Origin of the sequence: Streptomyces sp. NPDC051555 (assembly GCF_044454405.1) — a bacterium.
GTDB lineage: Bacteria > Actinomycetota > Actinomycetes > Streptomycetales > Streptomycetaceae > Streptomyces.
The window spans coordinates 325,730-436,415 of sequence record NZ_JBITDP010000001.1 but is presented as its reverse complement, the minus strand read 5'-3'; the positions used below and the strand labels follow the sequence as shown (position 1 = coordinate 436,415).

The following is a 110,686-nucleotide window of genomic DNA, read 5'->3' as shown; positions in this document are numbered from 1 at the left end:
GGGCGAGGCGCTGGGCACGGCACTGGCCGAGGGGGCCGGCGCGGCCGCACCGGCGGCGTGGGCGGGGGCGGCCAGGGCGGCGAGCGCCCCCGCGGCGGCGAAGGCGAGGGCCGCGCGGCGGACGGCCGGGGCGACGGGACGGGCGGCGGCGGAGCGGGAAGCGCGCTTGACGATCTTCAAGGTGGTTCTCCACGGTCGGGTGAGGGACGCCGGATCGCGCCCTTCACCCCCGCACGACGCGCGACCCCGCCGGAGGTTGCCGCGGTTCCCGAAAAACTTTTCGCCTCCATCACCGGCGGGGCTCAGGGGGGCGGTGCCACCCCGGCCCGGCCGGTGTCCGCGGCGCCTCAATCGCTGGCGGGGCTCAGGAGGTCGGCGCCCACTTCAGCCGCCCGGCGTTTGAGGGCCCGCCGGAGGCAACACCCGCCCCCACAGCGCCCGGACGCCGTGAGCACCGACGGGGCTCACCGCGCCTCCGGCGGCGCCTCAATCGCCGGCGGGGCTCAGGAGGTCGGCGCGACCCCGGCCCCGCGGCGCCGGACCGCCCGAAGGGCGACCCCGGCCCGCCCGGCGTTCGAGGGCCCGCGGGAGGCGGTATCCGCCAGCAAGGCCCAGCGGCACTCAGGAGGTCGGCGCCAACCCCAGCCCGCCCGGTGTTTGAGGGCCCGCCGGAGGCAACAGCCCCCGGCGGGCTCGCTCAGGAGGTCGGCACCTACCGCCGGCTCATCGGATGCGATGTCGTCGTAGGAAGGTGTCGACGAGCAGGTCGGTGAAGGCGCGGTCGACGGGGTCCCCGGTGACCAGGACGCGGTGGTAGATCGGCCCCACGAGCTGGTCGACCTCGGCCACCGTGTCGATGTCCGCCGGGAGTTCGCCGCGTCGTACCGCGTCCTCCAGGGGGAGCCGGTCACGACGGCGCTGCTCGTCGAGATACCGGGCGCGCAGGACGATGGCGAAGGCCGGGTCGTGCTGCGCGTGGCCGAGCAGCGCGGTGAAGACGGCGCCCGCGTCGGACCGCGTGAGGAACTGGGCCAGCTGGTGCAGGTGGGCGCCCAGATCCGCGGCCAGGTCCCCCCGATCGGGCGGGGTGAGGGCCTCCGCCGCGTCCAGGAGGAAGGCGTCCAGCAGGATGTCGGTCTTGGTCTTCCACCAGCGGTAGATGGTCTGCTTGGCGACCCCGGCGCTGCTTGCGATGCCCTCGATGGTGACGCCGGAGAAGCCCTTCTCCACCAAGAGGCCGTCAGCGGCCTCCAGTACGGCTTGGCGCGCCTGCTCGCTCCGCCCGTGCCGGTTGCCGTGGTGGTGCCGCGCCGACCGGCCCGCGCCGGTGCCGGTGCCCGCGCCGGTGCCGGCGTCATCGGCAACCGTGTTCCCTCGATCCGTTTCTGCCTTCACGGGCCAAGGGTAGGTCACCGACTTCTAGACTCAACGCAACGGTGCGTCTAGTCTAGGTTTCATGACACAGACCAGCACGCTCCATGACCCCCGCGTGGCGTCCACCCTCGACGCGATGTTCGCCCGGGCGGCGGAGGACGAGGCCACCAGCGAACGGATCAGGGCCGCCCGGCCCGACGGTTCCACCTGGGTGAGTCCGCAGGAGATGGCGGACGCCAACGCGGAGGTGTACATGCCGATCTCGGCCGAGGGCGGGAAGCTCCTGTACAACCTGGTCCGGGCCGCCCGGCCGGCGACCGTCGTCGAGTTCGGCACGTCCTTCGGGATCTCCACGCTCCACCTGGCCGCAGCGGTACGCGACAACGGCACGGGCCGGGTGATCAGTTCGGAGCTGAGCGCGGACAAGGTCGCCGCCGCGCGCCGCACCTTCGCCGAGACCGGTCTGGACGACCTGATCACCGTCCTCGAAGGCGACGCCCGCGACACCCTCGCCGGAGGGGACGCCGCGGTGGACTTCCTGCTGCTCGACGGCTGGAAGGACCTGTGCCTGCCCGTGCTGCGCCTGCTCGAACCGCGCCTCGCGCCCGGCACCCTCGTCGTGACCGACGATGTGGACCTGCCGTCCCTGGCCCCGTGTCTCGCCTACCTGCGCGACCCGCGGAACGGGTACCAGAGCGTCACCTTCCCGGTCGAGGACGGCATGGAGATCAGCTGCCGCCTTTAAGAGGGGCGCGTGGCCGGGGCCCGCCCGCGGTGGTGGCGCGGCGCAGGGCGGTGCCCAGGACCGCGACGCCCTCCTCGATCTCGCTCGCGGGCCCGGCCGCATAGCCCAGGACCAGACCGGGCGGCCCCGGGCGCACCCGGTGCCAGGACAGCGGATGTGCCTTGACCCCCATGTCCAGCGCCGCGCCGGCGAGTTCGGTGTCTTGCAGCCGGAGCCCGTCGAAGGTGACCGTCAGGTGCAGTCCGGCGGCCGCCCCGTGCACCCGCGCCCCGGGCAGGTGCACCCCGACGGCCCGCAACATCGCGTCCCGGCGCGCGCGGTGGCGCCTGCGGACGAAGCGCAGGTGGCGTTCCAGTTCCCCCGACGCCATGAGGTGGGCCAGCACGAGTTGCGGCAGGATCGCGTTCCCCAGGTCGGCGTTGCGCTTGGCCGTGACCACGGCCTCGTGAAGGCGCGGCGGGACGAGGAGCCAGCCCACCCGGAGCGCCGGGGCGAGGAGCTTGGAGACGCTGCCGGCGTAACAGACCCGCTCGGCCAGCAGCGAGCGGAGCGCCGGGACCGGGGTGCGGTCGTAGCGGTGCTCGGCGTCGTAGTCGTCCTCGATGACCACCCCGTCCTCCTCGGCCGCCCAGCGCAGCAGGGCGCGGCGGCGCTCCCCGTCGAGCACCACGCCGGTCGGGAACTGGTGCGCGGGCGTGAGCAGGACCGCCTTCGCACCGCAGGCCCCGAGCGCGTCCACGCGCAGGCCGCCCTCGTCCACCGGTACCGGGACCGTCGTGATCCCCCCGTACTCCAGCTGTTGGCGGGCTCCGAGCGAGCCCGGGTCCTCCACCGCGATCCGGTCCAGCCCTCGCGCCCGCAGCACGGCCCCGAGCAGGCCCAACGCCTGGGCCACGCCCGCCACGACGATCACCTCGCCGGGGTCGGCCCTGATCCCGCGGCTCCGGGCCAGCCACCGCGCGACCTCCGTCCGCAGGGCCGGTGCGCCCTGCGCGTCCCCGTAACCGAAGCCGGACGGCGCCAAGCCGGCCAGGACGGCGCGCTCGGCCCGCAGCCAGGCGGTACGCGGGAACGCCGCGAGGTCGGGGACCCCGGGCGAGAGGTCGATCCGGCAGGCGGCGGCCCGCAGGGCGTTGATCGCCCCGTCCCGTGCCCCGGCGCCGAACAGCGCGCCGGACGTCGAACCCGCGCCCTCCCCCGCGCCCTCCCCCACAGCCGTCACCGCAGCCGTCCCGGGCGGCGGCGGGGCCGCGACCACCGTCGTGCCGAGGCGGCCCCGACCCGCCACCTGACCGGCCTCGGCGAGCCGTTGGTAGGCCTCGGTGACCACCCCGCGCGCGACGCGCAGCTCCTCCGCCAGCACCCGGCTCGCCGGGAGTCGACTGCCCACCGGCAGCCGACCGTCCGCGATCGCTTCGCGGAGGCGGTCGGCGAGCCATTCGGTGCGGCAGCCCGGCGGTGCGTGGCCGATGTCGAGCTGGAGGAAGTCGGATCCGCGGGGCGCCGGGGCGGGGACCGCTTCTTGGGACTCTTTGGACCTCTGGGTCACGGCATCTTTGGACCTGCTCATGGGTCCATTCTGCGCACACAGTGGAGTCATGGACACCATGCGATCCCTCGGCCCCGGCGCGCTCGGCATGGCGCTGGTCGGCACCAGCGTCAGCGTCTCCCACACGCTCACGGACGCGCCCCTCTTCACCGCCCAGGCCGTCCGGTACGCCGCGGCCTCGCTCCTCCTCCTGGCGCTGGCCCGGGCCGCCGGGGCGCGGCTGGTGTGGCCGCGCGGGCGGGAGTGGCTGTGGCTGGCCGGGCTGGCGGCCAGCGGGCTGGTCCTGTTCAACATCGCGGTGGTGCGCGGGGTCGCGCACGCCGAGCCCGCCGTCATAGCCGTCGCGGTGGCCTGCGTGCCCGTGCTGCTCGGGGTGATCGGTCCGTTGCTGGAGCGGCAGCGGCCGAGCCGTCAGGTCATGCTGGCCGCACCGGTCGTCGTGGCGGGCGCCGTCCTGGTGCAGGGGACCGGGCGCACCGATGCGACCGGGGTGGCCTGGGCGACCCTGGCGCTGGCCTGCGAGGCGGGGTTCACGCTGCTGGCCGTGCCGGTGCTGCGGCGGCACGGTGCCTGGGGGGTCTCGGTCCACTGCGTGTGGCTGGGCTCGCTCATGTTCGCCGTCCTCGCGGCGTTCACCGAGCCGTCGTCCTCCCTCGCGGCCCTGGGATCCCGGCAGTGGCTGGCCGTCGGGTACCTGGCCGTCCTCGTCACCGCCGCGGCCTTCGTGCTCTGGTACTCGACGGTCGCCGCCGTCGGGGCCGGGCGGGCCGGCCTGCTGACCGGCGTGGCCCCGCTCTCGGCCGCGGCGGGCGGTGCGTTCACGGGCGGCGGCGTCCCGGGAGCGGCCGTGTGGGCGGGGCTGGCCGTCGTGGTCGGCGGACTGGTCCTGGGCCTGCGCCCGCGCCGCACGCCCGGACCGGACACCACGACGAACACCACGACGAACACCGTGCCCGGGACCGCGCCGGACGCGGCACCGGGCACCGCTCCCGACACCGTACGGAAGAACGCTCCGCAGCCCGCCCCGGAGTCGGCACAATGGGCCGGATCGGGCGGCTGACCCATCCGGGTGCACGGTGAACGCCCGCACGGCGGAGGGCAGCACGGTGGACGACGACGCGGTGGACGACGGCACGGTGGACGAGGACGGCGCGAGGGACGAGAGCGGCGACGCGGTGGACCGTGACGCCGATGTGCGCATCGAGCGCGACGGGCCCGTCTTCACCGTGATCCTCGCCCGCGCCGCGTCCCGCAACGCCGTGGACGGGCCCACCGCCGACCGGCTGGCCGCCGCCTTCCGCGCCTTCGAGGCGGACCCGGACGCCTCGGTCGCGGTGCTGTGGGGCGAGGGCGGCACCTTCTGCGCGGGCGCCGACCTCAAGGCCATCGGCACCGGGCGCGGCAACCGCGTCGAGGCCGGGGGCGACGGGCCGATGGGGCCCACCCGGATGCGGCTGAGCAAACCGGTGATCGCGGCGATCGCCGGGCACGCGGTCGCGGGCGGGCTGGAGCTGGCCCTCTGGGCCGACCTCCGGGTCGCCGAGGAGGACGCCGTCCTCGGGGTGTTCTGCCGCCGCTGGGGCGTACCGCTGATCGACGGCGGTACGGTGCGCCTCCCCCGGCTGATCGGCGAGAGCCGCGCCATGGACCTGATCCTCACGGGGCGCGCGGTCCCGGCAGCCGAGGCGCACGCCATCGGGCTCGTCAACCGCCTGGTCCCCACGGGGCGTTCGCGCGAGGCGGCACAGGAGCTCGCGCGGGAGATCGCGGGGTTCCCCCAGCTGTGTCTGCGCCACGACCGGCTGTCGGTCCTGGAACAGCACGGCTCGGGCGAACAGGAGGCCCTCGCGGGCGAGTTCCGGCACGGGCTGGTCCCCTTGTCGGCCGGGGAGACGGTTTCCGGAGCGGCCCGCTTCGCCTCGGGCGCGGGCCGCCACGGTTCGTTCGCCGACTGACCGCGCCGCGGCGGACCGACAGGGGAACGGGCACGTCGGACCCGAACCATGCACAGGGCATGAAGAACATGTGACAGGGCCCGGTCCGCTGTTCTCCCGCGGCCCCGGCGGGGTGACAGTGAGGTGGTCGGCAGGACCGCGACCAGGAAGGCCACCCCGCCATGCCCCCATCCTCCGGAGCACCCGTCCCCGGCGGCCCGTCCGCCGGTGCGTTCCACCTCGCCGTCGCACTCGAAGGCGCCGGCGCCCATCCGGCGGCCTGGCGCGAACCAGGCTCTCCGGCACGGGAGTTGGTCACCGCGGGTTACTGGGCCGCACTGGTCGCGGAGGCCGAGCGGGGCCTGCTGGACTTCGTCACCTTCGAGGACGGACCGGGCCCGCGCCCCTCCTCCCCCACCGGCCCGCAGGGCCGCACCGACCAGGTGCGCGGGCGGCTCGACGCGGTGCTGACGGCCGCCCGGGTGGCGCCGCTGTCCCGGCACGTCGGACTTGTGCCGACGGTGGTCGCCACCCACACCGAGCCGTTCCACGTCTCGAAGGCGATCGCGACCCTGGACTACGTCAGCGGTGGCCGGGCGGGGCTGTTGGTCACGGTCTCGGGACGCCCTGACGAGGCCCGCCACTTCGGTCGACGCAGCTTCCCGCAGGGCCCCGCCGACAGCCCCGACGGCCTGGGTTCGGCGCTGCGCGCCGAGCTGTGGGACGAGGCCGCCGACCACGTCGAGGTGGTCCGGCGGCTGTGGGACAGCTGGGAGGACGACGCGGAGATCCGCGACGTGGCGAGCGGCCGGTTCGTGGACCGCGACAAGCTCCACTACATCGGCTTCGAGGGCAGGCACTTCGCCGTCAAGGGGCCCTCCATCACCCCGCGGCCGCCGCAGGGGCAACCGCCCGTCGGCGCGGCGGCCCCGGTGACCGCGCCGGACGCCGGGACCCGCCTGTCGGCCGGGGCCGCCGACCTCGCCTTCGTCGCCCCGCGCGACGCGGACGAGGCCCGTACGCTCGCCGACGCGGTCCGCACAGCCCGCTCGGCCGCCGGGTGCGCGGAGGGCACCGGGCGGGTCTTCGCCGACCTCGTGGTCCTCCTCGACGAGAGCGCGCCGGCCGCCCGGGCCCGGCTCCGCCGCCTCGACGCGCTGGCGCAGCAACCGTACGCACCCGGCGCCCACGTCTTCGCCGGGACGCCCGCCCAGCTCGCCACCCTCCTGGTCCAGTGGCACCGGCAGGGCCCGTCCGGCTTCCGGCTGCGGCCCGGCGTGCTCGCCCACGACCTCCCCGCGATCACCCGCGGCCTGGTCCCCGAACTCCAGCGGCGCGGCGCCTTCCGGACCCGCTACGCGGACGCCACCCTCCGCGACCTGCTGGGACTCGCCCGCCCGGCGAACCGCTACGCCACCACCTGACCCGGAAGGGCGACAGCCACCGTGAGCACACCGAAGAGTCCGAACGCGCGGCACGGATCGAGCGGGCCGAGGGGTTCGAGCGGGCCGAACGGGCCCCGCAAGCAGATCCACCTCGCCGCGCACTTCCCGGGCGTCAACAACACCACCGTCTGGAGCGACCCGGCCGCGGGCAGCCACATCGAGTTCGCCTCGTTCGCGCACTTCGCGCGCACCGCCGAGCGCGCCAAATTCGACTTCCTCTTCCTCGCCGAGGGCCTGCGCCTGCGCGAACAGGGCGGCCGGATCTACGACGCCGACGTGGTCGGGCGACCCGACACCTTCACGGTGCTGGCCGCGCTGGCCGCCGTGACCGAGCGGATCGGCCTGACCGGGACCATCAACTCCACCTTCAACGAGCCCTACGAGGTGGCCCGCCAGTTCGCCTCCCTCGACCACCTCTCGGACGGCCGGGCCGCCTGGAACGTGGTCACCTCCTGGGACGCCTTCACCGGCGAGAACTTCCGCCGCGGCGGCTTCCTCGCCCGCGAGGACCGCTACTCCCGGGCCCGCGAGTTCCTGGCGGCCGCGCACACCCTCTTCGACTCCTGGAGCGGTGCGGAGATCCTCGCCGACCGGGAGACGGGGGCCTTCCTGCGGGACGCGGGCGCCGGGGCCTTCGCGCACCGGGGGCGGCACTTCGACATCGCCGGGCACTTCGACGTGCCGCGCAGCCCGCAGGGCCGGCCGGTGATCTTCCAGGCCGGGGACTCGGAGGAGGGCCGCGAGTTCGCGGCCTCCGACGCCGACGCCATCTTCAGCAGGCACGGCACGCTGGGCGCGGGCCGGGAGTTCTACGCCGACGTCAAGGGCCGCCTGGCCCGGTACGGCCGCACCCCCGACCAGCTGCTGATCCTGCCGGCCGCGACCTTCGTCCTCGGCGACACCGACGCCGAGGCCCGGGAGCTGGCGCACGAGGTGCGCCTCGCCCAGGTCAGCGGAGCGACCGCGATCGCCTACCTGGAGCACGTGTGGAACCGCGACCTGTCCGGCTACGACCCGGACGGGCCGCTGCCCGACGTCGACCCGGAGCCCGGTGAGAACACCGTCGCGCTGGGGCGGGCCAGCGTACGGATGCACCGCGACCCGCTCGCGGTCGCCAAGGAGTGGCGGGAGCTCGCCGCCGCGCGGAAGCTGTCGATCCGGGAGCTGGTCATCGAGACCACCGGCCGCCAGACCTTCGTGGGCTCGGCCGCGACGGTCGCCGACGCGATCGACTCCCTGGTGCAGCAGGACGCCGCGGACGGCTTCATCCTCGTCCCGCACCTGACGCCGACCGGGCTCGACGTCTTCGCCGACACCGTCGTGCCGCTGCTCCAGGAGCGCGGCGCCTTCCGGACCGAGTACACGGGCAGCACCCTGCGCGACCACCTCGGCCTGGCCACCCCGCCGCCCGGGGCGGTCCGGTCCCGCGCCGCCGCCCCCGTTCCCGCCGCCGCCACCGTCCGTTAGTCGATCCGACAGTCGAACCGAGGAGGGCACGACCATGCCCGGCATTCCGCTCGGGGTCCTGGACCTCGTACCGATCCCGTCCGGCTCCACGGCCGCCGCGGCGCTGCGCGCCAGCATCGACCTCGCGCGGGAGGCCGAGCGCTTCGGCTACGCCCGCTACTGGTTCGCCGAACACCACCTGAATCCCGGGGTGGCCGGGACCTCGCCCGCCGTCGTGCTGGCGCTGACCGCGTCGGCGACCACCACCATCCGGCTCGGCTCCGGCGCGGTGCAGCTCGGGCACCGCACGGCCCTGTCCACGGTCGAGGAGTTCGGCCTGGTCGACGCCCTGCACCCGGGACGCCTCGACCTGGGCCTGGGCCGCTCGGGCGGCCGCCCGCCCGGTCCGCCGCCCGGACCGCCGTCCGGCGCCGCAGCCGGGGGCGGGCAGGAATCCGCACCCGCGACCGCGCCCGGTCACCGCACCGAGAACGGGCTGTTGATCCCGCCGGGCTTCTCCTTCGCCTCGCTGGCCGGGCACCCCCGCGTCGCCCTCGCGCAGAAGCTGCTGCTCCTGCCCGGTGCGCGGCCGCAGGACTACGACGAACAGGTCGGCGACATCCTGGCCCTGCTGCGCGGCGAGTACCGCGACGTCGACGGCACCGAGGCGCACGCGGTGCCGGGCGAGGGGGCCGACGTACAAGTGTGGATCCTCGGCAGCAGCGGTGGGCAGAGCGCGGAAACGGCGGGCGGCAACGGGCTGCGCTTCACCGCGAACTACCACGTCGCTCCCGCGGGGGTGTTGGAGGCGGCGCAGGCGTACCGGGCCGCCTTCAAGCCGTCGGACGAACTGGAACGCCCGTACGTCAGCGTCTCCGCGGACGTCGTCGTCGCCGAGGACGACGCGAGCGCCCGCGAGTTGGCCGTCGGGTACGCGCCCTGGGTGCACGGCATCCGGACCGCCGCGGGCGCCGTCCCCTACCCCACGCCCGCCGAGGCCCGCGCGCTCACCGCCGGCTGGAGCGCGGCCGATCACGCCCTGGTCGCCGACCGGCTCGACACCCGGTTCGTCGGCTCGCCGGGGACCGTCGCCGACCATCTCGAACGGCTCCAGGAGGCCACCGGCGCCGACGAACTGCTGATCACCACCATCACCCACGGCCACGCCGACCGGGTGCGCTCCTATCGGCTGCTCGCCGAGGAGTGGCACCGCCGGTCGCCCGCGGGCTCCGCGACACGGACGGGAACCACCGCATGAGCACCACCAGTTCCACCACCACCACCGGTTCGCTCGACGCCCACGAGGCGCACCGCCGGCTGGCCGAGCTGACCGTCGTCGACGTCCGCACCCCCGGCGAGTACGCCTCCGGGCACCGGCCCGGGGCGCACCACGTCCCCCTCGATCAGCTGGCCCGGGCCCTGCCCGCACTGTCCGCGGCGGCGGGGCGGCGCGAGCTGCTGGTGGTGTGCGCGAGCGGGGTCCGCTCGGCGGGGGCGGTCGCCACGCTCGCCGGACACGGGATCCCGGCCGCCACGCTCACCGGCGGCACGGCCGCCTGGTCACGGCTCGGGCACGCCCTGGAGCGGGAGGCGGGGGCCCGTACCGTCTGGGCGATGGAGCGGCAGGTGCGCCTCGCCGCCGGAACGCTGGTGCTGGCCGGGCTCGCGGCGGGACGGCTGCGCCCGGCCGCACGGCTGCTGTCCGCGGGGGTCGCGGGCGGGCTGGTCTTCTCGGCGGTCACGGACACCTGCGGGATGGCGCGGGCGCTGGCGTTCCTCCCGCACAACCGCGGCCGGACGGACGCCGCGGACGCCCTGGAGGCCACGCTGGAGACGCTGGCCCGGCACGCGGGCTGAGCCCGGGGGACCGGTCACAACCAGCCCTGGCGGCGGGCGGCGCGCACGGCCTCCATCCGGTTGCGGGTGCCGGTCTTGCCGATGGCCGCGGACAGGTAGTTGCGCACGGTCGATTCCGACAGGTGCAGCTTCGCCGCGATGTCGTGGACGGTCGCGCCGTCGACGGCGGCGCCCAGCACGTCCCGCTCGCGGGCGGTCAGCGGGTTCGGGCCCGCGCTCAGCGCGGCCGCGGCGAGCGCGGGGTCGATGACCGTCTCCCCCGCCAGCACCCGGCGGATCGCGGCCGCCAGGTCCTCCACCGGACCGTCCTTGACGAGGAAGCCGCCCGCCCCGGCCTCCATGGCCCGGCGCAGGTAGCCGGGGCGACCGAAGGTGGTGAGGATCAGGACCCGGGTGCCGGGGCAGCGGGCGCGCAGCTCGGCGGCGGCGTCGAGGCCGCTGAGTCCGGGCAGTTCGATGTCGAGGAGGGCCACGTCGGGTCGTGCGGCGAGGGCGGCGGGCAGGATCTCGTCCCCGGCGCCGACCTGGGCGACGACCTCGATGTCCGCCTCCAGGTCGAGCAGCAGGGCCAGCGCGCCGCGCATCATCCGCTGGTCCTCGGCCAGCAAGACCTTGATCATCGTCTGCTCCTCAACCCGTGCTCTCGTCGGCCGGGAGTTCGGCGACGACCCGGAAGCCCCGGCGCGGGGCCGGCCCGCCCCGCAGGGTCCCGCCCGCCGCGGCCAGCCGCTCGGTGAGTCCGGTCAGCCCGCTGCCGGGCGCCGCCGAGCCTACGCCGGCGCCGTCGTCCGTGATGACCAGGCGGATCCGCTCGTCGGCGGCGGACACCTGGATCGAGCAGTGCGCGGCGCCGCTGTGCCGGATGGCGTTGGTGACCGACTCCCGGACCACCCAGCCCAGCAGCGCCTCGGTCCGCGGGCTCAGCGGCGGTCCCGAGCGGCTCACCGAGGGCTCGATCCCGGCGGCGGTGAGCGCGGCGCGGGCCCGGTCCAGCTCGTCCGTCAGGCTCGACTCGCGGTAGCCGGTGACGGCTTCGCGGATCTCCACGAGCGCCTGGCGTCCGATGGACTCGATGTCCACGATCTGGGCCACGGCCGCGTCCATGTCGCGCGGGGCGATCCGGCGGGCCGCCTCCGACTTCACCACGATCACCGACAGGGTGTGCCCGAGCAGGTCGTGCAGGTCGCGGGAGAAGCGCAACCGCTCCTGCTCCACCGCGGCGCGGGCCAGCTCCTGCCGGGTCTCGCGCAGTTCGGCCACGGTCTCGGCCAGGGCGAGGATCGCCGCGGTCACCATGCCGGAGAGGAAGGTGCCGTAGAGGATGCCGCTGATCCCGCCCCAGCCCTCGTGCCGCCAGGCGACCGCGCCGGCAACCAGGGCGAGACCGAACATCACCGGTCCGAGCCAGCGCCCCCGGACGACCGCGCCGGTGGCCAGGCCCAGCAGCGGGAAGAAGAGCAGCCAGCTGTCGCCGTAGGCGAGCGCCAGCGCGAGGGTCACGGCCGCCAGCACGGCCAGGCTGATCCTGGTGCTCGGGGCGTCCCGTGTGGCGGGGACGAAGGCCCGGAAGACGATGCTGATGTAGAGCGAGTTGAACACCAGCAGTCCCAGGCCGCCGATCCACGGCTGCGGCGTCTGTCCCTGGAAGATGTTGGACACCGCGCCCATGCCCAGGAGCAGCCAGGGCAGCAGGGTGAAGCCGTTGGGGGCGCCCAGCGGACCGCGCGGGCGGTCGGTGGCGGGTGCGGCTGTCTTCGTCATGCCCCTACGGTAGGGACCGGGTCCGCCCCGGCGGCAGGGCCGCCCGTACGGACCCGGCCCGTACGAATGTCACGGCCCGGGCGCGCCGTGGCGGGTCAGCAGCGGCGCAGGTCCTGTGTGAGCGTCCCTTGCGCGCTGGCCACCGTGCGGTCGTAGCAGCCGTCGGAGCCGGTGAGCCGGTAGCGCTCGGTGCTGGTCCCGACCGCGTGTCGCTGCTCGCGCGGGACGCCCGTCGCGTAGGAGGCGTCGCCGGTGTAGCGGTCGTCCAGCCGGGACCAGGAGGGCCGGCTGCCGTCGTCGCGCACGGAGGCGGTGTCGGCCCGGTCCCCGAGGGAGATGACCGTGCGCAGCCGGTTGTCGGCGCCCAGGGTGGTCTCGCCGTTCATGGTGTAGGCGCGCCGGGTGCTGGTGGTCGTCCCTCCGCTGGTGACGCTCTCGTCGTCGGTCCAGTCCGCGACGAGGGCGTCCTGGTTCTCCCCGTCGGTCCAGCGGTGGACGGAGCTGTTGGCCAGGGTCCGGGTGACGGTGGTGGTGACGCGGCCGTGGGAGGTGTTCAGGTATCCGGCGACGGTGAGCCGGTGGCCGCCCTCGGTGTCCACCCGGTGCTGCGCGCCGGGTGTGTGGACGGAGGAGTTGGCCGGTTCGCTCGCTTCGGCGCGGGTCAGCGCTCCGGTCACCACGGCGCGGCCCGGGTCCTGCCACAGCAGCACGTTGGCCGGGGTGCTCCAGCCGCTCTGCCCGGCGGGCACGCCCGCGACGGAGACCTCGACGCGGTGCGGGCGGCCGTCGTTGAGGAGCGCGGCGAAGGGGGTGAGGTCGTAGACGACCGGCTGCACGTCGAAGGCGCGCGGCGCCGGGGTGACGTACCAGAGGAAGGGGTTCGACCAGCCGCCGGTCCACACGGTGGGGAACGGGGCCGCGATGCCGGCGAGTCGACCGTCCACCGCGATGCGCACCTCGCGGTAGGGGCCGTCGGCCGCCTTGCAGGAGTACGGGGCGGCGTCCGGGGTGCTCAGGTACCAGAACTCCTCGCAGCCGCCGCCGGAGCCGGTCGCGTACACCTCGGCGAGGATCCGCTCGGTGTTGCGCGGGGTGGTCAGGGTGGGCGAGGTGAGCGGCAGGACCTGATCGGGGACCGTGGCCGGGCGGGGCCGCCCGCGCTCGGCGGCGTAGAAGGTCAGGGTCACCTTGACGTCGATGACCCCGGTGTAGGTGTCGTCGACGACGTTCCCGATGAGCATCTCGACCGGCTGCGCGGTGCGCAGGGTGGGGGTGTAGCGGGTGACGTCCTTCTCGACGGACCAGGTGATGCCGTCGGGCGAGGGTTCGGGGGTGGAGGTGCGCAGGACCTCCACGCCGCCGACGGAGAGGTGGCCGAGCCGGTCGTACTGGCGCCCCTTGACCTTGCCGTCGAGGCGGAGCACCACCTTGCTCCAGGTGGCGCCGCATCCGGCGGGGGGCTCGTAACTCCCGCGGTACGGCGTGAAGTCGCGGAACTGGGCTTCGGCGAGGGTGACTTCGCAGGAGCGGGTGGTGGGTTTCGCGACGGGCGGCGCGGCGGTGAGCGGGTCGTGCCAGTCGGTGCCGAACTCGGCGGGCGGGGTCGGGGTCGCCGCGGCCCGCGCGGCCTGGGTCGGGGCTGTCGGCGCGGCCGCGGCCGCGCCGGCGCCGGTCAGCGCGGCCGCCGCGAGCACGAGGGCGCCGAACGCACCCGTGATCCTGTGTCGTCTCATGGGCGCGAAGTCAAACGCGGGCCGGGGTGACCGCGCCAGGGCCGCGACGTCCTCCTGGCGCGTTCCCGCCGGTCCGGGGCGCCCCGGACCCTTGTCTACGCCCGTACGACGACCACGCCGTCGTCGTCGCAGTGGACGGTGTCGCCGGGGCGGAAAGTGGCGTCGCCGAAGGTGAGGGGCTCGTCCACGGTGCCCGCGCCGGTCTTGCCGCTCTTGCGCGGGATCGTGCCCAGGGCCTTGACGCCGAGGTCGAGTCCGCCGAGGGCCACGCTGTCGCGGATCGCACCCCGGATCACCAGCCCGGCCCAGCCGTTGCGCGCGGCCGCGCCCGCGATGAGGTCGCCGACCAGGGCGGTGCGCAGCGACGCCGCGCCGTCGACGACGAGTACGGCGCCGTCGCCGGGGCCGTTCACGAGCTCGCGCAGCAGGGCGTTGTCCTCGTGGCAGGAGAGGGTCCGCACCGGTCCGGCGAAGGCGCGGCGCCCGCCGAACTGACGGAACGCGGTGCCGCAGATCTCCAACTCCTCGCCGTGCTCGTCGTAGAGGTCTGCGGTGGGGACGGGCGTGACGGTCATGGGCGGTTCACTGCTCCTCGGTGGTGCGTGTCGGGCGGGCCGGGCGCCGGCCCGGTCTGCGGTCCGACGTCCCCGCCGGTCAGGGTAGGCGGTACGGGCCGGGGGCATTGAGGGGGGCCGAGCGAGGGGAGCCACGGGCGGACGGCAGCGTGCTACGGGTAGCGCGCCTGCGCCCGCCCCGACTCCACCGACAGGTCCAGGTGGCCCGGCGCGGCCGGATCCCGCATCCCCCGGGCCACCTCCAGGCTCCCGCTGCCCACGCGGCTCGCCACCTGGAAGCGGGTGCCCACGGGCACGGTGACCTGGACCGCCCCGGAGTCGGACCGCGCGGTGAGCCGGACCGGCGGGGTGAGGAAGCGGGCGACGGCGGAGCCCGTACCGGCCCGGATGTCGGCTTCCGGGGAGGTCAGCGCGCTGCCCTCCAGGGAGCCCGAGTGGACGACGGCCCGCAGCGGGCCGCGCAGCGCGGTGAGCCGCAGGGCGCCCGAGCCGGTCTCGACGTCGACGGCGCCACCGAGGCCGCTGATGTCGACCTTGCCGGAATCGCCGGTCACCCTGACCGGGATGTCCGCGGGGACGCTCACGCCCAGGTCGACCGTGCAGCCCGAGCCCGCGCGGACCAGGCCGTCCCCGCCCGGACAGCGCGGCGTCAGCCGCAGCGTGCCGCCGAGCCAGCTCTCCTCGATCTCGGGCCGGCCGAAGGACCAGAGGAGGTCGGCGCGGTAGGCCACCTGCTGGTCGGCGCGGGGGCTGACGGTCACGGACGCCGCTCCGGCGTCGATCTCCAGCGCGGTGACCGGCCGTTCGCCGCTGCCACCGTGCAGCACCCCCCTCCCGCCGGCCTGCTGGTTCCAGAGCGTCCAGGCCCCCGGGGCCACGATGAAGACGGCGCTCAGCGCCGCGGCCACGGTCCACGCGGTCCGGTGCCGGGGGCGCGGGGGCGCTCCCCCGCCCGCCTGGGCCGCGGCGACCCGATCGTCCCCGTCGCCCCCGTCGTCGCCGCCGCGCACCGGACTCACGAGGACCCGTCCAGGAAGCGGAGCACGGCGAGGACCCGACGGTGGTCGCCGTCGGCCTGCGGCAGGTCGAGCTTGGCCAGGATGTTGTTGATGTGCTTGGCCACCGCGCTCTCGCTGATGACCAGTTCGGCGGCGATGCCCGCGTTGGAGCGGCCCTCGGCCATCAGCGCGAGCACATCGCGCTCGCGCGGGGTCAGCCGGTCCAGCGGGTCGAGCCCGCCGCCGCGGCGCAGCAGCAACTGGGCCACGACCTGCGGGTCGAGCGCGGTGCCGCCGCCCGCGACGCGCTTGAGGGCGTCGATGAACTCCTCGACGTCGGCGACCCGTTGTTTGAGGAGGTAGCCGATGCCGCCGGTCCGGCTGGCCAGCAGATCGGCCGCGTAGCGCTCCTCGACGTACTGCGAGAGCAGCAGCACCGCGGTCCCCGGCCACTGGCGGCGGATCATCAGGGCGGCCCGGACGCCCTCGTCGGTGAATCCGGGCGGCATCCGGACATCGACCAGGGCGAGGTCCGGGGCGTGCTCCTCGACGGCGGCGAGCAGACCCTCGGCGTCCTCCGTCTCGGCGGCCACCTCGAAGCCCGCCATTTCGAGGACTTTGACCAGCCCTATTCGCAGCAGCACCGAGTCTTCGGCGATCACAGCGCGCACGGCAACTCCACAATCACGGCGGTCGGGCCCCCGAGGGGGCTGTTGATCACGATGGTTCCGTCGACGGACCCTACGCGTTTGCGCAGGCCCACCAGCCCGGTGCCGCCCGCGGGGTCGGCGCCGCCCACCCCGTCGTCGGTGACGGTGATGCGCAGCAGGTCCCCGCGGCGCCGGGCGACGACCTGGCAGTGGTGCGCCCGGGCGTGCTTGGCGACGTTGGCGAGCGCTTCGGAGACGACGAAGTAGGCGACGGCCTCGATGGTGGGACCGGGCCGCTCGGCGAGCTCCACCGTCAGCTCGACGGGCAGCGGTGCGCGGGCGGCGATGCCGGAGAGGGCCGCGTCGAGACCGCGGTCCTCCAGGACGGCCGGGTGCAGGCCGCGCACCAGGCTGTTGAGTTCCTCGATGGCTTCCTTCGCCTCGCGGCGGGCCTCGTCGATGACGGCCTTCGCCTCGGGCGGCAGGTCGGGGAGGGTGGCCCGGGCGATGCCGAGGTTCATGGCGAGGGAGACCAGTCGCTGCTGGGCTCCGTCGTGCAGGTCCCGCTCGATGCGGCGGCGTTCGAGGTCGGCCGCGTCCAGGACCCCGGCCCGGCTCTCGGCGAGGTCCTCGACCCGGCGCTCCAGCTCCCGGGCCCGGTTGGGCCCCAGGAGGGTGCGCGCGAGGGCGGTGTCCAGGCGGGCGAGGCCCGCGGCCAGCCAGGGCGTGAGCAGCACCAGCAGCACACCGGCCACGGTGAGCAGGACCTCGTCGTCGATCCAGCCCGCCCCCCGTTCGTCGACCGGCCGCATCCACGACCAGGCGAACACGCCGGCCCCCGCGAGCCCGCCCGCCCAGCCCAGCACGACCAGCCCCCCGCCGAGACCGGCGAGCGGGCTGACCAGGAGGTGGTAGCCGTACTGCCGCCAGGTCGATTCGGCCCGCAGCCGCTCCAGCCAGCCGCGCGGCGACCACCAGGGCGCCTCGCGACGGAGCTCGGGCACCTCGACGGCCGACACGGACCACAGGCGGCTGCGTTGGAGCCGGGTGAGCAGGGGCTGGAGGGCCAGCAGGATCAGCAGCCCGGTCGGTGCGCGGCCCGGGGTCACGAAGAAGGCGGTGAGCGCCGCCGTCGCGGGCAGGGCCGGCGGGATGGCGGCGACCGTGAACACGGTGTTGCGCCGGGCCCAGGCCGACCACGGCGTGTGCCCGGCGATCCAGGTGTACGTACGCCGCAGCGCGCCGGAAGGTGCCATGCGCATACGGTAATCGCACAGGTCGGGGGCCTCCACCACCCTGGTGCCCGCTCGGGGGTGTAGCCAGTGCCACCCCCTTTCCGGACCGCTCCACTACTGACCGCGAGCCCGCTGACCAGCAGAGTTGTCACCGTGCTCGGGGGAAGGACCGCCGGGCCGGAGGGAGTTGTGCCGCCATGACGCTCGTCGCACCGCAGCTGCGGACCCGCCGCGTCCCCCGGCTGTTCGCCGCCCCCGCCTTCGGCGGGCCGGGCGCTCGGCGCGCCCCCCGGGCGGCCACGGTGCTGACGGCCGCCGGAACGGCGTTGGTGCCGTGGATCGCCGTGCTGGCGAAGACCCTGCCGCACACCGTCGAGGTCTCCCACTGGTCCACCGCGTGGATCGGTCTGGACGTCATGCTGGCCGCCGGACTGGCCGGTACGGGACTGCTCGTCAAGCGGGACGATCCGCGGGCCGGGGCGCTGGCCGCGGCGACGGCGGCCGCACTGGTGCTGGACGCCTGGTTCGACGTCACGACGGCGGCGGCGGGCGGCGCGCGGCTGACGGCGGTGGCCCTCGCGCTCTGCGCGGAACTCCCCCTGGCCGCACTGTGCACCTCGATCGCGGTCCGCCGCCCACAGCCCACCGCCGTCGCCGCGACCGCCGAAGCGGCCCCGGTGGCCTAGGCCGGGAGCGGGTGGCCGTCCTGGTCGGTCGCGTCCGCCTGCGTGGAGAACCGGGACAGGAACGCGTCGTACCGGCCGTCCGGGCGGCGGACGAGCGTGGCCCCGTCCTGCCAGATGCCGTTGTCGTCCCACCACTGGCTGTCACGGGGGTCGCCCTGGTTCTGGTGGACGTTGTGCACGCCGAGCCCCTCGTCGAAGGGCTCACCGAAGACGAGCACCTGCCGCCCGGGCACGAGCAGCGGCTCCAGCGCCTGCGAGGCCTCCAGGTAGCTGCCGGAGATCCACGGCCGCGGCCGGCTCACGCGGTCGATCAGCCCCTGGAGCCAGCCCGGCGGGCGGCGGACGAAGAGGCAGCCCGCCCGGTCCGCGAGCGCCGGGTGCCTGAGGTAGTCCAGCGCGCCCGACCCGGAGGCGCGGGACAGGTCGTGGAAGCCCGTGGCCGAGGGGTCCACCGGTTCGAGCACCGACGGGTAGAGGGTGAGGACCTTCCACTGCACTCCGGTGCTGGAGTGCTTGCTGTCCACGTCGATCGCGCAGGCGTAGCGGCCCGCCGGGGTGTCGACCTCCAGGTGGACGTGGAACCAGCGGCCCTGGTCGTCGGGATCGTCGCGGAAGTGTCGGTGGAGGGTTCCGGACAGTACTCCGTAGTTCTCGAGCGGCATGGTCCCAGTCAACCACCGGCCGCCGCGAGAACCCGCGGAAAAGAATTCTCCGGCGTGTGTCGATCCCGCCGCCCGCCGTTCGACGTATGAGTGAGGGGCGGGGAAGGAACCCCGCCTCCGTACATCCCCCCGTACGGCCCCCGTACGGAACGGCACGAGGAGCACGTCATGCCCCGCTACCTTTCGATGATCCGCCTCGACGAGGCCAACGCCCCGGTCGAGGGCCCCAGCGACGCGCTGATGGAGCGGATGGGCCTGCTGATCGAGGAGATGACGAAGGCCGGGGTGCTGCTGGACACCGCCGGGCTCACCCCCACCGCGCAAGGGGCCCGGGTGACCTGGGACGGCGGCCGGACCTCGGTCGTGGACGGCCCGTTCACCGAGGCCAAGGAGGTCGTCGGCGGCTACGCGATGCTCCAGTGCAAGGACCTGCCGGAGGCGGTCGAGTGGACGAAGCGGTTCCTCGCGGTCCACGAGGACTACTGGACGATCACCTGTGAGGTCCGCGAGGTCGCCGAGGGCTGAGCCGCCCGCGCCGCACCGCGCCGCACCCCTCCACCGCCCGGCCCGGCCTCGTTGCCGGGCCGGGCGGTGGGGTGCTCTGATGGGTGGCCGTGAGGACAGACAGCACGGTGGAGACCGTTTTCCGGATCGAGTCCGCGCGGATCATCGCTTCGGCCGCGCGGATCGTCCGGGACGTCGGGCTCGCCGAGGAGATCGCCCAGGACGCCCTCGTCGAAGCCCTGGAGCAGTGGCCGCGCACGGGGGTGCCGGACAATCCAGCGGCCTGGCTGACGACCACCGCCCGCCGCCGGGCGGTCGACCTGGTGCGCCGGCGCGAGACCTACGCCCGCAAGCTCGCGGAGCTGGGCCGGGACGTGGACGAGGCGGCGTACGATCCCGAACCGGCCGGCCCGGACGACATCGACGACGACGTGCTCCGGTTGATCTTCACCGCCTGCCACCCGGTGCTCCCGCCGGACGCCCGGATCGCGCTCACCCTGCGGCTGCTGGGCGGGCTGACCACGGACGAGATCGCCCGGGCGTTCCTCGCGCCGGAAGCGACCGTCGCCCAGCGCATCGTGCGGGCGAAGCGGGCGCTGGCGAAGGCGCGGGTGTCCTTCGAGGTGCCGTACGGGCCCCAGCGCACCCAGCGGCTCGCGGGGGTGCTGGAGGTCATCTACCTGATCTTCAACGAGGGCTACTCGGCCACCGTCGGCGACGATCTGATCCGCCCGGCGCTCTGCGAGGACGCGCTGCGGCTCGCCCGGCAGCTGGCCGCGCTGATGCCCGCGGAGGCGGAGGCGCACGCGCTGGCGGCGCTGCTGGAGATCCAGGCCTCGCGGACGGCGGCCCGTACCGACCCCGAGGGCCGGCCGGTCCTCCTCGCCGACCAGCGGCGCAGCCGCTGGGACCGCCTGCTGCTCCGGCGCGGTTTCGCGGCGCTGGCGACGGCGGGCGACCTGGGCGGCCCGCCCGGGCCGTACGCCCTCCAGGCCGCCATCGCGGCCTGCCACGCCCGGGCCCGTGGCTACGAGGAGACCGACTGGACGGCGATCGCCGCGCTGTACGGGCGGCTCGCGGCGCTCGCGCCCTCGCCCGTGGTCGAACTGAACCGCGCGGTCGCCGTCTCGATGGCCGAGGGGCCCGAGGCCGGCCTGGCCGTGGTGGACGCCGTGGCGGGGGCGCCCGTGCTGAAGACCTACCACCTGCTGCCCAGCGTCCGGGGCGAACTGCTGGCCCGGCTCGGCCGGAGCGCCGAGGCCCGGGCGGAGTTCACCCGCGCCGCGCGGCTGACCCGCAACGCGCGGGAGCGGACCCTGCTGCTGCTCCGGGCCGACGCGGTCGCGGCGCCGGAGCCCGGGCCGGAGCCGGCGGGCCCCACCGGCGCGGCGGGCCGGGGCTGACGCGGCCGGACCGGGTCAGAGGGCCGCTTCCAGGAACTCCGCGAGCTCCGCCCGGTCCAGCGGCCCCTCCCGGGTGGCCACGACCTCGCCCGCGGTGACGAGCACGAACCAGGGCGCGCTGGTGACCCCGTAGCGGGCGGTCGGTCCCGGGCAGCGGGTCATGTCGGCCTTGACGGCGGTCAGCCGCCCGGCGTGGGCGGCGGCCGCCTCCCGGACCAGGGCGTCGGCCTCCTTGCACACGGCGGCGACCTTGGGCCAGGTCCCGGTGAAGTAGGCGAGGACCGGCCCGGGGGCGTGCCCGAGGATGAAGTCGAACTCCGCGTTCTCCAGCGGCTGGTGGACCGGGCTCGCCATCGGGGCTCCTGGGGGTGGTGATCGGTGCGGCAGCACCATCATGCGAGGACGGGCCCCGCTGCCGCCAACCGGCCCCCCGGTGCCCCGCGCCGCCGGGTGGCGCGGGGCACCGGGGGGCCGGGGCGTCCGCCCTCAGACGGGCCGTACGGCGATGGCTCCCACCGGGCAGGCCCGGGCCGCTTCGCGGACCAGCGCGCTGCCGTTGCCGTCCTCCTTTCCGGGCAGCAGTTCGCTGAGCCCGTCGTCGTCCTGCGTGAAGACGCCCGGTGCGGTCAGGGCGCACTGTCCGGCGCCGATGCAGACGTCCTTGTCGATGTCGATGCGATGGGCCACGGCGCGGCTCACCAGGTCACGGGGAGTTCGAGCATCCCCTGGATGGTGTTCGCCGGTTTGAAGGGGATCTGCTCGGCGGGCGCGGCCAGGCGCAGTCCCGGCAGGCGTTCGAAGAGGACCTGGAGGGCGATCTCCACCTCGGCCCGGGCCAGGTTCTGCCCGAGGCACTGGTGGATGCCGAAGCCGAAGGCGACGTGGTGCCGGGCGGACCGGTGCCAGTCCAGGGCGTCCGGCCCCGGGTAGGCCGACGCGTCGCGGTTGATGACCGAGGTGGAGAAGACCACCCCCTCGTCCTTGCGGATCGTCACCCCCGCGACGTCGACGTCGACGGTCGCGACCCGGAGCATGCCGTCCGCGATCGAGAGGAACCGCAGCAGTTCCTCCACGGCCGCGGGCATCAGCTCCGGCTCGGCCCGCAGTTCGGCCAGCTGCTCGGGATGGCGGAGCAGGGTGAAGGTGCCGAGCGAGATCATGTTCGCGGTCGTCTCGTGTCCGGCGACCAGGAGGATCGTGGCCAGGTCGACGAGTTCCGCACGGTCCACCTCGCCCGTGAGCAGGCGCTGCGCGATCAGCTCGTCGAGCAGCCCGTCGCCGGGTTCGGTGCGCTTGCGGTCGATCAGTTCGCCCAGGTAGCGGTTCAGCTCGTCGCGGGCGTCCCCGACCTCGACGGCGTCCTTCCCGCGCAGCAGCCGGCGCGACTGCGCCTCGAAGAAGTCGTGGTCGGCGTACGGCACCCCGAGCAGGGCGCAGATCACCATCGACGGCAGGGGCAGGGCGAAGGCGTCGACGAGTTCCGCGGTCGGCCCGTTCGCGATCACCGCGTCGATCAGCCGGTCCGCGGTCTCGCGGATCTGCGGCCGCAGGGACGCCGTCCGCTTGAGGGTGAAGCTGGGGATCAACATCCGGCGCTGGACGTTGTGCTCGGGGTCGTCCACCCCGAGCAGGGCGACCCGGCGGTTCTGCAGGCCCTTCAGGCGGGCCGCGGGGTTGGGGAACGCCTCGTTCTGGCGGTTGGAGGAGAGCCGGGAATCGGTCAACAGGGCCCGCGCCTCGGCGTGGCCGGTGACCACCCACACGGAGCGGCCGTCGTAGAGGGTGACCCGGGAGAGGGGCCTCGCCTCGCGCAGCGGCTGGTAGGCGGCCGGCGGGTGGTAGGGGCAGGTGCGGTCCTGGGGAAAGGCAACAGCGGGTTCCGTCATGAGTTGACCTCACAAGCGATCGATCGGTCGTGTGACCCCTCCATTAGATGCCTCAGGCATCTATAGGTGCTATGTGAAGTTCGGCCAAATCACCCGCACGGACGCACCACCGGAGCCGACGCCCGGCCCGGGCCGATCAGTCCCCCGCCGATCAGTCCCCCGCCGATCGGTCCCCCGCCGTGCCGGATCCGCGCCGCCCCTCCCGGTCCGGCGGTGGCCATTCCTCGACAGGATGCCCCGGTACGAGGCGCTCCACCAGCTCGGCCATGTCCAGGCACGCCTGCTCGATCTTCTCCCGGACGTTCTGCTGCTCGGTGACCAGGGCCGACAGCAGCAGTCCGGTCAGCGCCACGGAGCCGTTGAGCGCCTGGAGGTTCACCATGACCTCCAGGAGCGACTGGCCGGCGAAGGGCCCGACCCGGTCGTTCGCCGCCGAGATCGCCAGTACGGACACCAGGAGCACGCACGGCGCGGCCCCCGGCAGCCGGAACCGCAGCGCGGCCCAGATCAGCAGCGGGAAGACGAGGAAGAGCAGGGCGATCGAGCTGCGGGTGACGAAGAGCGAGACGCACACGACACCGACCGCCAGCGCCGCCGCCTCCGCCCATCGCAGGGGGTCCCGGGACAGCCCGTACGGCCGCCGCAGGACGAGCAGCAGCGGGGTCAGGACGAGCACCCCCATGGCGTCCCCGGCCCACCAGGCCGCCCAGAAGGACCAGAACCCGTTCGGCGGGAGGCTGCCGCTGAGCACCACCGCCACGGATCCCACGGTGGCGCTGATCAGCATCGGGACCATGCCGCCGAGGAAGACCAGCGCCACGCCGTCCCCCAGCCGGTCCAGCGCGGGGCGGAAGCCCACCTTGCGGAGCAGCAGGGCCGCGCACACCGGCGCGAGGGTGTTCCCCGCGAGGATCGCCAGACCCGAGGGCTGGAACCCGTCGATCGTCTCGATCACGAGGTAGCTGCCGAGGGCGATTCCCGGCCAGACCCCCAGCCCCAGCCGCAGCAGGCAGCTCAGCGCGATGCCCGTCGGCAGGAACAGGGGCGTGACGACGGCGCCGTCGATCTCGACCCGCTGGAGCAGACCGATCCGCCCCGTCAGGTAGTAGGCGACGGCCACGGCCAGGATCCGCAGGACCGGAACGCCCCACCGTCGCCACCGCTCGTTGCGCACCGCACCATCAGAACACCGTCCCCGCGTCCCGGCAGGACGTGACACGCGCCCCGGCAGGTCCCCGGGCTCACCCGCACGGGCCCGCGGGGACCTCCTCCGGCGGGCCGGCCGTCGCGTCGTGGGACAGGACGAGCACCGCGGCGTCGTCGGCGTGCCCGGTGGAGTCCGCCACCTCCATCACCGCGGCCGCGAGCTCGCCCGGATCGGCGCCCGCACCCTCCCTGACCACGCGGGCGACCCGGTCCAGCCCCTCGTCGATCGGGAACGTCGGCCCTTCGACCACCCCGTCGGTGAGCAGGACGAACGCCCCCGCCTTGGTCAGCCTGCGCCGGGTGACCGGGTACACGGCGCCCGCCAGCATCCCCAGGGGCACACCCCCGGCGTCCAGGGATATGCCGTATTCCCCGTCGACGGTCGCCCAGACGGCCGGCACGTGGCCCGCGCGGGCGCTCTCCAGGGCCCAGCCCCCCGGATCGAAGCGCAGGAAGCTACAGGTCGCGAAGAGGTCGCAGTCCACCGACAGCAGCAGGTCATTGGCCCTGCGAAGCACCTCGCCCGGGTCCGCCGCGGAGGCCGCCACCGCACGTAGCCCGATCCGCACCTGGCCCATGAAGGCGGCCGCCTCGACGTCGTGGCCCTGGACGTCACCGAGGGAGAAGCCCAGTGCGCCGCCCGGCAGCGGGAAGCCGTCGTACCAGTCGCCGCCTATGTCCAGGCCGTGCCGGGCGGGCGCGTAACGCGCCGCGGTCCGCAGCCCGGGCACGTTCGGCAGGGCGGCCGGGAGCATCCTGCGCTGGAGGGCCTCCGCCAGCTCGACCCGGGCCTGCTGGAACTCCGCCCGCTCGCGGGCCTGCGCGGTGAGCAGTCCGAGCCTGATGAGCAGGTCGTCGGCGCTCGTCGGCCGCGGAGCACGTGGCGGGGCCATGGACCGCTCCCAGGTGTGACGGACTGGCGCGCACATCATATTTCGGGGCGGCCCGCGGCGCCCGTCGGGAGCCCCGGGCCGCCCCCGGGTCAGCGGACGCGGCCCCGGGGCTTGAGGGGGACCGGCGGGAGCTCGGGGGCCGGGATCGGCGCGCCGTCGTACCCCTTCACCTCGCCGTAGCGGGTGCCGCCCATCCACTCCGAGCGGGCCTGGTGGATCTCCTCGTCGGTGCGGGCCACGAAGTTCCACCACATGAGGATCTCCTCCTCGAACGGCTCGCCGCCCAGCAGCATCAGGCTCGCGTCCGAGGAGGCCCGCAGCGGCAGCTCGGTGCGCCCGCAGCCCAGGTAGAGCATCGATCCGGGCAGCACCGCGACCCCGTCCACCACCGCCTCGCCCGCCATCGACAGGACCGCGTACTCGAAGTCCGGCTCCAGCGGCAGCCGGGCCTCGGCCCCGGCGGCCAGGGTGATGTCTGCGCCGACGAGGGGGCTGTACGTGGTCCCGGGCGAGGTCGCGGTGTCGAGCGTGCCCATGATCACCGTGGCGGACAGGCCCGGAGCGGTGACGTGCGGCAGCTCTCCGTGGTGCTCGAAGTGCGGGGCCACCTGGCGGTGCGCGTCCGGGAGCGCCACCCACAGCTGGGCGCCGTGCAGGAAGCGGGCGTGCCGGCGGGGGCTCTCCTCGGAGTGGCTGATGCCGCTGCCCGAGGTCATCAGGCCCAGCTCGCGGACCCCGACGGTCTGCAGGCTGCCCACGCTGTCGCGGTGCAGGACCTCGCCCTGGTGCAGCCAGCTGACCGTCTGCAACCCCTGGTGGGGGTGCGGGGCCACCTGCATGCCGGGCTCGTCGGCGATGTCGTCGGGACCGTAGTGGTCGACGAAGCACCAGGCGCCGACCATGCGGCGGCCCAGGTTCGGCAGCAGCCGGCGCACTTCGGTGCCCGCGCCGAGGGTGACCCGGCGGGGGCTGAGGAGTTCACGGACCGGTTCGGCGACGACGAAGCCGCGCCCGCCGCAGGCGGACAGGGCGGGCCGGCGTTCGAGATTGCTCATGGGCACAACCTAGTGCTGCGACCGGGAAGGTTCACCGCGTCACGACGCCCGGCGCGACGCGGCCGCGCGGAATGTCCGGCGCCGCGCCCGCGTTGCAGCCACCGCACACCCCGACGACCGAGCGGGCCGGACGGACCGAGCGGTCCGCCGCGGCCGAGAGGAACCGATGGACACGCCGATGGAGCCGACGCCGACCCCGAAGCACCGGGCCGGGGCCCAGGCCCCCGCCGCGTACTACGAGCAGGGCACGGCGGCCGAGCGCTGGACCCGCGCCGGGCTGTTCTTCGACGCCAAGGAGTACGTCCCGGCCGCCCGCGTGCTGGAGACCCTGACCGCCGAGGCCCCCGAGCAGTTGGCTCCCCGGCTGCTGCTGGCCCGCACCTACTACCACTCCGCCCGGCTCTCGCTCGCCGAGCGCGAGCTGCGCGCCCTGCTGGAGCGATGGCCGGTGGAGGACTACGCCCAGCTGCTGCTCGGGCGCACCCTGGAGCGCCAGGGGCGGGCGGCCGAGGCGGCCCCGCACCTGCGTATCGCCGCCGCGATGGCGGGCGAGTTCCCCGAGGCGCGGGAGGCGGACCGGGCCGGGGAGGCCCGTACGGACGCCCCGGCGGCGCCGGGTGCGGGCGCGGGCCGCGTACTCGGCTAGCCTGGGTCCCATATGAACCGCCTCACCACGCCTTTCGGCTCCCACCAGCTCACCCGCTTCCCCGAGGACCCCCGCGACCGGCTCCGCGCCTGGGACGCCGCCGACGAGTACCTGCTGCGGCACCTCGCCGCCGGTACCGGCGAGCGCCCGCCGGTGGAGCTGGACGGGCAGATCACCGTCCTCGGGGACCGCTGGGGGACTCTGGTGACGGCGCTGGCCGCGCACCGGCCGGTACAGATCACGGACTCCTCCCTCGCCCACGAGGCGACCCGCCTCAATCTGGCGCGCGCCGGGGTGCCCGAGGCCGACGTCCGCCTGCTGACCACTCAGGACGCCCCGCCGGAGCGGATCGACGTCCTGCTCGTCCGCGTGCCCAAGAGCCTGGCGCTGCTGGAGGACCAGCTGCACCGACTGGCCCCGCGCCTGCACGCGGACACCGTGGTCGTCGGCACCGGCATGGTCAAGGACATCCACACCTCCACGCTGCGGCTCTTCGAGCGCATCGTCGGCCCGACCCGGACCTCCCTCGCGGAGAAGAAGGCCCGGCTGATCTTCGCCACGCCCGGCCCGCAGGCCGCCCGCGAGGCCGCCGCGCCCGGGCCCTGGCCGCTGACCTACACCCTGGACGAGGACTCGGGCGTGGCCTCCGGGCTCACCGCGGTCAACGAGGCCGGGGTCTTCTGCGCGGACCGGCTCGACATCGGCACCCGTTTCCTGCTCCAGCACTTCCCGCAGCGCACGGGCGCCGCCCGGATCGTGGACCTGGGCTGCGGCAACGGCGTGGTCGGCACGGCCGCCGCGCTCGCCGAGCCCGGCGCCGAAGTGATCTTCACCGACGAGTCGTACCAAGCGGTGGCCTCGGCGGAGGCGACGTACCGGGCCAATGTCCCGGAGGGCGACCGCAAGGCCGAGTTCCTGGTCGGTGACGGGCTCGCCGGAGTACCGGACGGCTCGGTGGACCTGGTGCTGAACAACCCGCCGTTCCACTCGCACCAGGCGACGACCGAGGCCACCGCGATGCGGATGTTCGCCCAGGCCCGCCAGGCCCTGCGGCCCGGCGGCGAGCTGTGGGTGGTCGGCAACCGCCACCTCGGTTACCACGTCCGGCTGCGCCGGCTCTTCGGCAACAGCCAACTCGTCGCGAGCGACCCGAAGTTCGTGGTCCTGCGCGCGGTCAAGCAGGCCCCCGCACCCAAGGACCGACCCGCCGGAGAATGAGCGTCCCCACCGGTCAGCGACCGGTGGATACCCGCCGGTACCGGCCAGGAGCGTCCGGATCACCTCCTAGACTCGGCCCGTGAGCAGCAGCCGGGTCGGGCCGACCCCATCCGCGGGCGAGCGCGCGGCGCACCACGGCGACGGGCCCGCGGCCCGCTACCGCCGGGAGGAAGTCGCCCTCGCGGCGGGCGTGAAGGTGCGCAACCTGCGCTACTACCAGGAGCGCGGCCTGCTCCCGCCGCCCCTGCGCGAGGGCCGGATCGCCTGGTACTCCGACGACCACCTCGCCCGACTGCGGTTGATCAACGACCTCCTGGGCCGGGGCTACACCGTCAACGGCATCGCGGAGCTGCTGCGCGCCTGGGAGGAGGGCGGCGGCATCGGCCGACTCCTGGGCCTGGAGCGGGAGATGACCCGGGGCTGGGTGCACGAGGACCCGGTCACGATGACCCTGGCCGAGCTGCGCGCGCTGTTCGGCGCGGCGGCCACCGCGCAGCACACCCGGCGCGCGGCGGCCCTGCGGTACGTCACGATCGAGGGCGACACGGTGACCTTCCCGAGCCGCGGGCTGCTGGAGGCGACCGTGGCGCTGGTGCGGCAGGGGGTGCCGCTCACCGAGATCCTGGACGCGGGGGACTTCGTACAGACCCAAGCGGCAGCGCTCGCGGACCGGTTCGTGGGACTCTTCCGATCGCATGTGATCGGCCCGGCCGGGCTGGAGCACCTTTCGGCCACCCAGGTTCAGCACATCACCGATGCGGTGGCCGCCCTGCGTCCGGTGGCGGGCGAGGTCGTGGCCGCCGAGTTCGCCCGTGCGATGGCCCGGCGGGTGGAGGCCGAGGCCGCCGAACTGCTGCGTACGGAGCAGTAGGAGTCGGCCGAAACCGGGCGTTCCCGCAACCTTGCCAACCACCATTGGCACTCTTACATTCAACTCGTCGGTAACAACGGTGCACAGCCGATATATAGGGGCATCCGGTGGAAGATTCCCAGAATTTACCTGACAACGCTGTCAACAGCGCTGACGGCCGGGTCAGATGGCGGCGCTTCGCCGTCCTGACCCTCCCGGCGGTCGCGGTCACGGCGGGCCTCGGGATAGCCCTGGCGCAGGGCGCGCTCGCCGCCTCCTTCGCCGTGTCGGGGCAGCAGTTCAAGGTCTCGGCGCAGAGCCTGGAGGGCGAGGGCTTCGCCCAGTACGGCAGCGTCGACGTCAATGCCCGGGGCGAGCTCATCCCGGTGGCGGTCACCGCCATCAAGGAGGCCAAGCTCCACAGCCTCTGCCAGTCGGTGGTCACCACGCTCCCGCTGATCGGCGACATCTCGCTCAACCTCACGGCGGGCCAGAAGAATCCGGTCGAGGCCAGCAACCTCTTCGTGGACGCGACCCAGCTCTCCGGCGACGCGGTCTTCAGCAACATCGAGATCGGCCGGGACGCCTCCACCCTGGACAAGGGTCCGACGGAGGCCGTGGGCATGCAGGACCTCTTCGCCCAGCAGGCCGACAGCGTCACCATCAGCAACCTGCACCAGACGGCGTGGGCGACCAACGCCGGCACCTTCAAGCTCTCCGGCCTCAACATGAACATCAGCAAGGGCAAGAAGGAATGCTTCTGACCCGGGGCGGCGCCCGGGACGGCACCGGCCCGGAGACCGGCACCCCGTCCGGCGGCGGCCGGCGGCCCGGGAGGTTCCGTCGCTGGAGGCGGAGCAGACCCTTCTGGGGCGGCTTCTTCACCCTTCTCGCCGGGGCCGAGATCTGCGCGCTGCCGCTGGCACCGCTGAAGATCATGCTCCAGCAGGGCGTGGCGGGCATCCCGTCCGTCCTGATGGGGATCGTCATGATCGTGATGGGGCTCTCCGCCTGGTTCTCCCCTCAGCACCGCACCCTGGCGGGGATCCTCACGACGCTCATCGCCACGGCCGCGCTGGTCCTGTCGAATCTGGGCGGGTTCCTCATCGGCACCCTGCTCGGCATCCTCGGCGGCGGTCTGATGTTCGCCTGGCAGCCTTCCGCCGCGCCCCACCGCACGTCCGCCACTCCCCCCACGCAGACCACTCCTCCCCCCTCTCCTGCGCCCCCCACGCAGGACACCGATCCCCAAGGAGCGCCGTCATGACCCGTACGCGCACCCGCACCGCACTCGCCCTGGCCGCCGGTCTCGCGGCCGCCGGGGCCCTCACCCTGGGCTCCGTCCCCGCGACGGCGAGCCCCTTACCCCTGGCGGGCTCGACCACCGTCTCGCCCGCCGGACACGCCTTCAAGGCCACGCTCAGCGGCAAGGCCACCCTCAAGGCCGGCTCGGTCACCGTGACCTGCTCGGTCTCCGTCTCGACGGGTTCGGTCCCGGCCGCTCCCGGCAACCACAACGCGGCCGGGGCCGTCTCCTCGCCCATCTCGCCGCCGACGTACAGCTCGTGCACCTCCAGCATCCCCGGGGTCACGCCGACGGTCACCACGAGCGGCGCGTGGTCCGTCTCGATGCAGAACGGCTCGCCGATCACGGCCACGATGACCGTGCCCACCGGCGGTCTGGTCGTGCACACGACCGGCCTCGCGACCTGCACCGTGACCACCGCCCCCAGCGGTCCGGCCGCGGTCGCGGGCACCTGGACCAACGGCGCCCCCTCCAGCCTGACCTTCACGAACGCCACCGTGCCGGTCACGGTCACCGGCGGCTTCGGCTGTCCGACGAGCGCGACCAGCTCGACCTTCAACGCCGTGTACAAGGTGACGGACACCACCGACCCGGCCCAGCAGATCACCGTCGCTCCCTGACCCCCGCACGGTGAACGCCGCCCCGCCGCCCCCGGTCAGCACCGGGGACGGCGGGGCTTCGCGCGGGGTCGGGCCGGTTCGGCGGTGCGCCGGTTCAGCGGTGCGCCGGTTCAGCGGTGCGCCGGTCCAGCGGTGCGCCGGTCCAGCGGTGCGCCGGTTCAGCGGTGCGCCGGGAACTCCACCACCTGCTGGTAGGTCGGCCGGTTCTGCCAGGTGGTCATCGGGTGGGCGAGCCCACCCACCGGACGCTGGACGATGCCGTCCGCGCACCACTGCTTGCCGGCGGCGCAGGTGCCGTCGGCCGGGTAGACCGCGGCCGGGGTCGCGGCCGCCGCCTGCTTCAGGGTGGCGAGCAGGACGTCACGGCAGCCGCTCGGCGAACCGCCCCCGCAGTAGACCCGGGAGGGCGGATCGGCCACCGGCCGCCCGAGGACCATCCGTAGATCCTCGTCCGCGTAGCTCCACCACCCGTACTGGAACGCGGAGCCGGCGTGCGAACCGGTGGGCCCGTGGCCCGCGTTGGGTGCCTCGTCGATGGTCAGCGAGGCCCGCAGGGCGTCGTACAGGGGGGCGCCGAGACCGGGCTTGAACTCGGCTTCGATCAGCAGCGGCCACCACGCGTCCATGATGCGGATGGCGTCGGCGTTCGCGTAGGTCTGCGAACCCGGGGCGGTCTCCTTGCGTTCGCTGCCGGCGTCGCGCCAGGCGGCCAGCTTCTGCACGGCCGCGGCCGCCGCCGGATCGGTGACGGGCGCGCCGGCGAGGACGTCGATCAGCTCGGGCAGCAGGTTCTCCCCGCGCAGGTCGGTGACGGCCGCGTCCTCCATGGCCCGGGTGAGCGAGGCCCGGGTGACGCCGCCCGCGGCGACGAGCGGTTTGACCCGGTCGTCCAGGAGGCTGGCACGGTGCACCGCGCCCATCCCGAAGCCGGCCGCCCCGTACCCCTTGGCCTGCTTGTTGTTCCAACTGATGTAGTAGTCCTGCCCGATGGACTGCGGGTGTTCGGCGGGCGGCGTGTAGGCGGCCGTGTTCGCGGTCGGGTCGAAGTCCCGCCACTCGTAGGCGGCCCGGCCGAGGACGGGCAGTGCGGGGTCGGCCCCGGCGGCCCGGACCGGGTTCGCCCCGCTGTTGTAGTAGGCGGCTTCGCGGGAGTCGGCGTAGAACCAGTTGAAGGCGTAGCCGATGTGCTGGGCGGCCTGCTGGAAGGCGCGGGCGTCCGTCACGTACGCCGGGTCGTTGAGCATCTGGAAGCCGATCATCGAGTCGGCCTCGTGGCGGTAGGTCGAGCGCAGTGCGGTGTAGGCGACCGGCTTGCCCGCGACGCTCGCGCGGTGCGTGACGATGCCGTAGGCGGTGCGCCACACCTGCATCCGGTAGGAGCCGGCCGCGGTGCCGTCGGCGACGCTGGGGGTCCAGGCGTTGCTGTGCTCCAGCTTCTCCATGGGCGTGCAGGTCCCGCGGAACAGGTAGGAGGCTGAGGCGGTGGTCGGCGCGGCGCCGCCCGGTTCGCACAGCTCGACGGCGAAGGTGTCGGTGATGTCCTGCCCGGCGGAGGTCGCGCTCCAGGCGTAGTCCTGGCCGCGCCCGAGCTGTACGTACATGCTCACGCCCGCGAAGGAGGCCCCGCGCGCGCTCAGGCCCGGGCCCTGGAGCTCCTGGAGCATGAGCAACTGGGGTGCCAGATAGCCGGTCTGCGGACCGAAGACGGCGACGGGATGACCGCTCGCGGTCTTCGCGCCGGAGACGAGCAGCGCGTTGGACATGCTCTGCTTGACCGGTTTGGGCGGCGCCGCCGCGGCCGCGGCGGTCGCCGCGCCCTTACGGTCGTACACCAGCGGTTCGGCGACGACCGAGCCGGCGTCCGGGAGCGCGGTGCCCTGGGGGGCCGCCGGCTTCTGTGCGTAGGGGAAGCTCGTCCCGTCATGGACCGTCAGCACGGCCTCGGGATCCTCGCGTCCGCGGAAGGACTCCCAGACCCGGGTGCCCTCCTCCAGGCCGAACTTCTGCTGCGCTGCCAGGAGCGAGACCGCGGCCTGCACCTCGCCGCCGCCACCGCCGCCGAAGAGCCCGCCGACGACGGAGGCGAGGGCGATCAGGTCGGTGAGCTTGAAGGGCTGGATCTCCCCCGCGTTGGTGATCGAGTCGATGTGACCGGTGAGGACGTACTCGCCGGGGAAGTAGCGGCCGTTCTTCGACTGCGTCCGGTAGTCGTTGATGCCGTCGACGTACGCCTGCGCGTCCGCCATCGCCTGGCGACCGCGCTCGCCCTCGGTGGTGCGGATCCGGTCCACCTGGGCCTGCAGGTCGGCTTCGGTGTAGGGGGCCTGGGGCCAGAACTCCTGCTCCAGGCCCTGGTTGGCGAGGGCGCCGCCCGCGAAGGGGGTCAGGTCCCCGCGCCCGACGTGCCGGAAGAGGTCCATCTGCCACAGCCGGTCCTGGGCGGCGGCGTAGCCCGCGCCGTACTCGGTGCCGTAGCGGGTGGTGCCCTTGATGTGGGGCACGCCGGACTTCTTGTCCCGGGTGATGGTGACGTCGGAGCGCGGGCTGATCGTGGAGGCCACCTGGGACGAGGGGACGCCGAAGGAGGCGTCGTTGAAGAAGTCGTTGATCTTCGCATCGGTGAGGCCCGGGTACCCACCCGCCAGCGCGGCGTAGCGCGCCAGTTGGTCGGAGGTGTGCTCGGGCAGGGTGCCGAAGGCCTTGTGGAGCAGGATCTGGGCGAGGGTGGCGTTGCCGCTCTGGCCGGGCGGCAGGATGTCGGAGCACTGGCCGCCGCAGTAGTCCGCGACGGGGAGCGGGACGGGGTCGACGGCGGACCGGGCCGCCGAGGCGGTCGCGAGGGGGGAGAACAGGGCGGCGCCCAGGGCGATGAGCCCGCCGACGACGGCGGTGCGCAGGCGGGCGGTGGGGCGTTTCATGGGTGCTCCTCCGAGAGGCGGGGAACGGTTCCCGGAGGGTACTGGCGGGGACTACCACTCAGTAAGATGAAGGAGCGTCACTTTTTGGTGCGCGGGGAGAGCCGTGTGCGGGAAAACCGGTTGCCCGGGGCCCGGCCGCCGGGTCAGGCTGCCGCTCATGTCCGAGAACGCAACGCAGCACCCGCCCCGTCCGTCCGCCCGCGCCGAACGGAACCCCGTGGCCGACCTGTTCTCCGCCACGGGCCGACTGAAGGCGGTCCCGCGCAAGCCGGCCCGCCGCGACCAGCTCCTGCGGCACCTGGCCGAGACCCTGTTCGAGCCGGATCGCGACTACACCGAACCCGAGGTCAACGGGGCGCTGCGCTCCGTGCACGACGACAGTGCCGCGCTGCGGCGCTACCTGGTCATCGCGGGCCTGCTGACGCGGACCCGCGACGGCGGCAGCTACCGGCGCGCGACGCTCCCGGCGTAGCCGGCGGGGCGGGGCGCCGGCGGGCCTCAGGCGCCCGGCACGCCCGGCGGGCCTCAGGCGTCCCGCGGGCCCGGAGCGTCCGGCGTGCGGCGACCCCTGCGGGCGAGCAGCCAGCCGCCACCGGCCAGGAGCGCCGACGCGGCGGCGGCCAGGGCGCTCACGGCGACACCGGTGGACGCGAGCGCGCCACCGGCGGCACTGGAACCACCGCCGCCGACCGTGGAACCGGAAGCCGTACCCGATGCCGCCGTGCCGGACGCCGGGGCACTCCCCGACCCGCCTCCCGCACCGCCCGTGGTGCCCGGGCCCGCGGCGTCGCCGGTCGTGATGACCGGCACCTGACCGCCGGTGGAGGCGGACGGGAGGGGCGACGAGACCGACGGCGCGGGTGACGGCCCCTGCGGGCCCGTGGGACCGGGCGTGGGCGTCGGCGAGGGCCCCGGGCCCGGGGTGGCCGGCGGCGAACTCCCGTCCGTGGGACCAGGGGTGGCCGGCGGGGGCGGCTCGAACCGCTCCAGCCGGGTGATCCGGGCTCCGGCCGGGTCGGACACGAACACCACCTTGGCGCCGGGGGCCACCGCGACGGCGGCCGCACCCAACTGCCCCTGATTGCCGGGCAGTACGACGGGTGGCGCGGCCTCCTTCAGGTCCGCCGAGCGCAGCACGGTGAGCGTGCCGTCGCCGTCGCTGCCCGGCCGGCCCGGGTCCCCCGCGTCCTGCCAGACCACGAAGACCTGGTGGGTGGCGCGGTCGAAGGCGGCCGCCCGGGGCAGGTCCACTCCGGTGACCGCGCCGAGGGGGGCGCCCGTACGGTCGTACGCGAGCACGGAGTTGTCGAGCCCGACCCACACCGCGCCGGTCTCCGGGTCCACCTCGACGAATCCGCCGAAGCCCTCCCCGGCGGGGAGCCGGACCGTGGCGGCGACCGTGAACGACGCGAGGTCGACCCGGTACAACGCGCGGCCGGCGTAGTCGGCGAACCAGGCCGCGCCGCGCGCCGCGTCGACGGCGAACTCCGTTCCGCCGTCGAGCGCGAGGGAGCGCCGGACCGTCACCTCGGCGGTGTCGACCTCCTCCAGCACGGAGCCCTGCGCGACGAGAACCGTGCCGGGGGTGGCGCCCGGGCCGACGTCGGTGACCGTCGCCCCCGGGAGCCAGCCGCCCGTCACGGCCGGGTCCCCGTCCTTGGCGGTGCCGATACCGCGCAGCGGATAGACGAAGGCGGCGCCGTCGCCGGGCAGCGGGGCCGCGAACCGGCCGACCGCGCGCGGGCCGAGCGCGCCGGTGGGTCCGGGCGCCCGGGTGACCGTACTGCGCACCTTTCCGTCGGCCGGGTCCAGTACGTACAGCCCGTTCTCGTTGACCCCGGTGGTGTCCGGCAGATCGGCCGAACCGACGTACAGCTTGCCGGAGTCGGGGTGCAGGAGCAGGTCGCGGGGCCGCCCCGTGGTGGTGAACTGCGCCACCGCCCGGTAACTCGCGGTGGCGGCGGGCGCGCCGCTCGCGGCGGACACCGAGGTGCCCGCCGCGAGCGCGCCGAGGACGACGGCGACCGCGGTGACCACGGTGACCGTGACGGTGACGCCGACGGCGCTCTGCTGGCGGAGGGTCATGGGGATCGACCGGTCGACCGGGCCGGCTAGTTGAAGGTCACCGGGGCGTGCACGTCGTAGGCGCGGTTCCCGGAGTTGAAGTGGTCGGCGCGGGTGACGACCGCGCATTCCACGGTCTCCCCGCAGACCTGCCCGTTGCCGAGGTCGGCCTTGACGTGGATGGTGACGCTGAAGCTGCCGCCGGGCCCGAAGACGGAGGTGTTGGGGAGGGTGCCGCCGCCGACGTCGGAGACCCAGTGGGAGGCTCCGGTGGTGCCGGCCTGGTCCGAACCGCCCAGGCACGGCGTGGGCTTGGCGGCGCCCTGGGCGCCGTTGACCGCACAGAGGCCGACGTAGACGCCCTTGGCGGTGTTGTAGCCGCTGCCGGTGACGGTGATGTTCTGGCCCGTCGCGGCGGCGGCGCCGGGCGCGGTGAGCGAGAGGTGGTAGGTCGCGCCGCCGTCGGTGACCGTGCGCGTCGACGTGGCGGCCGAGGCGGAGGTGGCCATGCCGAGGGCCACGGCGATGGTGGCCGTGGCGGCGACGGCCGTACGGACGGCGATGCGGGCGGCGATGCGGGGCATGCGGGCGGCACTCATCGGGGAACACCTTTCGGGCGCGGGAGGAGGGGCGGGAAGGCCCGAGGATGGCGCGGAGCACGCCCCGACCACCTCGACTTAGGTAAGGCTAACCTAATATCGATCAAGATGGGAAGGGTGGTTCCGGCCGTCCGGATCCAGGAGATGTCGGGAACTCCGGCCACTCCGCGCCCGGTTCGCCGTCGACCACCCACGCGTACGGCGCGCGCCAGGAGCCCGCAGCCCTACCGCGGGTACTGCGGGTAGTACCGGGCGACGGTCTCCCGCACCTCCTCGAAGAGGGCGGGACCCTCCTGCGGCACGGGCGGTCGCCCGCTGCCCGACCTGATGCCCGCCAACTGCTCACCGGACAACGCGAACACCACCCGTCGCAGGCCCGCCAGCCGGATGACCTCCGCGCACATCCCGCACGGCTCGCAGCTGGTGTACAGCGTGGTGCCCGCCGCCGTGACCGCGTCCAGCTCCCGCGCCGCCCAGCGCGCCAGCTTCAGTTCCGGATGCGCGGTGATGTCCGCGTCGCTGCGGGTCGTGTTGCGCTCCTGCGCCAGCACCGCGCCGTCCGGCCCGGCCAGCAGCGATCCGAAGGGCGGATCGCCGCGCTCGCCCGCCTCTCCCGCGAGCGCGATCGCCCGCCGCAGGAGGGCCTGGTCCTCGGGTGTGGTCATGACTGCTGCTCCGTTCCGGTGCGGTGCGGTGTGGTGTGCGGTGTGCGGTGTGCGGGGCGCAGGTGCGCGGCCACCGTCGCCAGTGCCTGCCAGGCCGCTTCCGGGTGACACGTCCGGCGGGGATCGCCGTCGTAGGGGTCGAGGATCACGGACTCGGCGCCCAACAGCCTTATCGCCTCCAGATCTTCGACGACCTGCCCGATCGTTCCCTGCCCGGCGAGCCGGTCCGGCCCGAGGACCGGCTGCGCCGTGAGCCCGAGGGCGATCCGGGGCGCGAGCGCGGGCGCGGGCCGCCGCAGGTCCTCCGCGTGCGCCGCGAGCCGCACCGCGGCCTCGCGCAGCCACGCCACGGTGGGGCGCAGCGGATGCCACGCGTCCCCGAAGCGCACGGCCCGGCGCTGCCCCGCGTCGCTGTTGCCGCCGACCCACACCGGGATCCTGCGGTCCCCGTAACCGGCGGTGTCCGCCCAGGCCTCCCGGAGGCCGCGCAGGTGGTCGTCGGTCAGCCGGCCCCGCTGCGCGAAGGGGATTCCCAGGGCGGCGAACTCCTGCCGCGCCCAGCCCGCTCCGACGCCCAGGACCAGCCGGCCGCCGCTCAGTTCGTTGGCGTTGGCCGCCATCCGGGCCGTGAGCAGCGGGTGCCGGTAGGGAGCGATGAGGACCGTCGTGCCGAGCAGGACCCGGGTGGTCAGGCCCGCCAGCCAGGACAGGGTGGTGAACGGCTCGTAGAAGGGCGCGGGATAGCGTACGGCGACGTCGGGCGTGATGGCCACGTGGTCCGAGACCATCAACAGGTCGTAGCCCAGGTCCTCCACGGTCCGGGCCCAGCCGCGCAGGACTCCCGGATCGGTGCCGGGGCCGAAATTGGGGACGTTCACTCCGATCTTCACACCGTCGAGCCTAGCCAGGCGGCGGGACCCCCAGAAGCGACTCCCGCCTGCACAAAAGCAGTTCGGCCGTGGATCCGCCGGTATTCTGGCCCGATGACCGAGACTCTTGACGCAACGGACTGGGCGATCCTGAGGGAGGTCCAGCGGGAGGGCCGGATCGCCTTCACGGAGCTGGCCCGACGGGTGAACCTGAGCGCCTCCGCGACGAAGGAGCGGGTGCGGCGGCTGGAGGAGGCCGGGGTGATCACGGGGTACCGGGCGGACGTGGACCTGGAGCGGACCGGGTACGGCGTGCTGGCGGTGGTCCGGCTCAAGTACCCGGGCCCGGGCACCCGGCACGAGCCCCTGCGCCGCCTGCTGGAGGCGCGCCCGGAGATCCTCGAATGCCTGCGCACCACCGGGGACGACTGCTACGTCCTCAAGGTGGCGACCACCTCGATGGGCCACCTGGAGGAGGTGGTCGACGAGCTGGCCGCCTTCGGCAGCACCACCACCAACCTCGTCCTCAGCCGCCCCCTCCCCCTCCGCGGCCCGCGACCCGCTACCCCCTGAAGCGATCTAGGAAGCCTCGTCGGCGTCCCGGTAGCTCTCCAGCAGCCGCAGCCAGATCTCGCTCATCGTCGGGAACGCGGGAACCGCGTGCCACAGCCGGGCGATCGGCACCTCCCCGACCACCGCGACGGTGGCCGCGTGCACCAGTTCGGCGGTCCCCGGGCCCACGAAGGTGGCGCCCAGGAGGACTTCGCGGTCGAGGTCCACGACCATCCGCGCCCGGCCCCGGTACCCGTCGGCGTACAGCCCCGCCCCGGACACCCGCGCGAGGTCGTAGTCGACGGCGCGCACCCGGTGACCCGCCCGTTCGGCCTCCGCGGCGGTCAGCCCGACCGCCGCGGCCTCCGGGTCGGTGAAGACCACCTGCGCCACGGCGGCGGTGTCCGCGGTGGCCGCGTACGGGCCCCAGCGCCCCTCGTCCGCCCCGGTGGCGGTGCCTGCCGCACGGGCGGCGATGGCGGCCCCCGCGATCCGTGCCTGGTACTTGCCCTGATGGGTGAGCAGCGCCCGGTGGTTGACGTCCCCGACCGCGTACAGCCAATCGGTTCCGGACACCCGGCAGCTCTCGTCGACCGCGATCCAACCACCGGGCTCCAGCCCCACGGTGTCGAGGCCGATGTCCTCGGTGCGCGGGACCCGACCGGTCGCCATCAGCAGCTCGTCGCCCTCCAGGGTCTCCCCGCCGGTGAGCACGACCGTGACCGGCCCGGTCGCCCCGTCACGCACGACGGCCTCCACGTCCACGCCCGTACGGACCACCGCGCCCGCTTCCCGCAGCGCCTCGGCGACCAGTTCCCCGGCGAAGGGTTCCATCCGGGGCAGCAGCCGCGCGCCGCGCACCAGCAGCGTCACCTGCGACCCGAGGGCCTGCCACGCGGTGGCCATCTCGACCGCCACCACCGAACCCCCGACGATCAGCAGCCGCTCCGGGGCCTGCCCGGCCGAGGTCGCCTCACGGCTGGTCCACGGGCGGGCCCCGGCCAGCCCCGGCAGGTCGGGCAGCCGGGCCCGGGTGCCGGTCGCCACGACCACGGCCTGCCGGGCGGAGAGCACCGTGTGCTCCCCCTCGGGGCTGGTGACGGCGATCTTCCGGATCCCGTAGAGGCGGCCGTGCCCCCGGTAGAGGTCCACGCCGATGGACGCGAGCCAGTCGCGTCCGCCGTCGTCCTTCCAATTGCTCGTCCAGTAGTCCCGGTGGGCCAGCACGGCCGCCGCGTCGAGCGGCCCGCGGACGGCGTCGGCCAGCCCCGGCACCTTGCGCGCGTCCGCGCGCGCGAGCGCCGGGCGCAACAACGCCTTGCTGGGCACGCAGGCCCAGTACGAGCACTCCCCGCCGACGAGTTCGCTCTCCACCAGCGCCGCGCTCAGCCCGGCCGCCCGGACCCGGTCGACGACGTTCTCCCCCGCGGGCCCCCCGCCGAGCACCAGGACGTCGTACTCCACCGCTTCCGACATAAACACCTTCCAGGGTTCCCACCGCGTCCACCCGGACCCGACGGAATCCCGGCCAGGGGCTCATAGCCCGTCACCTTACGCGGGGCGGAAGGGACATCGACCGGACGGCGACGGCCCGGCGTGGTGCACCGGCGGGTGGCGGTGCACCGTGCCGGGGCCGGGCCGTCGGGGTGTGGCTATGCCTCCGTGGGGGGCTGGGTCGGGTCGGGGGCCTCCGTCTTCGCCTTCTCGGCGGCGATCTTCGTGCGGATCTCGTCCATGTCCAGCGCGCGGGCCTGGCCGATGACGTCCTCCAGCATGACCTCGGGCAGCGCCCCCGGCTGGGCGAAGATGGCCACCTGGTCCCGGATGATCATCAGGGTCGGGATCGACCGGATGTCGAAGGCGGCGGCCAGCTCCTGCTGGGCCTCCGTGTCCACCTTCGCGAAGACCAGGTCGGAGTGGGCCTGCGACGCCTTCTCGTAGACCGGGGCGAACTGCCGGCAGGGACCGCACCACGACGCCCAGAAGTCGATCAGCACGAACTCGTTCTCGCTGACCGTCCGGTCGAAGTTCTCCTTGGTGAGTTCGACTGTAGCCACGGTTTCCAGACCTCCGTATGTCTCGCTTCCTGTTCCCTGGAACGAACGGAGCGCCGCCGGCATTCCGCGACCCCCGGGCCGGGGCCGGGGGGCGGGCCGGCCGGACCTGCCGCGCCCCCGGGGCCGGTCAGAACGGGTGGCCGGCCGGGGTGCGGCGGACCGTGGTCCAGCGCAGCTCCGTGAAGGCGTCGAGGTTGGCCTCGCCGCCGAACCGGGCCCCGTTGCCGGAGGCACCCACACCGCCGAAGGGGGCGACCGCCTCGTCGTTCACCGTCTGGTCGTTCACGTGCACGATCCCGGTGGGGATCCGATCGGCCAGCTCCAGCCCGCGCGCCGCGTCACGGGTGACCACGCCCAGGGAGAGGCCGTACGGGCCCGCCGAGGCGAGGCCGATCGCCTCCTCCTCCGTGGCGAAGGAGCGTACGGGCGCCACCGGTCCGAAGACCTCCTGCGCGTACGCGGGGGTGTCGTCGGCGACGCCCGCGAGCACCGTCGGCCGGTAGAAGAGGTCCCGGTGGGTGCCGCCGGCGAGCAGCTTGGCGCCGCGCTCGGTGCTCGCCTCGACCAGCGCGTGGACCCGCTCCAGCTGGGCGCGGTCGATCAGCGGCCCCAGGTGCACCTGTTCCCGGTACGGGTCCCCCACCACCAGCGCCTCGGCCCGGGCGGCGAGCCGCTCGACGTACTCGTCGTAGAGCGACGCGTGCACGAGGTGGCGGCCCGCGGTCATGCAGATCTGGCCCTGGTGGAAGAAGGACCCCCAGGACGCCTGGGCCACGGCGGCCTCGACGTCGGCGTCGGCGAGCACGATCAGCGCCGAGTTGCCGCCCAACTCCAGGTGTGCGCGCTTGAGGTGACGGCCGGCCGACTCCCCGACGGTCCGGCCGCTCGCGGTGGAGCCGGTGAACGAGACGACGCGCACCAGGGGGTCGGCGACCACGGCCGCCCCGGTGTCCGCGTCCCCGGGCAGGACGTGCAGCAACCCGGCCGGCAGCCCGGCGGCGGCGAAGACCGCGGCGAGCGCGAGCCCCCCGCACACGGCGGTGCGCCGATCCGGCTTGAGCAGCACGGCGTTGCCGAGGGCGAGCGCGGGCGCGACCGATCGGATGGCGAGGATCAGCGGGGCGTTGAAGGGGGCGATCACCCCGACGACCCCGGCCGGGGTGCGCCGGGTGTACGAGAGCCGGGGCGCCTCGGTCGCCAGCACCTGCCCGGTCGGGCGCGAGGCGAGCGCCGCGGCCTCGTAGCACTCCTGGGCCGCGACGTGCAGTTCGAAGTCCGCCTTGCCGGCGATCGAGCCGGATTCGCGGATCAGCCACCCGCGCAGTTCGTCGGCGTGGGCGGCGAAGAGGTCCCCCGCCCGGCGGAGCACCGCGGCGCGCTCCAGGTGGGTGGCGCGCGCCCAGTCCCGCTGCGCGGCCAGGGCCCGTACGGCGGCCTCGGCGACGTCGGGGGCCGAGGCCAGGTCGAGGGTGGCGAGGGTGCGGCCGGTCGCCGGTTCGACGACCGGTGACGTACCCCCGGCCAGAGTCGGTCCGTCCTGCCAGAGCTGCGGGTCGAGGAGCGGCATGGCGCGGGGCCTCCGATGGATGGGGCGGAGCTGCGGGGGTGGGGGGCGGCACGCGTCATCGTGTCAGAACGGAGTTCCCAATTCTGTTCACTTATTGGGCAGTTGCCGGCGGCACGTGTCCGGAATCGATCGAGCGTCCGTACGGCCCACCGCCCCCGCCCCGACGGCCCCCGCTACCCCGTCCGCCCCGGCCCGTCAGCGCTCCAGCACGAGGGCGATGCCCTGACCCACCCCGATGCAGAGCGCGGCCATCCCCGTCCCCGAACCGGCCGCCGCCAGCTGGTGGGCGACCGAGCCCGCGAGCCGGGCCCCGGAGGCGCCCAGCGGGTGGCCCAGCGCGATGGCCCCGCCGCGCGGGTTGACCACGCTGCGGTCCAGCTCGGGCCAGGCCTCCAGACAGCCCAACGCCTGTGCGGCGAAGGCCTCGTTGAGCTCCAGGGTGGTCAGGTCCGCGAACGCCCGGCCCGCCTTCTCCAGGGCCCGCCGGACCGCCTCGACCGGCCCCAGCCCGAAGAGCTGCGGCTCGATCCCGGTGACCGCGGAGGCCCGGATCCGGGCGAGCGGCTCGCGCCCGGTCGCCGCGAGCCCCGCCTCGTCGGTGAGCAGCAGGGCCGCGGCCCCGTCGTTGAGCGGGGAGGCGTTGCCGGCGGTGACCGTGCCCCGGCCGTCGGTGCGGAAGGCCGGCTTCAGCCGGCCGAGGGCCTCCATGGTCGAGCCCTCACGGATGCACTCGTCGCGCAGCAGGTCGACACCGGGGTACGGGACCACCTCGGCCGCGTACTCCCCCGCCGCCCAGGCGGCGGCGGCCTTGCGGTGGCTCTCCAGGGCGAAGGCGTCCTGGGCCTCGCGGGTGAGGGCGTACTTGTCCGCGACCAGTTCCGCGCCCTCGCCGAGCGTTCCCGTCCATTCCTGCGGCATCCGGGGGTTCGTCATCCGCCAGCCCAAGGTGGTGGACCACATCTGCTGGTGCGCCGCGGGGAAGGCCCGCTCCGGCTTCTGGACCACCCAGGGGGCGCGGGTCATGGACTCCACCCCGCCCGCGATCGCCACGGAGGCGTCACCGAGCGCGATGGCACGGGCGGCCTGGATCACGGCCTCCAGACCCGATCCGCAGAGCCGGTTGACGGTGACCCCCGGGACCGTGACCGGCAGGCCGGCCAGCAGCACCGCCATGCGGGCGACGTCCCGGTTGTCCTCGCCGGCGCCGTTGGCGTCACCGAAGACCACGTCGTCGATCCGCGCGGGGTCGAGCGCGGGCGTACGGTCCACCAGGGCGCGGACCACGTGCGCGGCCAGGTCGTCCGGGCGGACCCCGGCGTAGGCACCGCCGAACTTGCCGATCGGGGTACGGACGGCGTCGACGATGTACACGTCGCGGATGCGCATGCGGGGTCTCCTGGGCAGATCCGTGCGGGCGCGCCGGTGGGCGCGCCCGCAGTCTCCGTCCCCGGCTCGCGGCCTGTCAACGCCCCCCGGCGGCGCCCTGACCTGGCCGGCCGACCCGCGCACCGCCACACCACCCGCCGCACCGCCCGCCGCACCGCCCCCGCACCGCACGCCGCACCGCACGCCGCACCGGCGCCCGGCCCGGCCCGTCGGCCGGGCCCCGAGCGCTCAGGTGGACTCGCGGGGGACGGCGCGCGCGGCCAGCAGATCGCGGCGGGCCGGGACCTCCGACGGTTCCCGGACCGCCCGGTCCACCAGGGACGCCAGGTGATCGCCCGTGGGCATCTCGATCCGCACCGTGCTCAGGCGCGGCCGCAGCAGGCGGCCGATCAGCAGGTCGTCGGCGCCCATCACGGCCACGTCCTCGGGCACCCGCAGCCCCGCGTCCTGGAGGGCGCGCATGAGGAGCATCGCGTACTCGTCGTTGTAGGCGAAGACGGCATCAGGGCCGCTTTCCGGCCACCTGGCCACCAGGGCCTGCGCCGACTCCTCGGTGTAGGCCATGGGCAGCGGCTCGATCTCGGCCGCGCCGGCGGCCGCCGCCCGGGCGCCGTCCAGGCGCGGGGCGGAGAAGAGTTCCAGGCCCGCCTCCTCGGGGACGATCACACCGATCCGGCGGTGGCCGCGCTCGACGAGGTGGGCCGCGGCCCGGGCGCCGACCTCGGCCTGGTCCATGACGAGCGCGTGTGCCCCGGCGACGCCGGCGGGCCCGAGCGTGATCACGGCGCGGGCTCCGGCCCGTTTGAGGGTCTCGACGTTGTGGGCGCTCAGGACGATCTCGCCGAGGGAGATCACCGCCACGGGCCGCAGCTCGGCCCAGGCGCGGGCGGCCTGGTCCCCGGTGAGGCCGAGGCTGCCGTACTGGACGACGGTGTAGTCGAGCCGGCGCAGCGCCCACTGGAGCTCGTTGAAGAAGGCGCTGTACAGCGGCCCGGCCGGGACGTGCGAGGTGGGCAGCAGCACGATCCGGGTGTGCCCGGCCCGCAGGCTGCGGGCGGCGGCGTGCGGGACGTAGCCCAACTCCTCCGCGGCCTCGCGCACCTTGCGGCGGGTCGGCTCGCTGATGCGCACGGCTTCGGCGTTGTTCAGGACGTACGAGACCGTGGCGCGCGAGACGCCGGCGAGCCGGGCCACGTCGGCACTGGTCGGTGCGGCGGGGAGCGTGGTGGGTGCAGGGGACACCGGGGCGACGGGCGCGGGGGCGGCGGCGAGCCCGGGGGCGACGGGCAGCCCGGGCGCAACGGCCTCGCCGGCGGCCGCGGCGGGGCCCGCCGTAGGGCCCGGGGCGGGCGGCGGGGGCGGCGCCGATCGGGCGGACGACGTCGGCGACGGTCGCTTCGGGGACGGCTTCGGTGAGGGAGGCATTGCCGTGGCATCTTTCCAGACCGGTGGGGCCCGGGGGCTAGCGGATGGCCGGAATCGGATGCTACACAGTGGTTACACGATTCATTGACACGTGTAACCCGGTCGTCACAACCCCTGCACCGACCGTGCCGCAGCCCGTGTCGCACCGTGCCGCCGCCCCGTCGTGTTCCGACGCACCCCCGCCGTCACGGCGGGGCGGCGCGCACCCCCTCACCCGCCCGACATCCCTGCCCAGGAGGGCACCGTGGCCGTCTCCTCCCCCGGCACCGGCACCGCCGACGCCACCCCCGCCGCATCCGCCGCCGCGCCCTCGCCGCCCGCGCCCGGACGCGGTCTGCTCCCGCTGCTCCTCATCGGCAACACCGCGATGTACGCGCTCTACATCGGAGTCGCCGGGATCCTGCTCGCGCTCCAGGTCGAACACATCGACCCGGCGAACAAGGTCTCCAACTTCGGCCTGATCGCGGGGGTCTCCGCGGTCTTCGCCACGGTCTTCAACCCGGTCGCGGGCGCCCTCTCGGACCGCAGCGGCCGCCGCAACCCCTGGATCCTGGGCGGCGGCCTGGCCGCGGTCCCCGCGATGTTCCTCCTCGGGCTCGCCGATACGATCCTGCTGATCACCATCGCCTGGTGCCTCGGCCAGGCCGTGATGAACGTCTACCAGGCCGCGATCACCTCCGTGGTCCCCGACCGGATCCCGGTCAGCGCCCGCGGCAAGGCCTCGGCGGCGGTCGGACTCGGCCTGCCCTTCGGCTCGACCCTGGGCGCCCTGCTGGGCGCGGCCTTCTCCGACGACTACCGCACCGGCTACCTGGTCTTCGGCGCGGTCGTGGCGGGCGCGGCCGTGCTCTTCACGGCGAGCAGCCGCGAGCAGCGCCTCCCGGCCCGCGCCCAGCTGCCCGTCCGCGCCCAACTGGCCGCCTTCAGCGGGGCGTTGCGCGACCATGACTTCCGGTGGGCCTTCATCGGGCGCGCGCTGCTGGTCCTCGGGTACTTCTCGGTGAGCGGGTACCAGCTGTACATCCTCCAGGACCACACCGCGTTGCCCGCGGGCATGGAGGCGGAGGAGGCGGTGGCCCTCCTGATGCCGCTGACCAGCGTCGCGATGGTGGTCTCGACGGTCCTGGGCGGCTACCTGTCCGACCGCTTCGACCGCCGCAAGCTGTTCGTCGGCGCCTCCGCGCTGCTGTCGGCCGTCGCGCTCCTCATCCCGGCCCTGTCGACGAGCTGGTCGGCGATGCTCGCCTTCTCCGTGGTCAACGGCCTCGCCTTCGGCTGCTACATGGCCGTCGACACGGCGCTGGTGACGATGGTGCTCCCGAAGGCCGAGGACGCGGCCCGGGACATGGGCGTCCTCAACATCGCCAACGCCGGACCGCAGATCGTCGCGCCGTTCGTCGCCTCGGTGATCGTGTCCGTCAGCGGCGGGTACACCGCCCTGTTCGTCATCGCGGCGATGCTCTCCGTCGCGGGCGCGCTGGCCGTGAAGCCGATCCGCAGCGTCCGCTGACGACCGCTCACCGGCAGACTCGTACAGCACACCCGCACCACGCTCCACGCTCCACGCGCCACGCAGCCCGCAGCCCGCAGCCCGCACCGCGCGTCCCGCAGAAAGGCACTCCGTGCAACTCCACACCCACACCTGGGGCGAGGGCGACCGCGTCGCCCTGCTCGTCCACGGCATCATGTCCGACCACCGCACCTGGCGCCGGGTCGGTCCCGCGCTCGCCGCCCTCGGGTACCGCGTCATCGCCGTCGACCTGCGCGGCCACGGCGCCAGCGGCCGGGGCGACTACACCCCGCAGGGCTTCGCCGACGACCTGGTCGAAACCCTCCCCGCCGGGGCGGACCTCGCCCTCGGCCATTCCCTCGGCGGCCTGACGCTCTCCCTGGCCGTGGACCGGCTGCGGCCGCGGCGCGCGGTCTACTCGGACCCGGCCTGGCACCTGGCCCCGCTCGGGGAGGGCTTCGGGCCCGAGGTGTTCGCCGCGTTCAAGTCGGCTTCCAGAGAGCGGATCCGGGCGCTGAGCCCGCGCTGGGAGGAGGCCGACGTGGACGTCGAGCTGCTCACCCTGGCGGCCTGGGACGAAGCCACCGCGCTGTGCCTCGCTTCCCTGGCCGGTACGGACCTGCTGCCCGCCGCGCCGGTGGTGCCGTCCCTGGTCCAGCTGGCCGATCCGAGCTTCCTGATCGACGAGGAGCGTGGCGACATCCTCAAGGCCCGCGGTTTCGAGGTCCGTTCGGTGGCGGGCGCGGGTCACACCATCCACCGCGACGACTTCGAGGGGTTCATGACCTCGCTTGAAGGATGGATATAGCAAGCTTCCAGATCTCCCCGTTACGGTCGGTGTACCGATGAGTAACGGGGAGGTCCGGTTTCGATGACCACAGTTCCTGGCACGGTTCCTGGTAGGGCTCCTGGTAGGGCTCCTGGTGCGACGACCGCCGTCCTGGCCCCGGGCCCCACGGCCGTCCTGGCTCCCGGCTCGCCGCCGGGCCCGCACCCCCTCCCGACCCCGCACCGGGTGCCCGGCCTCGCCGACATGGTCAGGGCGCTCGCCGACGGCAGCGTGACCTCGCGCTGGCTCACCGAACAGTGCCTGGAGCGGATCGAGGCCTCGCAGCCGGAGCTGAACGCGTTCCGGATCGTGCACTGCGAGGCGGCCCTCGCGGAGGCGGACGCGGCCGACCGGCGGCTCGCCGCCGGGGAGCGGCTCCCACTGCTCGGCGTGCCGCTCGCGGTCAAGGACGACATGGACGTGGCCGGGCTGCCGACGGCCTTCGGCTGCGCCGGGGACTTCCCGCCGAAGGCCGAGGACAGCGAGGCGGTACGCCGTCTGCGCGCCGCGGGCGCGGTCATCGTCGGCAAGACGCAGACCCCGGAGCTGGGCCAGTGGCCGCTCACCGAGGGGCCCGCCTTCGGTGCGACCCGCAATCCGTGGAACCCGGCCTTCACCCCCGGCGGCTCCTCGGGCGGCTCGGCGGCCGCCGTGGCCGCCGGCCTGATCCCGGCCGCGCTGGGATCGGACGGCGCCGGTTCCATCCGCATCCCGGCGGCCTGGACGCACCTGGTCGGCATCAAACCGCAGCGCGGCCGCATCTCCACCTGGCCCGAGCCGGAGGCCTTCCGCGGGCTGACGGTCAACGGCGTGCTGGCCCGTACGGTCGCGGACGCCGCGCTGCTGCTCGACGCGGCCAGCGGGTCCCACCGCGGCGACCTGCACCGGCCCGCGCCGATCTCCGCCTCCCGGGCGGCCCGCACCGAGCCGGGGCGGCTGCGGATCGCGCTCGCCTTCGCGATGCCGTTCACCGGCACCTCCAAGTCCCTGGACCCGTCGATCCGTTCCGCCGTGGAGCGGCTCGCCGGGCGGCTGGAGGCGCTGGGTCACGAGGTGGCCCTGGAGGACCCCCGGTACGGGCAGATCGGGCTGAGCTTCATACCCCGCGCGACCGGGGGCGTACACGAGTGGGCCGCCCGGGTGCCGGATCCCTCGCTGCTGGACCCGCGGACGAGCGAGGCCACGCTCATGGGGCGGATCCTCAGCGGCCTGCCCCTGCGGGCCGCCCGCCGCGCGGAGGCCCTGCACCAGCACCGGATCGGGGAGATCTTCCACCGCTACGACGTGGTCCTCACGCCCACGACGGCCACCACCCCGCTGCGCGTCGGCGCCCTGGAGAACCGGGGTTCCCTGGACACCGAACGGGCGATCATCGCGGCCTGCCCGTACGCCTGGCCCTGGAACGTCCTCGGCTGGCCGGGCGTGAACGTCCCGGCGGGCTTCACCCCCCAGGGGCTTCCCGTGGGCGCGCAACTCCTGGGCCCGGAGTCCTCGGAGCCGCTCCTCATCTCGCTGGCGGCCCAGCTGGAGGCGGCGGAGAACTGGCAGTCCCACTGGCCGCGTTGGTCCGCCCCGCTGGGAGCGGCGACGGCATCGGTCACGGGTTCGGCATAGCGCCCGGTCCGGGCATCGCTGCGGCACGTCCCGCACCGGCCGCGCCGGCACCCCGCTAACCTCTGCCGGATGACGGCACTTTCGCACCACACCCCGCACACCGACCAGCCCCACCAGCCCGGCCGCGACGGCGCCGGGGCGACCGCCGAGGTCGATCCGCGCGCCATCGGGCCCGTGCGCACCTCCTACGCGCCCGACCACGACGGGGACCCCGACCCCGGCGAGATCGTGTGGACGTTCGTCCCCTACGAGGAGAACGACGGCCGGGGCAAGGACCGGCCGGTGCTGGTCGTCGCCCGCGAGACCGACCGCGACACCGTGCTGGCCGTACAGCTCTCCAGCAAGCGCCACGACCAGGACCGGGAGTGGGTCCCGATCGGCACCGGGCCCTGGGACGCGGCCGGACGGGAGTCCTGGGTGGACGTGGACCGGGTGCTGCGCGTGCACGACGCCGGCATGCGGCGCGAGGCGTGCGCCCTGGACCGCGGCCGCTTCCAACTGGTCGTCGACCGCCTGCGCGAGCGGTACGGCTGGGCCTGAGCAGACCTCCCCCTGTCAGTGCCCGCTGTCAGTGCCCGCTGTCACCATCCTGTGCATGACGGACACCGAGGCATTCGACTGGCGGCCCTTCCTCCTCAAGTGGAGCGGGGAGTGGTCGGACTGCGCGGCGGCCGGCGAGGAGCGGAACGAGGACGACGAGCTCGCCCTGCGGGCACGGTGGTTGGGGTTCCCGGCCGCCTCCGAGGAGCGGATGGCGGCCATGGAGGAGCGCCTCGGCCGCCGCATGCCCCCGTCGTACCGGGAGTTCCTCGCGGTCAGCGACGGGTGGCGGCACGCGGGCGGGTTCGTGTGGCTCCTGGCAGGGACCGCGCAGGCGCGCTGGCACCACAACGAGTCCACGCTCGCCGACGTGTTCGAGGAGTACCTGGACGACGACGCCGGTCCCGAGGCGCGGCGCGAGGCGGCCCTCTGGCGGCGCGGGCTCCAGCTGAACGTGCGGTCCGACGCCACCTACGTCCTGATGGATCCGGAGGACGTCGACGAGGACGGCGAGTGGGCCGTGTACACCTGGGCGGGCTGGCGGGCCGCGCCGCCCGAGCGGTACGCCGGTTTCCGGGCGTTCATGCGGGACATGCACCGGGAGTTCCACAACCTCCGGGCGAATCCGGGGGACGGGGAGCCGGAGTTCGTCAACGACACCACGCGCGAGCTGGACGCCCTGGTGGACGACGCCCGACGGGAGGCGTTGCGGGGCGGGTGGGAGTCGGCCCTGGCCGCGCTGGACGAGGCCAAGGGGTACGGCAGGCCGGGTGCCGCCGGGCTCGGCGACCAGATCCGGCGCCTGCTCGGGCAGACCTACATGGTGGCCTTCGGCGACCTGGTGGCGGACCCCCGATACGCGCAAGAGCTGTTGCCGCTGCTGCTGGCCGCGGACGCGCACCGCGATGCCCCCGCGCTGAGGATCACCGTGCGGGGCGCCGACGAGGACCTGCTGGACCTGGCCCGTGCGACGCTGGAGCGCCTGCGGGGCGGCACCTACCGGTACGCGGCGGCGGGTGCGTTCGGGGAGGCCGTCGAGCGGGCCCGGGAGCTGGTCCGATGGGGCGACACCGACGGGGCGTGGCGGACGCTGCGGGAGGCCCTGCCCCTGTGGGAGCCGTGCGGGCCGGACCACCTGGCGCCGCTGGGATGGCTGGCCGACCCGTTGCTCGGCCCGTTGCTCACCCCGGAGCGGGGCCGGGAGCTGCTGGCCACGCCGCGGGGCGGGCAGACGGGCGCGGTGCCGGAGCCGACGGCCGGGCTCGACCCGGGGAACCTGGCGTGGCTCGCGGAGCCGGACCCCGGCGGCCACCTCACCTCCTACCGGTTCGTCCTGGTGGAGGGGGTGGAGCCGGCGGAGCTGCCCGACCGGCTCGCGGACGCCGACCCGGAGGGGGAGGGCAAGGAGGACGGCCTCCTCCTCCAGCTGCCGATGACCTCCTGGGAGGCGCGCAACAGGGCCTTCCAGCGCCGGCGGGAGTCCTCCTCCTACGACGACCGGGCCCTCGTGTCGGTCGGGCGGGCCGGCAACGGCTGGAGCTTCGCCTTCGACGGCGAGCCCGCCCCGTTCGACCGGCAGCGGCTGCGCTCCCCCGCCGCGGGCGCCAGCGCGGGCACCCGCGCGGTGGTGGTGTGGAGCGGGCTGCGGGCGGACCGCGGTGCGCCCGTGTTCCACCTGTCGGTGGCCCGGGAGGGTGTCGAGCAGTACGCGTTCACGTACGCGGAGGGTGAGCTCCGCGCCGCCGGAGCGGTACCGGCGGTGCTGGACCCGCACCGGTTCTTCGGCAGCCCCCTGGACGGCGCCGCGGCAGAGCGCTCGCTGCTGGAGGCGTTGACCCGGGAGTTCGGCGTGCTGCTGCCTCGGCACTCGCTCACCCAAGGGCGGCTGCACACCTTCACCACCCGCTCCTGGACGCGGCCGCCGGCGCACGGGGAGACGTACACGGGGTTCACATGGTCCAGGGGGTGACCCACCAGGAAGCCGTCCTCAGCCCGGGAAGGCCGCCTCGAAAGCCCGGCGTGGGCCCGGGGCGCGGTCCAGGATCCCGAACGCCACCCGGTCGAAGACGCCCGCGAACCGGCCCGTCAGCAGCGCCCGGAAGGCCTCGGCGACCTCGGCCGGATCGTTCATGAACACCCCGCACCCCCACGCCCCCAGCACCAGCTGCGGGTAGCCGTGCAGCGCCGCCACCTCCAGGACCCGCTCGGCCCGCCGGGCCAGCGCCGCCGGGATCTCGTGGGTCCGCTCGGGTTCCTGGCGCCGGATGGTGCCCGCGTTCGGAGCGGGGGAGGTGAGGAAGCCGGCCCGGAAGGGCACCTCCAGCAGTTCGCCCCGGTCGTCGCGGAAGACCGGGACCCCGGGCGAGTGAATCACCCGGTCGGTGTAGAAGGTGCTCACTTCGGCGCGGTGGACCTCGTAGTACTCGCGCGCCTCCAGCAGCGTCTCGTAGAGCGCCGAAGCGCGGCACAGGGCTTCCTCCTGCGCCTTGGCCCCGCGGACGTATCCGCCCCCGGGATTGCGGGCCGAGGCGAAGTTGAGGACCGCGACCGGGCCGGCCGGGGCGAGCCTGCGGGCGGCGACCGTGCTGCTCTCCCCGGTCACCTCGCACACGGTCTCCCGGCTCCGCGCCCCCTCCGGCTTGCCCTGGATGACCGGATTGGGGCCATATATCCTGGTTCCTGCCTTGGCTTCCGCCACGGCGGCGGCGAGCGCCACCTCCCGCCCCGACCGCGACCGGTACCCCCCGGCCGCCACGATCTGCGCGTTTTCCAGCGCGATGGCCCTCAATCTGCTGCTCATCCCCCGATCCTGCGGAACGGGCACCGCAAGCGGCAACGCAATTACTTGCACGAATCGGCACGTGTTTGCGCGATCTTGATGCGATCCGCACGCTTCACGGCCCGACCACGACGGGTAGGCAACGGTGACGTCACGGCTCACGACAGGAGAAGAGGATCCGGTCATGCCCCAGGACTCACCCCTGACGCACCTGCGCGCACATCCGCCAGGGCGTCCCCCCGGACGCGCCGCCGAGCACTCCCCGCGGCCGCTCACCGAGACCGCCGCCGAGGACCTCGTGCGCGGCATCTGTTTCAAGACGGGCCCGCCCCGGCTGCTCGGCGCCGAACTGGAGTGGCTGCTGCTGGACGCCGAGGACCCCGCGCGGCCGCTGTCGCCGGACCGGCTCACCGCCGCCCACGACGCGGCGGCCGCACTGCCCCTGCGCTCCCGGTTCACCGTCGAACCGGGCGGCCAGCTCGAACTCAGCTCACCGCCCGCCACCTCCTTGATGGGGTGCGTGGGCGACCTCCAGGCCGATCTGGACGCCGTGCGCGCCGCCCTGGGCACGCAGGGCGTCGTACTCGACGGGCTCGGGCACGATCTGCGCCGGCCGCTGCGGCGACTGCTCGACAGCCCGCGCTACCGGGCCATGGAGACCTACTTCGACCGCACCGGGCCGGCCGGGCGCGCCATGATGCGCGCGTCCGCCTCCGTGCAGGTCTGCGTCGACGCGGGCCACGAGGAGCCCGGCCCGCTCGGCCACGGCAGGCGCTGGCGCTCCGCGCACCTGCTCGGCGCGGTGCTGGTGTCGGCCTTCGCCAACTCCCCCGCCCACAGCGGCCCGTACGCGGGCTGGCGGTGTTCCCGCCAGGGCGTCTGGAGCGACCTCGACACCGCGCGCGCCCTCGCCCCACCGCTGGACGCCGACCCGCGCGCGGCCTGGGTGCGCCACGCGCTCGACACCGCGGTGATGTGCGTACGTCCGCAGGACCCGACCGGCCGGGACGGGGCGGGCGACCCGGACGCGGAGCACGCCGCGGGCGCGGCGTGGGAGGTCCCGCGGGACCTGAGCTTCCGTGCGTGGGTGCGTGGCGCCGGGCCCAGGCCGCCGACCGCCACTGACCTCGACTACCACCTGACCACCCTGTTCCCGCCGATCCGGCCGCGCGGTCACCTGGAGCTGCGGATGATCGACGCGCAGCCGGGCGCGGACGGCTGGCTGGTCCCGGTGGCCGTGGTGCACGCCCTGTTCGACGATCCGGAGGCCGCGGAGACGGCCTACCGCGTGGCGAAGGGGCTGGCCGACACCTACGGCCCGGGGCCGGCGCCGCGCAATCCGCTCTGGCGCTCGGCGGCCCGGTACGGGCCGCGCGATCCGGAGCTGCGCGCGGCGGCCCGCGCGTGCTTCCGGGCCGCGACCGAGGCGTTGCCGCGGCTCGGCGCGGACACCCGGGTGCGGGACGCCGTCGGGGAGTTCACCGAACGGTTCGTGCGCCGCGGCCGCTGTCCGGCCGATGAGGTGGACGGGTTCGGTGGGGTCGGTGGGGTCGACGACGCACGGCCCCGGTCCGCCGCCCCGCCCCTCCCGGCCTCGGCCACCGCCCCCGTGCGCGCACCTGTCCGCGCGCCTTTCCGCGCCCCCGTCCGCAAGGAGGAATGCCCGTGAGCGCCGCGACCGCCCCGACCGGCGGGACCGACCAGCAGCCGCCGGGCGACCTGCGCGAACGGGCGGCCGCCGCGCTGATCGCCGCCCGGGCCCGGACTGCGGCGCTGACCGATCCGGTGACCGACGCCGACCTGACCGCGCAGCACTCGCCGCTGATGTCCCCACTGGTGTGGGACCTCGCGCACATCGGCAACCAGGAAGAGCTGTGGCTGCTGCGCCGCGTCGCCGGGCGGGAACCGATGCGTCCCGAGATCGACCCGCTGTACGACGCCTTCGCGCATCCCCGCGCCCAGCGGCCCGCGCTGCCCCTGCTCGGACCCGCCGAAGCCCGTGGCTACAGCGCCGAGGTGCGGGGCCGGGTGTTCGACCTGTTGGAGCGCACCGCCTTCGAGGGTTCGACGCTGCTCGACGACGGCTTCGCCTTCGGCATGATCGCGCAGCACGAACAGCAGCACGACGAAACGATGTTGATCACCCATCAGCTGCGGCCCGGCGGCCCGGTGCTGACCGCCCCGGAGCCCGGACCGGCGACCGGCCCGGCGCCATCGGCTCCCGAAGTCCTGGTTCCCGGAGGCCCGTTCACGATGGGGACCTCCACCGAGCCCTGGTCGCTTGACAACGAGCGTCCCGCGCACATCCGCGAGACCGCGCCCTTCTGGATCGACACGGTCCCGGTCACCAACGCCGCCTACCTGGCCTTCATCGCGGACGGCGGCTACGGCGAGCCCCGCTGGTGGGCGGCCGAGGGCTGGGACCAGATCCGCGGCCACGGCATCGAGGCCCCGCTGTTCTGGTACCGCGAGGCCGGCCAGTGGCTGCGGCGCCGCTTCGGCGTGGTGGAGCCGGTGCCGGCCGACGAGCCGGTGCTGCACGTCAGTTGGTACGAGGCGGCCGCGTACGCCCGGTGGGCCGGGCGGCGGCTGCCGACCGAGACCGAGTGGGAGAAGGCGGCCCGTCACGACCCGGCGACCGGCCGCTCGCACCGCTACCCGTGGGGCGACGCCGATCCCACACCCGCGCACGCCAATCTGGGCCAGCGGCACCTGCGGCCGGCCGCCGCGGGCAGCTATCCGGCCGGGGCCTCCCCGCTCGGGGTGCGCCAGCTGATCGGCGACGTGTGGGAATGGACGGCGAGCGACTTCCTTCCGTACCCGGGCTTCAGGGCGTTCCCGTACCGCGAGTACTCCGAGGTGTTCTTCGGCCCGGAGCACAAGGTGCTGCGCGGCGGTTCGTTCGCCGTGGACCCGGTGGCCTGCCGGGGCACCTTCCGCAACTGGGACCTGCCGGTGCGCCGCCAGATCTTCGCCGGTTTCCGCACCGCGAGGGATGCCTGATGTGCCGTCACATCGCCTGGCTCGGACCCGTGGCGCCGCTCGGCCGGCTGCTGACCGAACCGGAGCACTCCCTGGTGCGCCAGTCCTGGGAGCCGCGCCACCAGCGCTACGGGACGGTCAACGCCGACGGCTTCGGCGTGGGCTGGTACGCGGAGGGCGACCCGATACCGGGCCGCTACCGCAGGGCGGGCCCGGTGTGGGGCGACGCCACCTTCGGCGACCTCGCCCGGGTCGTGCGCAGCGGGGCCGCGCTGGCCGCCGTCCGCGACGCGACCCTGAGCGGCGCGGACGGGGAGGCCGCGGCCGCGCCCTTCACGGCCGGGCCCTGGCTGTTCAGTCACAACGGAGCGGTCCGGGACTGGCCGGACTCGGCCGCCGCGGCCGCCGCGACGCTCCCACCGCTGGAACTGCTCCAGTTGGCGGCCCGGTCCGATTCGGTGCTGGTGTGGGCGCTCGTACTGCGCGCCCTGCGGGCCGGTGCGAGCCCGGGCGACGCGCTGACCGGGCCGGTACGGGAGCTGGCGGCCGCCGCTCCCGGGTCACGGCTGAACCTGCTGCTCACCGACGGCCACACGATCGCGGCGACGGCCTGGGGCGATTCGCTCTGGTACCTCGCGGACGCCCGCACGAGCCGCACGGTCGTCGCGTCCGAGCCCTACGACGACGACCCGCGGTGGTGCGAGGTGCCCGACCGGACCCTGCTGACCGCCTCGCGCACCCGTGTCGGCCTGACCGCGATCAAGGGGATCCCCCCGCAGGCGAGCACCCCGAAACCGAGCAAGGAGAACCAGGACAGTGAGTGAATTCCCCATGGGCGACTTCCGGTTGACCCGGACCCTCGACGAGAACGCGGCGGAGGCGGCGCTGCGCACCGATGTGCGCGAGGGGCTGACCGGCTCGCCCAAATCACTGCCGCCCAAGTGGTTCTACGACGCTCGGGGCAGCGAACTCTTCGAGGAGATCACTCGGTTGCCCGAGTACTACCCGACGCGCGCCGAGCGGGAGATCCTGCTGGAGCGGGCCGGGGAGATCGCGGCGGTCAGTGGCGCGCGCACGCTGGTGGAGCTGGGGTCCGGGTCCTCGGAGAAGACCCGGCACCTGATCGAGGCGCTGCCCGCGCTGGACACCTACATCCCGGTGGACGTGAGCGAGAGCGCCCTGCGGGGCGCGGCCGACGTGCTGCTCTCGGACCGGCCCCGGCTGCGGGTCCACGCTCTGGTGGCGGACTTCACCCGGCCGTTGGCGCTCCCGCCGACGCCCGGGCCCCGGCTCGTGGTGTTCCTGGGCGGGACGATCGGGAACCTGCGGCCGGCCGAGCGGGCCGCCTTCCTGTCGTCCGTCCGGGCGATGCTCTCGCCCGGGGACGCGCTGCTGATGGGGACCGACCTCGTGAAGGACGAGGCGGTGCTGGTCGCGGCGTACGACGACGCGCAGGGCGTGACGGCCGAGTTCAACCGGAACGTCCTGGCCGTGATCGACCGGGAGTTGGGCGCCGATTTCCACACCGCCGATTTCGCGCACGTGGCGGTGTGGAACCGGGAGCGGGAGTGGATGGAGATGCGGCTGCGGGCCCGCACGGACGCCCTGGTGAAGATCCGGGCCCTGGATCTCGTGGTGCCGTTCGCGGCCGGCGAGGAGATCCTCACCGAGGTCTCCGCGAAGTTCCGTCAGGAGGGCGTGCGCGACGAGCTGGCCTCCGCGGGGCTCGAACTGACCCAGTGGTGGACCGACCGGGAGGGCCGGTTCGCGCTGTCGCTGTCGGTCGCCGCGGCCGCCGCGGCGACGGACGACGGTGACATGCGCGAGGGCGCACGGCGCGGGGTCGGGACTGCGCCGAGCGGTGCCGGCGCGGACGTGACGGCCGCCTGAGCCGCCGCGGCGAGTTCCCGCCGGTCCGCGTGGCGGCCCGGCGGGATCCGCGGCAGCAGGGTGAGCTCGGCCCGCACACCGCGGGACCGGGCGATCCGCCACAGCGAGGCGGTGAGCGGATCGTCCCCGACGAAGGCGGGCGCTCCCGCGAGCTGCCCGTCGGCCAGCCGGTAGGCGATCCGGACGGGCTGTACGGGGGCCCCCGCGTCCAGCGCCGCCTGGAAGGCCGCCCGGCGGAAGGGCCCCTGGCCGCGGCCGCACCAGGTGCTCCCCTCGGGGAAGACGGTCACCCGGTCCCCGGACCGTAGCGCGGCGGCGAGCGCCCCCACGGTGTCCGGCAGGGCCCGGATCCGCTCGCGTTCGATGAAGAGGGTCCCTGCGCCGGTGGCGAGCCGCCCCAGGACCGGCCACCGGCGGACCTCGCTCTTGGCCAGCATCCGGGAGGGCAGCGCGGCCATGACCAGCGGGACGTCGAGCCAGGAGATGTGGTTGGGGACGACGAGCCGGGCCCCCTCGGGCCCGGGGTTGCCGTGGACGGTGATCCGGATGCCGAAGGACCGGACGAACCCGCGCGCCCAGGCCCGTACGAGCGCCTCGCGGGCCCCGGCGGGCAGCAGCCGCAGGGCCGGCGCGGCCAGGATGCCGAGCAGCAGCACCAGCACGGCGGTGGCCAGGCGCGCCGCCGCGTGCCCGGCGCCCGCCGCCGGGCCGTGGTGGGCGGCGCAGGCGTCGGGGGTGCAGGGCGAGGTGGGCAGCCAGGCGCTCATGCGCCCGGGGCGAGCGCGAGGAAGTGCCGCAGGTAGCGCGGGTTGGTGCGGCGCAGCGAGAGCAGGACGTACAGGTCGGCGACGCCGAACTCGGCGTCGAAGGCGGGCTCCCCGCACACCCAGGCCCCCAGCCGCAGGTATCCCCGCAGCAGCGGCGGCAGCTCGACGCGGTCGGGGAAGGAGATGCCCTCGGGGCTCCACGGGTGGTGCGGGGTGACCCGGTACTCCTGCGGGGCCTGGTTGCGGGCGAGGACGGTCTCGCGGGTGGCGGCCGCCAGGACCCCGCCGTCGGCGAGCGGGACGGAACAGCAGCCGGCCAACCAGTTGTGCCCGGAGCGGTCCATGTAGCGGGCCAGCCCGGCCCAGATCAGGGCGATGACGGCGCCGTTGCGGTGGTCGGGGTGGACGCAGGAGCGGCCGACCTCGACGAGGTCGGGGCGGATGGGCGCGAGTGCGGAGAGGTCGAACTCGCCCTCGGAGTAGAGCCGCCCCGCGATCGCGGCGCGCTCCGGGGGCAGTAGCCGGTAGGTGCCGACGACCTGTTCGGTCTCCTCCTCGACGACGAGGAGGTGGTCGCAGTAGGCGTCGAAGGCGTCGGCGTCCAGTCCCGGCTCGGGGCCGTCGAGGCGGGCACCGAGCTCGCCCGCGAAGACCTGGTGGCGCAGCCGCTGGGCGGCGCGGACCTCGTCCTCGTCGCGGGCCAGGCGGACGGCGTAGCGGGGCGCGGGGTGGGCGGGGGCGGGGGCGGCCTGCGGGGGTACGGGGCGCGGGGCCGCGGGGAGGTTGGTGAGGTGTACGGGGGAAAGGGGGGCGATGGTCATGACGGCTCCTGATCCGGAAGCGGGAGCCGGGCCGGCGGCGTATCGGCCCGTCTCCCCTACTTCTTCCGTGACCGACTGGATTCGACATGACCGAGCGGCGGCACCCGGATGTGCGAACGCTGAACTCAGCGGTCGGAGCTGAGGACCTTGCTGATGGCCTCGGAGGCGGTCTTGGCGGCTTCCTTGGCGTCCTGTCCGGACAGGACGGCCGTCATGTAGGGCTTGATGGGGTTTTTGGCCTCGACCTCGGCCCAGCGCGCGGACTTCGGGGTGGCCCGGCCCTGGGCGGCTCCGGGGGCCATCGCGGTGGCGCCGTCGTTGCCTTCGACGACGTGCGCGAGCGTGGTCTTGTTGGGCACGTAGCTCATCTCGCGCGCCAGCTCGGTCTGCCACTTCTCGCTGACCAGCGCCGAGATCACGTCCACGGCGGCCTTCCGGTCGGCGGTGTGGTCGGGAATGATCAGGTCGGAGCCGCCGGTGAAGACGGCGCCCGGCTTCTCGGTGGTCTTCCCGGGTATCGAGAAGAAGCCGAGCTTGCCCTTGAGCGCCGGGTTGAGCTCCTCGATCTGCGCGGCCTGCCCGGGCGGGGCGATGATCTGCGCGATCTGGCCGCGCGCGAAGACCTCGGCCTGTGAGGGGCTCTCCTCGTCGGAGCTCTTGGGGCCGTCGCCGAGCGCCTGGAGCTGCTTGTAGAAGTCCATGCCGGCGAGCGCCTCGTTGGTGTCGAGGGTGCCGACCCACTGGCCGCCGGTCTCCACGGCCAGGTCGCCGCCCTCGTCCCAGATGAACCCGGACAGCACGTACCAGTTCTGGCCCGGCAGGTAGATGCCCTGCTGGGCGCCCTTGTCGAGCTTCTGGGTGGCGGAGATCCACTCCCCGCGGCTCTTGGGCGGCGTCTTGATCCCGGCGCTCGCGAACATGTCCTTGTTGTAGATCACCACCCGGTTGGCCGCGTACCAGGGGACGCCGTACTGGGCGCCGCCGACGCTACCGGGGTCCGCGAGGCCCTTGAGCCAGTCCTTGCTGCCCCACTCGCGCAGCCCTTCCAGGGTGACTTCGGACAGGCCACCGGTCTCGATGTACTGCGCGACCTGGGTGTTGCCGACCTCGATGACGTCGGCCTTCTCCTTGCCCTTGCCCTTCAGGACGCCGTTGACCTTGTCGCCGATGCCCGTCCACTCCTGGATCTTGACGTCGAGGTCGATCCCGGGGTGGTCCTTCTCGTAGGAGTCGGTGAACTTCTTGATGAAGTCGTCCGAGGCACTGCCCTTCATGAGCCACAGGGTGACCTTCTGGGGCCCGCCGTCCGATTCGCCGAGCACGCTGCAGCCGGTCAGCGCGGTGGCGGCCACCAAGGCCGTGCACACGGCGAGGAAACGCATTTTCACGAAGGTCACCTTCTGGGGGGTTGATCTCAGATGGCTTGAAATTGGCATGGACCAATGGGCGGGTCAAGGGGCTCAGGCTTTGGATTCTCTGCGCAAAAGCGACGAACCGGTACGACTCCTCCACCTGACGCACACAACGGGTTCACAGGAACGCCGCATGTGGGCCGTACGGACCCCCGCGCCGCCCTCGCGCACCGCTCGGCCACCGCCTCCGCCTCGCGGACCGGGACGTACTGGGGCACCGTGGAACGAGGCACCAGTCCCCACCCTCGGGAGAGCCCCATGTCCAACCACACCTACCGGGTGACCGAGATCGTCGGCACCTCCACCGAGAGCATCGACCAGGCCATCCGCAACGGCATCGCCCGCGCGGGCCAGACCCTGCGCAACCTCGACTGGTTCGAGGTCTCCCAGGTGCGCGGACACATCGAGAACGGCGAGGTCGCGCATTTCCAGGTGGCGCTCAAGGTGGGCTTCCGCCTCGACGGCGAGGACTGAGCCGGGCCCCCGGCCCGATCAGGTACGCCCCTCGCCCTCCTGCGCCTCGCGCAGCTCCGGCGCGTCCGCCGCCCAGTCGGCCCGCACGACGCGGAACCCCGCCGCACGCACCGCCTGACACACGAGCTCGTCGTCGTCCACGAGCATGCGCACCTCCCGGCCCCGGGCGATCCGGCGCAGCACCTCCAGCTTGGTCGTCCGCGCCGGACGCCGGTCCTGGTTCCCGCGCATCCACACCCGCCCCTCGGGCAGCCCGTGCCGCGTCAGCCACTCCAGGGTGTCCGCGCGGCACCGCTCGGGCCGACCGGTCAGGTACACCACCTCGCAGTCGGCGCCGCTCTCGACCGCCAGCGCCACGCCCCGCGCGAGCGGCGGGTCGTCCTGCGCCGCGCCGAAGAAGCCGTCCCAGTCCCGGGGGCGGACCTCCAGGAAGTGCTGGCGGTGCGCGGTGTCGGCGAGGGTCCCGTCGATGTCGAAGACGGCCAGGGGGCGGCGGGTGGCGTGATCACTCATGCGGGCCAGCCTAGGCGCGGGCACCGACAGCGACCGGGACCGGGACCGGGGCCGGGGCCGGGGAACCCTTCACCTCCGCGAATTCCGCCCCCGCCGCGCGTTGCATACGCACGGGCGATTCCGTCAGCACGCAATGGGCCGGAGCCGCCCAGGATATTCGATCTTCATTCCTGAGAGTGAACTTACGCGGCACTTCCCGACCCTGCGCCGCACCCGAACCTCCGCTGCGCAAAGCCCCTTTCGCCGCTCACAGGACCCGGGCCAGGCCGTATCGGTCGGATTGACAACGGTGGACCGATCATAGGGAGATTCGAATTCCCATGAGGGGCACCCTTGCACGTTCTGCTGGGACGTCACTTCCGCTGAGGAGACGGTAGATTCGGCTCCGCATTCAACACAGTAAGACGGCCCCGAGCGTTGGCGCGCCCAGGGCCGTCCGTCAAGCGAAGGGAAAAGGAATCACCTTGCTCAACCCGCTACGCCGGGGGGTCCTCGCATGGAACCCGGTGCACCGTAAGCGCAGTATCCCGCAGCCGTCCGGCGGGCAAACCCTCCTGCGCCTCGTGCTGGCCACGGTCCTCGCCCCCCTCTGCCTGCTCGTCGCCCTGCTCCTGTACCGGTGGGGCGGTTCCGCGACCCTCGACGTCGTGGGCTTCGCGCTGACCCTGGTGGCGCTCCTCTTCGCGATCGGCCTGTGGGTCGCGCGGGAACGCCGGGTCCGCAGGATCCGGCGCGAGCGCCGGGAGCGCGCCCGGCGCCGGGCGCCCTGACGGCTGCCGCTCCGGCGGTCCCACGGGACCGCCGGACGCGATCCCGCGCGACCCCTGCCCCCGCGCGCCCCGGATTGAACACCTTCAGGTGACGGCGCGGGCCCCGCATCCTCTCTAACATGGTCAGTTGTGACCGGAACAACTCCTGGCAAGGGTTGAGGGGGACGGATGCACCACGGTGTGCGCACGCCGAGCGTCGCGCGGATCTACGACCGGTTGCTCGGGGGGGTCGACAACCATCCCGTGGACCAGAAGGTCTGCGACGACCTGATCGGCATCGCACCCGGGTCCCGCACCCTGGCTCTCGCCAGCAGGTCCTTCCTGCGCCGCGCGGTCCGGGTGCTGGCCCGGGACTACGGCGTGCGGCAGTTCCTGGAGCACGGCTGCGGCCTGCCCGCCCGTGACAACGTGCACGAGGTCGCCGGGGCCGTCGCCCCCGAGGCGCGCGTGGTCTACATCGACAACGATCCGCTGGTGCTGGCCCATGCCCGGGCCCGGCTGGTCGAGAACCCGTGGACCGCCGTGGTCGCCGCCGATGTCCGGGACACCGCAGCCATCTTCGACTGTGCCCAGGTGCGCGGGCTCGTCCGGCCCGACGAACCCACGGCCGCCCTGTTCGTGGCCGTCTCCCAGTGCCTGCCCGACGAGGACGTCGTCCCCATGCTGGAGCGGGTCAAGGAGCGCCTGGCGCCCGGCAGTTTCCTAGTCGTGTGCCAGTACACCAGCCGCTGTCCCGAGGTCCGCGAACAGGTCACCTCGCTCATCAGGGGCGCCACGCAGGGGAGATGGGGCCGCGTGCGCGAGGAGCACGAGGTCCGCGGCTTCCTGCACGGGCTGGAGATCATGGACCCCGGGTTGGGGGACGTCACCGACTGGCGTCCGGATCCGGTCCGGCCGCCGCTGCCCCGTGCCACGGACCTGATCGCGTGGGGCGGAGTGGGACGGATCCCCTGAATCAGCGTCCGACCGGGGCCGGTTCCACCGGCTGCGACTGCTCGAACTGCTCCGAACGGTGCGACTGCTGCGCGTAGTCCCGGATCCGCTCGTCGAGGAAGTCGACGCTCTCCCGCCATGGCAGGGCGCGCTCCATCAGGTGGTCCATGACCTCGCGGTAGCGCCGGACGCGGGCGGGGGCCGTCACGTAGTCCGCGCTCTCCAACTGCTCGACGTACACCAGCTCGGCCGGCCCGCCGTCGACGAACTGCAGGTGGGTGACGGGGAATCCGGGGGCCGTGCCGACCTGTTCGTGATCGAAGCGCAGGATCCGGATGTGCGCGTCGGTGGATCCGTCGGAGGCGAAGCTCCTCAGGTGCCGCATCTGGTCGCACATCACCCGGGGTCCGCCGACGGGCCGGTACAGGACGCTCTCGTCCAGGATCATGATGAGTTCGGGGCGGTGCGGGCGGTGCAGCAGCCGCTGGCGCTCCTCGCGGACCCGGACGTGCCGGCTGATCTCCACCGGGTCCGCATCCGTGGCCTGGCCCACCAGCACCTCGGCGTACTCCTTGGTCTGGAGCAATCCGGGGACCACGTGGGTCTCGTACGCGCAGATCCGTTTCGCCTGCGCCTCCAGCGAGATGAGCCTGCGCAGGAAGTCCGGCGTGAGGTCCTCGTACTTGCGGGCACGGCCCTCCAGCCGCACCTGGCCGAGGAGTTCGTGGATCTCGTCGTACTCGGTCGCGGGCAGGCCGTAGTGGCGCACCAGGTCCCAGACGTCGTTGGTCTTGGGCGGGCTCTCGCCCCGCTCCAGTCTGCTCAGTTTGGACGCGGACCCCCGGATGAGGGCCGCTGCGTCCACGAGGGACATCTTCTGGTCCTCCCGCAATCTCCGCAGCCGTTCGCCCAACAACCGCGATGCGGGACCGCGTTCGGCGGGGGCCACGGCGGGGGACGGACCGGGGGACGGGGGGGCGGTGGCCCCGCGCCGTGGTCGCGGACGACCGGGCATGCGAGCTCCTTGCTGACTGAAAAGCGCCATCAGCGGCCCAGTCTGGATCTCGCATGCCCGTTTCATCAAGCATTGGCCAGGAATTTACCCTAGGCACTCGCTCCGTGCAGGTGATCGAACTCCCCCGCGCCCGCGCCCGCCACGAACGCCGTCATCTCGTCCTGGGTGAAGACCAGTGCGGGACCGCCCGGGAACCTCGAATTGCGCACCGCGAACTCGCCTCCCGGCAAGGCCGCCACCTCCACGCAGTTCCCGATTCCGCTGCTCGCACTGCTCTTCACCCAGCGCACCGATGTGATGCCGTCCGCCGCCATGCCGTTCTCGAACCCCACGGGCCACCTCTTCCCGAAATCCCATATCCAACACTCCCTCCATCCCATATGCAATTGCATGCGGGTGGATTCAGGGACGAGCGTAGCCAGTGGCCCCGACGAAGTAAGTCCCCCTAACGGGTGTCCCGGCGCCCGGCGCGGTGACCCGGACCCCGTAAAATGTGATGAATGCGCCAGTCGACCGATCTCCCCGCCCGTGATTCCTTCGTCCGCGTGCGGGGCGCCCGGGAACACAATCTGCGCGGGGTCGACGTGGACGTCCCCCGCGACGCCCTGACCGTTTTCACCGGGGTCTCCGGATCCGGAAAGAGTTCGCTCGCCTTCGGCACCCTGTACGCCGAGGCGCAGCGCCGGTACTTCGAATCCGTGGCGCCCTACGCCCGGCGGCTCATCCACCAGATCGGCGCGCCGAAGGTGGACTCGGTGACCGGTCTGCCGCCCGCCGTCTCCCTGGAGCAGCGGCGCTCCACGCCGGGCTCCCGCTCCTCCGTCGGGACCGTGACCCTGCTGTCGAACTCCCTGCGGATGCTGTACTCCAGGGCCGGGACCTATCCGCCGGGCGCGCCCCCACTGGACTCGGACGCCTTCTCGCCCAACACGGCCGCCGGCGCCTGCCCCTCCTGCCACGGGCTCGGCCGGGTCCACCGCACCAGCGAGGAACTCCTGGTGCCCGATCCGGGCCTGTCGATCCGCCAGGGCGCCGTCGCCGCCTGGCCGGGGGCCTGGCAGGGCAAGAACCTGCGGGACATCCTGGAGGTGCTGGGCCACGACGTGGACCGTCCCTGGCGGGAGCTGCCGGCGCGGGACCGCGAGTGGATCCTGTTCACCGAGGAGCAGCCGGTGGTGACCGTGCACCCGGTGCGGGACGCCGACCGGATCCAGCGGCCCTACCAGGGCACGTACATGAGTGCGCGACACTACGTGATGAAGACCTTCGGCTCCACGAAGAGCGCCACCCTGCGGACGCGGGCCGAGAAGTTCCTCGCCGATTCCCCCTGCCCCGTCTGCGCGGGCAGCAGGTTGCGCCCCGAGGCGCTCGCCGTGACCTTCGCGGGCCGGACGATCGCGGAGCTCGCGGCGCTGGCGCTGACCGAGCTGGACGCCGTACTGGCCTGCGCTCCCCCGACCGGTGAGGCGGCCCGGGTGCTGGCCGCGGACCTGCGGGCGCGGATCGGCGCGGTGACCGAACTGGGCCTGGGGTACCTGAGCCTGGACCGGACGGCGCCGACCCTGTCGGCGGGCGAGCTGCAGCGGCTGCGCCTGGCGACGCAGCTGCGGTCCGGGCTGTTCGGCGTGGTGTACGTCCTGGACGAGCCGTCGGCCGGGCTGCACCCGGCCGACACGGAGGCGCTGCTCGGCGTGCTGGACCGGTTGAAGGAGGCGGGGAACACCGTCTTCGTCGTGGAACACCACCTGGACGTGGTGCGCCACGCGGACTGGCTCGTGGACGTCGGGCCACGGGCCGGGGAGCACGGCGGCCGGGTGCTCTACAGCGGGCCGCCGAAGGACCTCGCCGGGGTGCCCGATTCGGCCACGGCGCGGTTCCTGCACCCCGCACCGGGGAGCGCGGGGGCCGGCGGGCGGGCCGAGCGGGTGCCGCGGAAGGCGACCGGTGAGGTGCGACTGTCCGGGGTCACCCGGCACAATCTGCGGGACCTGTCGGCCGCGTTCCCGCTGGGCGTGTTCACGGCGGTCACCGGGGTCTCCGGATCGGGCAAGTCCACGTTGGTGGGCCAGGTGCTGGCCGAGACGGTGCGGGAGCGGATCGCGGCGGCCGGGCCGGGGTTCCCGGTCCGGCGGCTGGTGGAGGTGGACCAGAAGCCGATCGGCCGGACCCCGCGGTCCAACCTGGCGACCTACACGGGCCTGTTCGACGCGGTCCGCGCGCTCTTCACGGCCACCCCCGAGGCGCGGGCGCGCGGCTGGAAGGCGGGCCGGTTCTCCTTCAACGTGGCGGGCGGGCGCTGCGAGACCTGCCAGGGCGAGGGCTTCGTCTCGGTGGAGCTGCTCTTCCTGCCCAGCACCTACGCCCCCTGTCCGCTGTGTGCGGGCGCCCGGTACAACGACGAGACCCTCCAGGTGCGCCACGCGGGCCTGAACATCGCCGAGGTGCTGGCGCTGACCGTGGAGGCGGCGGCCGCGTTCTTCGCCGAGGTTCCGGCGGCCGACCGGGCGCTGCGGGCGCTCACCGACATCGGCCTGGGCTACCTGCGGCTCGGACAGCCCGCGACGGAGCTCTCGGGCGGCGAGGCCCAGCGGATCAAACTGGCGAACGAGCTGCAACGGGTGCGCCGCGACCACACCCTGTACGTGCTGGACGAGCCGACGACCGGACTGCACCCGGCCGATGTGGAGGTGCTGTTGGACCGGCTGCACGGGTTGGTGGACGCCGGGCACTCGGTGGTGGTCGTGGAGCACGACATGGCGGTGGTGGCGGGCGCGGACTGGGTGCTCGACCTGGGCCCGGGCGGTGGTGCGGAGGGTGGCCGGGTGGTGGCGGCCGGACCACCGGCCCGGGTGGCCCGGGCCGGGGAGGGACTCACCGCCGGCTACCTGGCGCGGGCTATGCGTCTCCGGTGAGCAGGTGCTGCGGGAGCTCGCGGAAGCTCCAGCGGCCCTGGCGGCGGGCCAGCAGCCAGACGAGGTCGTAGCGGTCGGGCCAGCCCGCCGGGATCCCGAGCACCTGGTCGGCGCCGAGGGCGCCGACCAGCCGCGGGACGCCCGTGTGCTCCCAGCAGACGAGGACGGGGGCCCGGGCCGCGAGCACGGCGCGGGCCAGGTCCGCTTCGCGACCGACGGCGAGGTCGGCCCGTACCGGCGTGCGCAGTGCCTCGGCCAGCGGGGCGACGGTCTGGCGGGACCGGGCGGCTCCGGCCGCGCCGCCCGCGAAGATCACCGTGGGCCGGGGCAGGAGGGCGCCCGGGGTGGGCGCGAAGAGCTGCGGCAGGGCCTCGGCGCGGCGGCGGCCGCGCACGGCCAGGGATCCGGCGTCGTCGTTGCCCTCGTCGTCCTCGCCGGTGTCGCCCGCGTACGGCTTCTCGGCGTGCCGGATCACCATGACCAGGGCGTCCTTGGCGGGCGGCTGCGGGCCCGGTGCGGGGGTGACCGGCCGCTCCTCGGCGGCGCAGCCGGCCAGGGCCAGCGGGGCGATCGGGGCCAGTGCGGCGAGCACGGTCCGGCGCCGCGGTCCGCTGCGGGCGATTTCGGGTGCTTCTGCCATGCCGAACACTGTCACCCATGACCGTGCGCGGTCAGGGACGCGGCACGGTGCGGGGCCGCCGAGGTCAGCCGATCGGCGCAGGCTCGGGGGCCCGCTGCCCCTCGGCCGCCGGCACGGGCGCGGACTTCTCGTAGGGGGAGAGGACCGGGAAGTACGCCTCCAGGAAGGCGGTGACCGCCCGGTGCTGTTCGTCCGGCGACAGCTCCGTTCCGCAGTCGTCGGCGAGGCAGAAGGCGTCGGTGCGCCGGTCGTGGACCAGCTCGGGCAGCCGTTCGATCTCCTCCGAGCGGTCGGTGGAGACGTAGGCGAGGGTCAGTTCGCCTTCGACGGCCCGGCCCTCGGCGAGCGCGAGGTGCGCCGCCAGGGTGATCGGGGCGAGGTCGGTGGCGCTGCGGAAGGCGGAGCGGCTGGTGGCCGCGAGCCGGCCGGGGAGCCGTTCCTCCAGCCGGGCGAAGAGGGAGCGACGCATCGGGTACGGCGCGTGGGCCAGGATGCGCGGGTAGGTGCGCTGGGCGACTTCCTCGACGGCGCGGCGCGTGGCCCGCTGCGAGGCGGTGAACACGTCGTCGTGGGTCTCCGGCGAGCTGGGCGGGACGGCCCGGGTGTCGTGGAAGACCCGGGGCAGCCCGGAGGGGAGGAAGTAGCCCTGGGGCCGCTGGGGCCGGCCGAGGAAGATGTCGTCGTTGAAGTACAGGAAGTGCTCGGCGAGACCGGGTATGCGGTGCAGTTGCGTCTCGATGGCGTGCGAGTTGAAGACCGGCAGCGCGCCGGGGTCGGCGAAGAGCTCGCGGTGGGAGACGACGGTGACCTGCGGATGGTCGGTGGCGAGCCAGCCGGGCACCTGGTCGTCGGTGACGACGAAGATCCGCCGGATCCAGGGGGCGTGTGCCGCGATGGAGCGCAGGCAGTAGCGCAGCTCGCCGCGGTCCCGGTAACGGTGGTCCGCGTCGTCGACGGCGGGGACGCCCGCCGCGCCGCCGGCCCCGGAGCCGTCGGCCGACATGTCCTGCGCGTACTCGGCCTTGGTGCGGTCCCTGCGACGACGCCAGACGGGGTCGGCGGCGTCCACCCAGGTGACCACGGCGTCGATCGGGAAGTCGATGTCGTCGGGGAAGCGCCGCGCGAGGGCGTCCACGACGGGGTACTCGCGGTCGCCGACGCGGCGGGTCAGGGTGGCGGCGAGGGAGGGCACCCACCAGCCGAAGGGGGTGTCGCGCAGCGAGGCGATCCCGCCCGAGCCGGATGCCGGAGGGTCCCAGAACTCCAGGTCGCAGCCGTGGTCGGCGCCGAGGTAGAGGGTCCGCCCGGAGGTCACCACGGGCTGGTGCAGGCGCACGCCCTTGACCTTGTGGTGCGGGTCCTCGTCGTCGGGGGCCGCGTCGTGGCGGCGCTCGGTCTCCTTGGCGGCGACGGCCGCGGGGAGGGCCTCGGCGAGGGTGACGCCCAGGGTTCCGCCGTCGCCGAGCAGTTCGGCGTAGACGGGGCGGCCGGTGAAGGCCCGCGCGCACGCCGCCAGCGCGGAGGTGCGCGTGCCGGGGGCGAGGGCGACCCGGTGCAGCAGGCCGCCGTCGGGGACCAGTCCGTAGTCGATGCCCGCGGTTTCGAGGGCCTCGGCCGCGGCCCGGAGGTTCACGGCGCGCATGTCGGCGGGCAGCAGGTCGTCCCGTACGAGGGCGAGGCGCCCCCGGTAGCGGACGGCGCCCTCGCTCGGGGCGAGGACGGCGAGCAGCTCCTCCTCGCGGTCGGGCGGGCGCGGGGCCTGCGCCGCGCCGTCGAGGCGTTCGCGCTCCGTGCGACCCGGTTGCTTCGGGACGCGGGCGGACGGGCGCAGGACGCGGACGAGTCGGTGCAGGCCGGTCCAGCGCAGGCGCCTGCGGAAGCCGCTCATGCTCACACCTCGGGGGTCGCGGTCGTATTTCCCTCGGCCGTGAACGGCGGTTCCGCCCAGGTCAACATCACAATAAGCCGAGATGGCTGAATGTTGAACAGGACCTTGGACCTTTGGCGTTCCGTACAAGTCAATGCAGGTCACAGGCCCCGCACAGGAATCTCGCTCGACCCTTCGACAAAACCGGACTTTCCCGAAACACTTCCGGAAAAGCCCGGCGCCGCATGTCCGCCCGACCCCGATGCCCGACCCTAATGACCGCCCTTGCGGACGGCCCGGAGCCATTCCTTGTTCATCGCCGCGATCGACGGGAGCGGGATGCCCTTGGGGCAGGCGGTGGCGCACTCGCCGGTCAGGGTACAGCCGCCGAACCCCTCGCCGTCCATCCGGGCCACCATGTCCAACACGCGGGTCTCCCGCTCCGGGGAGCCCTGCGGAAGCACGTTGAGGTGGTTGACCTTGGCCGCGGTGAAGAGCATCGCCGAACCGTTCGGGCAGGCCGCCACGCAGGCGCCGCAGCCGATGCACTCGGCGTTCTCGAAGGCGTGGTCGGCTACGGGCTTGGGCACCGCCGTGGCGTGCGCCTCGGGTGCGGCTCCCGTCGGCGCGGTGATGTAACCGCCCGCCTGGATGATCCGGTCGAAGGCGCTGCGGTCCACGACCAGGTCGCGGACCACCGGGAAGGCCGCGGCCCGCCAGGGTTCGACGTCGATGGTGTCGCCGTCCGCGAAGGACCGCATGTGCAGCTGGCAGGTGGTGGTGCGCTCCGGTCCGTGTGCGTCGCCGTTGATGACCAGGCTGCACGCACCGCAGATGCCCTCGCGGCAGTCGTGGTCGAAGGCGACCGGGTCCTCGCCGCGCAGGATCAGGTCCTCGTTGAGGGTGTCGAGCATCTCCAGGAAGGACATGTCCTTCGAGATGCCGTCGACCTCGTAGACCTTCATGGCGCCGGGGGCGTCGGCGTGCTGCTGGCGCCAGACGCGCAGGGTGAGCTTCATGCGTAGCTCCGCTGAGTGGGGTGGACGTACTCGAAGGCTAGTTGTTCCTTGTGCAGGACGGGGGCGGCGGCGGTCCCGGTGAACTCCCAGGCCGCGGCGTAGGAGAACTCCTCGTCGCGGCGCTCGGCCTCGCCGTCCGGGGTCTGGGACTCGACGCGGAAATGGCCGCCGCAGGACTCGGCGCGGTGCAGGGCGTCGAGGCACATCAGCTCGGCCAACTCCAGGTAGTCGACGACCCGGTTGGCCTTCTCCAGGGTCTGGTTGAACTGCTCGCCGCCGCCCGGGACCTTGACCCGCCGCCAGAACTCCTCCCGGATCTCCGGAAGGCGGTCGAGCGCCTTGCGCAGCCCCTCCTCGGTACGGGCCATGCCGCAGTACTCCCACATCAGCTCACCGATCTCGCGGTGGAAGGAGTCGGGGGTGCGGTCGCCGTCGACCGCGATGAGCCGCGCGATGCGGGCCTCGGTCTCCCGCACGGCGGACACGGCCTCGGGGTGGGTGTCCTCGAGGGCCTCGGTACGGGGATGGCGGGCGAGGTAGTCGCTGATCGTGGACGGCAGGACGAAGTAGCCGTCGGCCAGGCCCTGCATGAGGGCGGAGGCCCCGAGCCGGTTGGCACCGTGGTCGGAGAAGTTGGCCTCGCCGATCGCGAAGAGCCCGGGAACGGTCGTCGCCAGGTCGTAGTCGACCCAGAGTCCGCCCATCGTGTAGTGCACGGCGGGGTAGATCCTCATGGGGACCTCGTAGGGGTTCTCCGCGGTGATCCGCTCGTACATCTCGAAGAGGTTGCCGTACTTCTCGGCCACCTTGTCCTTGCCCATGCGGCGGATGGCGTCGGCGAAGTCGAGGTAGACGCCCTGACCGCCCGGGCCCACGCCCCGCCCCTCGTCGCAGACGTTCTTGGCGGCGCGGGAGGCGATGTCGCGGGGCACGAGGTTGCCGAAGGAGGGGTAGATCCGCTCCAGGTAGTAGTCGCGCTCCTCCTCGGGGATCCGGGAGGCGGGACGGGTGTCCCCGTGGGCCTTGGGCACCCAGATCCGGCCGTCGTTGCGCAGCGACTCGCTCATCAGGGTCAGCTTGGACTGGTGGTCGCCGGTGCGCGGGATGCAGGTCGGGTGGATCTGGGTGAAGCAGGGGTTGGCGAAGTGCGCACCGCGGCGGTGGGCCCGCCAGATCGCGGTCGCGTTGGAGTTCATGGCGTTGGTGGAGAGGTAGAAGACGTTCCCGTAGCCACCGGTGGCCAGGACGACGGCGTCTGCGAAGTGGGTCGAGATCCTCCCGGTGATCAGATCGCGGGCCACGATCCCGCGCGCCTTGCCGTCCACCACGACGAGGTCGAGCATCTCCGTGCGCGCGTGCATCTCGATGTTGCCGGCGGCGATCTGCCGGGAGAGGGCCTGGTAGGCGCCGAGCAGCAGTTGCTGGCCGGTCTGGCCGCGGGCGTAGAACGTCCGGGAGACCTGGACCCCGCCGAAGGAGCGGGTGTCGAGGAGGCCGCCGTACTCGCGGGCGAAGGGGACGCCCTGGGCCACGCACTGGTCGATGATCTCCACGGAGATCTGGGCGAGACGGTGCACGTTGGACTCGCGGGCGCGGAAGTCGCCGCCCTTGACCGTGTCGTAGAACAGCCGGTGCACGGAGTCGCCGTCGTTGCGGTAGTTCTTGGCGGCGTTGATGCCGCCCTGCGCGGCGATGGAGTGGGCCCGGCGCGGGGAGTCGGAGAAGCAGAACTGGACGACGTGGTAGCCCTGTTCGGCGAGGGTGGCGCCGGCCGCGCCGCCGGCGAGGCCGGTACCGACGACGATGACGGTGTGCTTGCGGCGGTTGGCCGGATTGACCAGCTTGGCCTCGAAGCGGCGGCGGTCCCAACGGTCGGCGACCGGACCCGCGGGGGCCTTGGCGTCGGCGATCGGCTCGCCGGTGCGGTAGTCGGCGTAGCTGTTCGAGCTCATGGTCAGCCCACCAATCCGGTCATGACGGCGACGGGGACCGAGACGAATCCCACGAAGAGGACGAGGGCCAGCAGGTCGGCGAGGGCCTTGAGCGTCCGGTCGCGGCGGGCGTTGCCCGCGCCGAGGGTCTGGGCCGCGCTCCAGAAGCCGTGCCGGACGTGGAGGGCGAGGGCCGTCATCGCGGTGATGTAGATGACGTTGCCGTACCAGGTGGAGAAGGTCGCCACGACGTTCTCGTACGGATGCCCCTCCAGCGCGCGCTCGTTGACCGTCAGAGTGGTCAGGTCGAGGATGTGCCAGACGATGAACAGCCCGAGGATCACTCCGCCCCAGCGCATGGTGCGGGTGGCGTAGCCGGCGCGCCGCCGCTTGTGGGCGTACTTGACGGGGCGCGCCTTGATGTCGCGGCGGCTCAGCTGGTAGGCGGAGACGGCGTGCGCGACGACGGCGGCGACCAGGGCGATCCTCGCGATCCACAGCCCCCACTGACTGTGCAGGACCGGCGCGCCCATGTGGCGCAGCCAGGCCGCGTAGCCGTTGAACTCCGCGGCCCCGAAGAAGATCTTCAGGTTGCCGAACATGTGGACCACGAGGTATCCGAGCATGATCAACCCGGACACCGCCATGACGGTCTTCTTGCCGACGGTGGAGTCCCAGAGCGTGCGCGTGGTGGACGGCCGTCGGCCCGTCCGCGTTGCCAGAGCCATAGGTCCAGACGGTAGGGACCAAGGGCCCCAAAGGTCCAAGACATGATGAGGCTCATCTTGATAGGACACGACTATGAGGTGGTCTAAGCTGGGACGATGCAATTCCAGCAACTCGTGTACTTCGTGGCCGTCGCCGAGACCAAGCACTTCACCCGGGCGGCGGAGCGGGTGCACGTCGCCCAGCCGTCGCTCTCCCAGCAGATCAAGGCGCTGGAGCGGGAGCTGGGCGCCGAGCTCTTCAGCCGGGCACGGGGGAACATCACGCTCACGGACGCGGGCGAGACCCTGCTGCCGCTGGCGCGGCGGATCCTGGCCGACGCAGACACGGCCCGCCTGGAAGTACAGGAACTGGCGCAGCTGCGGCGCGGGCGGGTGCGACTGGGAGCCACGCCGAGCGTGTGCACGGGCCTGCTGCCGGACGTCCTTCGCGCCTACCACACCGCGCACCCGGGGATCGAGCTGATGATCGAGGAGAGCGGGTCGCTGGACCTGGTGCGCGAGCTGGCGCGGGGGGCCCTGGATCTGGCCCTGGTCACGCTGCCGTTGCCGCCGTCGGCGCCGGCGCTCACGACCGTGGAGCTGCTGACGGAGGACCTCGTGGTGATCTCCTCGGCGGAACTCCCGCCGCCGGGCGACGGCGGTCCGCTGCACATCCGGGACCTGCGCGAGCAGCCGATGGTGATGTTCCGGCACGGCTACGACCTGCGGGAACTGACGGTGGCCGCGTGCCGGGCCGAGGGCTTCGAGCCGGTGTTCACGGTGGAGGGGGGCGAGATGGACGCGGTCCTCGGTTTCGTGCGGGCCGGGCTGGGGCTCGCGGTGGTCCCGGCGATGGTGGTCGACCACGCGGGGCACGGGCTGCGCACGACTCCCCTGGCGGGTTCACCACTGCGCCGCACGATCGCCCTGGCCCACCGCACGGACGTGGCCCCGCCGCGCGCGGCCCGGGAGCTGAAGCGGATCCTGGTGGGCTGAGCAAGGGGGGCCGGGCAGCGGGCCGATCAGCGGAAATCGGGCTGTTGAGGGCCGGACGACACCCGTGCTGTCCCCACATGAGCGCTCCTTCCTATCCCCGCAAGCCCGTACCGGGCGACCGCATCGCGGTCATTTCCCCTTCCTCCGGCCTGCCGGGGATCCTGCCGCTTCCCTACGAGTTGGGGCTGGCGCGACTGCGGGAGGAGTTCACCCTGGAGCCGGTGGAGTATCCGGCGACCCGGAAGATGGGATCCACGCCCCGGGAACGCGCCGACGACATCCACGCCGCCTTCGCCGACCCGACGGTCAAGGCGGTGATGGCGAGCATCGGCGGCGACGACCAGCTCACCGTCCTGCCGCTGCTGGACCGGGAGCTGATCCGCTCGCACCCGAAGCCGTTCTTCGGCTTCAGCGACAACACCTGTCTCCTGTTGTTCCTGCGGAACCTGGGCATCGTGGCCTACCACGGCGCCTGCGTGATGACCGAGCTCGGGCGGCCGTACGCGCTCCACCCGATGACCGCCGCTTCGATCCGCGCCGCCCTCTTCTCCTCGGGCCCCTACGAGATCCGGCCCGCCGAACGCTTCCGGGACACCGACCGGGACTGGGCCGATCCCGCCACCTTCGACTCCGCGCCCGACACGCGGGACGGGGGTGGGTGGATCTGGCACCGCCCCGACCGGGTGGCCGAGGGACGCGCGTGGGGCGGCAACCTGGAGGTCCTCTCCTGGCTCCTGATGGCCGACCGGGAGGTCGCGACCGCGCAGGACGCGGCCGAGGGCGGCGTGCTGTTCCTGGAGACGTCGGAGGAGATGCCTCCGGCACAGGAGGTGTTCCGGATGCTGCGCGGCTTGGGCGAACGTGGGCTGCTCGCCCGCTTCTCCGCGATGATGATGGGGCGCCCGAAGGCTTGGTCCTTCGACCGGCCGAACGACCCCGAGGACAGGCTCCGTTACGCCGAGGAGCAGCGGGAGGCCGTGCTGCGGGCGCTCAAGACCTATGCCCCGGACATGATGGCCGTCTTCGACGTGGACCTGGGGCACACGGATCCGCAGGTGGTGATCCCCTACGGCGGCCTCGTCCGGATCGACGGCCCCGAGCGGCGGATCACCCTGACCTACTGACCCGACGACCTCCTGCCCCGACCACCCCTTCAGCCGCTGCCCTACTGGCCGGCTCCGGGCGTGGTGGATATCGGGGCCGAGTCCGTGGTCGGGGCGGCGGACGATCCGTGCCGGACCCGGGCGGGCAGGGTCCGGTTCAGCCCCTCGCCCAGCATGGCGAAGGCCGTGTCGGCATCGGCCACAGCGGCCGCATGCGCCTCGGCGGCACTCTGCCCGGCGTCCATGCGGAGCCAGTTCGCCCGCCCCAGTTCATGGCGGGCGGTCACCAGGTACAGGGCGGCGAGCCGGGCCGGCAGCAGCTGGGCCTTCGCCCCGGACCGCGCCGCATCGGGGTCCACATCCGCCTCGACCTCCGCTTCCGCCTCCGCTTCCAGCACCGCGGCGAGCAGGTCCACCTCGCGTTCGGTGTAGTGGGCCAGGCGCGACTTGAGGCTGGCGGTCGAGTAGAGCAGCCGCTGGAAGACAACCACGTTCGGGTGGTCGCAGAGGCCGGTGATCGGGTCGTGGGCGGCGAGGGCGGCGATGAAGTGGTCGCGCAGGGCTTCGACCGGCGTCTGCCCGGCCGGTCGCTCCCGCACGACGCGCGCCGCTTCGTCCTGGTGGTCGGCGAAGCGGTCCAGCAGCAGGTCCTCCTTGCTCGGGTAGTACCGGAAGAGGGTGGGCTTGGAGACCTGGGCGGCGGCCGCGATGTCCGCGACCGAGACCGCGTCGAAGCCGCGCTCCAGGAAGAGCTCCAGCGCGGTCGCGGCGAGCTGCTGCCGCGTGCGCTGCTTCTTCGCCTCTCGCAGCCCGGTCGTCGGGGGGGCACTCGTGTTGTCCATGCCACCAAGCTAGCACAGATTTCACAACCTGGTTATTTTTGTGACCCGGTTGCTTTTTCTCCGTGGAGGCGCTTCACTGGAACCACGACGACGACAGCGGCCGCCCCGGCGGCGCCAATGCCGCTACGGAGCAAAGGACTTCTGATGAACGACGCACTGACCGACGTACCGACCACTGACGTACCGACCACTGACGCACCGGCCGAGGTACCGACTGACGTATTGATCGTGGGTTCCGGGCCGACCGGCCTCACCCTCGCCTGTGACCTGGTCCGCCGCGGGGCCCGGGTCCGGGTGATCGACCAGCGCTCCGCACCCCACCGCGAGTCCCGGGGCAAGGCGCTCCACCCCACCAGCCTGGAGGTCTTCGAGACGCTCGGGGTGGCCGAGCGGATGACCTCGACGGGCAGCGCCGGACTGATCTTCCGCAAGTACTTCGACGGGGAGTACATCAACGACACACCCCGCGACGCCACCGCCCTCTTCATGGGCCAGTGGCAGATCGAGGAGATCCTGCGCGACCGACTGGCCGAGCTCGGTGTCGACGTCGAGTACGACGCCGAGGTGAAGGCCGTGGACCAGGACGCCACCGGGGTGCGGGTGACCCTCGCCGACGGACGGACCCTGCGGGCCGCCTACCTCGCCGGCTGCGACGGGGGCCGCAGCACCATCCGGCGACAGCTCGGCATCTCCTTCGAGGGGCGCACCTCCGACGAGGAGGCGATGGTGGTCGGGGACGTGACGGCGCAGGGCCTGAGCCGTGAGTACTGGCACCAGTGGTTCACCTCCGACGGCGGCGCCATGATGCTCTGCCCGATACCGGGAACCGAGACGTTCCAGCTCCAGGCATCACCGGAGACGGACGAGCAGGGACAGCGCCTGGCCCCCTCCTTGGAGGGCTTCCAGCGACTCTTCGACCAGCACGCACGGATGCCCGGGATCCGGCTCACCGAAGCGACCTGGCTCTCGACCTGGCGGGTCAACGTGCGGATGGCCGACCGGATGCGGCAGGGACGTTGCTTCCTGGCAGGAGACGCGGCCCACGTGCACCCGATCGCGGGCGGGCTGGGCATGAACACCGGCATCCAGGACGCGGCCACTCTCGGGCGGATCCTGGCCGAGGCGCTGGCGGGGTCCGGCGACGAGCGGATACTGGAGGCCTACGAAGCCGAACGGCTGCCGGCCGCCGCCCACTTGCTCGCCGACACCTCCGCCCGCCACGACCGCGTCCGCGAGGCGGTCCGCGAGCCCGGCCGGGGCATCGAAGCCGCCCTCAACTGAACCCCGTACGCCGCGTGCACCCCGTACGCCCCGCCCGACCTCGCCTCAGGTGTCGGGCAGGGGCAGCGAGGTCAGGGAGTGGGTACGGCGTCGCAGAGGGACAGGGTGTGGATCCGGTCCGGGGAGCCGGGCCTGGCGTAGTACCACCCCTGGGCCGTGTCACAGCCCAGCGCGCGGAGCTGTGCCGCCTGGGCGCCGGTCTCGACGCCCTCCACCGTCACGGCGAGTTCGAGGCTGTGGGCCAGGGCGACGATCCCCTCCACTATCTTCACGTCGACCGGGTTCGCCGGCTCCTGCTGCATGCCCTGCGTGAAGGAGCGGTCCAGCTTCAGGACGCTCACCGGGAGACGGCGCAGGTTCGCCAGGTTCGAGTAACCGGTGCCGAAGTCGTCGAGCGCGATGTCGACACCGAGGGCGGCGAGTCGTCGCAGCGGTTCGAGGAGTTCGTCGTCGGCCCCGATCAGGGCCGATTCGGTGACCTCCAGGCACAGCGCACCCGGCGCCAGCCCGGAGTTCTCCAGCACCGCCACCGTGTCGGCGACCAGGCCCGGGTGGTGGAGCTGGGTCGGCGAGAGGTTCACGTTGATCCGCAGGGCCGAGTCACCGTACTCGCGCTGCCACTTGCGGGCCTGGCGGACCGCTTCCTCCAGCACCCAGCGACCGAGCGGCACGATCAGGCCGGTCCGTTCGGCGAGCGGGATGAAGCGGTCGGGACCGAGCACCCCGTACTGCGGGTGCGACCAGCGCACCAGCGCCTCGGCGCCGTGCACGCTGCCGTCGTGCATGTGCACCAGCGGCTGGTACTCGATGAAGAACTCACCGCGCTCCAGGGCCGCGGGGAGCGCGTTGGTCAGACCGTGTCGGGTGATCGCCCGGGCGTCGGCCTCCTCGTCGGCGAACTCGAAGCGGTTGCCGCCGGCCGCCTTCGCCCGGTACATCGTGATGTCGGCGCTGCGGAGCACCTCGGCCGCGGTCCGCGAGCCCGCCGGGCCCTCGACGATGCCGATGCTGCCCCGGACCGTCAGCTCGCGGCCCTCCAGGCGGATCGGGGTGGCGAGGGCGGAGAGGATCCGCATCGCCAGGTCCGTCACCTCCTCCTCGGTCTCGGGCCCGGTGGTCAGCGCCACGAACTCGTCGCCGCCGAGCCGGGCCACGACCTCGCCGGGGCCGGTGGCGCAGCTCTGGAGCCGGTCCGCGACCTCCACCAGCAGCCGGTCGCCCGCCGAGTGGCCGAGGCTGTCGTTGACGGTCTTGAACCCGTCCAGGTCGAGGTAGCACAGCCCGAAGCGGCTGCCGCCGGCCCCGCTCAGGGCCTTCTCCAGCCGTTCGAAGAACAGGGTCCGGTTGGGCAGACCGGTGAGCGCGTCGTGGGTGGCCTCGTAGCGCAGCCGCAGGTTCAGCAGCCGCCGCTCGGTGGTGTCCTCCATCAGGGCCAGCTGGTACTGCGGGGTGCCCTCGGCGTCGCGCAGCAGGGACACCGTCAGGTTGGTCCACAGCACGGTCCCGTCGTGCCGGTAGTACGGCTTCTCCACGCGGTAGTGCTCGCGCTCGCCGCGCACGAGTTCCCCGTACATCCGCCACACGTGCGGGGTGTCGTCGGGATGGCTCCACTCGTTGACGTTGCGGCCCCGGACGTGCCCTTCGAGGCCGCCGAACATCTGGAGCAAGGTGTCGTTGACCTCGATGACGTTGCCCTGGAGGTCGGCGATGCCGATGCCGATGGCAGCGCCCTCGAAGACCGCTCGGAAGCGCGCCTCGCTGGCGTGCAGGGCCTGCTGGGCATCGATCCGGGCGGTCAGCGCGGAACGGGCGATGGCCTCCTGCTCCCTGAGCGTGCGCTCCCGCAGCTCGCGGGCGAAGCCCGCCGCGATCCCGTGCTGGAGGCGGGCGCACCGGGCCCGGTACTCCTCGGACTCGTCCGCCCCGCCGCCGCCCGGGCCGCAGTACAGGACGAGATAGGCCTCGACCACGCCGAGGGTGCCCGCGAGGGCCTCCGGGTCGGTGCAGTGCACGGCCACGAGTTCCGTGCCGACCCGCTGACCGACCGACGCGTCGAAGGGACGGGCGTGCAGGGCCTCGGCCAAGGTGCGCGCGAGGGGCACGAGGTGGCGTTCGAACTCCACCCGGGTCAGCGAGGTGGCGGTCACCGGGAAGATGGCCCGGCTCCAGATCGTCGCGAACCGTCCGATCCGGTCGTCCGGGTCGGCGGGCAGCCCGGCCGCCACGGGGCCCGCCGGTGCCGTGCCCGCCGGTGCCGTGCCGGTCCGCGCCGTGCCCGCAGGGGCCGTGCCGGTCCGCGCCGTGCCCGCCGGTGCCGTGCGCGCGGTCGTCGGTACGGCTCCGGGCGCGGGGACGCCCTTCGCGGTCCTTCCGGTGCCCATCGCGCCCGCTTCCCCCGCCGTCTGTGCCGGGAGTCTCACGCCTTGCGTCCCACGCCCGCGAAGCCCGAGAAGGCGTACGGGTCTTCCTGTGCCTCGCCGTCCTGCGGGCCCTCCGGCCGCCACTCGGGCATCGAGACGAGTCCCGGTTCCACCCACTCGAACCCGTCGAAGAACCGGCCGATCTCCGCGCCGCTGCGCATGACCAGCGGGTTGCGAATGTCCCGGTACACGCCAACAGCGCCGCCCGCGACCTCCTCCGCGAGCGGTACACCCTCGTACGAGGCGTGCGTGAGGACCAGCAGGCTGCCGGGGGCCAGCGCGTCGCGCAGCTCGGCCACGGCGGCGTACGGCTCGTCGGCGTCCTCCAGGAAGTGCAGGACCGCGACCAGCAGCAGGGCCACCGGCCGGTCCAGGTCGAGCAGCCGGGTCACCTCGGGGCTCGCCAGGATGTCCGCCGGCTTGCGTAGATCGGCGGCGGCGATGCCGGTGCCTTCGGTGCCGGCCAGGACGGCCTGGCTGTGCGCGACGGCCACCGGGTCGTGGTCGACGTACACGACGTGGGCTTCGGGGCTCGCGGCCCGGGCGATCTCGTGGACGTTGCCGAAGGTGGGGATGCCGGACCCGATGTCCAGGAACTGGGTGACGCCCTGGTCGACCGCGTACCGGACGGCGCGCCGCATGAATGCCCGGTTCGCCTGCATGATCTTGGGAAGGCCCGGGATGAATTCCATGGCCCGGCGGGCCGCTTGGCGGTCGACCTCGAAATTGTGGGAGCCGCCCAGGTAGTAATCGTAGATGCGGGACACGCTCGGCACCGATATGTCGATGCCCGGCGGGGCCCAGGCGGGTCGCTCCATCGGGGTCTCCAAGTGTAGTCCATCGGTGTCCGCGGTCTCGGACAGCTGTCCGAGCCGAATGTACTGATCATTGCCCAACCGAGCGAGCGAAAGCGGAAATTGGCGGTCCGTTCTTCGTCACACACCAAACACACCAGGAGCCCCGTCCGCCCACATTGATCGAAACCGACAAATACCTTTTGGGAATTGACCGCTACCTGATCGGACACCGTCGATCGCTGGCTCAAACCTCTACGGTCCCCACATCGCCCGTTCGGGGGAACCGGAGCGGGTCCGGGAGTGCGGGAGGGCCTGCGGCCCCATGCTCCCCGGGTGAACAGACCCTGTGCCAGGCGCCTGCTGACGGTCCCGGTCCTCGTGTGGGCGGCACTGTCCGTCACACCTGCCGTGGCCGATAGCCGCGCCTCCACGATGCCCGGCCCGGACGACGGCCGAGCCGTCGTCGAGCTGGTCACGGCAGCCCGGAGCGAGAGCTTCCGCGGTGGTGGCGGGGGTTCCCGAGGTGGCGGACATCACGACGACGACCACGGGAGTCGGCCCTGCGGAGGCCATCACGGCGGGCACCACTGCACGCCGCCGCCCCCACCGTGCCCACCGCCCCCGCCACCGCCCTGCCCGAAGCCCACGCCCACCCCGACTCCGACCCCGACGCCGACCCCCACCCCGACGCCTCCCAAGCCCACGCCCACGCCCACCCCGAAGCCCACCCCGAAGCCCACGCCGCCGGCGCCCCCGAAGCCGGCGCCGCCCCCTCCGCCGCCGCCCGCACCCCCGAAGCCGGCGCCGCCCGCGCCCCGGGTCCACCGGGCTCCGGCGCCGCCGCCGCCGCCCGCGCCGACACCGCCGCCCGCCCCCGTGGTGACGCCTCCCGCGAAGAAGCCGGTGCCCAGGCCGGCTTACCGCACGGAGGCCCGTAAACCGGCGGAGCACCACATCTCGCCGGTGACCTTCACCCTGCTCACGGCGGCCCCCGCCGTGCTCGCCATCGTCGCGCTGCGCCCGCGCTGACCCCGACCCGATTCGTTTCTTGTGGGAGTTCCCTTGTCGGAATGGCTCGTCCTGTCCCTCGCGATGGCCGCGGCCTGCGCCGTCGTCTTAACCATCGCCTTCTTCAACCACCGCCGGATCGGTGAGGACGACGATCCGAACGAGACCCCGGACGTCATCGAGTACATGACGATGATGATCGGGGTCATCTATGCGATCGTGCTCGGCCTGGCGATCGCCGGCGTCTGGGAGGGCCGCGGGGCCGCCCAGGAGTACGTACGCCAGGAATCCCAGGCGCTCCACGAGGTCAGCATCCGCTCCGAGGTCTATCCGGCGGCGGTGCGCACCCGGATCCGGGCCGACGTCGACGCCTACGTGACGTACGTGGTCACGCAGGAGTGGAAGGACATGGCGGACGACGGGGACGTCTCCGACCAGGGCACCAAGCTGCTCGACCGGATCCGCCGGGACGTCACCGACTACGAACCGCAGACCGACCACGAGGGCCAGGCCTACCAGCCCCTGGTCGACCAGGTGGGGATCGCGGACGACGCCCGCAGCGCGCGGCTGCAGAGCGCCGGGGCCACCATGCCGGGTGTGGTCTGGTTCGGCCTGGTGGCGGGCGCGCTGGTGACGGTGGGTTTGATCTTCACCCTGCAGATCCGGCGCTCCTTCCGGGAGATGCTGCTCGCCGGACTCTTCAGCGCGCTGATCGCCTTCCTACTCTTCCTCATCTGGGACTTCGACGCGCCGTTCAGCCGGGGGGTCTCGGCCACCGCCGAGCCGTTCTTCCAGCAGTTCCCGCACCTGGGGCCGGACGACAACTGATCCGGGGCGGGCGACCCGGGGCCGGCAAACCGCTGCCGGCCCGTCCGTCCCCGGTTCGGCCTACCGGGATGCCCCATTCGCCCGTTCCTGATCGCGGGTCACCGCAGGCGCACCTAGCGTGGCGGACATCGAGGCGCACGTTCCCCCACGTGCGGAAACCGTTCCGCAGCTGCTCCTCGGGGATCCGGAGAAGAACCATGGGCGCGATACGTACCTCAGCCACCGCTCTCCTCACCGCCGGGGCCGCGGGCACCGTCCTCGCGCTCGGCGCAGCGTGCGCCGTCGCGGCGGAGGCCCAGCCCATCACCTCGTTCGGGTTCGCCGTCTCCCCCTCGACGGTCGCACCCGGCGGCGCGGTCGTGCTCTCCCTCACCGGCTGTACGGCGGCGTACGCCACCGTCTCCTCGGGCATCTTCGACACCGTCAGCGTGCCGAAGGGCAAGACGGTCCGGGTCACGGTGGACCGGGACGCCCGGCGCGGGGCCCGCTACTCCGTCAACTTCACCTGCAACAACGAGACCGGTTCCACCGATCTCACCATCGCGGGCGGTACGACCGCCCCCACCGCCAGGTCCACGGCCGCGGCCCGCGGCGTGCGCGGCGGTCTCGGCGGCAGCGTGGCCGGGATGGACGTCGGCGAACTGGCCGCGGGCGCCGGACTCTTCCTGGTCGCGGCCGCTGGTACCGGATATGCGATCAGACGCCGCGCGGACTCCCGCGGGCACTGAGCCGACCCCCACCGGATCGACCGCCGTTCGCCCCGAGTCCTGGCCAGGACTCGGGGCGAACGGCGGTTCACGGGCTGGTGGGCAGGACCGGGGAGGCTGCCGGTCAGACCCGCCCGTGGACCGGGCGGCGGCGGCGCATCACGTGGATGCCCGCGCCGAGGGCCGCCGTGCCCACGAGTCCCGCGCCGATGGCGGTCTCGGTGGCGGACGGGCCGATGGAGCCGCCGAGGCCGCCCTGTGCGCCGCGACCCTCCAGGATCCGGAAGCGGTGGGTGGCGACGAGACTGTTGTCGTGGCACTTGACGGAGAGCGTCTGGTCGCCGGTGCGGGCGTCGTGCCTGATGTGCACGTTGGCGAAGGCGGGGGACCCGCCCGACAGGTTCGCCTGGTCGAAGTTGCCGGGCGACCAGACGGTGCCTCCGTTGCGGCAGCCCTCGGCCTTGACCTCCATCGAGGCGCCCCGGTGCACCGAGTACGGGCTGACCGCGACGTTCCTGGGCCCGCCCCCCGGTCCACCGCCGGGCCCACCGGCGGGCCCGGCGGCTGGCTCATTGCTCGCACTGGCGAACGGAGCGGCGAGTCCGAGGGCGACGAAGGCCGCCGCGGTCACGGTGAGAGCGCGAGAAGCACGCATGGTGGAACCTCCAGCGGGAGGCGCCCCGGAGCGGTGGTCGCCCGGGATCATCGACGAGAACGCCTCCCAAGACGAACCCTCCGGCCGGTCCGCAACCAGCGCATTTCCACCTTTGGGCCGCCCGGTTGAGCGACACGCCGAGGCGAGCGCGGCTCATCTGACGGATCCGCAGGTCACGACCCGTCAGTCATTTATGTGACGATTACCTGGATGGGCGCATCCCGTACGGCCCCCCGCCCCGGCCCGGCCGCGGTCCGCCACCCGTTCGCACCTCCCCCCTCGCCGTCCCCCGCACTCGCCCTTAGCGTGCGTGACGTAGGGCGTACGAAGCAGTGCACACGGGGTGGGAAGTGAACGCGGGTCGGGACCCCCGCGTCGGGAAGGGAGAACCATGGGCTGGGACGAGACCGTTCCGTCACGAAGACGCTCTCCGTGGGGAGCGCTCGCCCTCGTCATGCTCACCGGCCTCGCCATGGTCCGGAACGGGGCGGAGTTCGAGGAGGGGCCTCCCCAGCCGGCCGCGGCCGCGGCCGTCGGGGTGCGCCCGGGGCAGCCGCAGGCGGCGCCGAGCACGCCGGCGACCGCGCAGCAGCTGGATCAGCCGTCGGACCAGGTGCCGCAGCAGCTGCCGGAGCAGGCGCTTCCGCCGGCGCCGGACCCGCTGGACCACTCCTCGGTGCAGCGGGTGCGGATCCCCTCGATCAAGGTGGACGCGCCGGTGATGACGGTCGGGCTGGACGCGGAGGGCTGGATCGATGCCCCGCCGCCGCAGGATCCGAACCTCGCGGGCTGGTACCTCAACGGCATCTCGCCCGGCCAGCAGGGCTCGGCGGTGATCGTGGGCCACGTGGACAACGCGAAGGGCCCGGCGGTCTTCTACGGGCTGGGCGCGCTCCGCAAGGGCAATCGCGTCGAGGTGCAGCGCTACGACGGGCGCACGGCGGTGTTCGAGGTGTACGGCGTCGAGGTCTTCGCCAAGGACGCCTTCCCCGGAGCCCGGGTGTACGGGGACACCGGCCAGCCGGAGCTCCGGGTGATCACGTGTGGCGGCGGATATTCGAAGGCCCGCGGCTACGACGGCAACGTGGTCGTCTTCGCCCGGATGGTGGAGACGCGCTGACCGTGCGGCCCCGAGGGGCCGGACCCGGACCGCGGTCCCACTGACGGAACGTATCTTCAGTGGGACCGCAGGCCGGGCAGGGTCATCCGGTAACCCCGGGAGAGCAGTTGGGGCAGGTACTCGCCCAGCGCCTGGACGCTCTGCGTGCGGTTGCCGCCCGCGTCGTGCGAGAGCACGATCACTCCGGGGGCGGCCCCCTTGAGCACCCGCGAGACGATCGTCGGGGTGCCCGGCTCGGTCCAGTCCAGCGTGTCCACGGTCCAGGCGAGCGGCTCCATCCCCAGCTCCGCGCCGATCTCGAAGGCGGCCCGGTTCCAGGCCCCGTACGGCGCCCGGAACCACCCCGGCGCCTCCCCCGTGGCCTGCTGCACCACCTCGCTCGTGCGGCCGATCTCGGACGCGAGGTCGGGCCGGGTGAGCTTCGGGATGAGCGGGTGGGTCCAGGTGTGGTTGCCGATGACGTGCCCCTCGGCGGCCATCCGCCGCACCAGGTCCCGGTTGTCGGTGGCCATTTCGCCGCAGACGAAGAACATGGCGCGGACCCCGTACCGGGCCAGGGTGTCCAGGATCGCGGGGGTGTAGCGGGGGTCGGGGCCGTCGTCGAAGGTGAGCACCATCTGGCTGCCGACGGCCGGGGCTCCGGGCGCGCCCGAGAGTTCCAGGATGGGGCGGGTGCGGACGGCGGGCCTGGCCGGGTGGTGGCGGGGCGGGACGTCGGCCGCCATCGGGCTCAGCCGGTACGCGCTGGAGGCCGCGCCCTGCCGGTTCAGCGCGGCGGTTCCGGGTGCTCCGGGCGCTCCGGCGCCGCCGGCCGCCGCGGGTGCGCCGGGCCGGGCGGGATCCGCAGCCTCCTCCTCGCCGAGGACGCCGGAGGCCGCGGCGGCGATCCCGAGGAAGACGGCGGTACGCAGGAGCATGCGCCGCCCTACTGTCGGCTCGTCAGTTTTCATTACTACTACGTATCAACGGCACCGCCCCGGATGCCGGGGGACGCGGACGCGCCACCGCCCCCTCACCCGATCAGCCGCCCGGGCGGTCGCCGGGCGGCGGCTTCAGCTCCGGCGCACCAGGGGGAACGGAAGCGTCTCGCGGATCGTCAGACCGGTGAGGAACATGACGAGCCGGTCCACCCCGATGCCCAGCCCGCCCGTGGGCGGCATCGCGTACTCCAACGCGTCCAGGAACTCGTTGTCGATCTCCATCGCCTCCGGATCGCCGCCCGCCGCCAGCAGCGACTGGGCGGTGAGCCTGCGCCGCTGTTCGATCGGGTCGGTCAGCTCCGAATAGGCGGTGCCCAGCTCGGTGCCGAAGGCGACCAGGTCCCAGCGTTCGGCGAGCCGGGGGTCCTTGCGGTGCTGGCGGGTGAGCGGCGAGACGTCCGTCGGGAAGTCCTTGTAGAAGGTGGGGAGGAGGGTCTTCTCCTCCACCAGCCGCTCGTACATCTCCAGGACCACGTCGCCGCGGGTGTTCTCCGGGGTGTGGGGCACGCCCGCCCGGTCGCAGTGGCGGCGCAGGGCCGCCTCCCCGGTGTCCGCGTCGACCTCCTCCCCGAGCGCCTCGCTGATCGCCCCGTACATCGTCTTCACCGGCCAGGCGCCGGAGATGTCGTGCACGACGAGTCGGCCGTCGGGTCCCGCCTTGTGCGCGATCGCGGAGCCGAAGGCGGCGGTCGCGGCGCCCTGGATCAACTCGCGGGTGAGGTCGAGCATGACGTCGTAGTCGGCGAAGGCCTGGTAGGCCTCCAGCATCGTGAACTCGGGGTTGTGCTTGTAGGAGACGCCCTCGTTGCGGAAGGTGCGGCCCATCTCGAAGACCTTCTCCATGCCGCCGACGCACAGTCGCTTGAGGTACAGCTCGGGCGCGATGCGCAGGTAGAGGTCCATGTCGTAGGCGTTGATGTGGGTGCGGAACGGGCGGGCGTTGGCGCCGCCGTGGATCTGCTGGAGCATCGGGGTCTCGACCTCCAGGTAGCCGCGGTCGAGCAGCCCCTGGCGCAGTGCCTGCACGGCGCTGGAGCGGGCCCGTACGACCTCGCGCGCCTCGGGGCTGGCCACCAGGTCGAGGTAGCGCCGCCGGACCCGGGCCTCGGGATCGGCCAGGCCCTTGCGCTTGTCGGGCAGCGGGCGCAGGCACTTGCCGGTGAGCTGCCAGGAGCCGACGACGACGGAGAGTTCGCCGCTCCTGCTGCTGCCGATCTCGCCGCTCGCGACGACGTGGTCGCCGAAGTCGACCTGGGTGGTGAAGGTGCCGAGCACCTCGGTCCCGGCCTCGTCGCGCGTGAACATCAGCTGCACGTCGCCGGTCCAGTCGCGGAGCACGGCGAAGACCACGCCGCCGAGGTCGCGCACGACCATCACGCGTCCGGCGACGGTGACCTGTTCGCCGGTCCGCTCGCCCGACGGGTACCCGGGGTGCGCGGCGCGCAGCTGCGCCACGGTGTGGGTGCGCTGGCGGATGCCGACCGGGTAGGGGTCGGTGCCGCCCGCGCGGATCCGCTCCACCTTGCGGTGGCGGACGCGGACCTGTTCGGGCAGCCGCTCGGCGCCGCCCCCGCCCTCCTCCTCCCCCACGGCCCCGAGGTTGAGGGAGGCGATCGGGGGGAGGCCCGCGGTGTTGGCCGGGGCGGTGACGCCCCTGGCGTGCCCGTTGCCCCACAGGGTGCGCATGCTCGGTACGGAGACGAACCCCTCGGCGATGCCGGAGGCGAGGCTGACCCGGGCGAGGGAGCCGGCGTCCTGGTAGCAGAGGAAGCGCGGGTACCACTCGGGTCCGTATTTGACGTTGGACCGGTACAGGGCCTCCAGCTGCCACCACTTGGAGAAGAACAACAGGAGCTTGCGCCACAGCTTCAGGACGGGGCCCGCGCCGATCCGGCCGCCCTCCTCGAAGGCGGAGCGGAAGACGGCGAAGTTGAGGGAGATCCGGCGCACGCCCAGCTTGGGTGCGGCGGCGCACAGTTCGGCGACCATGAACTCCATGACGCCGTTGGGCGCGGAGCGGTCACGGCGCATCAGGTCGAGGGAGATGCCGTCCTTGCCCCAGGGGACGAAGGAGAGCAGGGCGATGAGTTCGCCCTCGGCGTCGAAGGCCTCGACGAGCAGGCAGTCCCCGTCGGTGGGGTCGCCGAGCCGGTCGAGGGCCATGGAGAAACCCCGCTCCGTCTCGGTGTCGCGCCACTTGTCGGCGCGGTCGACGATCCGCTGCATCTCCTCCTCGGTGAGGGCGGAGTGGCGCCGGATGACGGTGGAGGCGCCGGTGCGCCGGACCCGGTTGACGGCCTGGCGGGTGACGCGCATGTCGCGGCCGTCGAGGTCGAACTGGGCGATGTGCAAGATCGCCTCGTCGCCGAGCTGGAGGGCGCTGAGCCCGGACCGGGCGAAGGCGGTCGCGCCCTCCTCGGAGGCGCCCATCACGGCGGGCTGCCAGCCGTAGCGGCGCGCGACGCCGAGCCAGGCGTCGATGGCGGGCGTCCAGGCTCCGGGGTCGCCGACGGGGTCGCCGCTGGCCAGGCAGACACCGGCCTCGACACGGTAGGTGACCGCGGCCTTGCCGTTGGGGGCGAAGACGACGGCCTTGTCGCGGCGGGTGGCGAAGTAGCCGAGGGAGTCGCCCCGGCCGTAGGCGCCGAGCAACGCCCGGATGCGCGGTTCCTCGTCGCCGTGCAGGGCGGCGGTCATGCGCTGCGAGCGGAAGAGCGTGGAGGCGGCGTTCAGCAGGGCGAGGGCGCCGAAGAGGCCGAGCAGGAAGTAGAGGGGCCGGGGCGGGTGGCCGTCGAACTGGCGGGCGGAGAAGAGTCCACCGAAGACCTGTTTGGCGGCCCAGTCCAGCCACTGTCCCTTGGGCAGGCTGCCGGGGAAGATCGCGACGAGCCCCCAGCCGAGGAAGACGGCCGCGAGCAGTCCGAGGCCGAGGACCAGCAGCGCCCGCCACAGGGCCCCGGGCCGGGAGGCGGCGTAGAACTCCTTGCGGGCGGCGATCAGGAGCACCATGGCGGCGACGGCGATGACGCCGGAGACGATCGAGACCCAGTAGTCCCCGTCGGCGAGGATGAGGACGTCGACCAGGATCAACAGGGCCAGATAGGTGACGACGATCCACCAGGCGACCTTCTTGCGGGTGCCGAGGGCAGCGGCCAGCAGGAAGAGGAAGACGGCGTAGGCGAGGTTCTCGCTGACCGGGACGACGAACATGTCCAGGAAACGCACCACCGGCCGCAGCAGCCGCCGCAGCGTGGGGGACAGCGCCAGGACGGCGCACACCAGGCCGAGCGTTCCGAAGAACGCGCCGAATCCGTCGGGCACCCGCTTCAGGAAGCGGTTCCGGGTCCCACGGGTCTCCTCCACGGTGGCACTCATGGTTCGCACTGTAGGGAGGCGCGCGCCGGTCCGCGCGCCGAACGCACTAACCTCGGTGGGGTGACAGAGCACGTGAGCACGGGGTTCGAGCGGGGTACCGACGGTCCGAAGGTGATCCTCGCCGGGGTTGACGGATCGGAGTCGTCGCTGCGCGCGGCGGCCTATGCGGCGGGGCTGGCCCGGCGCCAGAACGCCCTCCTGGCGCTGGTCTACGTCCAGCCGGTGATCGCGGCCGGGGCGGCCATGGGCGCGCCGGTGGCCGGGGCCACCGAGGAGATCGCGGAGGGGATCGTGGCCGAGATCCGGGACTCGGCGGAGCGCGTGAAGGGCATCTTCGAGGTGCGCTGGCAGTTCCACACCTTCCGCGGGGACCCGTACGCGGGCCTGGTGAGCGCCGCCGAGGAGCTGACCGCGGACGCGGTGGTCGTGGGCGCCTCGGAGCAGGCCGGGCACCGGATCATCGGGTCGGTGGCGGTCCGGCTGGTGAAGGCGGGGCGCTGGCCGGTGACCGTGGTTCCCTAGCACGACGCCGGGTCGGTGGCGGGTACCGCTCCGGTGGCGGTGCCGCTCCGGTGGCCGGCCCGTCGCCGGACCGTACGGGCGCCCGCCCGGCGGTGCTACTTGCCGAGTGTCAGGCCGTCCTTGGCCGCGCCGCGGCTCAGCACGGCCTCGCTGATGGCCTCCTCGGCGGTCTTGTACGCCTCGTGTTCGGGGTCCTTGGCCAGGCCCGCCGGGAGGTTGACGACCTTGCGCTCGGCGAGGTCGGTCATCTGCGGGATGTACTCGGCCTTGGTGACGCGCCAGCGCTGCCCCGGCGCGGCGGGGGGCTCGAAGGTGAAGCGGCCGATCGAGCCGTAGTTGCCGCGCAGGTCGCGGTCGCCCGAGTCGTTGAACATCTCGCCGGCGACCTGGTCGCCCATGCCGTAGACGATCCAGGTGCCGTTGACCTTCTCGTACGCCTGCGGGATGTGCGCGTGCGTGCCGAGGATCATGTCGATGTCGGGGCGGCCGCCGCTCGTCGAGGCCGTGAGGGCCTTGCCGAGGGAGAGCTGGCGCTCGTCCGGCGCGGTCTGCCACTCCGTGCCCCAGTGCAGGCTGACCAGCACCACGTCCGCGCCCGCCGTCCGGGCCGCCCTGGCGTCGGCGACGATCTCCTGTTGTTCCATCAGGTTGACCGCCCAGGGCTGCCCTTCGGGCATCGGGTGGTCATTGGTGTCGTAGGTGTAGGCGAGGTGCGCCACCTCGGCCCCGCCCGCCGTGTAGGTCGTCACGGTGGCCGCCTCGGCCGCCGTGCGCGCCGAACCCGCATGTTTCAGGCCGACCTTGTCGAAGGTGTCCAGCGTGCGCTTCAGCCCTTCGGCGCCGTCGTCGAGGGTGTGGTTCGAGGCGGTCGAGCAGCCGTCGTACCCGGCGTCCCCCAGTCCTTCGGCCACCTGGGGCGGGGAGACGAAGTCCGGGTAGCCCGAGAAGGGGCCGCCCTCCTCGCCGTAGACCGTCTCGCTGTGGCAGATCGCCAGGTCGGCGGCGGTGACGAGGTCCTTGATGTCCGCGAACATCGGCTTGAAGTCGTAGCCGCCGCCCCCGGTGGCCGCCCCGTTGATGATCGAGGTGTGCGGGAGCACGTCCCCGCTCGCGACCAGGGTGAAGCCCTTCTTCCCGGTCCCGGCGGTCCCCTTGGTCGCCCCGGTCCCCGCGGCTCCCGGGCTGCCCGCGGCTCCCGGGCTGCCCGACGGGCCGGAGCAGCCCGCCGCGGCCACGGCCGACAGCAGGACGGCCGACAGGACCGCGACGGCCCGGCGCGTGCGCTTGGTCATCTGCCCCAGCTTCCATTTCATAGGACTATCGGATGACCTGAATCCTGGAGAGCGAGCAGCGCAAGTCAAGGAACGGCTCCGCCGGGCGCCCCGGACTCACCCTCCTGGCGGCACCGCGCCCCGGCGGACGGCCTGCCGTTCACCGCGCCGTTCGACCGTTCACCGACGAGGGCGGCCGCCCACCGGACGGCCGGGGTGCTTGGGCGCAGCAGCGGCACCCGACGGTTCCCGGGCGGCCCGCCGCAGGTCAGGGTGGTCATGTCGACCCGCACCCACCCCGGAAGGAGCCACTCGGTGCCCCCCTCCCCCACTGATTGCCGCACCGACCCGGAGGCACTCGCCGCACTCCAGCGCGAGCACGGCCGGGCTCTGTTCGGATTCCTCTTCGGCCTCTGCAACGGCGACGCGCAGCGCGCCGAGGACCTGGTGCAGGAGACCCTGGTGCGCGCCTGGCAGCACCCCGAAGTGCTGGAGAGCCCCCACGCCTCCATGCGCCCCTGGCTCTTCACGGTCGGCCGGCGGCTCGCGATCGACGCGCGCCGCGCCCGGCTCTCCCGCCCCCAGGAGGTCGAGCAGGAGGACCTGGACCAGACGCCCGCGCCCCGGGACGGGGTCTCCCGCTCGGTCACCGCCATCGACGTCCGACGGGCGGTCGGCGGTCTGGGACCGGAGCACCGCGAGGTGCTGATGCAGGTCTACTTCCGCGACCGGTCGGTCGCGGAAGCCGCCGAAGAGCTGGGCATACCGACAGGAACCGTCAAGTCCCGGACCTACTACGCGCTGCGGGCCCTGCGCAAGGACCTCCAGGGGTACGGGCTCGGGGCCTGAGACGGGGCGGCGCGGTCGCCCGGCGGCCGTGGGCGCCACGGGGGACGAAGGGCCAACTGGCCGAGAACCGCTCAAGGATTGACCGGAGTGGGCGCATGGCGCATCCAATTCGGCTCCAGAGCGTCCAAGTTGAGTAAACATCGCCCGTCCTGCGAGGCTCTGAGGAGAGGCTCTGACCGACGGCGGCAGGCTCGACACGCGGGAGAAGGTGGAACGGTGCAGCCCGAGGGTATGAACGGCACCAGTGACGGCGGGCTCGCGGTGCCCATGGCGTGGCTCTACGCCGAGTACATCGCGGACGAACTGCTGCGCACGGGACGACTGATCCCGGTCAGCACCCTGGAATTCCGGGCCGGGCGGGACACCCTGGCACTGACGATCTACCTTTCCGACGCCGCCGGCGAGCTGTCCGGGATCCGGGTCGTCTCGCAGCTCGACGAGTGGCTCTCCCTGACGGCGTACGGTCATCCCTGGCGCGACTGGGTGCAGACCCGCTTCCTCCAGCTGGGCGAGGAGGCCCGGGAGCGCGGCGCCGGCGAGGACCCCGACCTGGAACTGGCCCGGGACGCCTGGAGTTGGCTGGAGCGGACCGAGCTGTTCGCCACCAACCTGGACCCGGGGCGGCCCGGCCCCGAGGACACCCCGCCGGGGCTGGACGAGAGCGCCCGGGTGTGGACCCCGGCCTGGCAACTGGGCCTGCCGTTGGGGCACCTGGCGATGCACCTCTTCTGACCGAACGGCCTGCGGGGCGGTCAGCCGGGCGGTCAGCCGGGCGGTCAGCCGGCCGGTGGCTCTCTCGGGGGTTCGGCCAGGGGTTCGCTCAAGGGCTCCGTCACCAGGCCGGTGAAGTCGGCCTCGTTGCGTTCGGCGCGTACGACGTACCGGTGCGCGATCAGCCACATCACCGGGTACACCACCACCCCGAGCGCCACCCACACCAGGGGGCCCGCGTCGACGCCGGGCAGGGAGAACAGCAGGGGCAGGGCCCCGACGAAGGCCAGCAGCACGGCCAGGGCGGCCAGCGCGGCCCGCAGTTGGCTGCGCATCAGGGCGCGGACGTAGGTGGCCCCGAGCGAGGTCTGCTGGGAGATCTCCGAGCGCGCGGGAGTGTGCGCGGGCGGGCGTCCGCGCGCGCCGCGCGCCACGCCGGTGACGATCTCCCGCCGCGAGCCGGGCTGGGCCGGGGGCGCCGGGGAGTGCCGGTGCTGCGCTTCATCGGGCATGGTGCGCACCAGTGTATGCGCGGCTCGGCGCACGACCGGGGGCCGCCGGCGGCTACTTCAGCAGGCGGGACAGCCTCCGGTCGGCGAGCGGCTTGCCCCCGGTCTGGCAGGTGGGGCAGTACTGGAGCGAGGAGTCGGCGAAGGACACCGAGCGGATCGTGTCCCCGCACACGGGGCAGGGCTCGCCGGTCCGTCCGTGCACCCGCAGCCCGCTCTTCTTCTCCGCCTTCAGGCTCCCGGCGGCCACGCCGTGCGTGCGGGCGAGGGCCTCGTGCAGCGTCGCCCGGACCGCCTCGAAGAGGTGGGACACCTCGGTCGCTTCGAGGGAGGCGGCGAGCTTGAAGGGTGACATGCGCGCGTGGTGCAGGATCTCGTCGCTGTACGCGTTCCCTATCCCGGCCAGAACGCTCTGGTCGCGCAGGAACCCCTTGAGCTGGCGCCGCTCCCCCGCCAGCAGCGCCGCGAACCGCGCTTCGTCGAAGTCCTCGGCGAGCGGGTCCGGCCCGAGCCGGGCGATGCCGGGCACCTGCGCCGGATCGTGGACGACGTACACCGCGAGCCGCTTCTGGGTGCCCGCCTCGGTGAGGTCGAAGCCGCCCCCGCCGTCGAGCAGCACGCGCAGGGCGAGCGGGCCCTTGCCGCCGGGCCTGGGCGGCGTCGCGGGGAAGGTGTGGTGCCACCGCAGCCAGCCGGCCCGGGCGAGATGGGTGACGAGGTACAGCTCGCCGATCCGCAGCGCGAGGAACTTGCCGTGGCGGGCGGTGGCTCCCGCCGGCTGCCCTTCGAGGGCGGTGACCGCGGGGTCGTAGGTCTTGAGCACGCTCACGTTGAGCGGGAGGACGCGCTCCACCACCCGCCCGGTCAGGTGCTCGTCGAGGAATTCCCTGAGGGCCTCGACCTCCGGCAGCTCCGGCACCCTCCCAGGGTGCCGCGCCCTCAGCGGAAGCGCGAGCCGGGGACCGGGCCGGGCGAGCGGGCGTGGTCGCGGGCCCCGCCGAGCCAGCCGGGGGCCACCGCGGCGACGTAGGTCCGCAGGGCCTCGTCCGGGTCGGCCGGGGTCTGGCCGTCGCCCTCGTCCGGCGCGGGGTCGGCGTCGACGACGTCGCGGGCCACGTCTTCCTCGGGGCGCTCGTCCGCGGGCCGGTCGCCGTGCGCCGCCCAGGGGGCGACGGCGTACTGGCACAGCAGCGCACTGGAATCGGCGCTCACCGGCGGCGGATCGGTCCAGCAGGTGAGGTGCTCGTGCAGGACCTGGCCGGTGGTGCGGGTGCGCAGGGTACGGACGAGCTCGGGGTCGCTCGCGCGCAGGTCGTAGGAGACCACGACCGTGTCCGGCCGGGCGGGGTCGTAGGGCACCACGGGCAGCCCGAGCACCCCGGCGGCGGCCAGGCCGAGGATCCGGTCGGCGCGGCCGGGGAGCAGCGAGACCGTCGACGGGTGCTGCCCGGCGGCGCCCAGGGCGAGCGCGAGGCGGTCGAGGCCGCGCCGGACCAGTGCGTGGCTGTCCCCGAGGAAGGCGTAGCGGCCGGTCATTCCGGCGCCGTAGCCGTACGGGGAGAGGGTGCCCAGCAGCGCGCCGGTGAGCGCGAAGTGCCAGCCCCGCAGGTCACGGGCGTCGAGGGGGCCGGCCGCGCGGGCTAGTTCGGCGCGGCCCAGCATGCGGCGCTGGCGGCCGTGGGCCCCGAGCCAGGTCGCGTCCTCGGGGGCCGGCAGCCGGATCGCGGCGGCGCGGGCTCCGTCGAAGTCGCCCGCGCACAGGGTGTTGTGGACCAGGAGGTAGGTCTCGGGCCAGGCGGGCAGGCGCTCGCCGCGGGCGGCGAGCAGGGCGGCGGCCTCGACGTGCCGGTGTCCGTCCTCGAGGGCGGCGACGAGCTCGGCGAGGAGCTTGCGGGAGTCGGGCCGGATCGCGAGCGCGTGGCGCAGCGGGGCGACGGCGAGGAAGGACACGCCGCGTTCGACGCAGGCGTAGCCGAAGTCGTAGAGCACCTGAGGATCGCGGGGCTTCTTGGCGGCGGCCTTCGCGGCCAGGGCGAGGTCGGTGAAGCCCGCGGCGTCGGCGAGTACCCGGGTGGCCTTGGCGAGGTCGGCGGGCGAGGCCGTTTCCGCGTGGGGGCGCAGGGCCCGGACGGCTCCGGGCAGATCTCCGGCCTTCAGCGACCGGCGGACGTCGTGCGTGGCGGTAGTCATCGCCCCGATCCTGCGGCACCGCCGGCGCGCGCCGCAACGGGCTTTGGGTCCGACGGGCCGGGCGGTGCGTGCCGGTTCCGCTTCCGCTTCTCCTTCCTGTTCCCCTTCCGGTTCCCCTCGGTTCAGGTCATGACGAACTCGCACCACACGCACTTGCCGCCGCCCCGGGACTCCACCCCCCAGACGTCCGCGAGGCGGTCCACCAGCATCAGCCCGCGTCCCGAGACCCCCGAATCGCCCGCTTCCCGGCGGCGCGGGAGGGCGCTGGAGCGGTCCTCGACCTCGACGCGGATACGGCGTTCGGGGCCGGCCAGTACGCGCAGGGTGACGATCGCCGGGCCGTCGGTGTGCATCAGGGCATTCACGATCAGCTCGTCCGCGACGAGCTCGATCTCGTCGCCCCGGGCCCGGGCGCCCCAGGCCCGTACGGCCGTGCCGATCATGTGCCGGGCCGAGACCAGGCCTTCGGGGTCGCCGGGGGCCACATGCTGCTGGAGCCGGCCGCCCGCCTGCGGGGCGTCCTCGGCCTGGCGGCGCAGCAGCAGCAGGGCGACGTCGTCGTCGCCCCGCTCGTCGGCCATCTCGACCAACCGGTCGGCGAGCAGCGTGAGGTCGGCCGGGCCGGACCGGACCATGGCGGTGAGGTACTGGATCCCGTCGTCGAGGTCGGCGCCGGGCTGTTCGACGAGGCCGTCGGTGCACAGGAGAAGCGTTTCCCCGGGGTCCAGTTCCATCGTGGTCACGGGGTATTCCAGGCGGCCGAACTCCGCCGAGAGGCCGAGCGGCATCCCGCCCTCCACGGGGAGCCTGCGGCAGTCTCCGTCGCGCGTGCGCAGCAGGGGGTCCAGGTGACCCGCGCGGACCAGTTGGAGCACCCCGGTGGTGAGGTCCGCCTCGACGTAGGTGCAGGTCGCGAAGCGGTCGGTGTCCAGTTCGTGGAGGAAGACGGAGGCCCGGGCGATCACCGTGGCGGGTGCGTGTCCTTCGGCGGCGTAGGCGCGCAGCACGATGCGGAGCTGGCCCATCACGGCCGCCGCGTGGGTGTCGTGCCCCTGGACGTCTCCGATGACGGCGCCGACCCGCCCGCCGGGCAGCGGGATGACGTCGTACCAGTCGCCGCCGATGTCGCGGCCCATCCGGGCGGAGCGGTAGCGCACCTCGATCTGTGCGCCGGGTACCGCCGGGATCCGGCGCGGCAGCATGGCCTGTTGGAGGCCCTCGGCGATGTCGTGTTCCTGCTCCAGCAGCATCGCGCGCTGGAGGCTCTGGGCGATGCTGCTGCCCAGGGCGACGAGCAGGTTCCGTTCGTCCTGGGTGAAGGCTTCCTTGTCCTGGTAGAGGAGTCCGATCGCGCCGATGGGGCGGGCCTGGGCGATCAGCGGCAGGTAGGCGGCGGCCGAGATCCGCATGTACGAGATCTTCGACCAGAGTCCCGGGTAGGAGGTGGCGAACTCCTCCTGCGAGTCGATGAACCGGGGCTGGAGCGAGCGGACCACTTCGCTCATCGGGTACTGCTCGTCGATGCGGGTGTAGCGGGTGCCGGGGACGAAGCTGCCTTCGGGTCCCTCGGCGACCAGGTGGATGCGGCCCGCCTCGACCAGCCCCATCACCATGCCCATGGTGCCGAGCCGCTCCAGGCCGTGCGCGTCGCTGAGCGCGTCGATGACGTCCTGCACGGTGCGCGCGTGGGCGAGGGCGGCGGTGGTGCCCTCGACCACGGAGGTCTGGCGGCGGCGTTCCTCGTCCAGGCCGAGGCGTTCGGCGGAGTGGCTCAGCTCCTCGGTCGCGTCCCGGACGATGCCGATGATGCGGTACGGGCGCCCGTCCGCTTCGCGCATCACCCGGCCCTGGGTGTGGGTCCAGCGCAGCCGCCCGTCGCGGCACCTGATCCGGAAGTAGGCGCCGTAGCTCTCCAGCCCGCCCTTGAGGGCGCTGGAGACGAGCGCGTCGAGCCGGGCCGCCTCGGCGGGCGGGACCCGGGGCGAGAGGGACTCGGGCCGCTCGTCGTAGTCCTGGGGGAGGGTGTCGAAGACGTCGAGGGCGGGCGGGTCCATGTGCATGAGTCCGGTGACCAGGTCCCAGTCGAAGCTGCCCATGCGGTTCAGGGAGAGCGACCGGTCCGGGTGTGCGGGCCAGTCGTCCGGCAGCGATACGGTGCTCGGCACCGGTCCACCATGACACACGAGCGGGTCAGACGCTCTCCAATGAGTAACCCGGGTCCGGGGTGAAGTGCTGACCCGGCACGGCGTAGGGGTCGGTGGGGTCGTCCGGGGCGTAGGGGTCGGTGGGCGCGTAGGGGTCGTACGGGCTCAGGCTGGGCCCGTCAGGGGTGGGCGGCAGGTCCGGGGGAAGGTCGCCGGGCGTTTCGCCCATCGGTGGAACGGTGGGCGGCGCGGGCGGGTTCGGCGGCTCGGGCGGGCGGGGCCGGCTCGGGGTGTTCGGTGCGGTGTCCCGGGCCGGGGGCGGGGCCGTGGCGGATCCGGACGGCGGGCAGTCCGGCGCGTCGGGCGGAGGCGGGACGGCGGCCCGCGGCGAGGACGGAGCCTTCGGCGGGGTGGTGCGGGCCAGGCTGTTGGGGTCCCGGGTGACGCAGGGCGGTGACGGGGTCGGGGGCTCCGACGGGTCCGTCCGGTCGGTGGAGGGGATGCCGTCCGCCGGGTCCTGCGCGGGCGGCACCGCGGGACTCTTGTCCTGGGCTCCGTCGTCGCCGGCCTTGCGCTCGATCCAGGTGTTGTCGCCGATGTTCGCGATGACGAGGCTGTTGATGACCTGGACGGTCGGTTCGATGACGATGACCTGGTGGGGGTCGTAGCCGGGCCAGGGGTCGCCCTTGAAGACGGGGTCGCCGCTCGCGGCGCGCGGGGACTGGAGCGGGTTCCCGCAGGCGCAGCGGACCCGGGGCGTGCCGTGGTCGTCGACGAGGACCGCGGTGCCGGCCTGGAGGACGGACTGGAAGCCGGTGGCGCGGCCGTCCTTGAAGCCGTGGCCGGTCACCCGGGTGTCGGCGCGCAGCACGACCGGGGTCAGGCCGCGCAGGAACTCGGGGAGCTTCGCCCGTTCGATGCCGGCGGCCTCGGCGAAGGCCTTCGCCTTGGCGCCGTCGGAGGCGAGGTGGCCGACCTGGCGTTCGACGTCGCAGCTGCCGAGTCGCTGGGTGCCGCCGTAGAGGCCGGGGGTGGCGCCGCCGATGGTGCGGATGCCCTCGCCGGTGGCGTTGGGGGTGGGGGGTTGCAGCGGCGCGGATTCCGCCGTCGCGGTGGAGGGGTTGAAGGGATCGGGGCCCGCCACGGCGACCGGCTGGAGCAGGACGTCCTGGCTCTCCGGGGCGGCCGCGGGTGCGCGCGAGCCGTCCCCCGGGCCGCCGCAGGCCGCGGCGAGCAGCCCGAGCGCGGCGAGGAGGGCGGCGCCCGCCGTTGTGCGGCGGCGGGCCGGCTGCGGGGACGCCCGGCGCGGCGGAGGTTGCGGTACGTGCTGATCCGTCACGAGGTTCTCCCTGTTAGCCCCTGTTGCTCTCCTCTTGTCTGCCGCATGTCCGGGGGTGTCGCAAGCGGAGCGTCACCGTGGAGTACCGGTGGTGACGGGTGGCGACACCGCGTCGCGGAGCGGATCCCCGACTCTCTTGAACATGTTCAAGAGACCCTCTAGGCTCACACCGCGAGTTGAACGCGTTCAAGGTGTTCGACCGCACGGGGGGAGGGCGGTCCACGGTGACGGTACTGGTCAATTGCATCGTCACCCTGGGCATGCTCTACGTCGTCCCGGCCGGACTGCGCCTGATCGACCCGGCCCGGCTGCGCGGGACCGCCCGGCTGTGGCCCCTGCTCGCCGCGCCCGGCGCCCTCTGCCTCTGGTTGCCCCGCGGCGCGCTCGCGGGCTCCCTCGCCGTCCTCTACGCGGGCGCCACGCTGGTGCTCGCCCTGCACGCACCGGCCCGGCTGCTGCGCACCCGCTCGCTCGCCCCGCCCGAGATCGCGGTGCTCACCGCGCTCGTCACCCCCTCGGTCGCCGGGCTCGCGCTGGTCGCCGAACGCACCGGGCACCGGCTCTTCGGCTTCGACCTGGAGATCCTGGCCCTGACGGTCCCGCACTTCCACTTCGCCGGATTCGCCGCGGCCCTGGTCGCCGGGCTGGTGTGCCGGGGCGGCGGGCCCGGACCCTGGGGGCGCTGGGCGGCGTACAGCGTGCCGGGCGGGACCTCGCTGGTGCTCGCCGGGTACTTCGTCGACGACTGGGCGGAGCTCGCGGGGGCCGTCGTACTCACCTCGGGGATGTGGGCGGTGGCCCTCTTGACCTGGCGGGAGATCCGGCCCGGCGCACCCGACCGGGGTACCGCGGCGCTGCTCGCCGGCTCGGCCGGCGTGCTGGTCCTCACCATGCTGCTCGCCCTGTGGTGGGCGCTGGGCGAGGCGAGCGGACTGCCGCACCCCACCTTGACCTGGATGGCCGCGACCCACGGCCTCGGAAACGCCCTCGGCTTCGCACTGTGCTCGGTGCTGGCCTGGCGCCGCCTGGAGGAGAACGCGTCATGACCCGCATCATCAGCGAGGGCGCCCACCGGCCGCGGCCCACGGCCACCCGGACCGGCGCGCTGACCTACCCCGACCGCGGGGCGACCCGGCTGCGCCCGCTGCCCGCGGGGTACCACCACCTGGACCACCGGGCCCTGATCGGCCGCGGCAGGGACGTCTTCGAAGCGGCCGGCGCCGCCGTCACCACCTTCGACCTGCACCGGGCGACCGGGATGCGGATCCGCGCCGACCACGGGGCCGTGCGGCCGGGCGGCCGCGTCGAGGTCGGGATCGGCTTCGGGCCGCTGCGCGTCACCGCGCCCTGCGAGGTGATCTGGACGGCCTACGAACCCGGCCGGGCGGGCTTCGCCTACGGGACGCTCGACGGGCATCCCGAATGCGGTGAGGAATCGTTCCTGGTGGAACTGGCCGAGGACGGCCGCGTCTGGTTCTCGGTCACCGCCTTCAGCCGGCCGGGCGCCTGGTACACCCGCCTCGCCGGTCCGCTCGTCCCGCCGCTCCAGCTCGGCTACGCCCGGCTGCTCGGCCGCACCCTGCGCGCCCTGGTCGCCCGCGGCTGATACTGGAGGCGATGGACTGGTTCACGTCGCCCGGCTACTGGCTCGGCCGGCTGGTCTTCCAGCGGGCCCTGGCGGGCGTCTACGTCCTCGCCTTCGCCGGGGCCGCCCTGCAGTTCCGGGCGCTGATCGGCGCCCACGGCATGCTCCCCGTCCCGCGCTACGTCCGCCACGTGCCGCTGCGCGCGGCGCCCAGCCTGTTCCGACTGCACTACTCCGACCGGCTCTTCGCGTGCTGCGCCTGGTTCGGGGCGGCGCTGGCCGCGGCACTCGCCGCGGGCGCGGGGGACGCCGTACCGCTGGGCGCGGCGATGGCGATGTGGGCGGTGCTGTGGGCGCTGTACCTGTCGATCGTGAACGTCGGGCAGACCTGGTACGCCTTCGGCTGGGAATCGCTGCTGCTGGAGGTGGGGTTCCTCGCGGTGTTCCTCGGCAACGCCCGGGTGGGGCCGCCGGTGCTCGTGCTGTGGTTGCTGCGCTGGGTGGTCTTCCGGGTGGAGTTCGGGGCGGGGCTGATCAAGATGCGCGGCGATCCGTGCTGGCGGCGGCTGACCTGCCTGTACTTCCACCACGAGACGCAGCCGATGCCGGGGCCGCTGAGCTGGTTCTTCCACCGGCTGCCGCGGCCGGTGCACCGGGTGGAGTGCGCCGCCAACCACGTCATCCAACTACTCGTGCCGGTGCTGCTGTTCACCCCGCAGCCGGTGGCGTCCGTGGCCGCCGGGGTGATCGCCGGGACCCAGCTGTGGCTCGTCCTGTCGGGGAACTTCGCCTGGCTGAACTGGCTGACGATCGCGCTCGCGCTCTCCGCCGTCGACTTCACCGCGCTCGCGGGCCCGCCGCCCGCCGCCGCGGCGCGCGCGGGACCGCTCTGGTACGTGGTGGCGGTGTGCGCGCTGACCGCGCTGGTGCTGCTGCTCAGCCGGCATCCGGTCCGCAACCTGCTCTCGCGGCGCCAGGTGATGAACCGCTCCTTCGACGCGCTCCACCTGGTCAACACCTACGGGGCGTTCGGGACCGTCGGGCGGATCAGGGACGAGGTGGTGGTGGAGGGGACCGCGGATCCCGCCCCGCACCGGTACGGCGCGTGGCGGGAGTACGGCTTCAAGGGCAAGCCGGGGCGACCGGACCGGATGCCGCGCCAGTTCGCGCCGTACCACCTGCGGCTGGACTGGCTGATGTGGTTCGCGGCGCTCTCGCCCGGCTACGCGCGCGACTGGTTCGGTCCCTTCGTGGAACGGCTGTTGACCGGCGACCGCGACACCCTGCGGCTGCTCGCCCACAACCCCTTCCCGGACGCGCCGCCCCGCTACGTCCGGGCCCGGCTGTACCGCTACCGCTTCAGCACCCGGCGGGAACTGCGCGCGACGGGTGCGTGGTGGCAGCGCCGCCTCCTGCGCGAGTACCTGCCGCCCACCCGGCTCTCCGGGCCGGGCCCGGGGACGCGCACGGAGCACGGTCCGGGCCCGGCGGAGCACGGGTCAGGCCAGTAGGGCCGCCTCCCGCTCCGCACTGAGGCCCTTCGACGACCGGTCCGGACGCTGCGGGGCCACTCCGCCGATCCCCTGGAGCCAGCTCCAGGTATCGGCCACGGTCTCCTCGACCGGACGGCACACCAGACCGGTGGCCAGGGCCTTGGAGACATCGCCGCGGAACATGTAGTCGTACAGCTCGCCCTCCGGCAGCCACACGGGCAGCTCGGTCCACGGCTGCACCCCGGCCTCCTCGATCGCCTCCGGAGCGGTCCACCGCAGCTCCGCGCCGCCGCCCGTGACGGCCGCGACGGAGTCGAGGAAGGCGCCCATGGTGGCGTGTCCGAGCGGCGAGGCGAGGTTGTACGCTCCCCCGCGCCCGTCCCGCGCCGCGTCGAGGGTCCAGCGCGCGAGGTCGCGCACGTCGACGTACTGGAGTCGCAGGTCGCGCGGTCCAGGGGCCAGCATCGGGCCGCCGCGCGCCGCACGACCCAGCCACCAGGGCAGCCGCCCGACGTTCTCGTAGGGCCCGAGGATCAGGCCGGCGCGCACCAGCAGGGCGTGCTCCTCGCCGAAGGCGGCGAGGGCGGCCAGCTCGCCGCCGCGCTTGTCCTCGGCGTAGCCCACCGCCTCGGCGTCGGGCGAGCCCTCGACCACCGGGGCGTCCTCGCCCAGGCCGGGCGGCGAGGGGTAGGCGTAGACGGAACGGCTGGATATGTACGCGTAGTGCCCGACCCGGCCGTGCAGCAGTCGCGCGGTGTCGCGGACGGCGACGGGGGCGCCGCTCCAGGTGTCGACGACGAGGTCCCACTCCCCCTCGGCGAGGGCCGCGAGCCCGCCGGGGGCGGTGCGGTCCCCGTGGAGGGAGTCGACCCCGGGCGGCGGGTCGTGCCGGCCGCGGTGGAAGACGGTGACGTTCCAGCCCCGCTTCAGCGCGTCCTCGGTGATCGCCCGGCCCACGAATTCGGTCCCGCCCAGCATCAGCAGCTTCATGCCGCCAGCCTGCCCCGCGGTCCGGGCCGCGGGAAGCGGTGATCGCCGTCAGCGATCACGCTGTCGGCGTACATCGGGTCGGGACGCACATGGGCGCACATCGGGACGTACATCGGCCTACATCGCCGCACGCGCACCCGCGCCCCCGCCGCCGGATCGGCGCGGAGACGCGGGTGTGGGGCGGAGCGGCCACCGGTACGGGCCGGGGCCGGGACGGTCAGTCGATGCCGGGCAGGATGTGCGGTTCCGCCAGGTCCTCTTCGTATCCGGCGAGCCGGATCGGTGCGGACCGGGCCCACACTTCCAGGCTCCCCAGCTCATCCGAGCGGTTGCGGGAGCGATGCTCCGTCCGCTCCGTCACCCCGTGGTCACGCTTGGTCAGTTCAGGTGTCACCGCGCACTCCTTTGTGTCGCGTAACCCGGCGGGCGTACCGCTGCCGGGCAGGAATAAGGACATCCGGACGCGGTGGCGCCATGGTTCTCGATACGGAGCGTGGCCCTGGTGGGGCCGTCCGTGTGCCTCAGGGTACACATATGAGCGGGACCCCGCTCGATGGAAAGGTAAAATCCACTTTCGACCTCTTGATTTCGGCCGATGTTCAGGACTTCGCCCCCAGCGGGCCGACGAAGCGGGTATTGCGTCGCCGGCGGGGAGACGTCGGCAACGGCGGAAACGGCGGGCAGGAACGACGGACGGCCCCGTACGACCGGGTGCGGTCGTACGGGGCCGTCGGAGCGGGTCGGCCGGGGCGGGCGGCTACCAGTTGCCGGGCGCGTAGTCCTTGAGGAAGACGCCGAAGAGGTCCTCGCCGGCCTCGCCGCGGATGATCGGGTCGTAGACCCGGGCCGCGCCGTCGACCAGGTCGAGCGGGGCGTGGAAGCCCTCCTCCGCGAGGCGGACCTTGTCCGGATGCGGGCGCTCGTCCGTGATCCAGCCGGTGTCGACCGCGGTCATCAGGATCTGGTCGCTCTGGAACATCTCCTGGGCGCTGGTGCGCGTCAGCATGTTCAGCGCGGCCTTCGCCATGTTGGTGTGCGGGTGGCCGGCGCCCTTGTAGCCGCGCCCGAAGACGCCTTCCATCGCGGAGACGTTGACCACGTAGCGGCGCTCGGCGGCGGCCGCGGCCATCGCCGGGCGCAGCTTGCTGATCAGGATGAACGGCGCGGTGGAGTTGCACAGCTGGACTTCGAGCAGCTCGATCGGGTCCACCTCGGACACCGTCTGGATCCAGCTGTTCGTGTGGTGCAGGTCCGGGACCAGGCCGCCCGCGTCGATCGCGGTACCGGCGGCGATCCGCTCCAGCGAGGCCGAGCCGGAGACCAGGGCCAGCTCGGTGACGTCCTGGGCGGTGAGCTTCTCGCCGTGGCCGCTGGGCAGGGCGGCGACCCGGTCGACGGTGCCGCTGCCGAAGGTGCCGATGACCTCGGAGGCGGGCAGTTCGCCGGCGGGCAGCGGGGCGTTCTCGGCGGCGACCAGCTCGCTGTACGCGCCCGGGGAACGGCGCACCGTCTGCGCGGCGTTGTTGATCAGGATGTCGAGGGGGCCCTCGGCGGCGACCGAATCGGCGAGCGCGACGACCTGGGCCGGGTCGCGCAGGTCGATGCCGACGATCTTCAGGCGGTGCAGCCACTCGTGGCTGTCGGGCATCGCCTTGAAGCGGCGGACCGCGTCGTTCGGGAAGCGGGTGGTGATGGTGGTGTGCGCGCCGTCGCGCAGCAGCCGCAGTGCGATGTACATGCCGATCTTGGCGCGCCCGCCGGTGAGCAGGGCGCGACGGCCGGTGAGATCGGTCCGGGCGTCGCGGCGCTCGCGGTTGAAGGCGGCGCAGTCCTGGCAGAGCTGGTGGTAGAAGGCGTCGACCTCGACGTAGCGCGTCTTGCAGACGTAGCAGGAGCGCGGGCGCTGGAGTATGCCGGCGACCGGGCCCCTGGTGGCGGTGCTCAGGGCGTTGCCCTGGGTCTCGTCGTCGATGCGGTCGGCGGAGCCGGTCGCGGTGGCCTCGGTGACGGCCTTGTCGTTGGCGGTCTTGGAGGCGCGGCGGTCCTGGCGGCGGCGCTGCTTGACCGTGCGGTAGATACCGGCGGTCGCGCGGCGTACCGTGACGGCGTCGGGGTGGTCGACGTCGAGCTCGTCCAGCTCGTCGAGCACGGCGAGGCAGACGGCCAGGCGCTCGGGGTCGATGCCCGGGCCGTACGTCTGGATGTCTTCGGTCACCGTCATGGCCGTTGCCGTTCCTCGATCAAATCGTCCGCGTCCGCGTTTCGCGAACTCCCCAAAAGCAGAACTGTACGGATCCGACGCGCCCGGGACCAAACCGCTCCCGCCCGCCTCACGCGCAGCGGCCGGATCGTCACGTTATGTACGGAAGGGCGGTGTTCTCCGGCGGCAAGAGCCGTCATCCCGCTGGATGACGAACGGCTCTCACACGACCAGCGGACTACAGATTTGCTAGGCGTGTACTACTCCCGGAGTACAGGTGATCACCACCTGTGGAACGAGGAATACTCGAGCGGGACCAGGCATTGTGGCCACCATGAGTGCCCTAGCCCTGTCAGTCCTCCTCTGCTTGATCTCCGCGCTCGCCTACGCGGCCGGCGCGATCGTGCAGGAGCGGGTGGCGGAAAGCAGCCCCGGGCGGCCGTACGCGCCGCTCGCCCGGGGCGGCTGGTGGCTGGCCGTGGGGCTCAACGGGCTCGGCGCGCTGCTGCACGTGGTCGCGCTGGCGTACGGTCCGCTCAGCCTGGTCCAGCCGCTGGGCGCGCTCACCATCGTCTTCGCCCTGCCGATGGCCGCCGTCCTCGTCGGTCGCCGGGCGGGTGCGGCGGCCTGGCGCGGTGCGGTGCTGGCCACGGTGGGCCTGGCCGGACTGCTGGCCCTCACCGGGGGTGACGGACGGGACGGGCAGACCCTGTCGGGCGGTGAGCGCACCCTGCTGCTCCTGCTGACGGCCGGTGTGTCGGCGGCGCTGTTCCTGGCCGCCCGCCGGGTCCGGCGGGCGGTGCTGCGCAGCGTGCTGCTGGCGAGCGCGGCCGGTACCGCCTTCGGCATGGGCTCGGTCTTCACGAAGTCGGTGGCGGAAGGTTTCGAACAGGGCGCCGTGTTCGGCCAGGCCCCGCAGTTGGCCTCGATCGCCGCGCTCGCGGCGGCCGGGCTGGTGCTGTCCCAAGCGGCCTATCGGGGCGCCGGATTGACCGCGCCGTTGGCCACGGTGACCGTGGTCAACCCGGTGGTCGCGGCCAGCGTCGGCATCTCGCTGTTCGGCGAGGGCTTCCGCTTCGGCGCCCTCGGGACGCTCGGCGCGCTGGTGAGCGCCGCGGTCGCGGCGGTCGGCCTGGTGCTGCTCACGGCCGTACCGCCGCGCGTGCGGGTGTCGTCCGACGCCGGTGCCGCTTCCGCGGCGCCGTCAGATGTCGACTCCGTGCCCGCGCAGGTAGGCGAGCGGGTCGACGTCGGTGCCGTAGCCCGGCCCCGTCCGGATCTCGAAGTGCAGGTGTGGTCCGGTCGTGTTGCCGGTCGAGCCGGAGCGGCCGATCCGCGCTCCCCCGCTCACCTGCTGACCGGCCTTGACCCCGAGGGCCGACAGGTGCGCGTACTGCGAGTACCGGCCGTCGGTGTGCCGGATCACGACCTGGTAGCCGTAGGCGCCGGCCCAACCCGCCGAAACGACCTCTCCGGGGGCGACGGCCTTGACGGACGTGCCGGTCGCCACCGGGAAGTCGACGCCCGTGTGGTAGCCACTGGACCATGAGGAACCCGCGACGCGGTACGCCGTGCCCAGACCGGCGTCCACGGGTGCGGCGAAGCCGCCCGAAGCGGTGGCGGGCTTCGGCTTGGCCGCCGCAGGTTCGACGGGCTTGACCGGGTCGGCGGTGCGCGGCGGCTTCTCGGGCGAGGGCGTGGTCTTGGGCGTGGGTACGGGAGTCGGCTTGGGAGCGGGCGCCGGGGTGGCCGCGGGCGGTGGGACCGGGGGCTTGGGCGTGACCGGTGCGGCCGTGATCCGCAGGGTGAGCCGCTGGCCCGGGAAGATCAGGTCGGGGTCGCTCCCGACGGTGGCCCGGTTGGTCTCGTAGAGCGCCTGCCAGCCTCCCTCGACGTGCTGGCCCCGCGCGATCGCCGAGAGCGAGTCGCCCGGCGCGACGACGTACGGATTGGGCAGGACGGACGTGCCCGTCGGGGTGGGGCCGGCGCCGCTCTTGGCGGCGACCTGGGGCGCGGCGGCCTGCGCCGTGCCGGTCTGTCCCTTGCTGCCGGCCTGGGCCTTGTCCGTCTGCGCCTTGCCGGTCTGCGCGCCCTGCCCGGCCGGCGCCTTCGGGGTCACCGCGGGTGCGGCGCCGCCCCGGCTGAGGCCCGCCTCCTTGGAACAGACCGGCCAGGCCTGCGGTCCCTGGGAGCCCAGCACCTTCTCGGCGACCGCTATCTGCTGGTCCTTGGTGGCGAGGTCGGCGCGGGCGGCGTACGCCGTGCCGCCGAATGCCCGCCAGGTGCTCTGGCTGAACTGGAGTCCGCCGTAGTAGCCGTTGCCGGTGTTGATGTGCCAGTTGTTCGTGGACTCGCAGGCGGCGACCTTGTTCCACGTGTCGACGGTGGCGGCGTGGGCGGCGCCGGCACCGATGAAGGGCAGCGCGATCCCGGCGCCGCCCGCGGTCACCACCAACGAGGCCCGGTTGATGGTGCTTGGTTGGTACCGGCGGTGCCGGCCCCGTACGCCCATGGGAGCCCCCTTGAAGACATCAGGAACCGCACAACCTAACGCTGCCACCACGCCGTGACAAGGGGCGCAACAGGGCGCGCCGCAAGGGTGGTTGAGTGGATCTCAGCGTGTGGGAGATCCATTGGCGGGCACCGCGATGTAGCGTCGGCATCCTCCGTACCCGACGGGACCCGACAGGACCCGACAGGGCACTGGAGCACACCCCGGCACACCGAGGCACACCAGGAGCGCGACGATGAGCAGCACGGCCCAGATCGGCGTCACCGGGCTCGCGGTGATGGGCAGCAACCTCGCCCGGAACTTCGCCCGCAACGGCTACACCACCGCCGTCCACAACCGCACCGCCGCGAAGACCCGCGCCCTGGTCGAGGAGTTCGGCCACGAGGGCACCTTCATCGCCGCGGAGTCGGCGAAGGAGTTCGTCGACGCGCTGGAGCGCCCCCGGCGCCTCATCATCATGGTGAAGGCCGGCGATCCCACCGACGCCGTGATCCGCGAGTTCGCGCCGCTGCTGGAAGAGGGCGACGTCATCATCGACGGCGGCAACGCGCACTTCGAGGACACCCGGCGCCGCGAGCGCGAGCTGCGCGAGCAGGGCATCCACTTCGTCGGCGTGGGCATCTCCGGCGGCGAGGAGGGCGCGCTGCTCGGCCCGAGCATCATGCCCGGCGGCTCGCCGGAGTCGTGGGCGTCCCTCGGCCCGATGCTGGAGAAGATCTCCGCCAAGGCCGCGGACGGTACGCCGTGCACCTCGCACGTGGGTCCGGACGGCGCGGGCCACTTCGTGAAGATGGTCCACAACGGCATCGAGTACGCCGACATGCAGCTGATCGCGGAGGCGTACCACCTGCTGCGCGAGGTGGCCGGGTACTCCCCGGCCCGGATCGCGGAGACCTTCCGAGCGTGGAACCGGGGCCGCCTGGACTCCTACCTGATCGAGATCACGGCGGAGGTGCTGGCGCACACGGACGCGGCGACCGGTCGCCCGTACGTCGACGTCGTGGCCGACGCCGCCGAGCAGAAGGGCACCGGCCGCTGGACCGTGCAGATCGCCCTGGACCTCGGCGTCCCGGTGTCCGGGATCGCCGAGGCGGTCTTCGCGCGGGCCGTCTCGGGCCACGCGGACCTGCGCGCCGCGTCCCGCACGCTGGGCGGCCCGACGGCCTCGGCGCTGCCGGCGGACGAGGCCGACGCCTTCGCGGCCCGGGTCGAGCAGGCGCTGTACGCGTCCAAGATCGTCTCGTACACCCAGGGGTTCCACCAGATCCAGGCCGGCAGCGCGGAGTACGGCTGGGGCGTGGACCCGGGTGCGGTGGCCTCGCTGTGGCGGGGCGGCTGCATCATCCGGGCCGCGTTCCTGGACCGGATCCGGGCGGCGTACGACGCCCGGCCGGAGCTGCCGAGCCTGCTGGCCGACGCCCGGTTCGCCGAGGAGATCGGCGCCGCGCAGGACGACTGGCGCGAGGTCCTGGTCGCCGCCGTCCGCCAGGGCGTTCCGGTCCCGGCCTTCGCGGCCTCGCTGTCCTACTACGACGCGCTGCGCGCGGACCGCCTCCCGGCGGCCCTGACCCAGGGCCAGCGGGACTTCTTCGGTGCGCACACCTACCGGCGCACCGACCGCGAGGGCTCGTTCCACACCCTCTGGAGCGGCGACCGCTCCGAGGTCCGCACGGACTGACACCGCGGGCGCCGGCCGGCCGGCTCCACGCCGGCGGGCCGGTCCCCGTGCAGCCCGACGCCTCCCTGTGCTGCCCGGCGCCGCCGCGTGCGCGTCGGCCGCACGCGGGGCGGCCGCCGGGGTTCAGCTGAGGGGTCCGGGCTGCGGGAGCGGCGCGGGGCCCGGCGGCGGCGGGATGGGGTCGGGCTCGGGGACCGGTCCGGGTACGGGCGGCGCGGGCCGGGGCGGCGCGGGCACCGGGGTCGGCGCGGGCGGAGTCGGCGCGGGCGGGGTCGGCGCCGGGTCGGGAGCGCCGGGCTCGGGCACGCCCGGGTCGGGCCGGGGCGTGGGGAACGGATCCGGCAGCACCGGCTCGGGGACCGGGTCGGGCCACGCGGGGCCGGGGGGCGGGTTCGCTACGTTTCGCACCATGGGCCCCGCCTTCCCCCGATCCCGGGGGCTATGCCCGTCGGAGCGCACCCACCGCCGCCGCGAGGCCGACCGCGGGACTGGACAGCAACGGGATGCCCGTCGTGGCCCGGGCCACCGCGCCCGCCATCGACACCTGGGCCAGCACGATCACGTCCGCGTCGACCACCGCGTCCACCGCCCGGGCCACGAGCTCCAGGCACCCCGCGTCGTCACCCGCTTCGAAGCGCTCCCAGGCACCCGGCACCACCTGCGTCCGCGGGGACAGGGCCGCCGCACACCCCGGGCGTTCCCGTTCCAAGGTGTCGGCCTCCTCCCGGATCAGGGCCAGCGTCGGGGCGAGGGTGCTCTCCACGGTGGCCAGGACCGCGATGCGGGGGCCCGTACGGACGGCGGCCGCGGCCATCGGCCGGTCGACCCGCAGCACCGGGCGCCCGAGCACCGGCCCGAGCTCCTCCGCGACCGCCCCGATCGTCGAGCAGGTGCAGAGCACCGCGTCGTCCCCGCTCCCGCTCCCCGGCTCGGCCAGCAGGGCCTGGATCTCCCCGGCCACCGCCTCGGGACCCACCACGCGGGCCCTGGCCAGCAGCTCGGGCACGACGAGGTGCCGCAGCACCGTCCCCGGGTGGTGCAGGTCCCGCAGCGCGTCGAAGACGGGCACGTGCACCGGGGAGGTGTGCAGCAGCGTCAGCCCGACCGGGCCTCCCTGCCCGCTCACCAGAGCGTCGGATCGGTGTCCAGCTGCTGCTTCGCCGCCGCGACGACCTCGGCCGGCGGCTGCGGCGCCAGGTCGGGGTGACGGGCCGCCCAACTGGCCGCGTACGGGCAGAGCGGGACCACGGCGACGCCCTCGGCGGCCGCGATGCCGTAGAAGGTGCGGACGAGGTCCCCGGCGATCCCCTTGCCCTCGTGGCCCGGCTCGACCACGGTGTGCACGGCGACGAGGGCGCCCGCGCCCGGCTCCGAGGCGAGCACGAAGTAGGCGATCACGCCGACCCGCTCCGTCCCCTCATAGGCCCGCAGCCGCCCGGCGGCCCGGTCGTCCCTGATCTCGATCGCCATGCCCATCGCCTCTCGTCCTTCGTCCCTCGTACCCGATGTCTCGTCCCGGTCCTGCGACCGTCGTCAGACCGCGACCGCCTGCGGGCTGCGCCGCTGGTCCGTTCCCGGTACGGGGGCGGAGGGGTCCGCGCCCAGCTCGACGATCCGGTTGTCCGCGTCGACGTGCACCACGCGCGGCACGAAGGCCCGCGCCTCGGCGTCCTCGAACTGCCCGTAGCTGATGAGGATCACCAGGTCACCGGGGTGCACCAGATGGGCGGCGGCCCCGTTGATCCCGATCACCCCGGAACCGCGCTCGCCCTCGATGACGTAGGTCTCCAGCCGGGCGCCGTTGTCGATGTCGACGATGTGCACCAGCTCCCCGGGCAGCAGATCGGCCGCCTCCATGAGATCGCCGTCGATGGTCACGGACCCGACGTAGTGCAGATCGGCCTGGGTGACGGTGGCCCGGTGGATCTTGGACTTGAACATGGTGCGCATCATCGAGGTACTCCTGGATCTAGGCTCCCTGCCTGCGTTTTTGCAGGTCAAGTGCTGTTTCCCTACCCTACAACCCGTCGCGATTCCGGGCAGCTCCTCCCCGGTTGACGACGTCAGCGTACGCAACGACAACCGGAGGGCGTCCAGGGCCGTCGGCGCTGTGACCGGGGCCATGGCATGGGGTCCCCATCTTTTTCCGGAATGCCGCATTCACCCCCCTTGGCGGAGAGCGTCGGTGATGATGGTCGAGCAATGCTCGGATCCGGGGGCGACCCGGGAGGTCATGCCGAATGAGAGCAGCGGAAATGGCAACGGCAGCACTGAAGTCGGGCCTCAAACGGCTCCTGGGGCGCACCGGGTTCGACAT

The 110,686-nt window shown here is 73.7% G+C and carries 104 protein-coding genes and 3 pseudogenes (2 of these 107 cut by a window edge); 48 read left to right on the top strand and 59 right to left on the bottom strand.

Features of this window, described 5'->3' with window-relative positions:
- A protein-coding gene (locus ACIBEA_RS01835) for an LAETG motif-containing sortase-dependent surface protein (protein ID WP_399256821.1) crosses the window boundary here: on the bottom strand, nt 1-180 show its start. It extends 309 nt beyond the left edge of the window; only the first 180 of its 489 coding nucleotides appear in the window; it begins with the start codon at nt 178-180; the stop codon falls past the left edge of the window.
- Between the two features lie 543 nt (nt 181-723).
- Nucleotides 724-1,395: a TetR/AcrR family transcriptional regulator gene (locus ACIBEA_RS01830; RefSeq protein ID WP_399256819.1), complete on the bottom strand. Its 672-nt coding sequence runs from the start codon at nt 1,393-1,395 to the stop codon at nt 724-726.
- 61 nt (nt 1,396-1,456) lie between these two features.
- Between ACIBEA_RS01830 and ACIBEA_RS01825 the strand changes: the two genes are divergently transcribed.
- Entirely contained in the window at nt 1,457-2,119 is a 663-nt protein-coding gene (locus ACIBEA_RS01825) for an O-methyltransferase (RefSeq protein ID WP_399256817.1), read from the top strand.
- Here the strand turns inward: ACIBEA_RS01825 and ACIBEA_RS01820 are convergent.
- The gene (locus ACIBEA_RS01820; protein WP_399256815.1) at nt 2,103-3,689 is read right to left on the bottom strand and encodes a PLP-dependent aminotransferase family protein; all 1,587 of its coding nucleotides are present in this window, start codon (nt 3,687-3,689) and stop codon (nt 2,103-2,105) included. The genes ACIBEA_RS01825 and ACIBEA_RS01820 overlap by 17 nt on opposite strands.
- A gap of 28 nt (nt 3,690-3,717) precedes the next feature.
- Here ACIBEA_RS01820 and ACIBEA_RS01815 point away from each other — a divergent pair, with 28 nt between their 5' ends.
- The 6 genes from ACIBEA_RS01815 to ACIBEA_RS01790 all read left to right on the top strand — a co-directional run bounded on the left by ACIBEA_RS01815 (nt 3,718) and on the right by ACIBEA_RS01790 (nt 10,350).
- Entirely contained in the window at nt 3,718-4,728 is a 1,011-nt protein-coding gene (locus tag ACIBEA_RS01815) for an EamA family transporter (protein WP_399256813.1), read from the top strand.
- Between the two features lie 115 nt (nt 4,729-4,843).
- The gene (locus ACIBEA_RS01810; protein WP_399257897.1) at nt 4,844-5,623 is read left to right on the top strand and encodes a crotonase/enoyl-CoA hydratase family protein; all 780 of its coding nucleotides are present in this window, start codon (nt 4,844-4,846) and stop codon (nt 5,621-5,623) included.
- A 161-nt stretch (nt 5,624-5,784) separates the two neighbouring features.
- Nucleotides 5,785-7,026 carry an LLM class flavin-dependent oxidoreductase gene (locus tag ACIBEA_RS01805; protein WP_399256811.1) on the top strand — a complete coding sequence of 414 codons (1,242 nt, stop codon included), beginning with the start codon at nt 5,785-5,787 and terminating at the stop codon, nt 7,024-7,026.
- Nucleotides 7,027-7,131: 105 nt separating this feature from the next.
- Nucleotides 7,132-8,514 carry an NtaA/DmoA family FMN-dependent monooxygenase gene (locus ACIBEA_RS01800; RefSeq protein WP_399257895.1) on the top strand — a complete coding sequence of 461 codons (1,383 nt, stop codon included), beginning with the start codon at nt 7,132-7,134 and terminating at the stop codon, nt 8,512-8,514.
- A gap of 34 nt (nt 8,515-8,548) precedes the next feature.
- A complete protein-coding gene (locus tag ACIBEA_RS01795; RefSeq protein WP_399256809.1) occupies nt 8,549-9,751 on the top strand; it encodes an LLM class flavin-dependent oxidoreductase in 1,203 nt (400 codons plus the stop codon).
- Nucleotides 9,748-10,350, top strand: a complete 603-nt coding sequence (locus ACIBEA_RS01790) for a rhodanese-like domain-containing protein (protein WP_399256807.1) — start codon at nt 9,748-9,750, stop codon at nt 10,348-10,350. Before ACIBEA_RS01795 ends, ACIBEA_RS01790 begins: the two co-directional genes overlap by 4 nt.
- A gap of 14 nt (nt 10,351-10,364) precedes the next feature.
- Here ACIBEA_RS01790 and ACIBEA_RS01785 read toward each other — a convergent pair whose 3' ends face one another.
- From ACIBEA_RS01785 to ACIBEA_RS01755, 7 genes are all read right to left on the bottom strand, one after another.
- Nucleotides 10,365-10,970 (bottom strand): response regulator, encoded by a 606-nt coding sequence (locus ACIBEA_RS01785; RefSeq protein ID WP_399256805.1) that lies wholly within the window; start codon nt 10,968-10,970, stop codon nt 10,365-10,367.
- 10 nt (nt 10,971-10,980) lie between these two features.
- The gene (locus ACIBEA_RS01780; RefSeq protein ID WP_399256803.1) at nt 10,981-12,111 is read right to left on the bottom strand and encodes a sensor histidine kinase; all 1,131 of its coding nucleotides are present in this window, start codon (nt 12,109-12,111) and stop codon (nt 10,981-10,983) included.
- 95 nt (nt 12,112-12,206) lie between these two features.
- Complete coding sequence (locus tag ACIBEA_RS01775; protein WP_399256801.1) at nt 12,207-13,844, bottom strand: peptide-N4-asparagine amidase; 1,638 nt, start codon at nt 13,842-13,844, stop codon at nt 12,207-12,209.
- Nucleotides 13,845-13,939: 95 nt separating this feature from the next.
- Complete coding sequence (gene rraA / locus ACIBEA_RS01770) at nt 13,940-14,419, bottom strand: ribonuclease E activity regulator RraA (RefSeq protein WP_399256799.1); 480 nt, start codon at nt 14,417-14,419, stop codon at nt 13,940-13,942.
- A 152-nt stretch (nt 14,420-14,571) separates the two neighbouring features.
- Complete coding sequence (locus ACIBEA_RS01765) at nt 14,572-15,438, bottom strand: hypothetical protein (protein WP_399256797.1); 867 nt, start codon at nt 15,436-15,438, stop codon at nt 14,572-14,574.
- Nucleotides 15,435-16,088 carry a response regulator gene (locus ACIBEA_RS01760; protein ID WP_399256795.1) on the bottom strand — a complete coding sequence of 218 codons (654 nt, stop codon included), beginning with the start codon at nt 16,086-16,088 and terminating at the stop codon, nt 15,435-15,437. Before ACIBEA_RS01760 ends, ACIBEA_RS01765 begins: the two co-directional genes overlap by 4 nt.
- Nucleotides 16,076-17,323, bottom strand: coding sequence for a histidine kinase (locus ACIBEA_RS01755; RefSeq protein WP_399256792.1), 1,248 nt, complete (start codon nt 17,321-17,323; stop codon nt 16,076-16,078). The genes ACIBEA_RS01760 and ACIBEA_RS01755 overlap by 13 nt, the downstream gene beginning before the upstream one ends.
- Nucleotides 17,324-17,499: 176 nt before the next feature.
- Between ACIBEA_RS01755 and ACIBEA_RS01750 the strand changes: the two genes are divergently transcribed.
- A complete protein-coding gene (locus tag ACIBEA_RS01750; RefSeq protein ID WP_399256790.1) occupies nt 17,500-17,988 on the top strand; it encodes a hypothetical protein in 489 nt (162 codons plus the stop codon).
- On the opposite strand, the gene ACIBEA_RS01745 is transcribed toward ACIBEA_RS01750, so the two are convergent.
- Nucleotides 17,985-18,650 carry a DUF2278 family protein gene (locus ACIBEA_RS01745; protein WP_399256788.1) on the bottom strand — a complete coding sequence of 222 codons (666 nt, stop codon included), beginning with the start codon at nt 18,648-18,650 and terminating at the stop codon, nt 17,985-17,987. The genes ACIBEA_RS01750 and ACIBEA_RS01745 overlap by 4 nt on opposite strands.
- A gap of 168 nt (nt 18,651-18,818) precedes the next feature.
- Here ACIBEA_RS01745 and ACIBEA_RS01740 point away from each other — a divergent pair, with 168 nt between their 5' ends.
- Both ACIBEA_RS01740 and ACIBEA_RS01735 read left to right on the top strand, forming a co-directional pair.
- A complete protein-coding gene (locus tag ACIBEA_RS01740) occupies nt 18,819-19,175 on the top strand; it encodes a YciI family protein (protein WP_399256786.1) in 357 nt (118 codons plus the stop codon).
- A 107-nt stretch (nt 19,176-19,282) separates the two neighbouring features.
- Nucleotides 19,283-20,557 carry an RNA polymerase sigma factor gene (locus tag ACIBEA_RS01735; protein WP_399256784.1) on the top strand — a complete coding sequence of 425 codons (1,275 nt, stop codon included), beginning with the start codon at nt 19,283-19,285 and terminating at the stop codon, nt 20,555-20,557.
- Between the two features lie 15 nt (nt 20,558-20,572).
- On the opposite strand, the gene ACIBEA_RS01730 is transcribed toward ACIBEA_RS01735, so the two are convergent.
- The 6 genes from ACIBEA_RS01730 to ACIBEA_RS01705 all read right to left on the bottom strand — a co-directional run bounded on the left by ACIBEA_RS01730 (nt 20,573) and on the right by ACIBEA_RS01705 (nt 25,597).
- Complete coding sequence (locus tag ACIBEA_RS01730; protein WP_399256782.1) at nt 20,573-20,911, bottom strand: thioredoxin family protein; 339 nt, start codon at nt 20,909-20,911, stop codon at nt 20,573-20,575.
- A 132-nt stretch (nt 20,912-21,043) separates the two neighbouring features.
- A complete protein-coding gene (locus ACIBEA_RS01725) occupies nt 21,044-21,244 on the bottom strand; it encodes a ferredoxin (RefSeq protein WP_399256780.1) in 201 nt (66 codons plus the stop codon).
- A gap of 8 nt (nt 21,245-21,252) precedes the next feature.
- Nucleotides 21,253-22,443, bottom strand: coding sequence for a cytochrome P450 (locus ACIBEA_RS01720; protein ID WP_399256778.1), 1,191 nt, complete (start codon nt 22,441-22,443; stop codon nt 21,253-21,255).
- A gap of 151 nt (nt 22,444-22,594) precedes the next feature.
- Nucleotides 22,595-23,617: an MASE1 domain-containing protein gene (locus ACIBEA_RS01715; protein WP_399256776.1), complete on the bottom strand. Its 1,023-nt coding sequence runs from the start codon at nt 23,615-23,617 to the stop codon at nt 22,595-22,597.
- Nucleotides 23,618-23,684: 67 nt separating this feature from the next.
- Nucleotides 23,685-24,542: a PP2C family protein-serine/threonine phosphatase gene (locus ACIBEA_RS01710; protein WP_399256774.1), complete on the bottom strand. Its 858-nt coding sequence runs from the start codon at nt 24,540-24,542 to the stop codon at nt 23,685-23,687.
- An 89-nt stretch (nt 24,543-24,631) separates the two neighbouring features.
- The gene (locus tag ACIBEA_RS01705) at nt 24,632-25,597 is read right to left on the bottom strand and encodes a pirin family protein (protein WP_399256772.1); all 966 of its coding nucleotides are present in this window, start codon (nt 25,595-25,597) and stop codon (nt 24,632-24,634) included.
- A 178-nt stretch (nt 25,598-25,775) separates the two neighbouring features.
- On the opposite strand from ACIBEA_RS01705, the pseudogene ACIBEA_RS01700 reads away from it, so the two are divergent.
- The 6 genes and pseudogenes from ACIBEA_RS01700 to ACIBEA_RS01675 all read left to right on the top strand — a co-directional run.
- Nucleotides 25,776-26,159 (top strand): annotated as a pseudogene (locus ACIBEA_RS01700) (tetratricopeptide repeat protein); the annotation flags it as partial.
- Between the two features lie 96 nt (nt 26,160-26,255).
- Nucleotides 26,256-27,461: a methyltransferase gene (locus ACIBEA_RS01695; protein WP_399256770.1), complete on the top strand. Its 1,206-nt coding sequence runs from the start codon at nt 26,256-26,258 to the stop codon at nt 27,459-27,461.
- A gap of 79 nt (nt 27,462-27,540) precedes the next feature.
- Nucleotides 27,541-28,332, top strand: a complete 792-nt coding sequence (locus tag ACIBEA_RS01690) for a MerR family transcriptional regulator (RefSeq protein WP_399256768.1) — start codon at nt 27,541-27,543, stop codon at nt 28,330-28,332.
- 107 nt (nt 28,333-28,439) lie between these two features.
- On the top strand, nt 28,440-29,075 hold the full coding sequence (locus ACIBEA_RS01685) for a DUF6230 family protein (protein WP_399256766.1): 636 nt from the start codon (nt 28,440-28,442) through the stop codon (nt 29,073-29,075).
- On the top strand, nt 29,066-29,578 hold the full coding sequence (locus ACIBEA_RS01680) for a DUF6114 domain-containing protein (protein ID WP_399256763.1): 513 nt from the start codon (nt 29,066-29,068) through the stop codon (nt 29,576-29,578). The genes ACIBEA_RS01685 and ACIBEA_RS01680 overlap by 10 nt, the downstream gene beginning before the upstream one ends.
- Nucleotides 29,575-30,237 carry a hypothetical protein gene (locus tag ACIBEA_RS01675; protein WP_399256761.1) on the top strand — a complete coding sequence of 221 codons (663 nt, stop codon included), beginning with the start codon at nt 29,575-29,577 and terminating at the stop codon, nt 30,235-30,237. Before ACIBEA_RS01680 ends, ACIBEA_RS01675 begins: the two co-directional genes overlap by 4 nt.
- A 158-nt stretch (nt 30,238-30,395) precedes the next feature.
- Here ACIBEA_RS01675 and ACIBEA_RS01670 read toward each other — a convergent pair whose 3' ends face one another.
- Nucleotides 30,396-33,155, bottom strand: a complete 2,760-nt coding sequence (locus tag ACIBEA_RS01670; RefSeq protein WP_399256759.1) for a penicillin acylase family protein — start codon at nt 33,153-33,155, stop codon at nt 30,396-30,398.
- A 157-nt stretch (nt 33,156-33,312) separates the two neighbouring features.
- Between ACIBEA_RS01670 and ACIBEA_RS01665 the strand changes: the two genes are divergently transcribed.
- On the top strand, nt 33,313-33,627 hold the full coding sequence (locus tag ACIBEA_RS01665) for a DUF2087 domain-containing protein (RefSeq protein WP_399256757.1): 315 nt from the start codon (nt 33,313-33,315) through the stop codon (nt 33,625-33,627).
- Between the two features lie 53 nt (nt 33,628-33,680).
- Here the strand turns inward: ACIBEA_RS01665 and ACIBEA_RS01660 are convergent, their stop codons facing one another.
- The 4 genes from ACIBEA_RS01660 to ACIBEA_RS01645 form a co-directional block, all read right to left on the bottom strand.
- Nucleotides 33,681-35,240: a YncE family protein gene (locus ACIBEA_RS01660; RefSeq protein WP_399256755.1), complete on the bottom strand. Its 1,560-nt coding sequence runs from the start codon at nt 35,238-35,240 to the stop codon at nt 33,681-33,683.
- 26 nt (nt 35,241-35,266) lie between these two features.
- Nucleotides 35,267-35,803 (bottom strand): hypothetical protein, encoded by a 537-nt coding sequence (locus tag ACIBEA_RS01655; protein WP_399257893.1) that lies wholly within the window; start codon nt 35,801-35,803, stop codon nt 35,267-35,269.
- 239 nt (nt 35,804-36,042) lie between these two features.
- Nucleotides 36,043-36,483: a nucleoside deaminase gene (locus ACIBEA_RS01650; protein WP_399256753.1), complete on the bottom strand. Its 441-nt coding sequence runs from the start codon at nt 36,481-36,483 to the stop codon at nt 36,043-36,045.
- Nucleotides 36,480-37,373 (bottom strand): LLM class flavin-dependent oxidoreductase, encoded by an 894-nt coding sequence (locus ACIBEA_RS01645; protein WP_399256751.1) that lies wholly within the window; start codon nt 37,371-37,373, stop codon nt 36,480-36,482. Before ACIBEA_RS01645 ends, ACIBEA_RS01650 begins: the two co-directional genes overlap by 4 nt.
- A gap of 93 nt (nt 37,374-37,466) precedes the next feature.
- Here ACIBEA_RS01645 and ACIBEA_RS01640 point away from each other — a divergent pair, with 93 nt between their 5' ends.
- On the top strand, nt 37,467-37,925 hold the full coding sequence (locus ACIBEA_RS01640; RefSeq protein WP_399256749.1) for an Lrp/AsnC family transcriptional regulator: 459 nt from the start codon (nt 37,467-37,469) through the stop codon (nt 37,923-37,925).
- A gap of 6 nt (nt 37,926-37,931) precedes the next feature.
- Here the strand turns inward: ACIBEA_RS01640 and ACIBEA_RS01635 are convergent, their stop codons facing one another.
- The 5 genes from ACIBEA_RS01635 to ACIBEA_RS01615 form a co-directional block, all read right to left on the bottom strand.
- Nucleotides 37,932-39,380, bottom strand: a complete 1,449-nt coding sequence (locus ACIBEA_RS01635; protein WP_399256746.1) for a dihydrolipoyl dehydrogenase family protein — start codon at nt 39,378-39,380, stop codon at nt 37,932-37,934.
- A 176-nt stretch (nt 39,381-39,556) separates the two neighbouring features.
- The gene (gene trxA, locus ACIBEA_RS01630; protein ID WP_399256744.1) at nt 39,557-39,961 is read right to left on the bottom strand and encodes a thioredoxin; all 405 of its coding nucleotides are present in this window, start codon (nt 39,959-39,961) and stop codon (nt 39,557-39,559) included.
- A 127-nt stretch (nt 39,962-40,088) separates the two neighbouring features.
- Nucleotides 40,089-41,528: an aldehyde dehydrogenase family protein gene (locus ACIBEA_RS01625; protein ID WP_399256742.1), complete on the bottom strand. Its 1,440-nt coding sequence runs from the start codon at nt 41,526-41,528 to the stop codon at nt 40,089-40,091.
- A gap of 195 nt (nt 41,529-41,723) precedes the next feature.
- The gene (locus tag ACIBEA_RS01620) at nt 41,724-42,914 is read right to left on the bottom strand and encodes a thiolase family protein (protein WP_399256740.1); all 1,191 of its coding nucleotides are present in this window, start codon (nt 42,912-42,914) and stop codon (nt 41,724-41,726) included.
- Nucleotides 42,915-43,142: 228 nt separating this feature from the next.
- Nucleotides 43,143-44,156: a LacI family DNA-binding transcriptional regulator gene (locus ACIBEA_RS01615; RefSeq protein WP_399256738.1), complete on the bottom strand. Its 1,014-nt coding sequence runs from the start codon at nt 44,154-44,156 to the stop codon at nt 43,143-43,145.
- A 427-nt stretch (nt 44,157-44,583) separates the two neighbouring features.
- On the opposite strand from ACIBEA_RS01615, the gene ACIBEA_RS01610 reads away from it, so the two are divergent.
- The 5 genes from ACIBEA_RS01610 (at nt 44,584) to ACIBEA_RS01590 (ending at nt 50,801) form a co-directional block, all read left to right on the top strand.
- Nucleotides 44,584-45,849, top strand: a complete 1,266-nt coding sequence (locus ACIBEA_RS01610) for an MFS transporter (protein ID WP_399256736.1) — start codon at nt 44,584-44,586, stop codon at nt 45,847-45,849.
- A gap of 112 nt (nt 45,850-45,961) precedes the next feature.
- On the top strand, nt 45,962-46,657 hold the full coding sequence (locus ACIBEA_RS01605; RefSeq protein ID WP_399256734.1) for an alpha/beta fold hydrolase: 696 nt from the start codon (nt 45,962-45,964) through the stop codon (nt 46,655-46,657).
- A gap of 225 nt (nt 46,658-46,882) precedes the next feature.
- Entirely contained in the window at nt 46,883-48,292 is a 1,410-nt protein-coding gene (locus tag ACIBEA_RS01600) for an amidase (protein ID WP_399257891.1), read from the top strand.
- Nucleotides 48,293-48,361: 69 nt separating this feature from the next.
- A complete protein-coding gene (locus tag ACIBEA_RS01595; protein WP_399256732.1) occupies nt 48,362-48,832 on the top strand; it encodes a type II toxin-antitoxin system PemK/MazF family toxin in 471 nt (156 codons plus the stop codon).
- A 55-nt stretch (nt 48,833-48,887) separates the two neighbouring features.
- Nucleotides 48,888-50,801, top strand: coding sequence for an SMI1/KNR4 family protein (locus ACIBEA_RS01590; protein WP_399256730.1), 1,914 nt, complete (start codon nt 48,888-48,890; stop codon nt 50,799-50,801).
- A gap of 18 nt (nt 50,802-50,819) precedes the next feature.
- Here the strand turns inward: ACIBEA_RS01590 and ACIBEA_RS01585 are convergent, their stop codons facing one another.
- Nucleotides 50,820-51,632: a TIGR02452 family protein gene (locus ACIBEA_RS01585; protein WP_399256728.1), complete on the bottom strand. Its 813-nt coding sequence runs from the start codon at nt 51,630-51,632 to the stop codon at nt 50,820-50,822.
- Nucleotides 51,633-51,795: 163 nt separating this feature from the next.
- On the opposite strand from ACIBEA_RS01585, the gene egtA reads away from it, so the two are divergent.
- Genes egtA through egtD form a run of 4 tightly spaced genes read left to right on the top strand, consistent with a single transcriptional unit; the run spans nt 51,796 to nt 56,483 of the window.
- Nucleotides 51,796-53,280 carry an ergothioneine biosynthesis glutamate--cysteine ligase EgtA gene (gene egtA, locus ACIBEA_RS01580; RefSeq protein WP_399256726.1) on the top strand — a complete coding sequence of 495 codons (1,485 nt, stop codon included), beginning with the start codon at nt 51,796-51,798 and terminating at the stop codon, nt 53,278-53,280.
- A complete protein-coding gene (gene egtB, locus ACIBEA_RS01575) occupies nt 53,271-54,614 on the top strand; it encodes an ergothioneine biosynthesis protein EgtB (protein WP_399256724.1) in 1,344 nt (447 codons plus the stop codon). Before egtA ends, egtB begins: the two co-directional genes overlap by 10 nt.
- Nucleotides 54,614-55,417 carry an ergothioneine biosynthesis protein EgtC gene (gene egtC, locus ACIBEA_RS01570; RefSeq protein WP_399256722.1) on the top strand — a complete coding sequence of 268 codons (804 nt, stop codon included), beginning with the start codon at nt 54,614-54,616 and terminating at the stop codon, nt 55,415-55,417. The genes egtB and egtC overlap by 1 nt, the downstream gene beginning before the upstream one ends.
- A 7-nt stretch (nt 55,418-55,424) precedes the next feature.
- Complete coding sequence (egtD, locus tag ACIBEA_RS01565; RefSeq protein WP_399257889.1) at nt 55,425-56,483, top strand: L-histidine N(alpha)-methyltransferase; 1,059 nt, start codon at nt 55,425-55,427, stop codon at nt 56,481-56,483.
- Between the two features lie 236 nt (nt 56,484-56,719).
- Here the strand turns inward: egtD and ACIBEA_RS01560 are convergent.
- The 3 genes and pseudogenes from ACIBEA_RS01560 to ACIBEA_RS01550 all read right to left on the bottom strand — a co-directional run.
- A pseudogene (locus ACIBEA_RS01560) lies at nt 56,720-57,250 on the bottom strand (lysophospholipid acyltransferase family protein); the annotation flags it as partial.
- Nucleotides 57,247-58,071: a GNAT family N-acetyltransferase gene (locus ACIBEA_RS01555; RefSeq protein ID WP_399256720.1), complete on the bottom strand. Its 825-nt coding sequence runs from the start codon at nt 58,069-58,071 to the stop codon at nt 57,247-57,249. The pseudogene ACIBEA_RS01560 and the gene ACIBEA_RS01555, both read right to left, overlap by 4 nt.
- 125 nt (nt 58,072-58,196) lie before the next feature.
- Nucleotides 58,197-59,459 (bottom strand): extracellular solute-binding protein, encoded by a 1,263-nt coding sequence (locus tag ACIBEA_RS01550; RefSeq protein WP_399256718.1) that lies wholly within the window; start codon nt 59,457-59,459, stop codon nt 58,197-58,199.
- A gap of 282 nt (nt 59,460-59,741) precedes the next feature.
- Between ACIBEA_RS01550 and ACIBEA_RS01545 the strand changes: the two genes are divergently transcribed.
- A complete protein-coding gene (locus ACIBEA_RS01545) occupies nt 59,742-59,957 on the top strand; it encodes a dodecin (protein WP_399256716.1) in 216 nt (71 codons plus the stop codon).
- 18 nt (nt 59,958-59,975) lie between these two features.
- Here the strand turns inward: ACIBEA_RS01545 and ACIBEA_RS01540 are convergent, their stop codons facing one another.
- The gene (locus ACIBEA_RS01540; protein ID WP_399256714.1) at nt 59,976-60,470 is read right to left on the bottom strand and encodes a hypothetical protein; all 495 of its coding nucleotides are present in this window, start codon (nt 60,468-60,470) and stop codon (nt 59,976-59,978) included.
- Between the two features lie 506 nt (nt 60,471-60,976).
- Between ACIBEA_RS01540 and ACIBEA_RS01535 the strand changes: the two genes are divergently transcribed.
- Both ACIBEA_RS01535 and ACIBEA_RS01530 read left to right on the top strand, forming a co-directional pair.
- On the top strand, nt 60,977-61,240 hold the full coding sequence (locus ACIBEA_RS01535; protein ID WP_399256712.1) for a hypothetical protein: 264 nt from the start codon (nt 60,977-60,979) through the stop codon (nt 61,238-61,240).
- Between the two features lie 168 nt (nt 61,241-61,408).
- Nucleotides 61,409-62,194 carry an SAM-dependent methyltransferase gene (locus ACIBEA_RS01530; RefSeq protein WP_399256710.1) on the top strand — a complete coding sequence of 262 codons (786 nt, stop codon included), beginning with the start codon at nt 61,409-61,411 and terminating at the stop codon, nt 62,192-62,194.
- A gap of 1 nt (nt 62,195) precedes the next feature.
- Here ACIBEA_RS01530 and ACIBEA_RS01525 read toward each other — a convergent pair whose 3' ends face one another.
- Both ACIBEA_RS01525 and ACIBEA_RS01520 read right to left on the bottom strand, forming a co-directional pair.
- Nucleotides 62,196-63,188 carry a helix-turn-helix transcriptional regulator gene (locus ACIBEA_RS01525; RefSeq protein WP_399256708.1) on the bottom strand — a complete coding sequence of 331 codons (993 nt, stop codon included), beginning with the start codon at nt 63,186-63,188 and terminating at the stop codon, nt 62,196-62,198.
- A gap of 89 nt (nt 63,189-63,277) precedes the next feature.
- On the bottom strand, nt 63,278-63,502 hold the full coding sequence (locus ACIBEA_RS01520; RefSeq protein WP_385780511.1) for a DUF397 domain-containing protein: 225 nt from the start codon (nt 63,500-63,502) through the stop codon (nt 63,278-63,280).
- 186 nt (nt 63,503-63,688) lie between these two features.
- Between ACIBEA_RS01520 and ACIBEA_RS01515 the strand changes: the two genes are divergently transcribed.
- Nucleotides 63,689-66,100, top strand: a complete 2,412-nt coding sequence (locus ACIBEA_RS01515) for an ABC transporter (protein ID WP_399256707.1) — start codon at nt 63,689-63,691, stop codon at nt 66,098-66,100.
- Here ACIBEA_RS01515 and ACIBEA_RS01510 read toward each other — a convergent pair.
- From ACIBEA_RS01510 to ACIBEA_RS01490, 5 genes are all read right to left on the bottom strand, one after another.
- Entirely contained in the window at nt 66,084-66,740 is a 657-nt protein-coding gene (locus ACIBEA_RS01510; protein ID WP_399256705.1) for a hypothetical protein, read from the bottom strand. The two genes, ACIBEA_RS01515 and ACIBEA_RS01510, sit on opposite strands and share 17 nt — an antisense overlap.
- A 64-nt stretch (nt 66,741-66,804) precedes the next feature.
- The gene (locus tag ACIBEA_RS01505; RefSeq protein ID WP_399256703.1) at nt 66,805-68,628 is read right to left on the bottom strand and encodes a stealth conserved region 3 domain-containing protein; all 1,824 of its coding nucleotides are present in this window, start codon (nt 68,626-68,628) and stop codon (nt 66,805-66,807) included.
- Between the two features lie 251 nt (nt 68,629-68,879).
- Nucleotides 68,880-69,626: a succinate dehydrogenase/fumarate reductase iron-sulfur subunit gene (locus tag ACIBEA_RS01500; protein WP_399256701.1), complete on the bottom strand. Its 747-nt coding sequence runs from the start codon at nt 69,624-69,626 to the stop codon at nt 68,880-68,882.
- Nucleotides 69,623-71,578 carry a fumarate reductase/succinate dehydrogenase flavoprotein subunit gene (locus ACIBEA_RS01495; RefSeq protein WP_399256699.1) on the bottom strand — a complete coding sequence of 652 codons (1,956 nt, stop codon included), beginning with the start codon at nt 71,576-71,578 and terminating at the stop codon, nt 69,623-69,625. The genes ACIBEA_RS01500 and ACIBEA_RS01495 overlap by 4 nt, the downstream gene beginning before the upstream one ends.
- Before the next feature lie 2 nt (nt 71,579-71,580).
- Nucleotides 71,581-72,285 carry a succinate dehydrogenase gene (locus tag ACIBEA_RS01490; protein ID WP_399256697.1) on the bottom strand — a complete coding sequence of 235 codons (705 nt, stop codon included), beginning with the start codon at nt 72,283-72,285 and terminating at the stop codon, nt 71,581-71,583.
- Between the two features lie 96 nt (nt 72,286-72,381).
- On the opposite strand from ACIBEA_RS01490, the gene ACIBEA_RS01485 reads away from it, so the two are divergent.
- Nucleotides 72,382-73,260: a LysR family transcriptional regulator gene (locus ACIBEA_RS01485; RefSeq protein WP_399256696.1), complete on the top strand. Its 879-nt coding sequence runs from the start codon at nt 72,382-72,384 to the stop codon at nt 73,258-73,260.
- 77 nt (nt 73,261-73,337) lie between these two features.
- The gene (locus ACIBEA_RS01480; RefSeq protein ID WP_399256694.1) at nt 73,338-74,384 is read left to right on the top strand and encodes a S66 peptidase family protein; all 1,047 of its coding nucleotides are present in this window, start codon (nt 73,338-73,340) and stop codon (nt 74,382-74,384) included.
- 41 nt (nt 74,385-74,425) lie between these two features.
- On the opposite strand, the gene ACIBEA_RS01475 is transcribed toward ACIBEA_RS01480, so the two are convergent.
- On the bottom strand, nt 74,426-75,205 hold the full coding sequence (locus ACIBEA_RS01475; RefSeq protein WP_399256692.1) for a TetR/AcrR family transcriptional regulator: 780 nt from the start codon (nt 75,203-75,205) through the stop codon (nt 74,426-74,428).
- A 144-nt stretch (nt 75,206-75,349) separates the two neighbouring features.
- Here ACIBEA_RS01475 and ACIBEA_RS01470 point away from each other — a divergent pair, with 144 nt between their 5' ends.
- Complete coding sequence (locus ACIBEA_RS01470; protein ID WP_399256690.1) at nt 75,350-76,486, top strand: FAD-dependent monooxygenase; 1,137 nt, start codon at nt 75,350-75,352, stop codon at nt 76,484-76,486.
- A gap of 71 nt (nt 76,487-76,557) precedes the next feature.
- Here ACIBEA_RS01470 and ACIBEA_RS01465 read toward each other — a convergent pair whose 3' ends face one another.
- On the bottom strand, nt 76,558-78,906 hold the full coding sequence (locus ACIBEA_RS01465; RefSeq protein WP_399256688.1) for an EAL domain-containing protein: 2,349 nt from the start codon (nt 78,904-78,906) through the stop codon (nt 76,558-76,560).
- Nucleotides 78,903-79,724, bottom strand: a complete 822-nt coding sequence (locus ACIBEA_RS01460; protein WP_399256686.1) for an SAM-dependent methyltransferase — start codon at nt 79,722-79,724, stop codon at nt 78,903-78,905. Before ACIBEA_RS01460 ends, ACIBEA_RS01465 begins: the two co-directional genes overlap by 4 nt.
- 587 nt (nt 79,725-80,311) lie before the next feature.
- Here ACIBEA_RS01460 and ACIBEA_RS01455 point away from each other — a divergent pair.
- From ACIBEA_RS01455 to ACIBEA_RS01440, 4 genes are all read left to right on the top strand, one after another.
- On the top strand, nt 80,312-80,641 hold the full coding sequence (locus ACIBEA_RS01455; protein ID WP_399256684.1) for a hypothetical protein: 330 nt from the start codon (nt 80,312-80,314) through the stop codon (nt 80,639-80,641).
- Nucleotides 80,607-80,732 (top strand): hypothetical protein, encoded by a 126-nt coding sequence (locus ACIBEA_RS01450; protein WP_385788178.1) that lies wholly within the window; start codon nt 80,607-80,609, stop codon nt 80,730-80,732. The genes ACIBEA_RS01455 and ACIBEA_RS01450 overlap by 35 nt, the downstream gene beginning before the upstream one ends.
- Nucleotides 80,733-80,765: 33 nt before the next feature.
- Nucleotides 80,766-81,539, top strand: a complete 774-nt coding sequence (locus ACIBEA_RS01445) for a hypothetical protein (RefSeq protein ID WP_399256683.1) — start codon at nt 80,766-80,768, stop codon at nt 81,537-81,539.
- A 197-nt stretch (nt 81,540-81,736) separates the two neighbouring features.
- Nucleotides 81,737-82,267 (top strand): hypothetical protein, encoded by a 531-nt coding sequence (locus ACIBEA_RS01440; RefSeq protein WP_399256681.1) that lies wholly within the window; start codon nt 81,737-81,739, stop codon nt 82,265-82,267.
- A 103-nt stretch (nt 82,268-82,370) separates the two neighbouring features.
- On the opposite strand, the gene ACIBEA_RS01435 is transcribed toward ACIBEA_RS01440, so the two are convergent.
- Nucleotides 82,371-82,901 (bottom strand): hypothetical protein, encoded by a 531-nt coding sequence (locus ACIBEA_RS01435; RefSeq protein ID WP_399256679.1) that lies wholly within the window; start codon nt 82,899-82,901, stop codon nt 82,371-82,373.
- A 391-nt stretch (nt 82,902-83,292) separates the two neighbouring features.
- Here ACIBEA_RS01435 and ACIBEA_RS01430 point away from each other — a divergent pair, with 391 nt between their 5' ends.
- Nucleotides 83,293-84,021 (top strand): class F sortase, encoded by a 729-nt coding sequence (locus ACIBEA_RS01430; protein WP_399256677.1) that lies wholly within the window; start codon nt 83,293-83,295, stop codon nt 84,019-84,021.
- 56 nt (nt 84,022-84,077) lie between these two features.
- Here ACIBEA_RS01430 and ACIBEA_RS01425 read toward each other — a convergent pair whose 3' ends face one another.
- Together ACIBEA_RS01425 and lysX are read right to left on the bottom strand one after the other, a co-directional pair.
- Nucleotides 84,078-84,938, bottom strand: coding sequence for a polysaccharide deacetylase family protein (locus tag ACIBEA_RS01425; RefSeq protein WP_399256675.1), 861 nt, complete (start codon nt 84,936-84,938; stop codon nt 84,078-84,080).
- A 135-nt stretch (nt 84,939-85,073) separates the two neighbouring features.
- Nucleotides 85,074-88,376, bottom strand: a complete 3,303-nt coding sequence (gene lysX / locus ACIBEA_RS01420) for a bifunctional lysylphosphatidylglycerol synthetase/lysine--tRNA ligase LysX (RefSeq protein ID WP_399256673.1) — start codon at nt 88,374-88,376, stop codon at nt 85,074-85,076.
- A gap of 60 nt (nt 88,377-88,436) precedes the next feature.
- On the opposite strand from lysX, the gene ACIBEA_RS01415 reads away from it, so the two are divergent.
- Nucleotides 88,437-88,898: a universal stress protein gene (locus ACIBEA_RS01415; RefSeq protein WP_399256671.1), complete on the top strand. Its 462-nt coding sequence runs from the start codon at nt 88,437-88,439 to the stop codon at nt 88,896-88,898.
- Between the two features lie 95 nt (nt 88,899-88,993).
- Here the strand turns inward: ACIBEA_RS01415 and ACIBEA_RS01410 are convergent, their stop codons facing one another.
- Complete coding sequence (locus ACIBEA_RS01410; RefSeq protein ID WP_399256670.1) at nt 88,994-90,190, bottom strand: CapA family protein; 1,197 nt, start codon at nt 90,188-90,190, stop codon at nt 88,994-88,996.
- A gap of 258 nt (nt 90,191-90,448) precedes the next feature.
- On the opposite strand from ACIBEA_RS01410, the gene ACIBEA_RS01405 reads away from it, so the two are divergent.
- On the top strand, nt 90,449-91,018 hold the full coding sequence (locus tag ACIBEA_RS01405) for a sigma-70 family RNA polymerase sigma factor (protein WP_399256668.1): 570 nt from the start codon (nt 90,449-90,451) through the stop codon (nt 91,016-91,018).
- Between the two features lie 231 nt (nt 91,019-91,249).
- A complete protein-coding gene (locus ACIBEA_RS01400; RefSeq protein WP_399257887.1) occupies nt 91,250-91,750 on the top strand; it encodes a hypothetical protein in 501 nt (166 codons plus the stop codon).
- A 44-nt stretch (nt 91,751-91,794) separates the two neighbouring features.
- Here ACIBEA_RS01400 and ACIBEA_RS01395 read toward each other — a convergent pair whose 3' ends face one another.
- The 5 genes from ACIBEA_RS01395 to ACIBEA_RS01375 all read right to left on the bottom strand — a co-directional run bounded on the left by ACIBEA_RS01395 (nt 91,795) and on the right by ACIBEA_RS01375 (nt 97,911).
- On the bottom strand, nt 91,795-92,241 hold the full coding sequence (locus ACIBEA_RS01395; RefSeq protein ID WP_399256666.1) for a hypothetical protein: 447 nt from the start codon (nt 92,239-92,241) through the stop codon (nt 91,795-91,797).
- 52 nt (nt 92,242-92,293) lie between these two features.
- Complete coding sequence (locus ACIBEA_RS01390) at nt 92,294-93,157, bottom strand: Fpg/Nei family DNA glycosylase (RefSeq protein WP_399256664.1); 864 nt, start codon at nt 93,155-93,157, stop codon at nt 92,294-92,296.
- Nucleotides 93,158-93,177: 20 nt separating this feature from the next.
- Complete coding sequence (locus ACIBEA_RS01385; protein ID WP_399256662.1) at nt 93,178-94,428, bottom strand: hypothetical protein; 1,251 nt, start codon at nt 94,426-94,428, stop codon at nt 93,178-93,180.
- 122 nt (nt 94,429-94,550) lie between these two features.
- Entirely contained in the window at nt 94,551-96,611 is a 2,061-nt protein-coding gene (locus ACIBEA_RS01380; RefSeq protein WP_399256660.1) for a SpoIIE family protein phosphatase, read from the bottom strand.
- Nucleotides 96,612-96,618: 7 nt separating this feature from the next.
- On the bottom strand, nt 96,619-97,911 hold the full coding sequence (locus tag ACIBEA_RS01375; RefSeq protein ID WP_399256658.1) for a DUF6777 domain-containing protein: 1,293 nt from the start codon (nt 97,909-97,911) through the stop codon (nt 96,619-96,621).
- A 224-nt stretch (nt 97,912-98,135) separates the two neighbouring features.
- Between ACIBEA_RS01375 and ACIBEA_RS01370 the strand changes: the two genes are divergently transcribed.
- The 3 genes from ACIBEA_RS01370 to ACIBEA_RS01360 are packed head-to-tail and all read left to right on the top strand — an operon-like array spanning nt 98,136 to nt 101,007.
- On the top strand, nt 98,136-98,957 hold the full coding sequence (locus tag ACIBEA_RS01370) for a YndJ family protein (RefSeq protein ID WP_399256656.1): 822 nt from the start codon (nt 98,136-98,138) through the stop codon (nt 98,955-98,957).
- Nucleotides 98,954-99,517, top strand: a complete 564-nt coding sequence (locus tag ACIBEA_RS01365) for a DUF1990 family protein (protein WP_399256654.1) — start codon at nt 98,954-98,956, stop codon at nt 99,515-99,517. Before ACIBEA_RS01370 ends, ACIBEA_RS01365 begins: the two co-directional genes overlap by 4 nt.
- 11 nt (nt 99,518-99,528) lie before the next feature.
- Nucleotides 99,529-101,007 carry a lipase maturation factor family protein gene (locus ACIBEA_RS01360; RefSeq protein ID WP_399256652.1) on the top strand — a complete coding sequence of 493 codons (1,479 nt, stop codon included), beginning with the start codon at nt 99,529-99,531 and terminating at the stop codon, nt 101,005-101,007.
- Here the strand turns inward: ACIBEA_RS01360 and ACIBEA_RS01355 are convergent.
- The 3 genes from ACIBEA_RS01355 to ACIBEA_RS01345 all read right to left on the bottom strand — a co-directional run bounded on the left by ACIBEA_RS01355 (nt 100,996) and on the right by ACIBEA_RS01345 (nt 104,200).
- Entirely contained in the window at nt 100,996-101,979 is a 984-nt protein-coding gene (locus ACIBEA_RS01355; RefSeq protein ID WP_399256650.1) for an NAD-dependent epimerase/dehydratase family protein, read from the bottom strand. The genes ACIBEA_RS01360 and ACIBEA_RS01355 overlap by 12 nt on opposite strands.
- A 217-nt stretch (nt 101,980-102,196) precedes the next feature.
- A complete protein-coding gene (locus tag ACIBEA_RS01350) occupies nt 102,197-102,373 on the bottom strand; it encodes a hypothetical protein (RefSeq protein ID WP_399256648.1) in 177 nt (58 codons plus the stop codon).
- 363 nt (nt 102,374-102,736) lie between these two features.
- Nucleotides 102,737-104,200, bottom strand: coding sequence for an SDR family NAD(P)-dependent oxidoreductase (locus tag ACIBEA_RS01345; protein ID WP_399256646.1), 1,464 nt, complete (start codon nt 104,198-104,200; stop codon nt 102,737-102,739).
- A 313-nt stretch (nt 104,201-104,513) separates the two neighbouring features.
- Between ACIBEA_RS01345 and ACIBEA_RS01340 the strand changes: the two are divergent.
- Nucleotides 104,514-105,257, top strand: a pseudogene (locus ACIBEA_RS01340) (DMT family transporter); the annotation flags it as partial.
- A 126-nt stretch (nt 105,258-105,383) separates the two neighbouring features.
- Here the strand turns inward: ACIBEA_RS01340 and ACIBEA_RS01335 are convergent.
- Entirely contained in the window at nt 105,384-106,691 is a 1,308-nt protein-coding gene (locus ACIBEA_RS01335) for a transglycosylase family protein (RefSeq protein WP_399256644.1), read from the bottom strand.
- A gap of 235 nt (nt 106,692-106,926) precedes the next feature.
- Here ACIBEA_RS01335 and gndA point away from each other — a divergent pair, with 235 nt between their 5' ends.
- Nucleotides 106,927-108,369: an NADP-dependent phosphogluconate dehydrogenase gene (gene gndA / locus ACIBEA_RS01330; RefSeq protein ID WP_399256642.1), complete on the top strand. Its 1,443-nt coding sequence runs from the start codon at nt 106,927-106,929 to the stop codon at nt 108,367-108,369.
- 123 nt (nt 108,370-108,492) lie between these two features.
- Here the strand turns inward: gndA and ACIBEA_RS01325 are convergent, their stop codons facing one another.
- The 4 genes from ACIBEA_RS01325 to panD are packed head-to-tail and all read right to left on the bottom strand — an operon-like array spanning nt 108,493 to nt 110,322.
- A complete protein-coding gene (locus ACIBEA_RS01325; protein ID WP_399256640.1) occupies nt 108,493-108,780 on the bottom strand; it encodes a hypothetical protein in 288 nt (95 codons plus the stop codon).
- Between the two features lie 28 nt (nt 108,781-108,808).
- A complete protein-coding gene (locus ACIBEA_RS01320) occupies nt 108,809-109,495 on the bottom strand; it encodes an aspartate/glutamate racemase family protein (RefSeq protein WP_399256639.1) in 687 nt (228 codons plus the stop codon).
- Nucleotides 109,492-109,845, bottom strand: coding sequence for a GNAT family N-acetyltransferase (locus tag ACIBEA_RS01315; protein WP_399256637.1), 354 nt, complete (start codon nt 109,843-109,845; stop codon nt 109,492-109,494). The genes ACIBEA_RS01320 and ACIBEA_RS01315 overlap by 4 nt, the downstream gene beginning before the upstream one ends.
- 57 nt (nt 109,846-109,902) lie before the next feature.
- Complete coding sequence (gene panD, locus ACIBEA_RS01310; protein WP_399256635.1) at nt 109,903-110,322, bottom strand: aspartate 1-decarboxylase; 420 nt, start codon at nt 110,320-110,322, stop codon at nt 109,903-109,905.
- 302 nt (nt 110,323-110,624) lie between these two features.
- Here panD and ACIBEA_RS01305 point away from each other — a divergent pair, with 302 nt between their 5' ends.
- Nucleotides 110,625-110,686 carry the 5' portion of a methyltransferase domain-containing protein gene (locus ACIBEA_RS01305; protein ID WP_399256633.1) on the top strand. 694 nt of this gene lie beyond the right edge of the window, so the window shows 62 of its 756 coding nt (coding positions 1-62); its start codon is at nt 110,625-110,627; its stop codon lies off the right edge, out of view.

Bases quoted from the DNA above. Each gene is read 5' to 3' on its own strand.
- ACIBEA_RS01825 (WP_399256817.1), top strand. From the start codon at position 1,457: ATGACACAGACCAGCACGCTCCATGACCCCCGCGTGGCGTCCACCCTC.
- ACIBEA_RS01820 (WP_399256815.1), bottom strand. From the start codon at position 3,689: ATGAGCAGGTCCAAAGATGCCGTGACCCAGAGGTCCAAAGAGTCCCAA.
- ACIBEA_RS01815 (WP_399256813.1), top strand. From the start codon at position 3,718: ATGGACACCATGCGATCCCTCGGCCCCGGCGCGCTCGGCATGGCGCTG.
- ACIBEA_RS01805 (WP_399256811.1), top strand. From the start codon at position 5,785: ATGCCCCCATCCTCCGGAGCACCCGTCCCCGGCGGCCCGTCCGCCGGT.
- ACIBEA_RS01795 (WP_399256809.1), top strand. From the start codon at position 8,549: ATGCCCGGCATTCCGCTCGGGGTCCTGGACCTCGTACCGATCCCGTCC.
- ACIBEA_RS01790 (WP_399256807.1), top strand. From the start codon at position 9,748: ATGAGCACCACCAGTTCCACCACCACCACCGGTTCGCTCGACGCCCAC.
- ACIBEA_RS01785 (WP_399256805.1), bottom strand. From the start codon at position 10,970: ATGATCAAGGTCTTGCTGGCCGAGGACCAGCGGATGATGCGCGGCGCG.
- ACIBEA_RS01780 (WP_399256803.1), bottom strand. From the start codon at position 12,111: ATGACGAAGACAGCCGCACCCGCCACCGACCGCCCGCGCGGTCCGCTG.
- ACIBEA_RS01775 (WP_399256801.1), bottom strand. From the start codon at position 13,844: ATGAGACGACACAGGATCACGGGTGCGTTCGGCGCCCTCGTGCTCGCG.
- rraA (WP_399256799.1), bottom strand. From the start codon at position 14,419: ATGACCGTCACGCCCGTCCCCACCGCAGACCTCTACGACGAGCACGGC.
- ACIBEA_RS01755 (WP_399256792.1), bottom strand. From the start codon at position 17,323: ATGGCACCTTCCGGCGCGCTGCGGCGTACGTACACCTGGATCGCCGGG.
- ACIBEA_RS01750 (WP_399256790.1), top strand. From the start codon at position 17,500: ATGACGCTCGTCGCACCGCAGCTGCGGACCCGCCGCGTCCCCCGGCTG.
- ACIBEA_RS01745 (WP_399256788.1), bottom strand. From the start codon at position 18,650: ATGCCGCTCGAGAACTACGGAGTACTGTCCGGAACCCTCCACCGACAC.
- ACIBEA_RS01740 (WP_399256786.1), top strand. From the start codon at position 18,819: ATGCCCCGCTACCTTTCGATGATCCGCCTCGACGAGGCCAACGCCCCG.
- ACIBEA_RS01730 (WP_399256782.1), bottom strand. From the start codon at position 20,911: ATGGCGAGCCCGGTCCACCAGCCGCTGGAGAACGCGGAGTTCGACTTC.
- ACIBEA_RS01720 (WP_399256778.1), bottom strand. From the start codon at position 22,443: ATGACGGAACCCGCTGTTGCCTTTCCCCAGGACCGCACCTGCCCCTAC.
- ACIBEA_RS01710 (WP_399256774.1), bottom strand. From the start codon at position 24,542: ATGGCCCCGCCACGTGCTCCGCGGCCGACGAGCGCCGACGACCTGCTC.
- ACIBEA_RS01705 (WP_399256772.1), bottom strand. From the start codon at position 25,597: ATGAGCAATCTCGAACGCCGGCCCGCCCTGTCCGCCTGCGGCGGGCGC.
- ACIBEA_RS01695 (WP_399256770.1), top strand. From the start codon at position 26,256: ATGAACCGCCTCACCACGCCTTTCGGCTCCCACCAGCTCACCCGCTTC.
- ACIBEA_RS01680 (WP_399256763.1), top strand. From the start codon at position 29,066: ATGCTTCTGACCCGGGGCGGCGCCCGGGACGGCACCGGCCCGGAGACC.
- ACIBEA_RS01675 (WP_399256761.1), top strand. From the start codon at position 29,575: ATGACCCGTACGCGCACCCGCACCGCACTCGCCCTGGCCGCCGGTCTC.
- ACIBEA_RS01670 (WP_399256759.1), bottom strand. From the start codon at position 33,155: ATGAAACGCCCCACCGCCCGCCTGCGCACCGCCGTCGTCGGCGGGCTC.
- ACIBEA_RS01665 (WP_399256757.1), top strand. From the start codon at position 33,313: ATGTCCGAGAACGCAACGCAGCACCCGCCCCGTCCGTCCGCCCGCGCC.
- ACIBEA_RS01660 (WP_399256755.1), bottom strand. From the start codon at position 35,240: ATGACCCTCCGCCAGCAGAGCGCCGTCGGCGTCACCGTCACGGTCACC.
- ACIBEA_RS01655 (WP_399257893.1), bottom strand. From the start codon at position 35,803: ATGCCCCGCATCGCCGCCCGCATCGCCGTCCGTACGGCCGTCGCCGCC.
- ACIBEA_RS01650 (WP_399256753.1), bottom strand. From the start codon at position 36,483: ATGACCACACCCGAGGACCAGGCCCTCCTGCGGCGGGCGATCGCGCTC.
- ACIBEA_RS01640 (WP_399256749.1), top strand. From the start codon at position 37,467: ATGACCGAGACTCTTGACGCAACGGACTGGGCGATCCTGAGGGAGGTC.
- ACIBEA_RS01635 (WP_399256746.1), bottom strand. From the start codon at position 39,380: ATGTCGGAAGCGGTGGAGTACGACGTCCTGGTGCTCGGCGGGGGGCCC.
- ACIBEA_RS01625 (WP_399256742.1), bottom strand. From the start codon at position 41,528: ATGCCGCTCCTCGACCCGCAGCTCTGGCAGGACGGACCGACTCTGGCC.
- ACIBEA_RS01620 (WP_399256740.1), bottom strand. From the start codon at position 42,914: ATGCGCATCCGCGACGTGTACATCGTCGACGCCGTCCGTACCCCGATC.
- ACIBEA_RS01600 (WP_399257891.1), top strand. From the start codon at position 46,883: ATGGTCAGGGCGCTCGCCGACGGCAGCGTGACCTCGCGCTGGCTCACC.
- ACIBEA_RS01595 (WP_399256732.1), top strand. From the start codon at position 48,362: ATGACGGCACTTTCGCACCACACCCCGCACACCGACCAGCCCCACCAG.
- ACIBEA_RS01590 (WP_399256730.1), top strand. From the start codon at position 48,888: ATGACGGACACCGAGGCATTCGACTGGCGGCCCTTCCTCCTCAAGTGG.
- ACIBEA_RS01585 (WP_399256728.1), bottom strand. From the start codon at position 51,632: ATGAGCAGCAGATTGAGGGCCATCGCGCTGGAAAACGCGCAGATCGTG.
- egtA (WP_399256726.1), top strand. From the start codon at position 51,796: ATGCCCCAGGACTCACCCCTGACGCACCTGCGCGCACATCCGCCAGGG.
- egtB (WP_399256724.1), top strand. From the start codon at position 53,271: ATGCCCGTGAGCGCCGCGACCGCCCCGACCGGCGGGACCGACCAGCAG.
- egtC (WP_399256722.1), top strand. From the start codon at position 54,614: ATGTGCCGTCACATCGCCTGGCTCGGACCCGTGGCGCCGCTCGGCCGG.
- egtD (WP_399257889.1), top strand. From the start codon at position 55,425: ATGGGCGACTTCCGGTTGACCCGGACCCTCGACGAGAACGCGGCGGAG.
- ACIBEA_RS01555 (WP_399256720.1), bottom strand. From the start codon at position 58,071: ATGACCATCGCCCCCCTTTCCCCCGTACACCTCACCAACCTCCCCGCG.
- ACIBEA_RS01545 (WP_399256716.1), top strand. From the start codon at position 59,742: ATGTCCAACCACACCTACCGGGTGACCGAGATCGTCGGCACCTCCACC.
- ACIBEA_RS01540 (WP_399256714.1), bottom strand. From the start codon at position 60,470: ATGAGTGATCACGCCACCCGCCGCCCCCTGGCCGTCTTCGACATCGAC.
- ACIBEA_RS01530 (WP_399256710.1), top strand. From the start codon at position 61,409: ATGCACCACGGTGTGCGCACGCCGAGCGTCGCGCGGATCTACGACCGG.
- ACIBEA_RS01525 (WP_399256708.1), bottom strand. From the start codon at position 63,188: ATGCCCGGTCGTCCGCGACCACGGCGCGGGGCCACCGCCCCCCCGTCC.
- ACIBEA_RS01520 (WP_385780511.1), bottom strand. From the start codon at position 63,502: ATGGCGGCGGACGGCATCACATCGGTGCGCTGGGTGAAGAGCAGTGCG.
- ACIBEA_RS01515 (WP_399256707.1), top strand. From the start codon at position 63,689: ATGCGCCAGTCGACCGATCTCCCCGCCCGTGATTCCTTCGTCCGCGTG.
- ACIBEA_RS01510 (WP_399256705.1), bottom strand. From the start codon at position 66,740: ATGGCAGAAGCACCCGAAATCGCCCGCAGCGGACCGCGGCGCCGGACC.
- ACIBEA_RS01505 (WP_399256703.1), bottom strand. From the start codon at position 68,628: ATGAGCGGCTTCCGCAGGCGCCTGCGCTGGACCGGCCTGCACCGACTC.
- ACIBEA_RS01500 (WP_399256701.1), bottom strand. From the start codon at position 69,626: ATGAAGCTCACCCTGCGCGTCTGGCGCCAGCAGCACGCCGACGCCCCC.
- ACIBEA_RS01495 (WP_399256699.1), bottom strand. From the start codon at position 71,578: ATGAGCTCGAACAGCTACGCCGACTACCGCACCGGCGAGCCGATCGCC.
- ACIBEA_RS01490 (WP_399256697.1), bottom strand. From the start codon at position 72,285: ATGGCTCTGGCAACGCGGACGGGCCGACGGCCGTCCACCACGCGCACG.
- ACIBEA_RS01485 (WP_399256696.1), top strand. From the start codon at position 72,382: ATGCAATTCCAGCAACTCGTGTACTTCGTGGCCGTCGCCGAGACCAAG.
- ACIBEA_RS01480 (WP_399256694.1), top strand. From the start codon at position 73,338: ATGAGCGCTCCTTCCTATCCCCGCAAGCCCGTACCGGGCGACCGCATC.
- ACIBEA_RS01475 (WP_399256692.1), bottom strand. From the start codon at position 75,205: ATGGACAACACGAGTGCCCCCCCGACGACCGGGCTGCGAGAGGCGAAG.
- ACIBEA_RS01470 (WP_399256690.1), top strand. From the start codon at position 75,350: ATGAACGACGCACTGACCGACGTACCGACCACTGACGTACCGACCACT.
- ACIBEA_RS01460 (WP_399256686.1), bottom strand. From the start codon at position 79,724: ATGGAGCGACCCGCCTGGGCCCCGCCGGGCATCGACATATCGGTGCCG.
- ACIBEA_RS01440 (WP_399256681.1), top strand. From the start codon at position 81,737: ATGGGCGCGATACGTACCTCAGCCACCGCTCTCCTCACCGCCGGGGCC.
- ACIBEA_RS01435 (WP_399256679.1), bottom strand. From the start codon at position 82,901: ATGCGTGCTTCTCGCGCTCTCACCGTGACCGCGGCGGCCTTCGTCGCC.
- ACIBEA_RS01430 (WP_399256677.1), top strand. From the start codon at position 83,293: ATGGGCTGGGACGAGACCGTTCCGTCACGAAGACGCTCTCCGTGGGGA.
- ACIBEA_RS01425 (WP_399256675.1), bottom strand. From the start codon at position 84,938: ATGCTCCTGCGTACCGCCGTCTTCCTCGGGATCGCCGCCGCGGCCTCC.
- lysX (WP_399256673.1), bottom strand. From the start codon at position 88,376: ATGAGTGCCACCGTGGAGGAGACCCGTGGGACCCGGAACCGCTTCCTG.
- ACIBEA_RS01410 (WP_399256670.1), bottom strand. From the start codon at position 90,190: ATGACCAAGCGCACGCGCCGGGCCGTCGCGGTCCTGTCGGCCGTCCTG.
- ACIBEA_RS01405 (WP_399256668.1), top strand. From the start codon at position 90,449: ATGTCGACCCGCACCCACCCCGGAAGGAGCCACTCGGTGCCCCCCTCC.
- ACIBEA_RS01400 (WP_399257887.1), top strand. From the start codon at position 91,250: ATGAACGGCACCAGTGACGGCGGGCTCGCGGTGCCCATGGCGTGGCTC.
- ACIBEA_RS01395 (WP_399256666.1), bottom strand. From the start codon at position 92,241: ATGCCCGATGAAGCGCAGCACCGGCACTCCCCGGCGCCCCCGGCCCAG.
- ACIBEA_RS01385 (WP_399256662.1), bottom strand. From the start codon at position 94,428: ATGACTACCGCCACGCACGACGTCCGCCGGTCGCTGAAGGCCGGAGAT.
- ACIBEA_RS01365 (WP_399256654.1), top strand. From the start codon at position 98,954: ATGACCCGCATCATCAGCGAGGGCGCCCACCGGCCGCGGCCCACGGCC.
- ACIBEA_RS01360 (WP_399256652.1), top strand. From the start codon at position 99,529: ATGGACTGGTTCACGTCGCCCGGCTACTGGCTCGGCCGGCTGGTCTTC.
- ACIBEA_RS01355 (WP_399256650.1), bottom strand. From the start codon at position 101,979: ATGAAGCTGCTGATGCTGGGCGGGACCGAATTCGTGGGCCGGGCGATC.
- ACIBEA_RS01345 (WP_399256646.1), bottom strand. From the start codon at position 104,200: ATGACGGTGACCGAAGACATCCAGACGTACGGCCCGGGCATCGACCCC.
- ACIBEA_RS01335 (WP_399256644.1), bottom strand. From the start codon at position 106,691: ATGGGCGTACGGGGCCGGCACCGCCGGTACCAACCAAGCACCATCAAC.
- gndA (WP_399256642.1), top strand. From the start codon at position 106,927: ATGAGCAGCACGGCCCAGATCGGCGTCACCGGGCTCGCGGTGATGGGC.
- ACIBEA_RS01325 (WP_399256640.1), bottom strand. From the start codon at position 108,780: ATGGTGCGAAACGTAGCGAACCCGCCCCCCGGCCCCGCGTGGCCCGAC.
- ACIBEA_RS01315 (WP_399256637.1), bottom strand. From the start codon at position 109,845: ATGGGCATGGCGATCGAGATCAGGGACGACCGGGCCGCCGGGCGGCTG.
- panD (WP_399256635.1), bottom strand. From the start codon at position 110,322: ATGATGCGCACCATGTTCAAGTCCAAGATCCACCGGGCCACCGTCACC.